Source organism: Methylovorus sp. MM2, from assembly GCF_001648895.1.
In the GTDB taxonomy this organism is placed as follows: Bacteria; Pseudomonadota; Gammaproteobacteria; order Burkholderiales; family Methylophilaceae; genus MM1.
Window position 1 is genome coordinate 1,437,753 of sequence record NZ_LXUF01000001.1, and the last position, 115,343, is coordinate 1,553,095.

The 115,343-nt window shown below is 46.2% G+C and carries 94 protein-coding genes, 1 tRNA gene and 1 riboswitch (2 of these 96 cut by a window edge); of the genes, 30 read left to right on the forward strand and 65 right to left on the reverse strand.

The window, feature by feature from the left end:
- The 4 genes from rlmN to rnr form a co-directional block, all read right to left on the reverse strand.
- Positions 1-688: the 5' portion of a 23S rRNA (adenine(2503)-C(2))-methyltransferase RlmN gene (rlmN, locus tag A7981_RS06855; RefSeq protein WP_067265919.1), read on the reverse strand. 431 nt of this gene lie to the left of the window's left edge; only the first 688 of its 1,119 coding nucleotides appear in the window; its start codon is at positions 686-688; its stop codon lies off the left edge, out of view.
- Positions 689-710: 22 nt separating this feature from the next.
- Positions 711-1,136, reverse strand: a complete 426-nt coding sequence (gene ndk, locus A7981_RS06860) for a nucleoside-diphosphate kinase (protein ID WP_067265924.1) — start codon at positions 1,134-1,136, stop codon at positions 711-713.
- 127 nt (positions 1,137-1,263) lie between these two features.
- The gene (rlmB, locus tag A7981_RS06865; RefSeq protein WP_067265927.1) at positions 1,264-2,019 is read right to left on the reverse strand and encodes a 23S rRNA (guanosine(2251)-2'-O)-methyltransferase RlmB; all 756 of its coding nucleotides are present in this window, start codon (positions 2,017-2,019) and stop codon (positions 1,264-1,266) included.
- Positions 2,019-4,313: a ribonuclease R gene (rnr, locus tag A7981_RS06870; RefSeq protein ID WP_254258534.1), complete on the reverse strand. Its 2,295-nt coding sequence runs from the start codon at positions 4,311-4,313 to the stop codon at positions 2,019-2,021. Before rnr ends, rlmB begins: the two co-directional genes overlap by 1 nt.
- A gap of 252 nt (positions 4,314-4,565) precedes the next feature.
- Here rnr and A7981_RS06875 point away from each other — a divergent pair.
- The 4 genes from A7981_RS06875 (at position 4,566) to A7981_RS06890 (ending at position 6,563) form a co-directional block, all read left to right on the forward strand.
- Positions 4,566-4,650: transfer RNA gene (locus A7981_RS06875), tRNA-Leu, on the forward strand.
- 333 nt (positions 4,651-4,983) lie between these two features.
- A complete protein-coding gene (locus A7981_RS06880) occupies positions 4,984-5,625 on the forward strand; it encodes a peroxiredoxin (RefSeq protein WP_067265930.1) in 642 nt (213 codons plus the stop codon).
- A 146-nt stretch (positions 5,626-5,771) separates the two neighbouring features.
- Positions 5,772-6,014, forward strand: a complete 243-nt coding sequence (locus A7981_RS06885; protein WP_174545140.1) for an RNA-binding S4 domain-containing protein — start codon at positions 5,772-5,774, stop codon at positions 6,012-6,014.
- A gap of 3 nt (positions 6,015-6,017) precedes the next feature.
- On the forward strand, positions 6,018-6,563 hold the full coding sequence (locus A7981_RS06890; RefSeq protein WP_067265932.1) for a YaeQ family protein: 546 nt from the start codon (positions 6,018-6,020) through the stop codon (positions 6,561-6,563).
- A gap of 11 nt (positions 6,564-6,574) precedes the next feature.
- Here A7981_RS06890 and A7981_RS06895 read toward each other — a convergent pair whose 3' ends face one another.
- The 24 genes from A7981_RS06895 to A7981_RS07010 all read right to left on the reverse strand — a co-directional run bounded on the left by A7981_RS06895 (position 6,575) and on the right by A7981_RS07010 (position 30,942).
- On the reverse strand, positions 6,575-7,123 hold the full coding sequence (locus tag A7981_RS06895) for a hypoxanthine-guanine phosphoribosyltransferase (RefSeq protein WP_067265934.1): 549 nt from the start codon (positions 7,121-7,123) through the stop codon (positions 6,575-6,577).
- A gap of 20 nt (positions 7,124-7,143) precedes the next feature.
- Positions 7,144-8,025 (reverse strand): UTP--glucose-1-phosphate uridylyltransferase GalU, encoded by an 882-nt coding sequence (galU, locus tag A7981_RS06900; protein ID WP_067265936.1) that lies wholly within the window; start codon positions 8,023-8,025, stop codon positions 7,144-7,146.
- 23 nt (positions 8,026-8,048) lie between these two features.
- Positions 8,049-9,974 carry a nucleoside-diphosphate sugar epimerase/dehydratase gene (locus A7981_RS06905; RefSeq protein WP_067265938.1) on the reverse strand — a complete coding sequence of 642 codons (1,926 nt, stop codon included), beginning with the start codon at positions 9,972-9,974 and terminating at the stop codon, positions 8,049-8,051.
- Between the two features lie 49 nt (positions 9,975-10,023).
- Positions 10,024-10,980 carry a glycosyltransferase family 4 protein gene (locus A7981_RS06910; protein WP_067265940.1) on the reverse strand — a complete coding sequence of 319 codons (957 nt, stop codon included), beginning with the start codon at positions 10,978-10,980 and terminating at the stop codon, positions 10,024-10,026.
- Positions 10,981-11,958: an SDR family oxidoreductase gene (locus A7981_RS06915; RefSeq protein ID WP_067265942.1), complete on the reverse strand. Its 978-nt coding sequence runs from the start codon at positions 11,956-11,958 to the stop codon at positions 10,981-10,983.
- 11 nt (positions 11,959-11,969) lie between these two features.
- On the reverse strand, positions 11,970-12,731 hold the full coding sequence (locus A7981_RS06920) for a glycosyltransferase family 2 protein (protein ID WP_067265944.1): 762 nt from the start codon (positions 12,729-12,731) through the stop codon (positions 11,970-11,972).
- Positions 12,728-13,894, reverse strand: a complete 1,167-nt coding sequence (locus tag A7981_RS06925) for a glycosyltransferase family 1 protein (protein WP_067265946.1) — start codon at positions 13,892-13,894, stop codon at positions 12,728-12,730. The genes A7981_RS06920 and A7981_RS06925 overlap by 4 nt, the downstream gene beginning before the upstream one ends.
- Entirely contained in the window at positions 13,891-14,820 is a 930-nt protein-coding gene (locus tag A7981_RS06930; RefSeq protein ID WP_067266660.1) for an NAD(P)-dependent oxidoreductase, read from the reverse strand. The genes A7981_RS06925 and A7981_RS06930 overlap by 4 nt, the downstream gene beginning before the upstream one ends.
- A gap of 6 nt (positions 14,821-14,826) precedes the next feature.
- A complete protein-coding gene (locus tag A7981_RS06935; RefSeq protein WP_067265949.1) occupies positions 14,827-15,732 on the reverse strand; it encodes an NADH dehydrogenase in 906 nt (301 codons plus the stop codon).
- Positions 15,733-15,742: 10 nt separating this feature from the next.
- The gene (locus A7981_RS06940; RefSeq protein WP_067265951.1) at positions 15,743-16,786 is read right to left on the reverse strand and encodes a hypothetical protein; all 1,044 of its coding nucleotides are present in this window, start codon (positions 16,784-16,786) and stop codon (positions 15,743-15,745) included.
- Positions 16,787-16,789: 3 nt separating this feature from the next.
- The gene (pseI, locus tag A7981_RS06945) at positions 16,790-17,842 is read right to left on the reverse strand and encodes a pseudaminic acid synthase (protein ID WP_067265954.1); all 1,053 of its coding nucleotides are present in this window, start codon (positions 17,840-17,842) and stop codon (positions 16,790-16,792) included.
- 26 nt (positions 17,843-17,868) lie between these two features.
- Entirely contained in the window at positions 17,869-18,834 is a 966-nt protein-coding gene (locus A7981_RS06950; protein WP_067265957.1) for a hypothetical protein, read from the reverse strand.
- The gene (locus A7981_RS06955) at positions 18,809-19,810 is read right to left on the reverse strand and encodes a PseG/SpsG family protein (protein ID WP_067265960.1); all 1,002 of its coding nucleotides are present in this window, start codon (positions 19,808-19,810) and stop codon (positions 18,809-18,811) included. The genes A7981_RS06950 and A7981_RS06955 overlap by 26 nt, the downstream gene beginning before the upstream one ends.
- An 11-nt stretch (positions 19,811-19,821) precedes the next feature.
- The gene (locus tag A7981_RS06960; protein ID WP_067265962.1) at positions 19,822-20,631 is read right to left on the reverse strand and encodes a class I SAM-dependent methyltransferase; all 810 of its coding nucleotides are present in this window, start codon (positions 20,629-20,631) and stop codon (positions 19,822-19,824) included.
- 25 nt (positions 20,632-20,656) lie between these two features.
- Positions 20,657-21,394 (reverse strand): WbqC family protein, encoded by a 738-nt coding sequence (locus A7981_RS06965; protein ID WP_067265965.1) that lies wholly within the window; start codon positions 21,392-21,394, stop codon positions 20,657-20,659.
- Positions 21,395-21,435: 41 nt separating this feature from the next.
- Positions 21,436-22,812, reverse strand: coding sequence for an NAD(P)-binding protein (locus A7981_RS06970; protein ID WP_067265968.1), 1,377 nt, complete (start codon positions 22,810-22,812; stop codon positions 21,436-21,438).
- Entirely contained in the window at positions 22,809-23,525 is a 717-nt protein-coding gene (pseF, locus tag A7981_RS06975) for a pseudaminic acid cytidylyltransferase (protein ID WP_254258511.1), read from the reverse strand. The genes A7981_RS06970 and pseF overlap by 4 nt, the downstream gene beginning before the upstream one ends.
- A complete protein-coding gene (locus tag A7981_RS06980; RefSeq protein WP_217234064.1) occupies positions 23,522-24,574 on the reverse strand; it encodes a putative sugar O-methyltransferase in 1,053 nt (350 codons plus the stop codon). The genes pseF and A7981_RS06980 overlap by 4 nt, the downstream gene beginning before the upstream one ends.
- A 26-nt stretch (positions 24,575-24,600) precedes the next feature.
- Positions 24,601-25,758 (reverse strand): UDP-4-amino-4,6-dideoxy-N-acetyl-beta-L-altrosamine transaminase, encoded by a 1,158-nt coding sequence (pseC, locus tag A7981_RS06985; RefSeq protein ID WP_067265974.1) that lies wholly within the window; start codon positions 25,756-25,758, stop codon positions 24,601-24,603.
- A 3-nt stretch (positions 25,759-25,761) separates the two neighbouring features.
- Positions 25,762-26,760, reverse strand: coding sequence for a UDP-N-acetylglucosamine 4,6-dehydratase (inverting) (gene pseB, locus A7981_RS06990; protein WP_067265977.1), 999 nt, complete (start codon positions 26,758-26,760; stop codon positions 25,762-25,764).
- Positions 26,761-26,788: 28 nt separating this feature from the next.
- The gene (locus tag A7981_RS06995; RefSeq protein WP_254258512.1) at positions 26,789-28,459 is read right to left on the reverse strand and encodes an ABC transporter ATP-binding protein; all 1,671 of its coding nucleotides are present in this window, start codon (positions 28,457-28,459) and stop codon (positions 26,789-26,791) included.
- 86 nt (positions 28,460-28,545) lie between these two features.
- On the reverse strand, positions 28,546-29,505 hold the full coding sequence (locus A7981_RS07000) for a GDP-L-fucose synthase (protein WP_067265983.1): 960 nt from the start codon (positions 29,503-29,505) through the stop codon (positions 28,546-28,548).
- A gap of 5 nt (positions 29,506-29,510) precedes the next feature.
- On the reverse strand, positions 29,511-30,596 hold the full coding sequence (gene gmd / locus A7981_RS07005) for a GDP-mannose 4,6-dehydratase (RefSeq protein ID WP_067265986.1): 1,086 nt from the start codon (positions 30,594-30,596) through the stop codon (positions 29,511-29,513).
- Between the two features lie 4 nt (positions 30,597-30,600).
- On the reverse strand, positions 30,601-30,942 hold the full coding sequence (locus A7981_RS07010) for a MarR family EPS-associated transcriptional regulator (RefSeq protein WP_067265990.1): 342 nt from the start codon (positions 30,940-30,942) through the stop codon (positions 30,601-30,603).
- Positions 30,943-31,095: 153 nt separating this feature from the next.
- Here A7981_RS07010 and A7981_RS07015 point away from each other — a divergent pair, with 153 nt between their 5' ends.
- Positions 31,096-31,782 (forward strand): SDR family oxidoreductase, encoded by a 687-nt coding sequence (locus A7981_RS07015; RefSeq protein WP_067265993.1) that lies wholly within the window; start codon positions 31,096-31,098, stop codon positions 31,780-31,782.
- Positions 31,783-31,785: 3 nt separating this feature from the next.
- Positions 31,786-32,877, forward strand: a complete 1,092-nt coding sequence (locus A7981_RS07020; RefSeq protein WP_067265997.1) for a PA0069 family radical SAM protein — start codon at positions 31,786-31,788, stop codon at positions 32,875-32,877.
- Between the two features lie 17 nt (positions 32,878-32,894).
- On the opposite strand, the gene A7981_RS07025 is transcribed toward A7981_RS07020, so the two are convergent.
- The 6 genes from A7981_RS07025 to A7981_RS07050 are packed head-to-tail and all read right to left on the reverse strand — an operon-like array spanning position 32,895 to position 37,711.
- On the reverse strand, positions 32,895-33,293 hold the full coding sequence (locus tag A7981_RS07025; protein WP_067266001.1) for an RNA-binding S4 domain-containing protein: 399 nt from the start codon (positions 33,291-33,293) through the stop codon (positions 32,895-32,897).
- Positions 33,294-33,303: 10 nt separating this feature from the next.
- The gene (locus A7981_RS07030) at positions 33,304-35,454 is read right to left on the reverse strand and encodes a Lon protease family protein (RefSeq protein ID WP_067266004.1); all 2,151 of its coding nucleotides are present in this window, start codon (positions 35,452-35,454) and stop codon (positions 33,304-33,306) included.
- Between the two features lie 27 nt (positions 35,455-35,481).
- Positions 35,482-35,934, reverse strand: coding sequence for a molybdopterin synthase catalytic subunit MoaE (moaE, locus tag A7981_RS07035; protein ID WP_067266007.1), 453 nt, complete (start codon positions 35,932-35,934; stop codon positions 35,482-35,484).
- Positions 35,935-36,186, reverse strand: coding sequence for a molybdopterin converting factor subunit 1 (gene moaD / locus A7981_RS07040; RefSeq protein WP_067266010.1), 252 nt, complete (start codon positions 36,184-36,186; stop codon positions 35,935-35,937).
- Positions 36,183-36,362 carry a hypothetical protein gene (locus tag A7981_RS07045; protein WP_067266014.1) on the reverse strand — a complete coding sequence of 60 codons (180 nt, stop codon included), beginning with the start codon at positions 36,360-36,362 and terminating at the stop codon, positions 36,183-36,185. The genes moaD and A7981_RS07045 overlap by 4 nt, the downstream gene beginning before the upstream one ends.
- A complete protein-coding gene (locus tag A7981_RS07050; RefSeq protein WP_067266017.1) occupies positions 36,359-37,711 on the reverse strand; it encodes a DNA recombination protein RmuC in 1,353 nt (450 codons plus the stop codon). Before A7981_RS07050 ends, A7981_RS07045 begins: the two co-directional genes overlap by 4 nt.
- Positions 37,712-37,811: 100 nt before the next feature.
- Between A7981_RS07050 and A7981_RS07055 the strand changes: the two genes are divergently transcribed.
- From A7981_RS07055 to A7981_RS07070, 4 genes are all read left to right on the forward strand, one after another.
- Positions 37,812-39,530, forward strand: a complete 1,719-nt coding sequence (locus A7981_RS07055; protein WP_067266020.1) for a CHASE2 domain-containing protein — start codon at positions 37,812-37,814, stop codon at positions 39,528-39,530.
- Positions 39,527-40,039, forward strand: coding sequence for an SH3 domain-containing protein (locus A7981_RS07060; protein ID WP_174545141.1), 513 nt, complete (start codon positions 39,527-39,529; stop codon positions 40,037-40,039). The genes A7981_RS07055 and A7981_RS07060 overlap by 4 nt, the downstream gene beginning before the upstream one ends.
- 38 nt (positions 40,040-40,077) lie before the next feature.
- Positions 40,078-40,920: a M48 family metallopeptidase gene (locus A7981_RS07065; RefSeq protein ID WP_254258513.1), complete on the forward strand. Its 843-nt coding sequence runs from the start codon at positions 40,078-40,080 to the stop codon at positions 40,918-40,920.
- 75 nt (positions 40,921-40,995) lie between these two features.
- Positions 40,996-42,072, forward strand: coding sequence for an acyltransferase (locus tag A7981_RS07070; RefSeq protein WP_082889229.1), 1,077 nt, complete (start codon positions 40,996-40,998; stop codon positions 42,070-42,072).
- 60 nt (positions 42,073-42,132) lie between these two features.
- On the opposite strand, the gene typA is transcribed toward A7981_RS07070, so the two are convergent.
- On the reverse strand, positions 42,133-43,941 hold the full coding sequence (typA, locus tag A7981_RS07075; RefSeq protein WP_067266030.1) for a translational GTPase TypA: 1,809 nt from the start codon (positions 43,939-43,941) through the stop codon (positions 42,133-42,135).
- A 347-nt stretch (positions 43,942-44,288) separates the two neighbouring features.
- Here typA and A7981_RS07080 point away from each other — a divergent pair, with 347 nt between their 5' ends.
- Both A7981_RS07080 and A7981_RS07085 read left to right on the forward strand, forming a co-directional pair.
- The gene (locus tag A7981_RS07080; protein ID WP_067266033.1) at positions 44,289-45,746 is read left to right on the forward strand and encodes a DEAD/DEAH box helicase; all 1,458 of its coding nucleotides are present in this window, start codon (positions 44,289-44,291) and stop codon (positions 45,744-45,746) included.
- Between the two features lie 8 nt (positions 45,747-45,754).
- Positions 45,755-47,125, forward strand: coding sequence for a DEAD/DEAH box helicase (locus A7981_RS07085; protein WP_067266036.1), 1,371 nt, complete (start codon positions 45,755-45,757; stop codon positions 47,123-47,125).
- A 5-nt stretch (positions 47,126-47,130) separates the two neighbouring features.
- Here the strand turns inward: A7981_RS07085 and A7981_RS07090 are convergent, their stop codons facing one another.
- The 6 genes from A7981_RS07090 to A7981_RS07115 all read right to left on the reverse strand — a co-directional run bounded on the left by A7981_RS07090 (position 47,131) and on the right by A7981_RS07115 (position 56,122).
- A complete protein-coding gene (locus tag A7981_RS07090; RefSeq protein ID WP_067266039.1) occupies positions 47,131-47,544 on the reverse strand; it encodes a group II truncated hemoglobin in 414 nt (137 codons plus the stop codon).
- A 2-nt stretch (positions 47,545-47,546) separates the two neighbouring features.
- On the reverse strand, positions 47,547-48,746 hold the full coding sequence (gene purT, locus A7981_RS07095) for a formate-dependent phosphoribosylglycinamide formyltransferase (protein ID WP_067266667.1): 1,200 nt from the start codon (positions 48,744-48,746) through the stop codon (positions 47,547-47,549).
- A 140-nt stretch (positions 48,747-48,886) separates the two neighbouring features.
- Positions 48,887-50,278: a sigma-54 dependent transcriptional regulator gene (locus A7981_RS07100; RefSeq protein WP_254258535.1), complete on the reverse strand. Its 1,392-nt coding sequence runs from the start codon at positions 50,276-50,278 to the stop codon at positions 48,887-48,889.
- Between the two features lie 78 nt (positions 50,279-50,356).
- Complete coding sequence (locus tag A7981_RS07105) at positions 50,357-52,717, reverse strand: TonB-dependent receptor (protein ID WP_067266673.1); 2,361 nt, start codon at positions 52,715-52,717, stop codon at positions 50,357-50,359.
- A gap of 214 nt (positions 52,718-52,931) precedes the next feature.
- Positions 52,932-55,421, reverse strand: coding sequence for an ABC transporter permease (locus A7981_RS07110; RefSeq protein WP_174545142.1), 2,490 nt, complete (start codon positions 55,419-55,421; stop codon positions 52,932-52,934).
- Positions 55,418-56,122, reverse strand: a complete 705-nt coding sequence (locus A7981_RS07115) for an ABC transporter ATP-binding protein (protein ID WP_067266042.1) — start codon at positions 56,120-56,122, stop codon at positions 55,418-55,420. The genes A7981_RS07110 and A7981_RS07115 overlap by 4 nt, the downstream gene beginning before the upstream one ends.
- A 2-nt stretch (positions 56,123-56,124) precedes the next feature.
- Here A7981_RS07115 and A7981_RS07120 point away from each other — a divergent pair, with 2 nt between their 5' ends.
- A complete protein-coding gene (locus tag A7981_RS07120; protein WP_067266046.1) occupies positions 56,125-56,769 on the forward strand; it encodes an arylesterase in 645 nt (214 codons plus the stop codon).
- On the opposite strand, the gene tilS is transcribed toward A7981_RS07120, so the two are convergent.
- The 8 genes from tilS to A7981_RS07160 form a co-directional block, all read right to left on the reverse strand.
- Positions 56,770-58,089, reverse strand: coding sequence for a tRNA lysidine(34) synthetase TilS (tilS, locus tag A7981_RS07125; protein WP_254258514.1), 1,320 nt, complete (start codon positions 58,087-58,089; stop codon positions 56,770-56,772).
- Positions 58,090-58,157: 68 nt separating this feature from the next.
- The gene (locus A7981_RS07130; protein ID WP_067266052.1) at positions 58,158-59,126 is read right to left on the reverse strand and encodes an acetyl-CoA carboxylase carboxyltransferase subunit alpha; all 969 of its coding nucleotides are present in this window, start codon (positions 59,124-59,126) and stop codon (positions 58,158-58,160) included.
- 25 nt (positions 59,127-59,151) lie between these two features.
- The gene (dnaE, locus tag A7981_RS07135) at positions 59,152-62,601 is read right to left on the reverse strand and encodes a DNA polymerase III subunit alpha (RefSeq protein ID WP_067266054.1); all 3,450 of its coding nucleotides are present in this window, start codon (positions 62,599-62,601) and stop codon (positions 59,152-59,154) included.
- A gap of 87 nt (positions 62,602-62,688) precedes the next feature.
- On the reverse strand, positions 62,689-67,989 hold the full coding sequence (locus tag A7981_RS07140) for an Hpt domain-containing protein (RefSeq protein WP_067266057.1): 5,301 nt from the start codon (positions 67,987-67,989) through the stop codon (positions 62,689-62,691).
- Positions 67,990-68,022: 33 nt separating this feature from the next.
- Entirely contained in the window at positions 68,023-69,711 is a 1,689-nt protein-coding gene (locus A7981_RS07145; protein WP_067266060.1) for a methyl-accepting chemotaxis protein, read from the reverse strand.
- A 39-nt stretch (positions 69,712-69,750) separates the two neighbouring features.
- Positions 69,751-70,278 carry a chemotaxis protein CheW gene (locus tag A7981_RS07150; protein ID WP_067266063.1) on the reverse strand — a complete coding sequence of 176 codons (528 nt, stop codon included), beginning with the start codon at positions 70,276-70,278 and terminating at the stop codon, positions 69,751-69,753.
- Positions 70,259-70,645 carry a PleD family two-component system response regulator gene (locus A7981_RS07155; protein ID WP_067266066.1) on the reverse strand — a complete coding sequence of 129 codons (387 nt, stop codon included), beginning with the start codon at positions 70,643-70,645 and terminating at the stop codon, positions 70,259-70,261. Before A7981_RS07155 ends, A7981_RS07150 begins: the two co-directional genes overlap by 20 nt.
- Entirely contained in the window at positions 70,632-71,027 is a 396-nt protein-coding gene (locus tag A7981_RS07160; protein WP_067266678.1) for a PleD family two-component system response regulator, read from the reverse strand. The genes A7981_RS07155 and A7981_RS07160 overlap by 14 nt, the downstream gene beginning before the upstream one ends.
- Positions 71,028-71,354: 327 nt before the next feature.
- On the opposite strand from A7981_RS07160, the gene A7981_RS07165 reads away from it, so the two are divergent.
- Complete coding sequence (locus A7981_RS07165) at positions 71,355-72,515, forward strand: FIST signal transduction protein (protein WP_067266070.1); 1,161 nt, start codon at positions 71,355-71,357, stop codon at positions 72,513-72,515.
- 57 nt (positions 72,516-72,572) lie between these two features.
- Positions 72,573-73,070: a thiol peroxidase gene (gene tpx, locus A7981_RS07170; RefSeq protein ID WP_067266071.1), complete on the forward strand. Its 498-nt coding sequence runs from the start codon at positions 72,573-72,575 to the stop codon at positions 73,068-73,070.
- Between the two features lie 63 nt (positions 73,071-73,133).
- On the opposite strand, the gene A7981_RS07175 is transcribed toward tpx, so the two are convergent.
- Genes A7981_RS07175 through A7981_RS07190 form a run of 4 tightly spaced genes read right to left on the reverse strand, consistent with a single transcriptional unit; the run spans position 73,134 to position 77,364 of the window.
- Positions 73,134-73,493, reverse strand: coding sequence for a nucleotide pyrophosphohydrolase (locus tag A7981_RS07175; RefSeq protein ID WP_067266681.1), 360 nt, complete (start codon positions 73,491-73,493; stop codon positions 73,134-73,136).
- 17 nt (positions 73,494-73,510) lie between these two features.
- Positions 73,511-74,674, reverse strand: coding sequence for a class I SAM-dependent RNA methyltransferase (locus A7981_RS07180; RefSeq protein WP_067266074.1), 1,164 nt, complete (start codon positions 74,672-74,674; stop codon positions 73,511-73,513).
- 24 nt (positions 74,675-74,698) lie between these two features.
- A complete protein-coding gene (locus A7981_RS07185; RefSeq protein WP_067266077.1) occupies positions 74,699-75,502 on the reverse strand; it encodes a polyamine aminopropyltransferase in 804 nt (267 codons plus the stop codon).
- Positions 75,502-77,364 (reverse strand): ribonuclease catalytic domain-containing protein, encoded by a 1,863-nt coding sequence (locus A7981_RS07190; protein WP_067266080.1) that lies wholly within the window; start codon positions 77,362-77,364, stop codon positions 75,502-75,504. Before A7981_RS07190 ends, A7981_RS07185 begins: the two co-directional genes overlap by 1 nt.
- A gap of 75 nt (positions 77,365-77,439) precedes the next feature.
- Here A7981_RS07190 and A7981_RS07195 point away from each other — a divergent pair, with 75 nt between their 5' ends.
- From A7981_RS07195 to aroG, 5 genes are all read left to right on the forward strand, one after another.
- Entirely contained in the window at positions 77,440-77,850 is a 411-nt protein-coding gene (locus tag A7981_RS07195) for a Fur family transcriptional regulator (protein ID WP_067266083.1), read from the forward strand.
- 366 nt (positions 77,851-78,216) lie between these two features.
- Positions 78,217-79,011 carry an EAL domain-containing protein gene (locus A7981_RS07200; protein ID WP_254258515.1) on the forward strand — a complete coding sequence of 265 codons (795 nt, stop codon included), beginning with the start codon at positions 78,217-78,219 and terminating at the stop codon, positions 79,009-79,011.
- A 51-nt stretch (positions 79,012-79,062) separates the two neighbouring features.
- On the forward strand, positions 79,063-80,076 hold the full coding sequence (locus A7981_RS07205; protein ID WP_067266685.1) for a GTP-binding protein: 1,014 nt from the start codon (positions 79,063-79,065) through the stop codon (positions 80,074-80,076).
- Between the two features lie 95 nt (positions 80,077-80,171).
- A complete protein-coding gene (gene mqo / locus A7981_RS07210; RefSeq protein ID WP_067266086.1) occupies positions 80,172-81,653 on the forward strand; it encodes a malate dehydrogenase (quinone) in 1,482 nt (493 codons plus the stop codon).
- Positions 81,654-81,736: 83 nt separating this feature from the next.
- Complete coding sequence (gene aroG / locus A7981_RS07215) at positions 81,737-82,819, forward strand: 3-deoxy-7-phosphoheptulonate synthase AroG (RefSeq protein WP_067266089.1); 1,083 nt, start codon at positions 81,737-81,739, stop codon at positions 82,817-82,819.
- Positions 82,820-82,873: 54 nt separating this feature from the next.
- Here aroG and yfaE read toward each other — a convergent pair whose 3' ends face one another.
- From yfaE to metE, 4 genes are all read right to left on the reverse strand, one after another.
- Complete coding sequence (gene yfaE, locus A7981_RS07220) at positions 82,874-83,293, reverse strand: class I ribonucleotide reductase maintenance protein YfaE (protein WP_067266092.1); 420 nt, start codon at positions 83,291-83,293, stop codon at positions 82,874-82,876.
- Positions 83,290-84,423, reverse strand: coding sequence for a class Ia ribonucleoside-diphosphate reductase subunit beta (gene nrdB / locus A7981_RS07225; protein ID WP_067266093.1), 1,134 nt, complete (start codon positions 84,421-84,423; stop codon positions 83,290-83,292). Before nrdB ends, yfaE begins: the two co-directional genes overlap by 4 nt.
- Before the next feature lie 110 nt (positions 84,424-84,533).
- Complete coding sequence (nrdA, locus tag A7981_RS07230) at positions 84,534-86,837, reverse strand: class 1a ribonucleoside-diphosphate reductase subunit alpha (RefSeq protein ID WP_067266094.1); 2,304 nt, start codon at positions 86,835-86,837, stop codon at positions 84,534-84,536.
- Between the two features lie 155 nt (positions 86,838-86,992).
- A riboswitch (cobalamin riboswitch) is annotated at positions 86,993-87,225 on the reverse strand.
- A gap of 108 nt (positions 87,226-87,333) precedes the next feature.
- Positions 87,334-89,607 (reverse strand): 5-methyltetrahydropteroyltriglutamate--homocysteine S-methyltransferase, encoded by a 2,274-nt coding sequence (gene metE / locus A7981_RS07235; RefSeq protein ID WP_067266101.1) that lies wholly within the window; start codon positions 89,605-89,607, stop codon positions 87,334-87,336.
- A gap of 97 nt (positions 89,608-89,704) precedes the next feature.
- Here metE and A7981_RS07240 point away from each other — a divergent pair, with 97 nt between their 5' ends.
- On the forward strand, positions 89,705-90,616 hold the full coding sequence (locus tag A7981_RS07240) for a LysR family transcriptional regulator (protein ID WP_067266103.1): 912 nt from the start codon (positions 89,705-89,707) through the stop codon (positions 90,614-90,616).
- A 36-nt stretch (positions 90,617-90,652) separates the two neighbouring features.
- On the opposite strand, the gene A7981_RS07245 is transcribed toward A7981_RS07240, so the two are convergent.
- The 3 genes from A7981_RS07245 to A7981_RS07255 form a co-directional block, all read right to left on the reverse strand.
- Positions 90,653-92,350: a tetratricopeptide repeat protein gene (locus tag A7981_RS07245; RefSeq protein WP_067266106.1), complete on the reverse strand. Its 1,698-nt coding sequence runs from the start codon at positions 92,348-92,350 to the stop codon at positions 90,653-90,655.
- 173 nt (positions 92,351-92,523) lie between these two features.
- Positions 92,524-96,525 carry an ATP-dependent RNA helicase HrpA gene (hrpA, locus tag A7981_RS07250; protein ID WP_067266688.1) on the reverse strand — a complete coding sequence of 1,334 codons (4,002 nt, stop codon included), beginning with the start codon at positions 96,523-96,525 and terminating at the stop codon, positions 92,524-92,526.
- Positions 96,526-96,695: 170 nt separating this feature from the next.
- Positions 96,696-97,127, reverse strand: a complete 432-nt coding sequence (locus A7981_RS07255; protein WP_067266110.1) for a hypothetical protein — start codon at positions 97,125-97,127, stop codon at positions 96,696-96,698.
- A gap of 264 nt (positions 97,128-97,391) precedes the next feature.
- Here A7981_RS07255 and A7981_RS07260 point away from each other — a divergent pair, with 264 nt between their 5' ends.
- Positions 97,392-98,357, forward strand: coding sequence for a YihY/virulence factor BrkB family protein (locus A7981_RS07260; protein WP_254258516.1), 966 nt, complete (start codon positions 97,392-97,394; stop codon positions 98,355-98,357).
- Here A7981_RS07260 and A7981_RS07265 read toward each other — a convergent pair.
- The 4 genes from A7981_RS07265 to A7981_RS07280 all read right to left on the reverse strand — a co-directional run bounded on the left by A7981_RS07265 (position 98,311) and on the right by A7981_RS07280 (position 104,730).
- Positions 98,311-99,132: an SAM-dependent methyltransferase gene (locus A7981_RS07265; protein WP_067266113.1), complete on the reverse strand. Its 822-nt coding sequence runs from the start codon at positions 99,130-99,132 to the stop codon at positions 98,311-98,313. The two genes, A7981_RS07260 and A7981_RS07265, sit on opposite strands and share 47 nt — an antisense overlap.
- A gap of 131 nt (positions 99,133-99,263) precedes the next feature.
- A complete protein-coding gene (locus tag A7981_RS07270; RefSeq protein ID WP_131800944.1) occupies positions 99,264-99,707 on the reverse strand; it encodes a hypothetical protein in 444 nt (147 codons plus the stop codon).
- A 341-nt stretch (positions 99,708-100,048) separates the two neighbouring features.
- Positions 100,049-101,563, reverse strand: coding sequence for an alkaline phosphatase (locus tag A7981_RS07275; RefSeq protein ID WP_067266120.1), 1,515 nt, complete (start codon positions 101,561-101,563; stop codon positions 100,049-100,051).
- A gap of 146 nt (positions 101,564-101,709) precedes the next feature.
- Positions 101,710-104,730, reverse strand: a complete 3,021-nt coding sequence (locus tag A7981_RS07280; protein WP_067266122.1) for an autotransporter domain-containing protein — start codon at positions 104,728-104,730, stop codon at positions 101,710-101,712.
- A gap of 230 nt (positions 104,731-104,960) precedes the next feature.
- On the opposite strand from A7981_RS07280, the gene A7981_RS07285 reads away from it, so the two are divergent.
- The 7 genes from A7981_RS07285 (at position 104,961) to A7981_RS07315 (ending at position 113,618) form a co-directional block, all read left to right on the forward strand.
- Positions 104,961-105,635, forward strand: a complete 675-nt coding sequence (locus A7981_RS07285) for a response regulator transcription factor (protein WP_067266124.1) — start codon at positions 104,961-104,963, stop codon at positions 105,633-105,635.
- The gene (locus A7981_RS07290; protein ID WP_082889230.1) at positions 105,632-107,527 is read left to right on the forward strand and encodes a sensor histidine kinase; all 1,896 of its coding nucleotides are present in this window, start codon (positions 105,632-105,634) and stop codon (positions 107,525-107,527) included. Before A7981_RS07285 ends, A7981_RS07290 begins: the two co-directional genes overlap by 4 nt.
- Before the next feature lie 234 nt (positions 107,528-107,761).
- Complete coding sequence (gene ylqF, locus A7981_RS07295) at positions 107,762-108,682, forward strand: ribosome biogenesis GTPase YlqF (protein ID WP_067266126.1); 921 nt, start codon at positions 107,762-107,764, stop codon at positions 108,680-108,682.
- Positions 108,683-108,755: 73 nt separating this feature from the next.
- Positions 108,756-110,237, forward strand: coding sequence for a DUF4118 domain-containing protein (locus tag A7981_RS07300; protein WP_067266128.1), 1,482 nt, complete (start codon positions 108,756-108,758; stop codon positions 110,235-110,237).
- Positions 110,237-110,929 (forward strand): winged helix-turn-helix domain-containing protein, encoded by a 693-nt coding sequence (locus A7981_RS07305; RefSeq protein WP_067266130.1) that lies wholly within the window; start codon positions 110,237-110,239, stop codon positions 110,927-110,929. Before A7981_RS07300 ends, A7981_RS07305 begins: the two co-directional genes overlap by 1 nt.
- A 76-nt stretch (positions 110,930-111,005) precedes the next feature.
- Positions 111,006-112,883: a potassium transporter Kup gene (locus tag A7981_RS07310; RefSeq protein WP_088178031.1), complete on the forward strand. Its 1,878-nt coding sequence runs from the start codon at positions 111,006-111,008 to the stop codon at positions 112,881-112,883.
- A 201-nt stretch (positions 112,884-113,084) separates the two neighbouring features.
- Positions 113,085-113,618 (forward strand): PEP-CTERM sorting domain-containing protein, encoded by a 534-nt coding sequence (locus A7981_RS07315; protein WP_067266132.1) that lies wholly within the window; start codon positions 113,085-113,087, stop codon positions 113,616-113,618.
- 88 nt (positions 113,619-113,706) lie between these two features.
- Here the strand turns inward: A7981_RS07315 and A7981_RS07320 are convergent, their stop codons facing one another.
- Positions 113,707-114,867 (reverse strand): diguanylate cyclase domain-containing protein, encoded by a 1,161-nt coding sequence (locus tag A7981_RS07320; protein ID WP_067266136.1) that lies wholly within the window; start codon positions 114,865-114,867, stop codon positions 113,707-113,709.
- Between the two features lie 357 nt (positions 114,868-115,224).
- On the opposite strand from A7981_RS07320, the gene A7981_RS07325 reads away from it, so the two are divergent.
- Positions 115,225-115,343: the 5' end (the start) of a UvrD-helicase domain-containing protein gene (locus A7981_RS07325; RefSeq protein WP_067266139.1), read on the forward strand. The gene runs 1,876 nt beyond the window's last position; the window shows 119 of its 1,995 coding nt (coding positions 1-119); the start codon lies at positions 115,225-115,227; the stop codon falls past the right edge of the window.

The window sequence follows — 115,343 nt, forward strand, 5'->3', positions numbered from 1 at the left end:
CATTGGGTGCATGCAAGGAAACAGCTAGCGCAACCGGACAATCTTCACGTAGCTTGTCCATCGCAGGCACAAGACCAGAAGTTGAAAGTGTCACGCGACGACGGCTCAAGCCATACGCAGCGTCATCCAGCATGATATGAAGCGCTGTGACTACATTACGATAGTTAGCCAGCGGTTCACCCATACCCATCATGACAACATTGCTGATGATACGGTCATCTTTGGCAAGCAAACCATAATCGGCATCTTGGCGCAGGGACTGATTAGCCAGCCATAGCTGCCCGATGATTTCTGAAACATTAAGATTACGGTTAAAACCTTGTCTACCGGTTGAGCAAAATGTACATTCAAGCGCACATCCCACTTGAGATGAAATGCATAAGGTACCGCGTGCATCTTCCGGGATAAATACGGTTTCCACACCATTACCAGCGCCTGTATCTATCAACCATTTACGTGTTCCATCGTTGGAAATCTGCTCGATTTGCACGGTCGGCGGCGTAATACTGGTTTCGCGTGCAAGCTTCTCACGCAACGGTTTGGCAATGTCGGTCATCTGTTCAAAATCAAGCACACCAAATTGATGCATCCAACGCATCAATTGCTTGGCGCGAAAAGGCTTCTCACCGATACTTTCAAAGTATTCAGTGAGTTGTTGCTTATCGAAGTTGAGCAGATTGACTGACATTTAACCTTGTCTTACAGCGAAATTAACGGCTGTAAACGTTTGATGATGCAAAGAAGTAAGCAATCTCAATCGCTGCATTCTCAGCTGAATCACTACCATGAACAGCGTTAGCATCAATGCTTTCAGCAAAATCAGCACGAATAGTGCCGGCAGCAGCTTCTTTAGGGTTAGTAGCGCCAAGCAGATCACGGTGTTTCAATACTGCGTTTTCACCTTCAAGCACTTGAATCACAACTGGGCCTGAAATCATGAATTTTACTAAGTCAGCAAAGAATGGGCGCGCTTTGTGCACAGCATAGAAACCTTCAGCATCTGCTTGTGAAAGGTGAACTAATTTTGAAGCGATGATCTTCAAGCCAGCATCTTCAAAACGTGTATAGATTTTACCGATGACGTTTTTTGCAACAGCATCAGGTTTGATAATAGAAAGGGTACGTTCAACAGCCATGATTACTCCAAAAGTTAAGACATTTAAATTACTACTAAAATACTACGGGGGAAAAGACCGTTAAAATACCATTTTAACGGCTTAAAATAAACCTTTACCTGCATATAACACCCACAAATAGGCGGCATTATTTCGGTACTAAATTGCGTTGGCGACGTGCCTCATAGAGACAGATTCCACTTGCAACAGAAACGTTCAAACTTTCTACGCTACCGAACATGGGAATGCTAACCAGCGCATCGCAAGTTTCAGCAGTGATGCGTCGAAGACCTGTGCCCTCTGCCCCTAGCACTAATGCAATGGGGCCCTCAAACTTGGTCGCAAAAAGATCATGCTCGGCCTCGGCGGCGGCACCTACTATCCAGACGCCAGCATCTTTAAGTTCTCGTAACGTGCGCGCAAGATTAGTGACCGCGATAAATGGCACAGTCTCGGCTGCGCCACAAGCCACTTTACGCACGGTAGCATTTAAACCCACTGCTCTATCTTTAGGGGCGATGACTGCATGCACACCCATTGCATCTGCCACACGCAGACAGGCACCAAGATTATGTGGATCTTCGACGCCATCAAGCACGAGGAAAAATGGCGCTTCAGTTAAATCAGACTCCAGAATATCGTGAATATCTTTGTAAGGAATGGGCGTGTCGATCACGCGTGCGATGACACCTTGATGCCTACCATTCGGACCAGCCATACCATCAAGGCGCGAACGCTCAACCTGCATCAGTCGCACGCCCGCTGAGTCGGCCATGTTTAATAAATCTTTCATGCGCGCATCTACACGATCACGATCGATCAATACTTCTTGAATACTTGCAGCATGTTGTCTCATGCGACTTAATACCGCATGAAAGCCAAATAAAATACGGGTGTCACTCATTATCTTTTACTTACTTTCTTGTTTCTGGCGCCAGTTTTACCAGCGATTGATTTTTTAGCAGTCGATTTCTCCAAGGGGTTACTCGTACCTGCTTTACGCGGTGACTTGGCTGACGTTTTAGCTTGATGACTACGAGAACCGGAAGGTTTATCGAAAGGCGAAGTTGTACTTTTTGCAGACAAGCTTTTAGGTTTTCTCGTACCAGTATCCGTCGATGCCTCTTCAACAAAGCCATCCAGTGGCGCTAAGGTGAAGTCGATCTTACTGGTTTCGAGGTCGACACGGCTAACCTTAACGCGTAAGCGGTCACCTAGACGGTATTTTACACCGGTACGCTCGCCAGACATCTCATGCCGCGCTTTATCATAGATAAAATAATCGTTGCCGAGATCTGTGACATGCACCAAGCCCTCTACATAGATACCATCTAACGCAACGAACAAACCGAAACTGGTCACGCCAGCCACAGTGCCATCAAATACTTCACCGATCTTATCCTGCATGTAAAAGCACTTGAGCCATGCGTTCACATCGCGCGTGGCATCATCCGCGCGGCGTTCTGTCATTGAGCAATGCTGGCCCAGCGCGTTCCAATCGCCTGCCTTGTATTTTTCACCGTTGAGCACCGCTTTAATCGCACGGTGAATCAAAAGATCAGGGTATCTGCGAATCGGGGAAGTAAAGTGTGCGTATGACTCATAGGCCAAACCAAAATGGCCGATATTATCCGGGCTATATACCGCTTGTTGCATGGAGCGTAGCAAAACCGTCTGTAAAAGCTGCTCATCTGGGCGCCCTTTGATGCGCGCCAGTAATTTTCCGTAATCTTTAGCGTGTGGTGTATCGCCGCCGCCTACACCAAAACCAAACTCTCCCATGAACGTGCGTAAGGCTTCCAACTTCTCAGGAGTTGGCCCTTCATGAATACGGTAAAGCGCAGGATGTTCATTTTCCTTAAGAAAGTCTGAAGCGCAAACGTTAGCAGCCAGCATGCACTCCTCAATCAGGCGGTGCGCATCATTTCTTGATGTGGCATCAATTCTCTCGATCTTGCCGTTATCGTTGAAGATCATGAGGGTTTCTTGGCTATCGAACTCAATCGCGCCACGCTTTTCACGTGCTGCCAGCAGTATCTTGTAAAGCGCATACAGATGCTGCACATGTGGCATTAACCAAGCATTTTCTTTTACCAGCGGGCTTTCCGGGTCAGTCAGCATTTCATAGACTTTGGTATAAGTCATACGCGCTTTTGACCGCATCACCGATGGGTAGAATTTATAGCGTTTAACGGTACCATTACCATCTACCTGCATGTCACATACCATACACATGCGCTCGACATCAGGGTTCAATGAACATAGTCCATTTGAAAGTGCCTCTGGCAACATGGGAATCACACGCCGAGGGAAGTACACCGAGTTGCCGCGGTCATAAGCCTCTTTATCCAGCGCATCACCGGGCTTCACATAAAAGCTCACATCCGCAATCGCGACTACCAAGCGCCAGCCTTTACCTTGCGGTTCGCAGAACACGGCATCGTCAAAGTCGCGCGCGGTTTCACCATCAATGGTGATAAGCGGCATTTCTCTTAAATCTATCCGGCCTTTGTAATCTGCAGGCTGTACTAACTTCGGGTACTTCTCTGCTAATTTTGTAGCTTCATGTGAGAATTCATATGGCAATTGATGTTTACGTAAGGCAATTTCGATTTCCATACCAGAATCAGCATAATTGCCCAGCACCTCGACAACCTTACCCATCGGTTTGGCATGCGCACTTGGTTGCGTAGTAAGTTCCACCATCACAACCTGGCCATTCTTTGCATCCATATCCAAATGATAAGGAATGAGGATATCTTTATTGATGCGCTTATCTTCTGCAGCAACAATCGTGACACCCTGCTCACGTATCACTCGACCGACTAGCTTAGTCGTTGGTCTTTCCAGCACCTCGACGATCTTGCCCTCAGGTCTGCCACGGCGGTCAAATCCGGCCTGCCTTACCATCACACGGTCACCGTGCATCACCTCTGACATTTCTCTGGCACTCAGGAACAAATCATCGCCGCCATTATCAGGGACAAGGAAACCGAAACCATCGGGATGCCCCTGCACCTTGCCTGCAATCAGGTGTAACTTCTCGGCGATACATAACGCACCTTTGCGATTACGCATGATCTGACCTTCGCGCTCCATCGCGTTCAGCCTGCGATTAAAGATGATCTGCTCATCCTCACCGATGTGCAGCAACTCATAAAGCTGCTCCACACTGACAGGCACACCCTGTTCAGTCATTTTATCTAGGATGAATTCACGACTAGGTAAAGGATTCTCATAGTTCTCAGCCTCACGCTTGGCATATGGATCAGCCTGCCGACTTAACACCACCTTCCCAGACCCAGCCTGAGTCGCTGCACGCGGACTTTTCGCTTTAGTAGGCGCGCCCTTATCTGCGAAGGATTTCTTTTTATTATTAGCGGGGCCCACTGGCTGTTTTTTTCTCGTTGACAAAGTATGTCTTTCCTATAAAATTTGCGCTCTTTGTAAGCCCAGATGGCGGAATTGGTAGACGCGCATGGTTCAGGTCCATGTGCCTTCGGGTGTGGAGGTTCGAGTCCTCTTCTGGGCACCACAGTCACTATATTGCATACATATTTCAATAGTGTGTGATTCCTACATGAATAGCATGTAAGTCATTGGGCTTATTATCGCACGTAATTGTTATGCTTTACCATTCGGTTAGGCTCGCGAACTACAAATCCCACTGATACAAGACGCTGACTTAAATATGGAGAAATTCCGTAAAAATCAGGCATCAATATCGTCTTCCTTATCAAAAAAATCCAGTTTAAGCAAAAGCTGCTATATATAAGCTCGCTATATATTAATACTAAAGAATCATATAAAAGCGCTATAAGATATGCTTAAATTAACAGCATATAATTAAATAAAGTAGGAGAATAAAATGGCAACATTAAGACTAGGCGATACAGCGCCCGACTTCACCCAAAATTCAAGCATAGGCTCTATTTCATTCCACGAATGGCTTGGTGATAGCTGGGGGATCCTATTTTCCCATCCGGCAGATTACACGCCGGTTTGCACAACAGAATTAGGCGCCACAGCCAAGCTGGCTGGTGAATTCAAAAAGCGCAATGTAAAAGCCATTGCGTTATCTGTTGACCCAGTCGAGTCGCATCATGGTTGGATCAAAGATATCAACGAGACACAATCCACTACCGTTAACTTTCCTATTCTGGCGGATAAGGACAAAAAGGTATCGAATCTGTATGACCTTATACATCCCAATGCCAGCACGACAGCTACAGTTCGCTCTGTATTTATCATTGACCCCAATAAGAAGATTCGTCTGACATTGACCTACCCCGCGAGCACAGGCCGAAACTTTGATGAGCTATTACGCGTGATCGATTCATTGCAGTTGACGGAATACCATAGTGTAGCAACACCAGCGAACTGGAAAGATGGGGATGACGTTGTCATCGTGCCATCAATTACCGACCCAGAAGTGTTGAAAACAAAATTCCCTAAAGGTTTTAAAGCGGTCAAACCTTATTTACGCTTGACTCCACAACCTAATAAGTAATCACTCAACCCCATAAGAGCCTTCCCATGCATACAAAGGGAGGCGTTATGGGGTTTTCTATTGCCAATCGCATGAGAAAACATGCGATTCATGCCATACTTCCGCCTGCGATAACATCCATCATTTATTAACTCAGAATTAAAGCCATGCACACTATTGAATTCTCCTTGCGCAACGAATATGTCGAGCTTTGCAACCTGTTAAAACTGGTTGGGCTGGCAGATAGTGGGGGTCGCGGTAAAACCATGGTTGCTGAAGGATTAGTCAAAGTAGATGGTGAGGTCGACCTTAGAAAAACAGCAAAAATCCGTGCAGGACAAATCGTTGAATGTGAGGGAACAACCATTACGGTCCTTCCAGCATCACTTCATTCGGAAGATGGAATCTAAAGCATGGCACTAAAATCAACCATCCATAAAGTAGACCTGCAAATCGCGGATATGGATCGCAATTACTATGCGCAGCATAATCTGACGATCGCAAGGCATCCATCAGAGACAGATGAACGCATGATGGTACGCTTGATCGCCTTCATCTTATTTGCAGAAGATTCAATGGCTTTTGCTAAAGGCTTGAGTGCCGAGGATGAGCCTGATCTATGGTTAAAGGACCTGACAGGCGCAATTGAATTATGGATAGACGTTGGCCTGCCTGACGAACGCGAAGTACGTAAAGCCTGTGGACGTGCGAAGCATGTGGCTGTGATACTTTATGGGGGTAGAACAGCTGACATGTGGTGGAGTCAGAATGAAAAGTCATTGACCAAGCAGAACCACCTGACGATTATCAATTTACCAGACACGGCAGGCCTATCAGCGTTAACCGAGCGCACCATGTCGCTCAGTTGCAATATTCAGGATGGAACAATCTGGTTGAATTCTGAAACTGGCACAATTGAGATTACACCACAGATACTGAAAAAACCCGCTAACGGCTAATCTTTTAAAGCCTAATCTTTTAAAGCATAGATCGCTGGCAGGTTACGCCACCAGCCATAAACATCCATCCCACAACCAAAAACATACTTATTCGGAACGGTAAGCCCTACAAAATCGGCTGTAATTGGCTTGCTTCTTCCTGTATCTTTCTCTGCAAGTACTGCAATAATGACTTTTTCAGCGCCCTGCTCTAGACATTTACGCTTGATTTCGACCAAGGTATGGCCTTCATCAAGAATGTCATCAAGCAGCAATACGGTGCGCCCTTGAACGTTATCACGAGGCAAGACTTTCCAATCCAGCTGCTGCCCAGCAATTTGATTGTGGTAACGACTAACCTGCACATAGTCAAATTCCAATGGGAAATTCAACTTGGGCAATAATCGCCCGGAAAATACCACAGCTCCACCCATGACACACATCACAAGCGGACAAGCATCATGCAAGTTTTGATTTAGCTCTTGGGCTAATCGATCAACCGCGAGATTAACAACCTCCTCACCATGAACAAGAACTGAGTCTGCAAGTAATTGTTCAGGTAAGATTTTCTTATTCGACAATTAGGTACCCTTGATAGCAATCAAGTTAGTGTTGGCTTAACTTTACGCAAGTAATCCAGAAACTCCCCACCAATCTCGGGGTGACGCAGTGCGTACTCTACATTGGCTTTCATGTACCCAAGCTTGCTACCGCAGTCAAACCGCTTGCCTTCAAAACGGAATGCCAAAATACGCTCATGTGCCATAAGTGCAGCGATACCATCTGTTAACTGAATTTCACCGCCTTTACCTGGCTGCACATTCTCCAAACACTCAAAAATCCGTGGTGTCAGAATATAACGACCAACGACAGCTAGTGTAGATGGCGCATCTGCCGGTTTAGGCTTCTCTACAATGCCATTCAGCTTTAATATATTCGGTTCTACTTCAACAGCATCGACAATACCGTAACTACCGGTCTCACTTGGCAGCACATCCTCAACGCCTAATACTGAGTTACCTTGTTTTCTGAATAACTCAACCATTTGCGCCATTGCGGGCGTGCCTTCCGAATGAATCAAATCATCGGCAAGAATGACGGAGAAAGGTTCATTGCCCACTACCGGCTTGGCTAGCAAAACAGCGTGTCCAAGACCCAAGGCTTCTGGTTGGCGAATGTATATACAAGAAACGCCCTTAGGGATGATGCCATGCATCTGCTCTAGTATTTCAGTCTTGCCGCTTGCTTTAAGCGATAACTCTAGCTCAAGTGATTTATCGAAATGATCAGGAATCGCGCGTTTATTACGCCCAATAATAAAGATAAGCTCTGTTGCACCAGCCGCGATTGCTTCTTCGACAGCGTACTGAACTAAGGGTTTATCAACGATAGGCAGCATTTCTTTGGGGCTTGCTTTAGTGGCTGGCAGAAAACGTGTCCCTAAACCTGCCACGGGAAAAACAGCTTTTGTTATTTTATTCAATTTTTTAAAACCCTCTCTAAATCCTAATGAACAGTTGAAGATCTTGGCGCTAGCGGTACCTGATGGTTCTGTTTATCAGCATGAATATCGCCCGTATATTCTTCCACCCACATCTTCAACTCTTGTTTAATGATGACTTCATCCAACACAATCGTACTCTCTATCCATTTAAGCAATGCTTTTACCCATGCCTTATCCGCTGATCTGGCTACAGCAATACGAAGCTTATCGTGCGGTGTTGGTAATGTGAGTTCGTCATCGGCCAGGAGTTCCTCATAAAGTTTCTCTCCAGGACGCAAACCAGTATATTTAACCTCTATTTCACTTTCATGTAACCCTGATAATCGGATCATATCTAGTGCAAGATCAGCAATACGGACAGGCTCGCCCATATCAAGTACAAATACCTCCGCACCAGTCCCCATAAGCCCGGCCTGCATCACCAGCTGCGCAGCCTCGGGGATAGACATAAAGTAGCGCGTGATATCAGGATGGGTGACGGTCACAGGACCACCGGCAGCAATCTGCTCTCGAAATTTAGGAATCACGCTACCGCTACTACCAAGCACGTTACCGAATCGAACAATCACAAACCTTGTACCGGATTTATCCTGCAAGCCTTGGCAGACCATCTCGGCCAACCGTTTACTGGCACCCATCACGTTAGTCGGATTGACTGCCTTATCGGTAGAGACAAGCACGAATTTCTCAACACCCATCTCTTTGCAGACTTTTGCCAGCGTGTAGGTACCAACCACATTATTCGACAAGGCTTCTGTTACGTTCTCTGCTTCCATCATGGGCACATGCTTATAGGCAGCCGCATGAAACACGACGGATGGCTTATATTTCTGCAATACCGTTTTCAAACGCTTTTCGTTCTTAATGTCTCCCACCACATAGATTACTTGGGCAGGAATTAAATGCTTTGAGAACTCCTGTTCGAGTCGGTAAAGAGAAAATTCTGAGATATCAAAACATACTAGCGTTTTTGGTCTGTATTTAACGATTTGCCTACATAATTCTGAGCCTATGGAACCGCCCGCCCCGCTTACCATTGCAACTCGCTCATCCAGTAACTCATGCAGTCCATCATCATCCAGCTTGACTGACTCTCGCCCTAGAAGATCCTCCACATCGACAGGTCTAATCTGGGAGATACTGACCTTACCACTCATGAGATCATCAAATGAAGGCACGGTAAGTACAGTAAGATTATTGTCTTTTGCAAGATTCACCGCATTGCGACGAATCTGTTGCGTAACATCAGGCATCGCAATAATCACATGCTGTACATTCAATCTATCTGCAAATTCGGGAAGCTCCGTCATGTTCCCAAGCACCTTAACGCCAAACAGTTCGCGACCAAACATTGTCTTGTCATTACCAAGCAAGCCCACGACACGCCACTCATGGCTTTTTGCCAAATCTTTCAGCAAGGTAATTGCTACATCTCCGCTTCCCAGAATGAGCACCGGTTTGCCAATCATGGTGGTGAGCCCATACAGCTTGTGCTCTTTCCAATAACGGTAAGTAAATCTACTCCCCCCCATAAATAATAACAGCAATATCGGATCAAGGATAAGCACCGACCGAGGCACAATCACATGCGGTTTGAACATAAAGATTAAAGCAACAACAATAAAAGCAGCAGTAGCGACTGCCAAGAGAATTCGTTTGAGGTCAGGCAAACTGGCAAAACGCCAAACGCCTCGATATAAACCAAAATTGATAAAAAAGAATACTTGTAAAGGCACAACCCACAATGAAGTATAGGTTAGAGTTTCAATAAATGAAGAAGGAATTTCGAAATTGAATCGTAAGGCAAATGCGATATACCAAGCAAAAATTGCAGCAACGATATCATGAACGACTGCAGAAGCAGTACGAGGGTTCGCTAAACGTTTGAGGTGGGTAAATTCAGTAGGGCCCCTTTTAACTTTTGGCAATTTTTATAGTTCCTATATCTATGTTTTATAACATTCTACGCAAACTGACTTATCTTGAGGCAGAAAAATCATTCCACCTACCATCAATAATTCTTATTAGAACTACATAGACCACCGCCCAAGAAATAAAAACAAAAAAGCATACTTGGGATACTTTAATAGCAATCAAAGAACTAATCGATATACCCAGCATTAATACATATTCAACTATTGCAGTCTTCGCATGTCCCCACCCCATTTGTACAATTCGTTGATAATAATGATTACGATGCGCCTCCCACACTTTCTCTCGCGCAAACAACCTCTTTATTAAAGTCACTGTCGCATCGACAATAAATGGCGAAAAAACGAGTATTGGAAACCAAAATGGCCAAAGGGATTGTTGCCACCCCCATAAACCAATTGCTGAGGCAAAAAACCCAAGAGGGATGGAGCCTGAGTCCCCCATAAAAATCTTTGCAGGATAAAAATTAAATATCAGGAATGCCAAACTTGCACTAGCTAAACTTGCACATAACATAACCAACTCAGAGTGCCCTGAAATATACGCAGCAATAGCGTATGTGCTGAATCCAAAAAATGCCATGCCCCCTGCCAATCCATCGGAGCCATCCATAAAGTTATAGAGATTCACCATCCAAACCATTGCGAGCAATAATAAGGGCATAACCCATAGAGTAACGTTCGAAGGGTGAAGCGCAAGAAATACTGAGCAAACTACAATTTGAGCTAGAAAGCGCCAGCGTGCTTTTAACCCACGAATATCATCAATCAGCGAAATGGCTATCAGCACCAGTGGCAATAGCAACCATTCCCAAGACACACCACTGAGCACCCATGTAATCAAGACACCAAACATCATCGCCAAACCGCCAGTTCTAGGCGTGATTTTCGTATGCAATGAACGATTATTGGGTTTGTCTGTGGCTAAAAACTTTAGCTTGGTTTTGAGCAATAAAAACAAACCCAATAAGGTTAGAGAAAAACTAAAAATAACATCAATCATTTATTTGGCCTTTGGCCCGCTATTCAACTCTCTAAACCAGTCAGTTGTAGCTTGCAATCCCTGCTTCATTGTGTAAGGCGGCTGCCAACCAAGTTCGTTCCTGATTTTAGAACCATTAATCTCCAGCGATTGAGTAAGCCTGTCAACAGCAGTTGATCTACCAAGTAATTTAGCACCGAATCGCATAAGCGAAAGCGAAAGTGGGAAAACTCTGCTTGGTCGCTGCATGGCTAATGCAATATCGCTAATCAGCTGAGGGGTAGAAACATCATGTCCATCGCTGAGCAAATAAGTTTGACTTGTAGCTTTAGGATGAGTCGCACATAAAATCAAAGCATCTACCAGATTTTCTACATAAACCATGCTGCGACGATTTTTAATCGACCCCAGTGGTAATGGCAAAGCTTTATTCACTAGTTGAAGTAATTTATAAAAATTAGCTTTTACCCCAGGTCCATAAACCAAAGGTGGCCTGACAATAACAAGCTCCATTCCAGTTTCACGACAGATTTCGTGTAAGACCCGCTCTGCTTCCCACTTGGAAACTCCATAAGAATCTTGCGGATTCGGATTGTCCGATTCAACAAATGGTTTGCCTTCTGTAAATTCACCATTAACTTTTATGGAACTCACATAAACAAATCTTTTAACACCAAATTTCGCCGCTTGCTGCGCCAGATTCTTAGTACCATAAAGGTTAACCTCCTTAAAGATGGCCAGCGGATCGCTGACGACTTCATGCATAACATGCACGCGTGCGGCAAGATGAAAAACAACGTCTATCTGATTTAATGCAGGACACCAATCTGTTGTTGCATCTAATGCAGGTATAACTAAATTGATAATTCCATCATCAAAGGTCCTTGGCGTCCGTGTATATGCTAAGACTTCATAATTTTGCTTACTGAGCTTCCTACACAGCGCTCTACCAACAAAACCATTTGCACCGGTAACCAAAACTCTTAATGGTAAAGACATTACAGAGTTATTCAGGCCGTTATTTTAGGGCGGATAAAATATTGTGGTAAACGGGACAATATTTTACGAGCTATGAAAAATGGACCTACATCCAGCCCATGTAGCTTGCACGCCTTGTAGGCCTCAAGGTTTCCTTTAAGTACTCCCTTAACGCTATTATTCGATGTACCGCCCACACGCATCTTAACCCATATCTTTGGAACATAAACTGACTTGATCCTGTTCACCTCAAGTAAGCGCATTGTTAATTCAAAATCAGCTTGCCTAGGAAACTGAAGATTGAAATCACCCAAATTTTCGTACACCTTCCGCCGCACAAAAAAAGTGGGGTGTGCAGGCATCCATCCCTTTCTGAATAGTCCAGGGATAAAACTTCGTGATTTCCAGTATCGTACGACCTTGTCAGTATATTGCTGATTTACATACACAAGATCTGCATAACACGCATCCACACTAGGGTTTTCAAAGACTTCAGCAACTTCCGCAAGCACTGTCTCGGAGGCATAAAAGTCATCCGCATTTAATAACCCAATGATTTCACCTGTCGCCATTTTTAGGCCTTTATTCATAGCATCATAAATGCCATTATCAGCCTCAGAAACATAATGAGACACGCTGGCTGCAGCACTTACAATATCCATTGTGAGATCTTTAGATAAGCCATCAACGATAATGTGCTCTTTCTTAGCATAGTTTTGAGTGGCAACTGATTCAATGGTATCAGCAATAGTATTAGCGCTATTGAAGCAAACCGTAACAATTGATATTTTCATAGTTTTCCAGATTGAATCTTTACCACCATGTCTGAAAATACCTTAGCAAAAGTAGCTACCCGTAAATTCGATTGGCTTAATGCAGATGCGCTTGATTGAAATTTTTCTTCTAAAGATAGCTGTTTATAATTGAGCAACAATTCAGCTAGCTGATCAGGATTATTAGCATCAAAATAAATTGCATCATCTCCAGCCTGCTCTTTATGTACATTTAAATCAGACAATATCATCCCTACACCTAAAGATTTCGCTTCTTCAACAGTTGTGCTCCACCCTTCAAACCTAGAGGGGTTAATGATTGCTGCACTTGCTTGCATTAGCGCTTGAACGTGCTGATAGGGGATCACCCCTAAAGTCCTAAAATAAGGCTCAAGACCATAAGCCTCAACCATTGCTTTTATTTTAGGAAAGTAGGTTTTATCTCTATGGTCATTCTGGTTGCCAGACACAGCAATAACAACTTCTTTACCATCACGCCTTAGAATATTAAGTGCTTGAACTACACACTCATGATTTTTATGTCGCCAAAATTGATTTGGCATATAAAAAAAATGCTCTGGTAAACCATACTCATCAATCACATCTTTTGGCCTCTGATTAACCAATTCAACAGGTACTGCAAACTTTACAACATGGATTTTTTCCAATGCTAAAGAATAAAATTTAAGGAAATCTGACCTTGCATCTTCACTACTCAACATAATGTGACGGCCACCAGCAATTTGTACACGAAACCCAATTTCACGCTTCCAGTAAGCGAGGAAACCAAATAAATGTCTGAGACGTCGGTGTTGCAAATCAGGAATCCATGCGATTACTTTAAATGGGAAACGCCAGCCATAAAAATCTGCTGATTCAAATACCACATCAATTTGATGCTGCGCAAAAATATCTGCAGTAGATTGGTCAATCCCCCAAACCAGAGCTTTGAGTAAACGAGGTAACTTATTATCTTGATTAAACACCTCTGACTGGACCATGATTAACCCATGAATACCAGAGAATCTTGTCAGAATATCTGAACTAACATCCAGCCCCATGAAAAGCACTGGCTGAATACGCACATGTTCATACTCCAATATTGATTTTATTAAGTTTACCTGATAATTCAAGCCACCAACCCAAGTGCGGCCACCTATCAAGCTAAACCCAATACTCGTCAATGCTTTCTCACTTTGAACCAGTCAACTACTTCTTTTATGCCTTCAGCAAGCGGCACCTGAGCATTATGCCCAAAGCTCGTTGCCAAACTAGTATCAGCGACTAAACTTTGAGGGTCACCTTTTCTAGCAACTCCACTAAATTCAACTGCGTGGTGCTTCCCCCAAGCTGCGACCACAAGTTTTGCCACACTGTGAATTGATGTTGCTATACCAGTACCGCCATTTATAACATCCAGCGACACATCTCGATTCCCAAGACTGCATAGTAAATTTGCTGCATCGGAAACATGCAACCAATCCCTTAGCTCCATACCAGTTCCATTTAAGACTATTTTATCGCCTTCAGACTTGGATAATTTCTGACATATATCCCAAAGCAACTGCTTTTCAAGACCGGCACCATACACTGAAAACAACCTCACAATAGTAGTATTGAGATCAAACGATTCACGATATGAATCAAATAATTTCTCCAACATACTTTTGTGAAAACCATAGGGAGAATAAGGATGTCCTAAATCATTTTCTTTGATGGGACAGTCGAAACTTGAACCATAAACAGCCGCACTAGAGGTACCTATCACCTTTGTTTTTGGCGAAACTTGCCTTACCCACTCCAACAAACGAGCTGTAGTATCAACAGTACGCTGAAAGTCTTCATATGGATTTTGAATCGAAGGACCAACTGCTGAGCCTCCAGCAAGATGATAAATGGTTTCTGGCAAGCCAGCTTGAGAAGCTAGATGATTTAAACTTGCAAAATCAATTTCAGCATTCATCCATGACTCATAAGACCATTGTATGCAATCTTCTTGGGACCAAGAACCATGCCCAATCCCAAATACCTTCTTTTGGTTACTCGCAATGGTCTTAGCCAGATTCCGTCCGATAAAGCCCTTACCACCAGTAATCCAGATAGAATTCATAGTCATTTAGTTAAATAACTGTTTAACTGAAGTAGTTTGCTGCAAATCAATATCAAAAAGTGGTAGCTCTGCAAGTAAATCCAATCTTTGATCAAAATCAAGAAATGTTAAATTTCCGTGCTTATCTCTTGACTCTCGGAATTCAGACTTAACCCAAGTTTCATTTGCTTTTAATGTCTTAATGTCACCAAGTAAATCATTGCGCACAAAGAAAACATTATTACCTGCCTTATTGCTACCAACCAAAGAATAACCTTTTTCGTTAGCAAGGATAGTTAAAGCCTGAATTGAAGCACCATAATAAAGATTAGAGTAATGTTTTGCACCGCGAGTAAAAGAAGGATCATAGGGAGTAGTTACAGCCTTCGTGGCACCCCACAAACTATTGTACTCACAGACTACGATGCATGGATTCACTACATTAATCGCACTCCAAACCCAATAATCATTACCATCAATATCGACAGATAAAAGCCCTATCTCCCCTTGAATACCATTCCTCTCGATAATCTGATTGATATTATCTTTTGTAATAAATGCACAATCCGCTTTAAGGTTATGGCGCCAATAAATATGATCAGCCTTAATATAATTGATATTTTTTTCTGAACCGTCAATCACAAGCCCCGACCAGTTATTGTTGGTCAGCAAAAAACGAGTGTTTGACTCAGTGTAATTCTCAACACCGAATTCCACGAATACAGGAGATTTAATTGCAACTTTACTTATGAGGTACTGAATAACTCCATCTTCACCCCATTGGGAGAACACTTTAAATTCTGCGTTAGCTATTTCCATATGATCTAACAATATATTTTGTCTAGCCTCAATTCTCCCCAATGCGCTTTGCATAGAGGCTATTCTTGCCTCCAATCGAATGAGGAACAAAAAGAGTTGTTTTATTTTTTGCATGATGCTCAATTCAAGAGGACTTTCTTGTAATTTTTGCTTTAACTTTATTAACCATTTTTGAACTGTAATATGGCAACGAATACAGAACTTGATCTTTTAAACTCCAACCCAGTAGCCCAACTAACTCCTTTGGTTCAACATGATCTGGTACGCCGCATTCAATTTCCGCGAACACTTGATCACAAACTGCGTTTGCATATCCTTGAAAATAACTAGGATATTTTTCTTTCACGATTTTATAACTTGATTGATCCATCAAGTAATGTCGCAACTCATTTTTCTTACCTAAGACAGGCGATTTAAGAAACTGCTCAGACTTAAATTCAAAATATGGCTCATGAAAGAAGAATTTCGCCCCGAATAATTGCGAGTAAACAAAATGAGATCCAATTGTATTGCTAGCCACAACTTCAAAAAAACTAAATATATTCCTCATTCTTTGTAAGGAATTCGAGTCATAGATTGACGACCCGACAAACCAATCCAAGTGATAACTGTCAAGCAACGGTATAATTTTCCCATGGCGTAAACAATCATCATGAATACAGAAACAAACATACTTCCCTGCAGATCTCATATTGATTGCGAAACTCACCATTTCGTCAATTTGTGGATCAATATCTACATAACTTAATGAATGAGCAGGCATGAAAAGAATGCTCCCATTAGAGCGATGAATGTGTTTATTTTCTGTATAAATTATTGGCAAACCTACCGCTACAACATTCTTAATTCCATTATTACTGAGAAAATTTTTGACCTTATTCGTCCTAACTAGTCGATGAAGCTTCCACGCTTGATCCCAAGCAATCTGCTCGGGAAATTTCAATGCAGCGGTCCCCCACCCATGAGACCATGATGATAAAGTGTTCTTAATCGCAACACCAACAAACTCCGAAATATTATGGCTTGCCCCATAAAAATCTGCCTCACTTCGAACTTTTATATTATTTATGTATGGCAAAATAATATTTTTTATTGCTAGTGGGAGATTTGCTGAATAGCTGCTTCTGTGAAGATGACTCACATCTCTATTCCCTAAAAACTTAAACATTCATCACTCATTATTTTTTAAAATATGCCATGCAACGGGTGTTCCCTTTTCAATGTTGCTTGTCACCCTCATACCCAAGACTATATTCATGTATTTGGGTGGCAACCCCAAGCCTGGTCGTATTGCCTTCACATTTGTAGCTGTAAGTACATCTCCAGATTTCAAGTCTTTTACCACATACAGCGTCCGCTTATACTGTAGAGACTTTTTCTCAGCCTCTGTCGGTCCATAGCTAATTTTACCTAATGCCTTCCATGCACGCTCTGTCTCAATGACAAGCTGCTCCATCTCAGCTGGCTCCATCGAAAAAGTGCTGTCCACTCCACCATCTGCACGATTCAGTGTGAAGTGTTTCTCAATAACTGTTGCACCCAAAGCAACGCTCGCAACGGAAACACCAACGCCCATGGTATGATCAGACAATCCTATTTCACAGCTAAACATTTCTCTCATATGAGGAATAGTAGAAATATTTGTATTTTCAGGGGTTGCTGGATAGGTGCTTGTACATTTTAGCAGAATCAAATCTTTACAACCGGCCTCCCTAACCGCTCTCACCGTTTCATCGAGTTCTGCAAGTGTTGCCATGCCTGTTGAAATAATCAACGGTTTGCCTGTAGCAGCTACGCGACGGATCAGAGGTAAATCAGTGTTTTCGAAAGAGGCAATTTTGTAGCAAGGGACATTCAATGTCTCTAAAAAATCTACCGCTGAATCATCAAAAGGCGTACTAAAAGCAATCATGCCTAACTCTTTTGCACGATCAAAGATCGGTTTATGCCACTCCCAAGGTGTATATGCCTCCCCATATAACTTATATAGAGACGTACCTGCCCAAAGACTTTTTGGATCACTAATATGAAATTCACGCTCATCCAAATTCAAAGTCATGGTGTCCGGCGTGTAGGTCTGAATTTTTAGAGCATGTGCGCCTGATTTAGCAGCAGCTTCGACAATCTCCAATGCTCGCTCAAGAGATTGGTTATGGTTACCAGACATTTCAGCGATGATAAATGGCTGGCAACCCAAACCAATATTATGTTTATCTATTTTCATCTTTGTTATCTCTTATATTATGATCTTTATTTCTTACTCAAATAATCTCTAATCAGCTCAGCTAGTTCTACTGCTTTCACTTCATCATATCGATGATCATTAAATAAATTAATAATATGGCGTCCCAATAAGGCAGAGTTTAGCGGTACTTTCTGATCAAATAAGAAAGCAAATGATTGATAATGCCTGCTTGCAAAATGTCCATGCTCGAAAACATGCTTGATCAAACTTTCAGCGTCCTCAACCCATAAATTAAACCTCCAGAGTTGAAAGGTGTTAGGCAATGCCCACTCATTCAAATATTGGGCATATATAGTGTTTAGTCTTTTCTTACGTTCTAACGATTGATGCAAACCATCCTTGATGAGTGTAGGTAATTTACCAGCAGTTATTATTGGTTTCCGCTGGTCAAGCCAATACGCAGAATAATCCACATCAACTTTATTATTAAAATCTAATGCATTGTGAAATAAATCAAGAAGATGTTCATGAGCCTCTTGATCGAAGTCATCACTCCATTTCACACTTTTAAGCTGATTCTTAATAATGCCCCAGCCACCATGGCCAATTTCTAGCAACTTCGAATAACCCGTGCTATATAACTCTATATCAGACAATTCATTTTGCTTTAGAAAACTAGGCTCTGCTAAGCAGCGATCATCAATAACCAATGAATCTGGAAACAAACCTTTCCATCGTGCCAATTTATTCCCAAAATTAGGGTCTACATAGCCATAATTATGGGCATATAGTATGTGACATATACTCTCTTCGTGAGTATTAGCCCATTCTTCGCATTTACTCCAATCAATACAATATGTTTCAAGAGAGATATCTATAAAGATAATACGTACTCCAGCCTTAATAAATATAGCGGGTACTATTGGGCAAATGTTTGCTGGTATTAGGTATACGCTAGCCTCATCGGCATGATTTATAAGAAAGTTGTATAAAACCGCAGACGCTCTACGAGCAATCAACAATTGATTCATCGTAATGATCCTTTAACAGAACAGACACTAACCGTGCCAGCCCCTTACCATCCACTAAGTCAAGCCCTCTGCTTGCATGTACTGAACGCACTTGCGGATCCAGCATTTTTTTTATCGCATCCTCTACTGATGTCATTAGACATGGACTGTCCCACTCCTCCGTCTTTAAGCCGAAATTGCGACTGGTGAATCCGTTAATATCGGCCATCTGATTATCGATTAATGGAGTAATTATTGGTGGCAACCCTCTAGAAGCCATCTCATATAAAGTCTGTCCCCCACCACAAATTGCAAAATCAGAGTCATCCATCAAATGGCACATCTCGCGAGCAGAACAATTTCTATATATCGCCACCTGCCTTGGAAATTGCTCAACTACATCAGATGATGTCCCCGCACCCAGCACCAAACTAACAGATAACTCAGGGTGAGCTCTACTCAAATAATCAGCCATCGGAAGTGATAAACCTCGAATATCGCTCCCCCCAAAAGTCACTAACACCTTTAGTTTGCCGCTTTTGTTCTTTCTAGGGATCGCTTGAAGAAACTCAGTTCTAAGGCAGCAATAATTTGAACCTAATAAATAAACAACTTCCCGTTGGCGAGGGATAAAAGAATCCAGTTCCGCACCGACAGTCCAGTTAATGACCACACCTTTTTGATGATCTCTCTCGGGAAAGTCATCAATAATGGCAAGATTTAAAGGCAACGAAGCTAGGTTTTTAAAAAATGTTTCATCTACTCTAAATGAGTCGACAAGTATGTGAGTTGGTGAGAATTTACTAATAAGCTCAGATATACTATTTTCCCAACACCCCTCCCAATCACTATCTATCGCATCAACCCCTAAATGATAGACAGCAGTGAACACTTGAGCATTTCGTTGCAATAATGCAGTTTTAATTGATGTACACCGATTGATATGTCCATAGCCAACATGGCTGCCACAGTCAGTCAAAATTAGAAATCTTGGCATTTCTCTATGCCTTACTGATTAATCAGCAAATAATCCCATCGAGTCAAACTTTCATGCTCATTTCCGTTTGTATCGATTTCAATATGTTTATGAAAATCAGCTACCTTAAAACCTAGGTTTTCTAATTTTCTGACAAATGTTTCAGGCTTCATGTAAAAAATTCTTTTAGGCGCGATAATAAAAGGTTCTTTACTAAAAATACCGATTAAAGTCTGTTTTAACCTTAGCCAAAACATTTTAAATCCTTGATTTTTCAAAACCCAGTACAACCATTGCAATATAGAATCTCCATAATTCTTCCCATCAAACTCATTTACTGCGGGCAATTCCCCAATAAAAATGACTCCACCTTTTTTGGTAATGCGCTTGACTTCAGCCAAAGCTTGGTCAACTACAACTTCCGTTTGGAGGATATGAAACGTAGAATTAGAGATAGTTTTATCCGAGTAGTTATCCGGGATGTTGCTTAAGTTGTCTAACAGACCCAGCTCAATAGATATTTTCCCTGAAGCTGACGGATCTTTTATGAGAAGGTGGCCATGAACCTTTATAATTTCTTCTATCGTGGGCAATACCCCTATTAAGCGCCCTATTCTTCCATCAACATTCTTTTGGCTAATTTTCTGCAGCAATAAAGCATCTCCGCAACCAATATCAACGACTACATCGTCTTTTTTGAATGCAAATTTTGATATAACTTTATCTATAACGAAATTAGTTAAGTCTGGTCTGCCAGTTCTACCGGTAAGCTCATTTATATCCTTAGATTTAGCCTTAGCTCGGTAGACTTCCACAAAATCAGAAAATTTATAAATTGACATTTTGATCTTTACAAAAATAAAACAATTAAATGCTTGCGGCCATTTCGGAAAATTTTCTTGGTGCTAAGCGGCCAGTACGAATAATATCTAACGAATCATCCCCTTCGTTGAGTAGCAAATCCATCATCGACAAATAAGAAGTAAAGTCACCATGCAACTGTCGGTAAACAGGATGATTATAAGTATGAAATACTATCTCTATACCAGCCTCTTCAAAATAGGAGGCATCTTCAGTCAAATAAGAATAAGCACCCATAGGTGATATATATCGATCCACATTAAAGTGCTTGCAAATATCAATCAAACGACCATGCCGAGTCGGATTATGCGGCACGTCATGTCCTCTCACTCGCGGAGTATCAATTAAAAGCTTTTGACATATTTTCTCGATAAAATCGATATTGATGTCTGCTAGAGATTCACCTTGCTGAATCCGAGCAAGCCAGTCAATAATCCACTGCAAATGTTCATTTGCAAACCTGGCTTTAGCATATGAATGCTTAATCGTATTGATTGACTTATGGAAAACACCTAGATTTCCTACTTCGGCGTCTTTAATCGTAGTTTTTAATGTTTTCGAATAAGTAACTGGAAGTGATATCCACACAGGCCCTTGAGATGATTTGACTCGATTACGTTGTTGCCAACTCTGCTTAGAGAACTCGACAGTATCCAAGTAAACAAAGTAATCAACCTGATCAATTAAATCAAAGTATCCTATCCACGGCAGGAAAGTCGGCTGCATTATCGCAATCGTAGTCATCTAAAAATGCTCTAATCTATTCATTACTTTTCTGCCAGTTCTCAAATATTTTGGCTAAGCACATTCACAACCTCTTTCACACTGGCAGCTTTTCCAAAAATCCACTCATCAAGCAAATGAAGCTTAGGATAATGATTCAGCTCTGCATCAAGTGCAATCTTGGCTTGAACAAAATCGAGTGTAGGAAATTTATAAGACACTGGAGTTTTCATTACCTTATAATTACTTGGCAATTCCCCAGTAGTAACGCCAAGCTTAACCAACTCCTCCCATACTTGGTTAATATACAAATCTGGGTTCAAATATATCTCGCTATCCTCACTAGCAAGCACTTCAGCAAGAGCGTATGCACGACCATCGGGAGCAGTTGCATTGCCAAAAGTACTAGGGGTTGATGCTCTATAAGTCAAATCATCTTGATTAAAATCTTGAACCCATGAATATGGGCCCACTACATCTCGAGCAACATCATAATAAAATAGCACCATAGGTACTGAATGCGTAGTTTTCGAAAAATCTATATCCAACTTTAAGGTTTCTGACAAATTTTTGGAGCTAGATGTCCAGAATATGCGATCACACGCTAAGAATTCCCCATCATTTAATTCCACTTTTAGTTCATCATGCCTATCCTGATGAATTGCTTGAATAGACACTGCTGTTCGTATTTGCACACCTAACGATTGCAGGTGACTTGTTGCTGCTCGTGCAAACCCCCCCATTCCACCATTCATTGGGTAGAAACACCTGTGCGGAAAACCAGAAGCCACATCTTTGACATATCTCATTGGATCATCAGCACTAGATCTCAAGACAAGCTCATTCAGTACTGGATGGGTTTTCAGCAATGCGGCTACATCCGACTTAACTAGACTTACCCGTCTAGCCGGTATCGCAGAGAATGCCAGAGAGGATAAGTACTCTGGCTCCACTAACAGCATCTTCATAAGGGGCTTGCGGAGCAAATTAGCCACTTCTCGGCCATATCGATTGGCTAAGAATTCATCCAGAGTTTCCTCAAGAACTGGCTCTTTCAACACCTGACCCTCATTCGATGCAACATGATCAAGTAAATCAAATAAACACTTTGAAATTACTGTATCAGGATAATTACTAAAATCAGGGTATTCGATTCCTAGAGTTTCAACTCCCAGATACAATGACTTAACCACGGGGCTTATACCTAGTGGCTCTTCACCAAGCAAGTCTAAAAGTATTTGGGTTGTATTGTCATCTTCATTGGAAAAGACATGACATCCCAAATCAAGTTGGAATCCATTCCATGGTATAGAAAAATGTATGCCTCCAAGGTTCTTTCCATGCTCAATCAATACGACTTCGGCACCTTGGTCAGCAAGATACTTAGATGCAACTATGCCTTTAAATCCACCACCGACAATCACAACCTTGGGTTTCATTGTTCAGATCTTTTAAATTCAGATTGAAAAGCAGCAAACATTAGCTCTGCATGCCTAAAATCGTCCTCTGTATCTATATCCTGCACTCGCCAACGTGGGATGAATATAGGAAATGAAGTATCAGAAAACACGCGTTTTTTATTAATCCATGCATCAGAGCGCCCCCAATAAAATTGGCCAGCATCATGAAGAGCCATTGGCAGATCTTGAGAACGTTTAGAAAAATGCTCCGGAAAAAACATTTCTAATCCGCCACAATCACTCTGTTTAAATGAGCGAAAAATTGGAGAAGCAAATTCAGTGACAGAGAATGCATACTCCCACTGCCCTGAATTAAGAGCATCAAACCCCCGTTTAAGATCATCAACTTGAACAAAAGGAGCTGTTGGATATAAACAGCAAAGCGCATCAATAGCGCCAAGATTATCAATAGCCCACTGCGTCGAATGTGCAATGACTTCTGCTGTCCCGGCATAGTCATCAGCCAATTCAGCGGGACGAACAAATGGCACGTCAGCGCCATACTGCATAGCAACGTCTGCTATTTCACTATCATCTGTCGAGACAATAATATGATCAAACAATCCTGAAGAACTAGCTGCTTCAATAGTCCACGCAATCATAGGTTTACCATGAAAATTGCGAATATTTTTACGAGGAACTCTTTTACTCCCTCCGCGAGCGGGAATCACTGCGATTGTTTTTCTTGTCACGCTATGCGTCTCAGTAACAGCATCTCAGAATGATAACCGTCTACCGTCCGATATCCATAAGGTAACACATTACGTTCCACCAGCTCATACCCTGGTAGCATGGATAAATAGTCCTCACTTTTGATCGGTGTATCTACACCTACATCACCAGGATTTTTACGCACCTGTTTTCCTTCTCTCATATTTCTAAGAAGAATCCATGTTGTTTCGAGCCTAGCAACCTGTTGCAAGTAATTGCTGACGATCTCTGGCTCCATTTCCTGAAAAGAAATAAAGTTAACAAATAGATCGACTTTCCCCTGTAATTTTTCAATTTGCCATGAAGCAAGCACAGAAGCTGCTGGAAGCGCATTAATTTCTATTCTCGGCTCTGTTTTCAGTTGTGCATATGTTGCTACATTCTCTTTGCCAAGAACCTCTGTCAGGTAGTATTGGGCTATATAACTCGTCGGTGGGATGTCGACGTCAATGTAGCGAATATCCTGTATACCTGAATGTGCTAACACCTCACCTAATGTGCCAAATCCCCCACCGATCTCAAGTACAGTTCTCGGCACATCGACAATATGCTTCTTCAATAGTGCAAGCCCAAGAATATAATTCAGCGCTGATCTGCTATATTTTTTCCCATCAAACTCCCAATGTTCGACCGGTTGCCCGACTTGACTCTCCGAGAACGTATGCAAGTAAGGAAGCTTACTAACATCATCAGCAGCCAGTAAGACTCTATAATCTGAGAGAGCTGCATTATAGCCACTGAGAAACTGATCGAGCGCTAATGTAGGTTTTGCAAAATCGGGGAAGAATTTCCTGAAAAAGTCAGTTAGCTGGCTAATTTGTTCAGAGCTAAAACTATTGGCAGGTGACCCGTAAGTTGGAACAAAAAACCCCAGAGGTTTTGGCAAAGATCTAAAGTTTTCTATACCAGCCTCGCAAATTTCTTGCACTATCTGATGTGAGGCCCCCTCCCAAAATGCCGAGGGCTGATAAATCGAATCCTGAAATTTCATGTCTTCGATGGCAAGTAACAACTCTGGATATTCATTCATAATTTTCAATATCTTCTTAATAATTATTATCTTAAATTAAGCTCTATTTTTTCTTTCACTTCCAATTGCATCTGGTCAGTTAAACCTGAAAACATAGGAATACTAATTGCTTCGGTATAGTACTTCTCTGCTTCGGGATAATCATTTCTGTCATAGCCCAGTTTTTCATAATATGGCTGCCGATAGACAGGAATGTAATGCAGGTTCACACCAATATCTGAAGCACGTAACAACTCAAAAATCTCTCTATGATTTTTGTTTAATTTGCCTAACTGCAAGCGAATCACATACAAGTGAAAAGCTGAGTAAATATCGGGATGTTGCCATGGTACCAACACAGGCATACCAGCGAAGAAAAGATCGTAACTTCTAGCAAGTTTATTTCTTCTGGCAACAAACTCATCCAACTGCCGCAGTTGGCTTAAACCCAGCGCAGCCTGAATATCCGTCATTCTGTAATTAAACCCTAAGCCTATCTGCTGGTAATACCAAGGGCCATCTGATACATGCGTCATCTTGTTTGCATCACGCGTGATGCCATGACTGCGGAGCAATTGCATGCGATCCGCGAGCTCAGGATTGTTGGTTACGGCGATTCCGCCTTCACCCGTAGTGATTATTTTGACTGGGTGAAAACTGAATACAGTGACATCACTATATTTGCAGCCACCTATTGGTTCATCCTTGTATCTGCCACCTATTGCATGTGATGCATCTTCTATGATTCTGAATCCATACTGTTTACCAAGTGCATGAATAGCCTCCATATCACATGATAGACCAGCAAGATGTACAGGAATAACCACTTTGGGTAGCTTGCCTGTTTTATCGGCAATTTCAAGTTTCTGTGCCAAACGCTCAACGCTGAGATTGTAGGTTTTTGCATCAATATCAACAAAATCAACCTGCGCTCCGCAATATAGTGCGCAATTTGCGCTTGCTACAAATGTAATCGGGCTGGTCCAGACTATATCGCCGGGCCCAACATCTAGCGCAAGACAGGCAATATGAAGTGCGCTAGTAGCGCTATTTACAGCAACTGCATGCTGCGCGCCACAATAGCTTGCGACAGCAATCTCAAATGCAGGAACTGCCGGCCCTTGTGTCAGGTAGTCCGAGTGCAACACATCGACTACCGCCTGAATATCAGCTTCGCTTATAGTTTGTCGTCCATAAGGAATCATGAGTTAAATCTTCCCGACTATATCGAGATTTTTGGTTATCCAGTCTTTAAGCTGGTCGACATTCATCCACTCGGCATTGTTGCTGGAAGAATAAGTAAAGTCCGGCGCGACTTTCACACCCCCTTTAATTCTCTCAGGGTCTTCGCTCCATTTATGGATTGCGGGTAAAATTTTGTAGTGCTCAGGATATTCATAAGTATATAGCGCATCCTCCTCCCCAATCATTTGCTCGTGCAACTTTTCCCCCGGGCGAATTCCTACGATTTTATGCTCGGCATCTGATGCAACCGCTTTGGCGATATCCAGAATATTCATGGATGGAATTTTCTTGACATAGATTTCACCTCCGACCATATCTTCAAATGCATGCCAAACCAGATCTACACCTTGCTCCAAGGTAATCATGAATCGCGTCATACGTTCGTCGGTTATTGGTAAAATACCGCTATCTACAAGAGACATGAAAAATGGAATTACTGAGCCTCTAGAGCCCATAACATTGCCGTATCTCACCACAGAAAACCTCGAGGATGCCGTTCCGGAATATGAATTACCAGCGACAAAAAGTTTGTCAGAAGCAAGTTTAGTAGCGCCATAAAGATTTGCTGGACTGCTTGCCTTATCTGTTGAAAGCGCAACCACACGTTTCACGCCTTGATCAATACAGGCATCGATCAGGTTCATGGCACCGTTAATATTGGTTTTGACGCATTCGAATGGGTTGTATTCGGCTGTTGGTACAATTTTGGTTGCTGCAGCATGCACTACGTAATCAATACCATGTAATGCTCTGCTTAGCCGGTCTTTATCTCGTACATCACCGATAAAAAACCGTACGCGCGGGTCATCACCATAGAGCTTGGCCATTTCCCACTGCTTCATTTCATCACGTGAAAAAATAACTAGCCTGCGTGGATTATATTTAGCAAGTGTAAGCGGTACAAAAGTATGACCAAACGAGCCGGTACCGCCAGTAATCAATATTGAGGAATTCGTTAACATTTTTAATCCATTATTACCAATTGAGGTCTCATTTCGAGAAAGTTTCCTGCATTATCTTTGCAGTAGGAACAGTTTCGTCTACTAGACTACCTAGTGCTAACCGGTAAAGACGGTCGCAATTTTCTACAGTTGAAAGCCTATGCGCAACGATAATGATTGTCTTTGCTCCATGTAGAGCTTCTATGGCTTCCATTATGCCCTCTTCTGTAGTTGTGTCCAAAGCACTGGTAGCTTCATCCAATATGAGAACTTGCGGATCATGATAAAGCGCTCGGGCTATACCGATACGCTGCCTTTGACCTCCTGACAGCCTGACGCCACGTTCACCGACGATTGTATCGAGACCAATCTCCAATGACGTAATAAATTCATCCAGTTGTGCCGCCTTAATTGCCCGCATAACAGCGGACTCATCTATCTGATCATCTGCAAGACCAAAAGCTATATTTCGACGCAAAGTGTCGTCAGTAAGATATATGGATTGTGGTACATATCCGATTTTGGATTGCCATCCTCGTAAATTTTTGGTTATTTCTTGGCCATCTACCACTACCTCACCGATATTTGGCACAAGCAAACCCATAATAATGTCCACTAACGTGCTTTTACCTGATCCACTTGTGCCTATAAACCCTATCGATTCGCCTTTTCTTATATTCAGACTGATATTATTCAAAGCAGGCGAGGTTGTATTTGGATACATAAAAGTCAGATTTCTAACCTGAAGCTCCTGAATAAACGGCATAGTACAAGTTGGTTTTGTATCATGTCCATCGATTTTCAACTTGAGTTCTTCGTACAGCGTATCAATTATTGGGATGCCATAGCGGACAGTTTGGATTGATTGCAACATACGATTGGCAGATGGAAGAAGTCTGAAAGCTGCTGCTGCAAAAAGACCAAGTATAGGCAAAACATTTTCAATTTTTCCACCCTGCCGGATCATTATCACCACAAGCATAGACAAGCCGGATATTGCGAGAAACTCCAAGCCAAGCCTTGGCATTTGCTGCAATCCGACCTGCTGACCAGCTACTCTGGCACTTTTACTGTTATGGGTCGCATATTCTTTCAGGAAATTTATTCCTCGCCCCAGCAATAAAACATCCTTCACCCCACCTAGGCCTTCTTGAAGGTGCTGAATTCGCATGCCATCATGATATTGTCTGGTAGTACCCCAGCGCATTATTTTATTGCGCGTCAATTTCAAAAAACCATATCCAGCAATTGCCAATATTGAGACAACAAGAACAGCACCGACCGGTTCGATGCAGAGTAATAAAACGGCAATCCCAATAATGACCAATGCCTCCGTCATAATCAGAAGAAAAGCACTAATTGATATCGTCAGGAGATTTGTTTCAATGGTTACATTACGAATGAGCTGAGCAGAGTTTCTTAGCAGATGAAATGTGTATTGCTGCCCAAGATAAATATCGAACAACCGTTGTGATAACTGTTCTTGCACACCAAATGCGAAACGTGCTTGACGCCAAGCAAGAAATGCAAGAAAAAGGTTTTTTACACCGTATACAGTCACGAGAAACAGCATGCCCCACATTACAAGCTCAGGTTGCGAAGGATCACCAAGCTTGTCGTAAACCCTTGCAACAAATACATATCTGTTAGCAAGATCATCCTGCATCATAAGACCAACAAGAGGAATGACAAGTCCTATACCTAGTGTTTCCAGCGCCATTCCTATAACCATTAAGAATAACAGGACTAGCGCTCCCTTTCTCTCGGACGGGGTCAATAAAGACCTAAATTTCCGGAAAATTTCCATCAGTTAAATGCCGAGACAAAGTCTTGATAGGCTATAGGTATGCCTTCACTTAATGAGATTTGAGCTTGCCAACCCAATTTCGCAGCAACACTGACATCCATTAACTTACGCATGGTGCCATCAGGTTTTGATACATCAAGAACTATCTCCCCTTGATAGCCGACAATACTTTTCACTTTTTCGGCCAATTCCAGAATTGTCAGATCCTCACCGCACCCAATATTAACCAATGGAGGGCGATTAAAATCTAAAGTTTCAATCAATTTACTCTGCTCAATTCCCAGCAGGAATAAACAAGCTGCCGCCATGTCGTCACTATGCAGCAACTCCCTTCGAGGTGTACCTGTACCCCAAACTGTGACTGTTTGACTTTGATTTAGCTTGGCCTCATGAAATTTTCGAATTAAAGCAGGTAAAACATGTGATGTTTCAAGATCGTAATTATCACCTGGACCATACAGATTAGTAGGCATAACTGCCAAATATTGCGTGCCGTATTGCCGATTATAACTCCAGCACATCTCAATACCGGCAATCTTGGCAAGCGCATATGGTCTATTGGTGAGCTCCAATGGGCCCGTAAGTAAATACTCTTCCTTAATCGGCTGAGGACAATCTCTAGGGTATATGCAACTTGAGCCTAGGAATAACAGTCTTTTTACTCCACTAAGATATGACTGATGTATGACATTAGTTTGAATAGCCAAGTTTTCATGGATAAATTCAGCAGGATAAGTGTTATTCGCATAAATACCACCTACTTTTGCTGCAGCTAATAATACGTATTCTGGCTTTTCTAGATCAAAGAAATCTTGTACGGCATACTGGTTAGTAAGATCTAATTCAGCGTGCGTGCGAGTGATAATATTGCTATAGCCTTTGGCTATGAGTTGACGCATGAGTGCCGAACCAACCAACCCGCGATGCCCTGCCACATAGATTTTTGCTAACTTATCCATAACTTCTACTCATGGTAATCAAACGCATCGAAACCATGCTGCTTGACCAGTTCATCACGTTGCGCACTCTTCAGGTCTTCTCTGACCATCTCAGAGACAAGCTCTTGGAATGTCGTTTTTGGTGTCCAGCCTAGTTTCTCTTTGGCTTTGGTGGGGTCGCCAAGCAGCGTCTCGACTTCAGTAGGCCTGAAATAGCGTGGGTCGACTTGCACAATAACTTTGCCATTGGCATCGATGCCTTTCTCATCGACGCCAGCGCCTTGCCAAGTGACCTTGATATCGAGCTCTTTAGCGGCTGCATTGACGAAGTCGCGGACGCTGTATTGCACACCAGTAGCGATAACGAAGTCTTCAGCTTGGTCTTGTTGCAGCATGAGCCATTGCATTTCGACGTAGTCTTTGGCATGACCCCAGTCTCGGAGTGAGTCCATATTGCCGAGGTATAGGCATTCTTGGAGACCTAGCTTGATACGGGCTAGCGCACGGGTGATCTTGCGGGTGACGAAGGTTTCTCCACGTAGTGGGCTCTCGTGATTGAAGAGGATGCCGTTACAGGCATAGATGCCATAGGCTTCACGGTAGTTGACGGTGATCCAGTAGCCATAGAGCTTAGCGACAGCATAGGGACTACGTGGGTAGAATGGGGTGCTTTCTTTTTGTGGGATCTCTTGCACAAGACCGTAGAGCTCTGAGGTGGAGGCTTGATAGAAGCGGGTCTTTTTTTCGAGTCCTAGGATACGGATGGCTTCCAGGATACGGAGTGTGCCGATACCATCAGCATTGGCTGTGTATTCCGGGGTCTCGAAGCTGACTGCGACATGGCTCATGGCTGCTAGGTTGTAGATCTCGTCTGGCTGTACCTGTTGAATGATGCGGATCAGGTTGGTGGAGTCAGTGAGGTCGCCGTAGTGCAGGATGAAGTTCTTGTTGTCGACATGCGGGTCTTGATAGAGGTGATCAATTCGGTCTGTATTGAATAAAGAAGCACGGCGTTTTATACCGTGCACAATGTAACCTTTACTTAATAACAGTTCCGCCAGATACGCGCCGTCCTGCCCCGTGATGCCACTGATTAATGCCACTTTACTCATAATGTTATGCCTTGTCTTCTGCACCAGATATGGTTGCTTCCTGCCTTAAGGTTTCTATTTCGTCAGATAACGCTTGATATTCTTGAATTTTTTGTTTTAAAAAACGTAAAGTAATTACAGTTTTTTGCTCTATTCCGCTAGGCGTCAGAAGATACATATAGGCAAGTTTATTTTTGCTATTGCGAAAATTCGTGGCCTTCACTAACCCGATATCCACCAACGCTTTAAGGCAGAAGTTGGCCTTACCCAAACTGATATCAAGCGCTTTTGCAAGTTCGCGCTGGCTAATCTCAGGCTTTGCTTCAACCAGCTTTAGTATCTTGTAACGATATTCGTCAGTGAGCATTTAGGCTTCAAAGTGATGAGTGCGTTCAGCACATGAACGAAGTGTATCAAAAACTTTATCGCTTTAACAAGCGTCTATCAATATGTAATGCATATTAATAATGTGCAGCTTAATAAAAACATCTTAAAATCACCCATCATCAGAGGATATTCCATGTCAAAAAACTTACTTATTACAGGCGCCAATCGAGGCCTTGGACTTGAGTTTACTAAGCAATATGCAGAAGCGGGCTGGCGTGTTATTGCATGTTGTCGCAATCCAGAAAGTGCTGAAGCTCTCAACTTAGTGGCGTCTGCATATAGTGAGTCGATCACTGTTTACCAATTAGATGTTGGCAATTTTGAACAAGTCGATACGTTATCAAAAACGCTGACAGAACCGATTGATCTTTTAATCAATAATGCCGGGATATACCCAGATAGCAACAGTCATGACTTATACGAAAACTGGTTGAATGCATTCCGTATCAATAGCCTTGCCCCCTTTAAAGTAGCTCAGGCTTTTGAGGCACATGTAAAAAAAGGCCAGTTTAAAAAGATCATCAATATCACAAGTAAGATGGGCAGCATTGCAGACAATACGAGCGGTGGCAGCTACATCTATCGTTCGAGCAAAACTGCGTTGAATATGATTATCAAAAGCTTATCAATTGAGCTGGCGCCAAAAGGCATCACGACTATCGTATTACATCCTGGTTGGGTACAGACCGATATGGGTGGCCCAAATGGATTGATTAATGTACAGCAAAGTGTCAGCGGCATGCGTAATGTGATTGAAGCAATCACGCTCGCAGATAGTGGAAAATTCTACGCGTATGATGGAAAAGAAATCCCTTGGTAATTGATGAAACAACCAGACATCATCAGGCCTCTGATCTTTAAAGGGAGAGGCGCATCCAGCAATCATGCCAGCCGTTTTGATGCTGCCCATCATGCTGAGATTGATGATGGCTGGGATAACCTTACGAATGCATTAGGCTCTCTTAGGACAGAAGTACTAATTGATAACACCAAATCGATTATTAATTGGAATAAATCGCCCGATATTTCATATGATCGCTCGGTAAACCCCTACCGCGGTTGTGAACATGGATGTATCTATTGTTATGCACGCCCCTCCCATAGCTACTTAGGCTTTTCGGCTGGGCTTGATTTTGAAACGCGAATACTTGCAAAACCGAACGCTGCTGAGTTGTTAAGAAAAGAGCTTAGTAAACCGAGCTATGTATGTGCACCTATAGCGTTAGGCTCTAATACTGATCCATATCAGCCTATAGAACGAGATTACAAGATCACGCGTGAGATATTGCAAGTATTGGCTGAATTCCGACACCCACTCACAATTGTGAGTAAGTCATCCATGATTGAGCGTGATATCGATATTTTAGCGCCGATGGCAAAATATGGATTAGTGCAAACCTTCATCTCTATTTCGACATTACAGAATGATATATCACGCACACTTGAGCCACGCACAGTAGCTCCGCTAAGAAGAATTGAAACAATGAGAAGATTGCATGAGGCTGGAATCCCAGTTGGTGTGATGACAGCCCCTATCATCCCTGTGCTCACAGATACCGAGATGGAATCCATATTGCACGCTGCTGCTGAAGCCGGGGCCTCTTATGCGGGCTATGTACTCTTGCGTTTACCCTTGGAAGTAGCGCCTTTATTTGAAGAATGGCTGCAGTTACACCATCCATTAAAAGCAGCGCATGTCATGAGCATCGTCAGGCAAAGCAGGAATGGTGAAGTGTATCAGTCGGGATTTCATGAACGCATGCGGGGGAGCGGGCTTTTCGCCGACATGATCAGGCAGAGGTTTAGGCTAACGACACGAAAGCTTGGATTGAATGTTTTAAAGTTGCAGTTGAATACGAATCTATTCGCGCCACCTATCACAAAGAAGCACATCAGCCAGCTTGATCTGTTTTAGTGCTTAACCTATTAAAACTAAAGCCCAGTAAAGCGCTTGATATCGCGTAGCTGTCTTTTAGTCGGCCGACCTGCTCCACGCTCACGTTTGGCATGATCAGCTTCGCCCGTTACGGCCAAATTTTGACGCTTGGCCAGGCTTGCAGCCGTCTCTTCATAAAGTAACGCGGCTTCTGGTGCGCCGCGGCGCATGTTAGATAGCGCTGTAACAGTCACTTCCATTTCTAGCTCTTTACGACGAATAAGAATGACCTGCCCCACCTTCACTTCTTTTGCAGGCTTGACACGATTGCTATCTACGTGGATTTTGCCCCCATCTATCGCATCGGTTGCTAAACTACGGGTCTTGAAGAAGCGCGCAGCCCATAACCATTTATCTAAACGGCATTTTTCGTCATTGATCTCAGAAGCGCTCATTTAACAATCACTAGGAAAGATGATGGTTGCTCTTGTAAATCTGGCTGTAACTCTTCAGCGTACGTTGTACACGCCCCATGACCGTATCGCCCGCATAATAGCCAGAGTCATCGATACTGCCGGCTGGCAAATTAGCCAGCAGTGAAATGCCTTCAAGCACATGGTTGATGGTATAGATATGGAACAAACCTTGATCGATCGCAGTAATAACTTCGTTATCCAGCACCAAGTGATTTAGATTGCGCTCTGGCACGATAACGCCTTGTGTACCATCCAGTCCTATCTCTCGACAGACACGGAAATATCCTTCGATCTTCTCATTAATACCGCCGATTGGCATCACTTCACCATGCTGATTCAGCGCTCCGGTAACCGCAATACCCTGTGATAAAGGTAGACCTGAGAGATCAGACAACACAGCAAATAATTCGGCACATGATGCAGAATCGCCCTCAACCCCATAGTATTCTTGCTCAAAAACGATGGACGCTTCCAAAGCCAAAGGAGCAAGTGTTGAGAAGCTCGCAGATAACCAGCTCTTGAGAATGAATATGCCTTTATCGTGATTAGGCCCTGTCATCCTGACTTCACGATCAATATTGATCACCCCTTTATTGCCCGCATGACAACGCGCCGAGATGCGTACAGGGGAGCCGAAGCCAACATCGCCTAAATCGATATGGGTTAAACCATTGATTTGCCCAACGGCCCCACCTTGCGTACGCACCACTACCTCACCATCTAGGATGGCATCCCTCAACTGTTGCTCCGCATATTGATGGCGCGCATAGCGGCTTGCCAGCGTAGTTTCTACATCAACCTTATCTACTAGGGCTGCACCGCGAGCGATGGCAAAGGCAGCACTTTCCAGCAATAGCTTTTGCAATTCTGCGAAATTAGTGCTGAGACGCCTTTTATCTTCGATCTGTCGATGCATCTCACGGAGCAACGCAATAACAGCCTCAACACTACAATGTGGCACATCAAGCTCAACACACTGCTGGCCGATATGTTGGGCATAAGCATGATAGCTAGCCGAATCAGCAAGCAGCATATCGACAAAATCCACCTTGATCGGAAAGTGTCTTGCAAAACCATCAGCTTCTTCCTGTAGCGCGTAATATTCTTCACGCGTGGCGATAAGCACCACTTTCACACTGGTTTTCAATGGGGACGGCGAAAAATGACTGGTAGTGCCCTGAGATGACCCTGCACTGACTTCTTCGATCTGGATATGTCCATTACGCAAGAAACGCTGCAACTTCTCAAGAATCTGGTTACCACTTTGCTGATCAGCATTAAGATCACGTAATTGCAGCAGCAATAATCCGCCATGCGCTTTAAGTAAATGGCCCGCACGCAATCTCATAAAGTCTGCGGCATTATCTCCACTATCGGCAACGCTTTCCATTCCGCCAAACAATGATGAAAATGAAGGGTCATCATCATAAATCACAGGGGCTCCAGTAAGACCGCGATGGTCGACCATCAAGTTCACACGATGCCTGCCGAGAAAGTTTTCCAAAACGCCATCGGAATCATTATTGGCTTGCGCTTGAAACACCTCGATATTGTCGAGAATGTCTTGTTTGACTCTAGTTAAATATTGGTCAAATAAGTGTGAATCTACAACTTTTTCTGATGCAGCCTGCTGAATCTTGGCAAGCTGCTCTGTCACGTAGACCTCTACAGATTTTTTGGCTGTCTCGCTGACAACTTTATCAAGCGCCGCCTCAGGTGATGCGACAGATGTCGGATCAGCCAATAAGGAAGGCAAAGCTTTTGCGATATTTCTGATATAGGCGTCGATTAAACTGCGCAAGGCGAATCCAAAACCGGCACTCACATACAATACAATCGGTTTTTCAGGTGTAGCAAAGTTATGAAGCACTAGAAGATCAGGAGGCGTGGCCTGCTTGGCGGCAAAGTCCCGCATGGCCTGCAATGTCAGTGAAGTACGCCCACTACCTGGCTCACCGAGAACGATTAAGTTAAATCCAGACTGCTGCATCGCCAATCCGAATTGCGCGGCCTTTTCTGCTTGTGCCTGCCCAATCCAGCCTAGATTTTTGTCATTGACCAGTTCAGAGGTATCAGAGAATGTCAGGTCATTTGCCGTTAAAGCGAATGTCAGCGCTTGCGAGGATAGTTTTTGTAGCATATTGCTCAATGATTAAATTAGTACGATTCAATTTTCCCAACGGCTGCGCGCTTGGGTATCCGATACTCTTGCATCGACCCATCGCTCACCATCAGATGTCTGTTCTTTTTTCCAGAATGGCGCTTCGGTTTTCAGGTAATCCATCACGTACTCACAGGCTGAAAATGCTTCGCCTCGGTGTGCTCCAATGATAGTAACCAGCACGATCTGGTCTTGAGGTGCCAAGGTGCCCACACGGTGAATGATCAACCCATCGAATATGTTCCAGCGCTGTTTTGCGTTGGTCAGGATATCCTCGAGCGCTTTTTCTGTCATGCCCGGATAATGCTCTAAAGTCAGCGCACTAACGGATGTGCCATCATTCAGGTCGCGTACTTGGCCTATGAAGGAGACAACAGCGCCGACATCAGCACGGCTTAGTCTTAACTGGCGGATCTCCGCACCCGCATCAAAATCTTCTGTTTGAATGCGCACTATCATCTAGCCACCCGTCACAGGGGGAAAGAATGCGACTTCATCCCCATCAGCAATCACTGCATCACTTTTTACGAGCACCTGATTAATTGCTGCGCGGATGGTTTTCTTGCCACCAAACTCTTCATGCCAGACCCCGCCTCGCGCAGTCAGCACTTGAACTAGAGAAGCTACTGTTAATGCGGTGTCATGCGCGTAATCTTCCTCAGAAATACCCAAGGCCTCTCGCAGGCGAGCAAAGTAAAGCAGCTTGATCATTCGCTGGTGACATCCTCGTCAGTCACTGCGCCGCGTTTTCCACTGATGGCATCGCCCAGCAACTGAATAAGCTTAGACTTATAGGCATCATCTGCCATTAGGCTGGAACTGAAAGTGATGCCGAATTTTGCAGCGTACTGCTGTACAAGCATAATGGGGATTGTTTCTTCGTTCATGGCGCTTTACCTTCACTAAATAGGTCTTCGATCTCATCTGCCGATTCATCAAGAATCGGTAAAGCAAGCTCCGCTGCATCTTCCCCTTTGAGCTCAACCCGTTCGATCTGGGCGAAGCGCTGGGTGATCTTGCGGCTGGATATATGCACCTGTTCAGTCTCTTCATGCGCGAGGCGTATGCGCTCTGCCAGTTTCTTCATGCGCGTATCGAATAGCGAGAAATCCTTGCCCAGTTTGCCAAGCTCGGTTTTGATAATATGCACTTGGCTTCTGGTCTCTACATCTTTCAATACAGCTCTAGCTGTATTGAGTACAGCCATCAATGTTGTCGGTGAGACGATCCATACACGTCGTTGTTGCGCATAGTCAACGAGGTCACGATGATAGGCATGTATCTCGGCAAACACGGCTTCGGCGGGAATGAACATCACGGCACCATCACTGGTTTCACCGGGGATAATGTATTTATTGGCAATATCATCCACATGGCGCCTAACATCGGCCTTGAATAAGGCAGGGCTGCCTCGCTCAGCGCCTTCGGCGAACATGCGTTGATAGTTCTCAAGCGGGAATTTGGAATCAACCGCGACCAAGCCTGTGGGTTCTGGCAATTTAAGCACGCAATCCACGCGCGCGCCTTTGCTAAAAGTATATTGAAATTCAAAAGCATCTTCAGGCAACAGGTTACGTACAAGCCCTTCAAGCTGGACTTCACCAAAAGCACCGCGTGAGCGCTTATCGCCAAGCAGCTCTTGCAGGCTGACCATATTAGTAGTCAAGCCATCGATCTTCTTTTGCGCCTCATCGATGGTGGCTAATCGCGCCATCACATCAGCAAAGGTCTGGTTGGTTTTCTTAAAACCTTCATCCAAACGTTCTGACACCTTGCCACCAATCAGTTCAAGACGGTTATCTACCGCTTTCGTCAGGGTTTCGATGGTCGCCGTCAACTGTGTGGTGGCTTTTAGCATCGTATCTTGAATCAACGACTGCTCTGCCTTGCCTTGTTCAGCCAACGTCGTATGCAACTTCTCAAGTACTGTCTCGCGCGTTTGTGCCAAGCTTTCATTCTGACTGATTTTAAGCGCCTGCATCGCATCACGCGTTTCTTTAAGCTCTTGCGCGACTGACGCTCGCAGGCGTTCACCGCTTTCACTTGAGGCCGCATTGAGGCGATCGCCCAACTTATTGAGCCCATCATTCAAATCAAGCAGCATGGCGCGGTGCTTGTCTTCTAGCTGGAGAATCAGTTGTGAAGCGCTATCTACCTTACTGGTATGCTTCCAAACCAGAAAAACCAGCAACAAACATGCGACAACAGCAAAAATAAGTGTGAGCGTTTCTATCATAGTGTGAAATTATACTCCAACCGAATACAGTCCTACCTTCAAAACCTCGGCTGTTTGTGACAAACTCAACTCTCACCAGAAATATTTTGAAAGCTTACTTGTGATCAAACTCAGACTACTCATCGGAAAATGGCTTGCCAACGTATCCAGAAAGCTGAGAAACAATTTCTATATCTATCTCGCCACGCTACTGACCGTCTTTGTATTGCTGGATGCGGGGATATTCCATGTCGGTGAGAATATGCGCCAAAAAGCCTTCGACCTTATGGTCCGCAGCCGTATTCTTGTGCCTGCACCAGACCCGGATATCATCATCATCGATGTGAATGAGGCCAGCTTATCCGCTATGGCTGGCGAATATGGCAGATGGCCGTGGCCACGTCAGGTATTCGGTGAGTTTTTAGAGAATATAGAACGGCAAAGACCAAAGGCAGTCGTTTTCGACATATTATTCAGCGATGCAGATGTCTATAACCCCGATAGTGATGCCTATTTCAACGACACGATAGCAAATACGGGCAATACCTTCTTCCCCTTTCTGAGGCTGCCCGCTGAACACGATAAGCTAAGTGAAATAAAACCCAGCATGATTCCGGGGATTGGCGAAAGTCTTCCAAACCAATCTGACCCAAACGCCACTATCGCGGTCGTGTTACCGCATTTTGAAGCAGCACTGAATTCCAAACGACTCGGCACCCATAATATCTACCCGGATAAAGACGGTATCGTCCGTGAGTATCGGCTATATAACGATGATTACGGCTGGCGCTTACCCTCTTTGCCATTAACCATTGGCAAAACATTGGGCTACGACATTCCGGATTCCCAAAATGTTTTGCTGAATTGGCGCGGTAAACCATTTACCTACCAATACGTGACATTTAGTGATGTGATGCAAGATATCACGAGCAAAGTCAAACAGCGCCCAGAGGGTGAGTTCACCGATAAGATCGTTATCATCGGCTCAACAGCCCCTAGCCTGTTCGACCTCAAAGCAACCGCAATGGCTAAATCTCATCCCGGTGTTGAGATACTGGCAACGGCTATCGACAATGTCAAACATGGCGATTACCTGCGTGTATGGCGCGGAGCACTACCTTATGTGCTAATCAGCCTCTTACTTATTTGGCTGACCACGGCGGCATTCTATGCAAATGCAGACCGCGACAAATTCAACAAGATATTCAGCTTTAGCCAGATAGGTCTGCTTGTACTTTCCTATATCGGTATCAATGTCACGAATACCTATCTGGACTTTACGGGGCCGATCACTTGGGCGATCGTTTATTTCAGTATCGCTAAAATATATGCTCTGGCAACCGATCGCGCGCTGCAACGATGGCTGGCTTTTGGCGTAAAACCGGGGGAAGGCGGCACACAAGCGCTCATCATGCCGATATTGATTGAGAGCGAAGAGCCTCTAGGCGACGCAATGCTGAAAAAGATCAAATATGAGATAGAGCTGACGAGCAAAACGCCAAGCAGCATCGAGATATTAAAAGGTACGCAAAGCGGTATCTGGGGGCTGTTTGGCGACATCGTCATTGTCAGCTGGACCTATGCGAGCAATGTGACTGAATATGCAGATCAAGTGAATAAAGATGCTTCCACCATCGCAAATGGCCTGACCCGCATCATCGCAACATTAGGGCTGCCAGATACAACAAGAGTAACGCACACATTGCAACATGGATTATTAACAGCCCACCAGCCATTGGCAAGTCAATGGCGCAACCTGTTCGCACAATCCATCATCAAGCTGGAGCCCATCGAACCACCATTTCCGGCAACTGTAGTAGAGGAGCAGTCTAAAACATGACCATCAACTTTAAAAAATCAGCCCTCGTTCTATTAGCACTTTTAATACCGTGCATATCGGTAGGCGCTGAAATGGGCACGGCACTCAAAGCGGATACCTTACGAAAAGAGCCGTATGCCGATGCAAAGACATCAGGTAGTTTTGCGCGAGGCGATAAAGTGGAGGTCATCACCAAACAAGGTGCATGGCTTAAAGTGAAGGCCGCAAAATCGACGGGGTGGGTAAGATTGCTCTCCGTCAAAAGGGGCTCCACCGCAACGGCAAATCAAACAGCAGGCATACTCAGTGTCGCGAGTGGGCGCGCTGGCACAGGTCAGGTCGTTGCCACAACCGGGGTGCGCGGATTGACTGAAGAAGAACTCAAGGATGCAAAATTCGACGAGGCGGAAGTTAAATCCCTAGAAAGCTATACGCAATCAGCAGCGCAGGGACAAAAGTTCGCCAAGGCAGGCAACTTAAAAGCAATAAAGCTCGAATATCTACCAGACACAGGAGGGAGTGCTCAATGAGACTTCACCTAACTCTCATCTGTGTATTCGCCTTCACAATGAATATGAACGCCGCGCAAGCATTTGATCTAAACGATGCATTAAAAACTATCGACAACATCGATAATAAGAAAAATAGTCAACCAGCCGAATCCCCTGCAAAAGAAACGGCGAACAACAACGAGCTATCGATTAATCTGATCAGCCCAACAAAAAAAGAAGAGATCGCACTTGGCAGAGAGATCGCTGGCAATCTACTTGGTGCAGCACCATTGGTAAAAGATGCTGGTCTGCAAAAATATGTCAATCAGATAGGCCGCTGGGTAGCAAGCCAAAGTGAACGTCCCGATCTGCCGTGGCATTTTGGCGTCATCGAATCCGAAGATTTGAATGCATTCGCCGCACCGGGCGGCTATGTACTTATTACAAAAGGTCTATACCGCAAACTGGATAATGAAGCCCAACTCGCTGGCGTGCTGGGACATGAGATAGGCCATGTCGTCAAACAACATCACCTAAAAGTATTACAAAAATCTCAACTACTAAATCTGGGCGCTAATTTACTTGGCTCTAAGGTCGGTAAGGATAGCCAAACCATACAGAAAGTCATCGGTAGCGGTGCTGAGATCATGGCACGTGGTTTAGACAAGGACGCTGAATTCGAAGCAGATCGCGTAGGTCTGGTATTAGCAGCAAGAGCAGGATACGACCCCTACGGCTTACCAGAAGTACTAGAAAAAATAAGCGAAGTCAGCAGTAATGATGGTAGTGTTGCGCTTCTATTTAAGACTCACCCAACCCCAGATGATCGTCTGGAAAAGCTAGCCAATGCAGTAGGAAATCACCTCGACAAAATAACTGATGGTCAAGCACTTCCTAAAAGACTCTATCACTTAAAATAACTTACTAACTATTAGCTCAGTATGCAGATTAAGAAGTTATAGACAACCTAATCATCAAAAAATTAAGTACACCTCATGAAAAGAATTGAATCTCTTGATTACCTCAGGGGAGTAATGGCCTTAACCATTATGCTCTACCACTACACCAGTTGGACCTTAGGCAACCTAGGGGGAGACTCACTATTAGGAAAGTTAGGAATTTATGGAGTAGCTATATTCTATATTCTTAGTGGAGCAAGCCTAACAATAGCTTATCAAGGCAAAATAAGCGCTATCACCGACATTAAGTCTTACGCGGCAAAAAGGTTTTTCAGAATAGCCCCTTTGTTTTGGCTAGTCGTCACAATAACATTACTCTTAATTTACATAAAATGCCGCCTTGATGGAACAGCCTTTAATGTCAGTAGCTACATAATTTTCTTAAATTATTCTCTACTATTTGGCTTTATAGATCCGACCGCTTACTTCTCTACTGGGGCATGGTCAATTGGTAACGAAATCGTATTCTATGCAATTTTTCCATTTATATTGATTGCAACTAAATATAACCACAAACTAATTTGGCCAATCTTCATTTTATCAATCGCTATAGGGCTGTTCTTTGCGCTACATTTTCTTGATAAAACAACATCACTTGCTAATCAATGGCACATATATGTCAATCCATTCAATCAGTTATTTCTTTTTATTGGTGGCATATCAATTGTGATTTTTTCTCAAAAATACCGTCATCTTATCTTTGAGAGGCTTCCTTTAGCATGCATGTTAGTCGGCATAATCTTTTTCTATACTTTTCCAGGAGATGCCGACAATATCTCTTTAGTTTCCGGACTTGGTCGCATTATACTTTCGGTAGCATGTATCTTATTTGTGTTTGGCATGATTAACCATCATATAAAGACACCAAAACCGTTAGCAAGAATATTGACATTCTTAGGTGAGCATTGCTATTCAATTTATCTACTACACCCCATCGTTGCCATTCCAGTAGTGAGTGTCATTGCTCATTTTGGAGGATCTAAGCTCATTGCTTACATCATAAGCGCTTGCTTAACATTTATCTTAAGTGCCTTTACTTTTAAATATATTGAAACCCCCATGATTTCTTATGGCAGCAGAATATCCAAGAAAATTTCCATAAGAACCACTTGAAAGACTAAATAAAAAAGCCCGCATTCAGCGGGCTTTTTTATTTATTCAAACTAAATGAATTTAGTCTTTTGAAGCACGTTTGCGCTCATGCTCAAGCAAGAAGCGCTTACGGATACGAATAGACTTTGGTGTCAATTCCACCAACTCGTCATCATCGATAAATTCAACAGCTGATTCAAGCGTCAACTGAACTGCAGGCACTAAGCGCACAGCTTCATCAGTACCAGATGCACGTACGTTAGTCAGTTGCTTACCTTTGATCGGGTTAACGATCAAATCGTTATCACGACTATGGATACCGATGACCATACCTTCATAGAGACGATCACCTGGTACGGCGTACATACGGCCACGATCTTGCAGCTTCCATAAGGCATAAGCAACGGCTTCACCTTGTTCAGATGAGATCAGTACGCCATTACGACGACCCGGCATATCGGCTTTCACTGGTGCGTATTCATCAAAGATGTGCGCCATCAAGCCTGTACCGCGTGTCAATGTCAGGAACTCACTTTGGAAACCGATCAAGCCACGTGCTGGAATCTTATATTCCAAACGCGTACGGCCATTACCGTCTGACTCCATGTTCTGTAACTCACCACGGCGGCGGCCCAATTCTTCCATCACAGCGCCTTGTGTATCATCTTCAAGATCCACTGTCAGAATCTCGTATGGCTCACACTTCTCGCCATCGATTTCACGATAAACCACACGTGGCTTACCCACTGCGATCTCAAATCCTTCACGACGCATATTTTCCAGCAGAATCGTTAAGTGCAACTCACCACGCCCTGAAACACGGAACACGTCAGCATCTTGTGTATCTTCAACACGCAATGCTACGTTAACCAATAATTCTTTAGTCAAACGGTCACGAATCTGGCGGCTGGTGATGAATTTACCTTCTGTACCAGCTAATGGTGACGAATTGACCATAAAGTCCATCGTCAATGTCGGCTCATCCACACCTAGGATCGGCATGCCAACTGGATTGTCACGATCTGTGATGGTGACACCGATACCAATCTCTTCAATACCGGAGATGATCACGATATCGCCAGCTTCAGCTTCTTCAACTGGCACGCGTTCCAGACCACGGAAACCTAATACCTGATTGATACGGCCTTGGCCTGTTTGTTTGTCACCGGTCATTACAGCAACGGTTTGACCTGGCTTGATACGGCCATTCCATACACGACCAACGCCAAGACGACCAGTGTAGCTTGAGTAGTCAAGTGCAGAGACTTGTAGTTGTAAAGGTGCATCGCTATCGCCGGCTGGTGGCTGCACATGTTTCAATATAGTCTCAAACAATGGGCGCATGGTGTCAGATTCTGTTTTCAAATCCAAAGTCGCGTAACCATTCAATGCTGAAGCATAAACAACCGGGAAATCGAGTTGTTCGTCTGTAGCACCAAGATTAGCGAACAAGTCGAATGTGTGATTGATCACCCAATCGGTACGCGCACCCGGACGGTCTACCTTATTGATCACGACGATAGGCTTAAGACCTAGCGCCAAAGCTTTTTTGGTCACGAAACGTGTTTGCGGCATTGGGCCTTCAACCGCATCAACCAGCAATACAACGCCATCTACCATACCTAATACGCGCTCTACTTCTCCACCGAAGTCGGCATGGCCTGGCGTATCCACGATATTAATATGTGTGCCTTCAAAGTTCACCGCGGTATTCTTCGCAAGAATAGTAATGCCGCGTTCTTTTTCAAGATCGTTGGAGTCCATCACGCGCTCGGTGACGGCTTGGTGGGATGCAAAAGTGCCCGCTTGTTGCAAGAGTTTATCCACCATGGTGGTTTTGCCGTGGTCAACGTGAGCGATGATGGCAATGTTTCGAAGGTTGCGCGACATGTGTATTTAAGCCGATTCGTTAAAAGGGCGCGATTTTAACACAAAACCTTTGACAAAATGAGGACAATCTATATACTGCGCGCTTCGGTTACTTTATTAAGCCCTGTTTTTGCAGGTGCTGAACTAGCCGAGATTCATCGCCCTAGCCCTCTCGAAGCCCATTGCATTTTTGTGGCTCTCTAGTTTTTTACCGGTTAGTGGCTATGCCCGTGCGCCGGTAAAATGCCTACGAAATATTTCGATTAAGAATTTTCATGGTTTGCGCCTTATGTTGTTTCAACTTGATGTTGAACACATGATTGCGTCCGCTTGCGCCCTTTTAGTAGTTTTTCCTTGAAAGGGAAATTGTGTCTTTAGAAACTCCTAGCGTTACCCCTACATCTGATTTTGATAATCTGAATCTGAACCCTGCTATCCTCCGCGCTTTAGCCGAGGCAGGTTATAACAGCCCTACACCTATTCAAGCACAAGCGATCCCTGTTGTGCTTGAAGGCCACGATTTGATGGCTTCTGCACAAACAGGCACTGGTAAGACAGCAGCCTTTACACTTCCAGCCTTGAATCTGCTGGCAACACCTCACGCATCCAAGAGCCGTGGCCCACGTATCATGGTATTGGTACCGACACGTGAACTGGCTGCACAAGTAAACGAAGCTGCACGTAAATATGGTAAGTTCTTGCGCGCACGCACTGTCAGTATCGTTGGTGGTATGCCTTACCCATTGCAAAACAAGTTACTGTCACAACCATTAGATATCTTGGTTGCGACACCTGGCCGTTTGCTTGATCACATGGAACGTGGTCGTATCGATATGTCCCGTTTGCAAATGCTGATTCTGGATGAAGCTGATCGTATGCTGGATATGGGCTTCATGCCAGATATCGAACGCATCTCTGCTGCATTGCCAAAAGAGCGCCAAACATTGATGTTCTCAGCGACTTTTGAAGGTGCTATCGCAAATATCGCGAAAAGCCTGCTGAAATCACCTAAAGTCATTCAGATCGCTGCACAAAAAGAAAAACATGCGAACATCGAACAACGTTTGCATTTCGTTGATGACATGAATCACAAGAACAAACTGCTTGAGCATCTTTTGATTGCGCCTGAAGTAAACCAAGTGATCGTATTCACATCAACAAAACGTCATGCTGATTTATTAGCTGAAGACTTATATGCAGCTGGTCACAAGACTGCTGCATTACACGGTGACATGACACAAGGTGCGCGTAACCGCACATTGACTAAACTGCGTCATGGCGATGTGAAGGTACTGGTTGCAACTGACGTTGCTGCGCGTGGTATCGACGTACATGGCATCACACATGTGATCAATTATGACCTACCTAAATTCGCAGAAGACTATGTGCACCGTATCGGCCGTACAGGTCGTGCTGGTAACACTGGCACTGCTGTTTCTTTCGCTTCACACGCTGATCGTCATCAAGTACGTAAGATCGAGCAATTCACAGGTCAACGTCTTGAGCCTTCAGTAATCGAAGGGTTTGAGCCTAAACGCCCTGCCCCACGTGCTGATGCGCCAGCTGGTCGTCGTCCATCGTCATCCAATAACAATCGTAATGCGCGCCCTGGTCAACGTCCTGGCAGCAATGCTGGTGGTTATAAGTCTGGTGCGCCAAGCACTGGTGGCTATCGCGGTGACAGCAATCGCGAAGGTAATCGTGCAGATGGCAACCGTGGCAATAGCAACGGTAACCGTCATAATGAAAACCGTGGCAACACAGTAGCAAACGGCAACCCACGTAATGCTGACCGTGCTGCAAGACGTCCACGCACCTTTGCATAATTAATAACGTGACGACAGATAACATCAGTTTTTCTGACTTGGGGTTAGCGCCCGAGATACTTAAGGCGCTAACTGAGTTCGGTTATACCAAACCCACACCGATTCAAGCGCAAGCCATTCCGGTTGCACTTGCTGGTGGCGATTTGATGGCAGGTGCGCAAACAGGCACTGGTAAGACTGCGGCTTTTGCTTTGCCATTGCTGCAAAAGATATTACCGCTTGCCAGTTCAAGCGCATCACCTGCGCGCCACCCGGTGCGAGCGTTGATTTTGACGCCAACACGGGAACTGGCGATACAGGTAGAGGAAAGCGTAAAAGTATATGCAAAACATACCGCTTTGCGCTCTCTTGTAGTCTTTGGTGGTGTCGATATCAGAACGCAAAAACCTGAGCTGATGAAAGGCGTGGAGGTGCTGGTGGCAACACCAGGCCGCCTGCTTGACCATATCGAGCAACGTACTGTGCAGTTAGGCCAAGTGCAGATGCTTGTGCTTGATGAAGCGGATCGTATGCTGGATATGGGCTTCATGCCAGACCTAAAGCGTATCTTGGCTTTGCTGCCGAAACAACGCCAGAACCTGATGTTCTCTGCAACGTTTTCAACTGAGATCAAGAAGCTTTCCGAAGAGTTCTTGACCAACCCAACATTAATTGAAGTTGCCCGCAGTAACGCGACTTCAGACAACGTAACGCAAAAAGTCTACCTAGTAGATGCAGAAAGCAAACATGCATTGCTTTCTCAAATACTGCGGGATAGCAAAGACGAACAGGCGATTGTATTCACCAAAACCAAATTAACGGCAAGCCGCTTGGCACGTTTATTGGTCCGTGATGGCGTCTCTGCAGATGCGATCCATGGTGATAAATCACAACAGGAACGTATGCAGGCACTTGATGCCTTCAAACAGGGCAAGCTCAAAGCCTTGGTCGCTACAGATGTAGCAGCCAGAGGTCTGGATATTGACCAGTTACCCATGGTTATCAACTACGAATTGCCAAGCACACCTGAAGATTACGTGCATCGCATTGGCCGAACAGGTCGCGCAGGCGCATCAGGTATTGCGATATCGCTCGTATCGCCCGCTGAAGAAAAGTACCTGAAAGAGATCGAAAAGCTGATCAAGCGTGAGATCGTCCAGGAAAAATCAACTCTGGAGCAGGCATCCAAACCACGCCGCACGGAAAGTGTGCCTAAAGAGAAGGATGCTTCGGCCCGTCCGATTCCACAACGAAAGAAACCTGCAACAGATACGTGGTTCGATAAACCCTATGAACCTGCTGCTGCATTCGTGGAACGTAGGCAAATACCACGCTCTGGCATCAATAAACCAAAGCGTGAGATCGCAGCACTATTAGGTGGGTTGCAACGTAAAGATTAATAGCGCTAACCTGGCCGATTACGCATAAAATCTGCGACGCCCCACAAGGCTTCGGCCAGTTTCACTGTAACAGGCTCTTCGATCTGTAATAGGTGCATCGCACGCACCATGCAATACATCCATTGATCCCGCTCTGATTCACCAATCTCAAATGGCATATGCCTCGCGCGCAAACGGGGATGCCCATAACGCTCGATATAGAGCTGCGGCCCACCCGTCCAACCTGTCAGATACATAAAGAGCTTTTCACGTGATGCAGTCAGGTCTGCGGGATGTAACGCCCTGACGCCCTCAGCTTTAACGTCAGTATCCATCACATCGTAAAAATGCTCTACTAGGGCACGTATCTGCTCAACCCCACCCAATAGCTCAAAAAAGGTCTTAGTGCTGCTGCCGGGCTCGCCAATCTTGTTAAGCATGCTTAAACGGTGATCGGCTTGACTAAACTCGCCGCCTTTTTTGCCCGTTGACGCGCTTCATCGGTATCATCTGCGATTGCCAGTGCAACCCCCATACGGCGGTGTACAAATGACTCAGGTTTGCCAAACAAGCGGATATCTGCCTCTGGCACAGACAAAGCGGCCTCTAGCCCTTCGTAAATCAGATTAGCGCTATCAACACCGCCATAGATCACAGCGCTGGCACCAGGCGACTTCAAGCTGACATCCACAGGCAAACCAAGAATCGCACGCGCATGTAACTCGAACTCATTAAAGCGCTGGCTTGCCATGGTGACCATGCCGGTATCGTGCGGACGTGGGCTAACCTCGGAGAACCAGACCTTATCCCCTTTAACGAACAGCTCTACACCAAATAATCCCAAACCACCCAGATTATCCGTCACAGCTTTGGCAATGCGTTGTGCTTCTTTTAGCGCCGCAGGGTTCATCGCTTGTGGTTGCCAGCTCTCGACATAATCGCCTTTTTCTTGCACATGACCGATGGGTTCGCAAAAATGGGTTTCCACCTCACCGCTAACATTCTTGGCCCGCACAGTCAGCAGCGTGATCTCATAATCAAAATCTATCTGGCCTTCTACAATGACAACACCTTGATTAACGCGCCCGCCAGTGGCTGCATAATCCCAGGCTTCTGCAACCTGTTTGGCCGAAGTAATACGCGACTGCCCCTTACCTGATGAAGACATCGTAGGCTTGATAAAACAGGGATAGCCAATACCGGCATCTATTGCTTGCTGCAAAGATTCACGACTATTGGCAAATGCATAAGCGGAGGTTGGCAAAGCTAGGGTTTCTGCAGCAAGGCGACGAATACCCTCGCGATTCATGGTCAACTGTACGGCTTTCACGGTAGGCACGACCTTTGCCAAACCCTGCTCTTCAATTTCTTCAAGTGCAGCGGTATTGAGCGCCTCGATTTCGGGCACAATCAGATGCGGCTGCTCTTTTTCAACAAGGGCTCGCAATGCCTGACCATCCGTCATATCAATCACATATGCGCGGTGTGCAACCTGATGCCCAGGGGCGTTGGCGTAACGATCGACCGCGATCACCTCAACGCCAAGGCGCTGGAGCGCGATAATGACCTCCTTACCCAGTTCACCGCTACCTAATAGCATCACGCGGGTAGCGCTAGGACTTAAAGGGGTACCAATACTCATACTCACTCCGCATAAAATCTGAATAATCCTGTTAATGATTTTATCATGCGGAGCCGTGATGACATCAGCCATGTTCATGACTAATGCGTAGATAAGAGATTTATTGCTAAGAATTTATTACTAGGAGAGGGTAAAGCTAATTAAGCTTTTATACCGTGCTTTTCCATGCGGTATCGCATCGCCATACGCGTGATACCTAGCTGTCTCGCAGCTTCAGAGACGTTATTGGATGACTGCTTGAGCGCATTTTCAATCAGCATTTTTTCAGCAACATCCAAAGTCACCCGTGCGTCAGAGGCAGTAGCAGAAAACTCCATTCCGGCCATCATAGCCGGATTATTGCTTAACAAAGGTAAGGCAAGATCGCGCGCTGTGATCTCATCTCCGGCACTCAGCAGGACAGCCCTGCTAATCTGGTGACGAAGCTCACGTACGTTACCAGGCCAGTCATAGCGCCTGATCATGTCAATAGCATCTGCAGAAAACTTGCGCTTAGGGAGTCCATAGCGACGTTCAGTCTGCATGGCGAAATGTCGGCTTAGCATGACGGCATCATCGTTGCGTTCACGCAATGGTGGCATCATAATGGTCAGTACATTTAATCGATAATACAAATCCGAGCGGAAACGCCCTTCTAGTACCATCTCATGCAAATCACGATTAGTCGCCGCAACAAATCTGGCATGCACAGGACGTTCTTTGGTAGAACCTACACGTCTGACCATACGACGCTCCAGCACATTCAATAACTTTGCCTGCAACACCAAAGGCAATTCACCTATCTCATCAAGAAACAAGGTGCCATCTTCTGCGGCTTCAATCAAGCCGGAGCGTGTACCTTGCGCACTGGTAAAAGCGCCTTTTTCGTGACCAAAAAGTTCACTTTCAATTAACTCTGCTGGTAATGAAGCGCAATCTACATGCACAAATGGGCGATCACTGTTTGCGCATGACTGATGCAGCAAGCGTGCAGCGACATCTTTACCTGTCCCTGTTTCACCATTGATCAGCACCGTAGGCGGGACCGATTCACCAATCGCCACTAACTGTGCGATTCGGCCAACCTGCATACGAACACTAAGCATAGCCGGGCTTTCACCGACCATTTCAACACCCTCTGTTTCATGCGCATTACGCTGTCTGGAATAATCAAGCTGATGCTTAAGTTTAGAAGATACTTCTGCTTTTTTGATCGCCAGCAATAACTCTTCAAGATCCACTGGTTTTTTCAGGTAATCAGTCGCGCCCTGCTTCATTGCATTGACGGCATCGCTTACTTCACCAAAAGCAGTCATCACAATAACCGCGATGCCTTTTGCAATAAATTCAGCTAATAGATCAAGTCCATTTCCATCCGGCAATCGCATATCAAGCAATGCGATATCAGGCATGAATTGGCGTGCCAAGGCACGCCCATCCAAAATACTTTCTGCATGTTCACAATCGTAACCGGCTTTTTGCAAACGCTTGGATACTGCCCGTGCAAAGAGAATTTCGTCTTCAACTAGCAAGATGCGTACTTGTTGACTCATGGAATCAAAAGTCTGCTCTTTATCTTGTATAGATAGATTTTCCTGCATAGTTGAAGACATCAAGCTTTCTTTTACTGCTTAGTTCGCATCAGCAAGATTGCTGCCTTTTGCACCACCGAACTCCCAGCGGAGACCTACCCAGCCAGCGCGTGGTGCACCGGGCGCACGCAAGCTGGCACGATGGTCTTCACCACCGTCATATGTCCCATTTGCAAGGAAGAAGCTTTCACCGATCATGCCGCCGCTGTTGTACTCTTTATCGAACACGTTGACAGCTTTAGCAAATACGCTCCAGCCTTTACCTATGTTGTAGCGTGTATCAAGGTTAACGATGGTATAACCGCCAAGTTTGGCGCCTTCACCCTGGTCCTTATTGTTCTCGTTTCCACGAGCGTATTGATCTGAGAAGAGCAGTAGGTTGGTACCTATCGTCCACTTTGGTGTTACGTCAACTTGGCCACGGAACTTGATCTGATGCTGCGGAATACCTGCCATATGATCGCCCTTGGTGACCTGGATCTGATCGCCGTCAGAAGAGGTATTGACCTCATTACCCAAAGCAAAATCGCTTTCATACGTTGCCTTGATATAGCTATAGCCAGCACCCCAACTAAATATGCCTGAACGCCCGGTTAGATTTGTGTCTAGACCGATCCGCTTGGTTTTACCAACGTTATCAAAATAGCCACCTGATGCATTCGCGTAGATAAATTGTATATCGTTGAAGTTCTGAGCACGATAAACACTGGCACTCCACTTCACATCTTTAGACAAGTTGCCTCGCATACCTGCTTCGTAAGTCTTGGCTACCACCTGCTTCAAAGGCGGGTCACCTGCCATGGCATTTGGTAATTTGCATGGCACCGCAGGATTAGCACAACCAAGCTCAATAGAAGTCGGTGCACGGCTACCTTCGTTATAGGAACCATAAACTGTTAAATCCTTGGTTGGTGTGAAGTTCAGCCCAATCGCAGGGTTGATGCGGTTAAAGCTATGAACACCCGATAAAGATTCCGGGTCACCAGTTGCTATAAGGTGGTCGCTATTATCGATCTTGGTATGGTTGTAACGACTAGACAAAGTCACATGCCAAAACTCATTGAGTGATAAGGTATCGGTTGCGAAAAGGCTCCATGTAGTGCTTTTGCCTGTTAGTTTTACAGCACCTTCATCATCAACTAAACCAACACCATCAACCCCTCTCGTTGCATTCAGATTGCCAAATTCGGTTAACTGATTGAATCTTGTTTTGCTGTAGTCATAACCAAAACCAGCGGTGAACTGATTCTTTTTCTGGAATAGATTTTGGTTGAACGTCATTTGCGATGTAAACCCATAACCAGTCTTCTTGGCACTGGAACGATTAAGCGCGCCTCCGCACTCATCCTCAGGGGCAGCGCTACCAGTACAGTCAGCAGTAAAAACAGCATCGTCGACATCATCATTACCATCACCATTCAAGGTTTTGGTTTTGGAGTTACGCACATAGACATTACCACTGAACATCACGTCATCATTGAACCAATGCGCACCTGAAAGATTCAGCATGGACATCGTATTCTTGGTCTGATCCGGGCGAGTCAGGATAGTGCTACGACCTAACGTGCGCATCATTTCAGAGGGAATAAAGCCGTTACCGATCATGTCGTTATCAGCACCGGTATAGCTTAAATCGATCTTGCTAGTTTCGTTCTGCCAACCCACCTTACCAAATAACTGGCGTACATCGGTAGGTGAATGGTCACGCCAGCCATCTTCCGTGAATGAGCTTGCAGAGAAGAAGTAGTCTACTGAGCCATCTTTAGAAACACCGCCGTACTCAGCAGAGCCAGCTTTACGACCCCATGAACCTGTATAAGCCTCAACAGCGCCGCCTTGATTGGTACGGCCACTCTTGGTTTGTAAAGAAAGTGCGCCCCCCAATGTGTTAAGCCCGAATAATGGATTCGAACCTGGAATTAAAGACATGCTCTGGATCGCATTCATTGGGATTAGATCCCAACTCACAACATCACCGAATGGCTCATTCACACGAACGCCATCAACGAATACTGATAGACCTTGTGGTGTACCTAACAATGGGGAGGCTGAATAACCGCGAAAAGTAATATCGGGTTGAAATGGATTGTTCTGGGTATCATTGACGCTCACCCCAGCCAGATTTTGCGTCATATAGTCAGCAATAGTCAGGCTGCCCTGATTGCGCATATCTTCGCCTTTAACGACTTGGATATTAGCGGGGATAAGCTCTAGTGGTAAACCCAAGGATTGCAATGGTGTAGTACTGATCACTTCGACTTTTTTAATTTTAATGGTGTCGGTATCAGCCTTCTTAGCATCGCCCGCCCGCTCTTCAGCAAAAGCTGCATGAGGTAGAACCGCTGCGCCCACAATAATGGCAGCAATCGCTTTTAACCTAAACTGCGAAAAATGTTGCATATGAAACTCCCAGACGTATAAAAATATATTTACAACATCTGGATACATCTCAAGTTTCATGCCACAAATGTATCTGCGGAAAAACATGTTTATATTCAAAAACTAAAAAGCCAGTGAGATGTGAAGTATCTCACATAAAATCAAAAATGGCTGTATTTAGCCATTTATATGGTTATAAAGAACCAATTATTTGGTTATATACAGCCATAATGAATTAAACACTATGTAGTAATGTACGAGGCGACACGTTAAGAAAACTGCGGATTCCTAGCCATGCTGCAATAGGCACCAAGATTGAAGCAACAAGAATAACCAGCAAACTGATCTTGAGATTGAATTGGTAATCGATAGAGAGTAATTGCGTACTGATATAAAAGGCCAGGGCGCTAGCCGTAATGGTTGCAACAATAGCAGCCAAAAGACCGATACAAAAGAATTCTATAAGTACTGCGAATGTCACCTGCCTACGTGATGCGCCTAATACACGCAATAAAGTAGCTTCGCGCACCCGATCACGCCTCGTAGCAATCAAGGCGGCATAGAGCACAGCCAAACCGGCAAGTAGGCTGAATCCAAATACATACTCTATAGCATGAGTCATCTTACCCATGATTTCCCGTATTTGCTCCAGAAGCTCAGCGATATCAATAATAGTGACATTGGGGAAACGTTTCACCAGCTGATTCAGTGAGTTCTCATGCCCCAGAGGCAGATGAAAACTGGTGATGTAACTTGCTGAAAAGCCATCCAGTACCGCGGGTGGTGTGAGCGCAAAGAAATTGGCACGCATGCTATCCCATTCGACTTTACGTAAACTGGTAATTGTCAGATCAATCTGCGTACCGCCAATATCGTAGGTCAGCTTATCGCCTAACTTCAACTTGAGCGAATCTGCTAGGCCTTTTTCAATAGAGAGTTGGGGAGTACCTGCATCAGAGACTTGCCACCAATCACCCTCAACCAATTGGTTATCTTGCTGCATCTCGGCGGCCCATGACAAGTTGAACTCTCGCTCGGCCAAACGCTGCGCTCTATCATCATCCAACTTTTCAACTTTCAATGGCGAGCCATTCACGGCAATCAAACGACCACGCACCATGGGGAATATGCTGGCATCGCTAATGCCAATATCCCGCAAGAATACTTTTACGTCAGCCACTTGCTCTGGTTGAATATTGATCATGAAACGATTGGGCGCATCTACAGGCAATGAGGCCTGCCAATTCTGCAACAGGTCACTACGTACTAACGCCAACAAGATAAGCGCAGTTAACCCAAGACTGAAGCCCAGCACTTGTGCGATTGCCATGCCGGGGCGCCGTTTAAGGCCAGCAAGGCCAAGTTTCCATGCGCCCATGTTCGATTCTGGCAACAGTTGCAGCAGTTTTGCACCACCCCATGCTAGCAAGATCGCGACCAGAACCAAGCCAATAAATCCTAATAGTGCTGCACCACCTAATTTCCAATTACCTGCGTGCCAAAAGATGAGCCCAGCCATGACAAGAAAAGCTGGTAAAAAACTAAGAAAATCCACGGTGCGCATATCCCCAAGATCGCGCCGTAAGATTCGTAATGCGGGGACATTTTGTAAGCGCTGTAGATGGGGCCACACAACTGCAAGCATGGTAGCGAAACCTGCAACGAATCCGGCCAATACAGGTGTAATACCAGCGGGCGGTAAAGTCTCAAGAAAGAGGTGCCCAGCAAGCCTAGCCAATCCAGCCTGTGCAGCAAACCCCAGCAAACAACCAAGTGAGGTACCGATCAGCGCAAGCAATAGTGTCTGCCATAGCAATATGCGGGTGATTAATTGCTTGGATGCGCCAAAACATCGCATCAGTGCATAGGTATCAAGACTGGTCTGGATGTACGGTAAGCTAGCAAGAAACATGGCGACCATCGCGAGTATCACGCCCACCATCGCTGACAGGCCAAGAAACTGCTGCGCCTTTTCTCTAGAGCTCTTTATCTCAGGTCTTGCAGAGGCCACATCTTCTATACGCTCACCACGCCCCAATTGAGGCTTTGCCCAAGTGGAATATTCACCGACTTGATCTGGCTGTGCGGCGATAAGAAGTTGATATCTGGCACGACTGCCATACTGTAGTAAACCTGTGGAACTTACATCCGCAATATTCATCATCAAACGCGGGGCGATGCTAAACATCTCGCCACCACGGGATGGCTCACGCTGCAAGATCGCACCGATTTGCATGCTACGCTCACCGACCTCGACGACATCCCCTACTGCCACATTCAACAAACTGGCAAGCCGAGGGCTAATCCAGACAATACCTAGGGGTGGGATATCTTTCTCAAGATGCCCACCACCCACTACCTGCTGACTGGTTGTCAGCTCGCCTCTTAGGGGGAATTTTTCGCCCACCGCCTTGATTTCAGCCAACTGGTTAGCATCGCCATGCACCACCATGCTGGGAAACTCTAAGGTATTTGTAGTGACAAGTTGAAGGCGTTGCGCCTCTTTGAGGTATAGATCAGGCAATGCATGATCTGCCGAGATCACTACATCGGCACCCAGCAACACACCACCCTGATTAACGATACTAGACTGTATGCGATCAGTAAAAAAAGCGACTGATGTGGTTGCGGTAACTGCCAACGTCAATGCAACCAGTAGCACCCTGACTTCACCTGCGGCCCAATGGCTGCGAAGTTGCCTTAATGCAAGTATCAAGGCCATCATGTGTTATCTACCGCCGTAGGGGATTGCTGATCTACCAGTTGACCCTTCACCAGCACTAATGACCGCTCACAACGACTAGCCAAACTCATGTCATGCGTGACAAGCACCAAGGTAGTATTGGTGTCAGCATTCAAACTGAATAACAAATCGATAATACGTTGACCTGTCACCGCATCAAGATTGCCAGTCGGCTCATCTGCAAACAGTACGGCGGGCTGCGGCGCAAAAGCACGGGCGATAGCTACGCGCTGTTGCTCACCGCCAGATAATTGTTTTGGATAATGCGTGGTGCGTTCTGAAAGGCCCACTTTAGATAAAGCCTCAAGTGCACGTGACTTGGCATTCGCCTGAGAGGCAAGTTGCAATGGCAACATCACGTTTTCCAAGGCTGTCAGTGAGGGTAGCAATTGAAAAGACTGAAAAACAAACCCCATATAACGTGCACGTGCAGCAGCGCGCCCATCTTCATCCAGATCGCTAATGTTTTCACCGTTAATCAGGATTTTTCCGCTGCTTGGGCTGTCCAATCCCGCAAGCAGGCTCAATAATGTCGATTTTCCTGAACCAGAACTCCCTACAATCGCGACTTTCTCACCATGCTTAATGGCAAGTTCAAGATTTGATAATATTGATATTTCTGTACCATTACTATTTACGTGTTTACTTAAGCCAACCGCTTTAACCGCCAAAGGTGTGTGCATCAATGCTCTTTCGATTAATTTTTGTGTTCTTTATTTCAAACTTTTTAAACTTCGGTTTTATTCATAGCAGCTATGCCGCAGATGCCAATATTCTTGTTTTTGGTGACAGTTTGTCAGCCGCTTACGGCATTCCTCGCGAGCAAGGCTGGGTTAGCCTATTACAAGAACGCCTGAAAACTCAGGGATATCCCTATCATGTTGTTAATGCCAGTATCAGCGGCGAGACAACAAGTGGTGGCCTCAGCCGTATCAATGCTGCGCTTAAAGAACATCAGCCTGCAATCGTATTAATCGAGTTAGGCGCAAACGATGGTCTGCGCGGACTATCAATCGATGCGCTGCAAAATAATCTATCGAAAATCATCGAAACCAGCAAAAAAGCCAAGGCGCAGGTGATTCTGGTCGGCATGCGCATCCCACCCAATTACGGCATCCGATATGCAAAAGAGTTCAGCGCGGCCTACACAAATCTCGCCAAACAGTATCAATTACCCCTAATACCATTTTTACTCGATGGCATTGCGGGAAAACCAGAACTCACTATTGAAGATGGACTACACCCAAACGTGACTGCACAGCCGCAACTGCTGGATAATGTGTGGAAAACCCTCATGCCTGTGCTGGGGAAAGCCACACCAGCAAAATAATCAATCGTGCCATGTGATCACAAGACCAATCTCATTTCCATGCGCCTGACAATCAGCAGATACGCCAATATTGGGCACAGCAACTAAGGTATCGTCAGCATAGACCAGCGGCAACCGTTCGCGCTGCCAGGGCGGTATATGGGCTTCTTGCAATAAATGCTTCAAGGTACGTGTGGGACGAACGGCATCAGGCTTAAACCGCTCACCACCTACACGATGTGAAATGCGCAGCTTATGCATGCCAAGTTTTCTAGTCGCAAGGCCTGCACCAAGTACCTCTTCGAATAACAAACGGCTTCCATCAGGCAAATGCAGCTCTCGCTCACCTTGCCATGTCATCGCCAATGGCTGGATATCGTCACCACGCTCAAGATACGCAAGGCCTTGATAACGCTTTAGCCAAATACCATTCTCGCTATCAACGATCAGTTTTAACACCGCATCAGGCTTTGCATCCAAAAGTTGATGCAACATCTCTTGCAAACGATTGGCGCTTGGCAAAGGCAATCCCTGAGAAGTAAACCACCAACGTAATGCATTTCGTGCACGTGCATTCGATAGCGTTTTCAAACCGGATAGCTGCAATTGTTTACCATTGCCCACAAGATATTGCGCAGCATCCAATGCAGCAAGCGCATCAAGCAAACCGGCAGTTTCGGCAAGATGCACAGCAGAGCGTGCCAATGCTTCTTTTACCGCGGGGAAGCGTTCCTCAAGTACAGGCAAAATGGTGTGTCGGCAATAATTGCGATCATAGTGCTCATCCAGATTGCTTTCGTCCTCAATCCATTTAAGCTTTCTCTCTTTGGCATAAGCCTCAAGCTCCGCACGAGAAATACCTAACAATGGTCGCAACAAACGCCTCTTGATATCCACAGGTGCCATTGCTGCCAAACCTTTTACGCCAGCACCCCTGAATAGCTGTAAAAGCAAGGTCTCGGCTTGATCATCCTGATGATGTGCAAGTGCGATATAGTCAGCACCATCACCAATAAGCGCAGTGTAGCGTGCATGACGGGCAGCAGCCTCGATGCCGATTCCACTATCCAAAGGCACATGCACGCGTGCTAGTTCAAAAGGGATGGATGCGTCTTGGCAAACATCCTGACAGAACGCAGCCCACGCATCAGCGTTCGGGCTGAGGCCATGATGAACATGCATCGCACGTAGAGTGAAGTCAGACGATCGTTTCTGCGACAGGAGAATATCAAGTAACACGCGGGAATCCAGGCCACCACTAAAAGCGACAAGCACTGAAGCCCCTGAAGGAATATGCGAATGCAGAAAATCCGCCACGTACTGGTTTAAACGACCAACCACACTCCCGGATGTGCGTTGATTGGCGCTATGGGATTTTCTTTCTATTGAAACAGTTTTTCCGGGATTTTTTATTTGATGTTAACTTCTTTAAATTGACCATAACTCATCAAGCGGTCAAATCGTGCGGCAACCAGGTTCTCTTTAGATTTGACGGTGAGTCGTGCCAATTCATCTTTTAGCGCACGACGCAGCGTTTGCACCATCACCTCTGGCGCACGATGCGCGCCACCCATAGGCTCTGCCACAATACGATCCACAAGCCCCATTGTTTTCAAACGGGTTGCGGTAATCGCCAGCGTTTCAGCTGCAAGAGAAGCTTTGTCTGCACTCTTCCATAAAATCGAAGCACAACCTTCAGGTGAGATGACCGAATAAGTCGAATATTGCAACATCATCAAATGATCCACCACGCCAAGCGCTAACGCACCACCTGAACCACCCTCACCAATAATGATCCCGATAATAGGCGTTTTCAGCTCTGCCATGACATATAGATTGCGGGCAATAGCTTCAGATTGACCACGCTCTTCAGCCCCAATGCCTGGATAAGCACCGGGGGTGTCGATCAAGGTAATGATAGGTAAACCGAATTTTTCGGCCATGCGATATAAACGCAAGGCTTTTCGATAGCCTTCAGGGCGCGGCATACCGAAATTACGATATTGGCGCTCTTTAACATCACGGCCTTTTTGCTGTCCAATCACCATGACAGGCTCGCCCTCAAAACGTGCAAGCCCACCTACGATTGCAGGATCATCTGCATAGGCACGGTCACCATGCAGCTCTTCGAAATCTGTAAACATGGCTTGAATATAATCAAGCGTATAAGGGCGCTGAGGATGACGTGACACCTGTGATATCTGCCATGCAGTAAGCTTGCTATAGATATCCTTGGTCATCGCCTGATTCTTCTCCTGCAGGCGGTCTATCTCTTCTGAAATATCCAGCGCAGAGTCATCCTGAACATAGCGCAATTCTTCAATCTTCGCGTCTAATTCAGCGATTGGCTGCTCAAAATCGAGAAAACTCGTTTTCATAATAATTACCTTTAAATCAATTGCGCTAATTATAGAGGATTTTTACGTTTTCTTCGCTTAACCAGCCTTTTAAGCTGCTAAGTAACTCATCGTGCAATTCTACTCGCCACTGCTCGCCAAGCATGATCTCAGCCCGCGCATCAGCGTTATGATACTCGACCTTGACTGCACAACCGCGCCGAACCTCACCCGCGCTAGCGCGGCGGAATGGAGTAAGCAACTCACCTAACTTGATTGCATCAGCCTGACCATTGCACGATATCTTCAACAAACTCGCATAAGCACTGCGTGCCGATGCAATATCATAAAGCTTGCGCGCATTGACGCGCAGACCGCCAGAAAAATCATCGTTACTGACACGGCCTTCGACGACCAACAACATGTCTTCCTTGAGGAATTGCTGATTCTGGTTAAGCAACTCATTGCCCACCACGATCTCAATGCGCGATGAAGCATCATCCAAGGTTACAATGGCCATTTTACCGCGTGCAGTCATCCGCATGCGAATACCCATGACGATGCCCGCCAGCAATTGCGGTTGTTCTTGCGGCTTTAGATTTCCCAGTGTGCTACGAACAAAAGTCGAAACCTCTTTCTGGTAACCCATATAAGGGTGCCCACTGAAATAAAAGCCAAGCGCTACTTTTTCTTCACGTAATTTATCTTGCTCAGCCCATGCAGGTACTTTAGGCAAAACGTGGGCAACACTATCCGTGATCGCACCAAACAGGCTATTTTGCCCGGTTGCCGCACCGCTCTGCTCCGCAGCACTAATCGCTAGGCTAACACCAGCTAATAAGGCCGCTCTATTAGGCTCGAGCTTATCAAACGCGCCCGCACGGATCAGAGATTCAATCACTCGTCGATTCACTTTGCGTAAGTCTAAGCGCTGACAAAAATCGAACAGATCTTTGAAAGGGCCATCTTGGTTACGTGCGGCCAGAATAACCTCGATAGCCGCCAAACCTGTACCTTTAACAGCGCCCAATCCGTATAAAACCTCTTTATTATTGATCGGCTTGAAACGGAACTCACTCATGTTGATATCCGGCGCCAAGACCTCGACATGGTTCGCGGCACAATCATCGTAGAAGATATGCACACTGTCTGTATTATTCATGTCGGCAGACATAGTCGCTGCCAAGAATGCAGCCGGATAATGTGTCTTCAGGTAAGCGGTTTGATAGGCAACCAGTGCATAAGCCGCAGCGTGGGACTTATTAAAGCCATAGCCCGCGAACTTTTCCATCAGGTCGAATAAATCTGCTGCTTGACGTTCTGGCGTGCCATTCTTCATCGCACCTTCGACGAAAATAGCGCGCTGCGCATCCATTTCTTCTTTTTTCTTCTTACCCATGGCACGACGCAAAAGGTCGGCAGCGCCAAGACTATAGCCAGCGACTACCTGCGCAATCTGCATCACCTGCTCCTGATACACCATGATGCCGTAGGTTTCTTTCAGGATAGGTTCTGTCGCGGGATGCGGATATTCGACACGCTGTAAACCATGCTTACGACGGCAGAAATCCGGAATTAGATCCATCGGGCCCGGACGATACAGAGCAACAAGCGCGATAATATCTTCAAAGCAATCGGGCTTCGCCTGCTTCAACATATCTTTCATGCCGCGCGATTCAAGCTGGAACACCGCCGTAGTATTCGCCGACTTCAACAGGTTGTAGCTAGCTGTATCGTTGATAGGCAAAGTCTCGAACGATAATGGCGCAAGCCCTTGTTCAGCGCGCTGCTTATTGGCGTTATCCAGCGCCATATCAAGAATAGTGAGCGTGCGCAGGCCAAGAAAGTCGAACTTGACCAAGCCGACTGCTTCAACGTCATCCTTATCGTACTGGCTGACGACACTTTCACCACTTGCCTGACAGTAGATAGGGGAAAAATCGGAAATCTTACCGGGCGATATCAATACACCACCTGCGTGCATACCGATATTACGCGTGAGACCTTCTAGCCTGAGTGCGAGTGCTAGCAGCTCTTCGACCTCCTCCTCTTGTGCACGGCGCTCATTAAATTGCGGCTCTTTTTGTATCGCATCGCTTAATGTAATGCCGAGCTCATTCGGAATAAGCTTTGCGATACCATCAACAAAGTTGAACGGCAGGTCGAGTACTCGCCCCACATCGCGGATAACCGCCTTGGCAGCCATCGTACCGAAAGTAGCGATCTGGGATACCGAAGCAGCACCATACTTGCGTTTGACGTAATCGATCACACGATCACGACCTTCTTGGCAGAAATCGATATCGAAGTCGGGCATGGACACACGCTCTGGATTCAGGAAGCGCTCGAACAACAAGGCATACTGCAAGGGGTCAAGATCGGTAATGCCCAAACTATAAGCAACAACAGAGCCTGCACCAGAGCCTCGACCCGGGCCTACCGGCACACCATTATTCTTGGCCCAGTTGATAAAGTCCGCCACGATCAGAAAATAGCCAGGAAAGCCCATCTGGATAATGATCTTAGTCTCAAACTCCAGACGCGTCGTGTACTCAGGACGTCTGGCCTCACGGATAGAAGTATCTGGATACAGCACTTCAAGCCGTTTTTCCAGACCTATACGCGCCTGGCTGAGCAAATAGTCTTCAAGACTCTCACCATTCGGCGTAGGAAATTGCGGCAGATAGTTCTTGCCCAAGGTTAATGTCAGGTTACAACGTTTGGCAATCTCTATACTGTTGACAAGCGCCTCAGGAATATCAGCAAATAACTCGCTCATTTCCACCTGTGACTTGAAATACTGCTCAGGGGTAAACGTTTTAGGGCGACGGTTATCTGCAAGCACATAGCCTTCAGCAATACAAACACGCGCCTCATGTGCCTTGAAATCTTCCGTGGTCATAAACTGCACGGGATGGGTCGCTACGACAGGCAACCCTGCATCATGCGCTAACGCCAATGCACCAGCGATATATTGCTCCTGCTGCGCATGGCCAGCACGCTGTAGCTCTATATAGAACCTGTCAGGAAATAGGATATTCCATTCATTAGCCAATTGAGTCGCGAGCTTGCCATTGCCTTGCAATAAGGCTTGACCAACATCGCCCGACATAGCGCCAGAGAGCATGAGCAAGCCATCGGTACCCTGCTCAACTAACCATTGGCGCTTGATCTCTGCACGGCCACGATGCTGATTGGTCAAATAAGCCTGAGTCAGCAACTCACATAAGCGTAGATACCCCGCTGAGGTTTGGCATATCAATAAAATCCGCGATGGTTGATCACGATTCGTCTCATTTTCAAGCCAGAGATCACAACCAAGCAAAGGTTTGATGCCTTTGCCGCGTGCAGCCTTATAAAATTTTACGGCACCAAATAGATTCGCAAGGTCAGTCAATGCCAGCGCAGGCATCTGGTCTGCATGGGCGCGTTTGACATAGTCATCGATGCGGACTGTGCCATCCACAACGGAGTACTCGCTATGGCAACGCAGATTGATAAAAGACGGTTGTTGCATAGGGATGAATTTTACCCCATTCCAGCCCTGTCTGTTGTAAACAGAAAGGGCTAGGGTTAAATCATTTTGAGGTTTTTAAGTGCTTAATCACGCGGCAGAAGCTGTTTGTGCAAGTAGTGATGAAACTTGTGCAATCAATTCATCATCTTGCACTGGTTTACCCAAGAAGGCATTCACGCCAAGCTCTTGTGCATGGTTCTGATGCTTTTCTGCAGTACGGGAGCTGATAATGATCAGTGGGATATCAACCAGACGCTCATCTGCCTTGATGTTTCTCACCAGCTCAAAACCATCCATACGCGGCATCTCGATATCGGTAAGGATGATATCTGGCACCATTTCCTGTAGCACTTGCAACGCATCCATACCATCTTTAGCCGTCGTGACCTTATAGTTTTCACGTTCAAGCAAACGACCCAGTACTTTACGCATCGTCAATGAGTCATCAACGACCAATATAGATGGTGTTGTATCAACAGGTGCAGCCGTCACCGTGCTGACATGCACACTACCAATCGCCAGCAATTCACGGTTCGCCAGTTGTACAGGGTTGACGATCAGCACGATCTTGCCGTCACCCATGACCGTAGCACCAACGATACCTGGCACGCGCGCAAGCTGCGGACCGATCTGCTTCATCACAACTTCAACGCTTTCCATAATCTCATCGACATGCAAAGCGATATGATAGGTACCACTACGCAATAGTAGTACTGGCGTATAACGCTGCTCTTCATAAGCATGGCTACCATCACCAACCAACCGACTAAGGAAGTAAAGCGGATATTCACGACCCGACCAAGTCAACTCACCGGAGGCATAGGCCGCTGCCAGCTCTTCCTGTTTAATCTTTTGCGCTTGCTCGATCATGACAGAAGGAATGGCAAAAACCTTATGCCCTGCCCGCACCATCACGACTTGTGACACAGAAAGCGTCACAGGCAGATAGATACTGAAAACCGCACCTTTGCGCGGCGCATTATTTACATCAATGCGACCACCCAAGGCAGTAATGTCACTGCGGACAGAATCAAGCCCCACACCACGGCCTGCAATCTGCGTAATGGTTGTAGCGGTAGAGAACCCCGGTTCAAATATAACAGAGAGCAATGCCTGTTCATTGGGTTGCTGATCAGCAGTAAACAGGCCGTTTTCAATGGCCTTTGTACGTACACGATCAAGATTGATACCTGCGCCATCGTCAGTTACCGTGAGTACGATTTCATCATTCTCACGTAGCACTTTCAATACGATGGTACCAACGACAGGTTTACGCGCCTTTTTTCGTTGTGCTGGCGTTTCCATGCCATGTGCAACCGCATTGCGTAACAAATGCTCCAGTGGCGCACCGATCTTTTCCAGTACGCTACGGTCAATTGCTACAGATTCGCCTTCGATGACCAATTCAACCTGCTTTTCCAATTCACGAGAGGTCTGGCGCACGATACGTTGCAAGCGCTCGCTAATGAGTGAGAACGGCACCATCCGCACATCCATCAAGCCATGCTGAAGTTCACGGTTCATGCGGTTTTGCTGTTGCAGAGCGGCTTCAGTTTCATCCATATTCTGCAATAAACCCAGCTGAATAGTGGAAACGTCATTCACACTTTCCGCCATCATGCGGGTCAACTCTTGCAAACGCGTAAAACGGTCAAACTCTAATGGGTCAAATGTCTCACTGACTTCCTGCAAGTATGCCAGCCGTGACTGTAGCTGACTTTCTGCCTCAATCTCCATTTCGCGCAACTGGTTACGTAGACGATGTACGCTTTCAGTCAGATCTGAGGAGAACTGCTTGAATGACAGCACCTCTCGCTCCATACGTGAACGCGCAATACTGATCTCACCCGCTTCGTTGATGAGGCGATCCAATGTATCTTCACGCAGGCGAAGATATTGTGTTGCACGCTCAGGGACACGGGTAGGTTTAGCTTTGGCAACCTTAACTGCGGCTTTTTCATCAGCCTTATCTGTAGAAACGCTGTTATCCGGCTCTTCAACCTGATCGATACCACTGGCTTTATTCACGGCATCTTCAAGTAAGCTACCGATTTGATCCAGATCGACAAACAGCGTATCGAAATCAATATCTTTTGATTTCAAACCGCGCATCACATGATCTTCCATGCCATGCACAGTATCGGCCAGCGCTGATTGGCCAGCCATGCGAGCGCTACCTTTTAAGGTATGTAAAGCACGCTGTATCTCATCAGGATGTTCAGTTTCCACAGGCACTGCACGCCATGCACGAAGCTCATTACCTACAATGGGTACAAGCTCACGTGCCTCTTCAACGAACATCGTAAATAGCTCGTCCTGTATCGATGCATCCAATGCCGCTTGGGCAATAATGGTTGGCTGCACAACTTTTAGCGTTGTCTCGACAATTTCGTCGATCATTAGCGCTTCAGAAACGACTGGCTCTTCTTCCGGGCCATCAGCTTCAATAACTTCCGGTTCAGGGCTTACCAGTTCAGAGTTAACTAGATCAGAATGAACTGGTTCAGCGCTATCCGGTTCACTCAAAGCACTGTCAGGTAGAGACTCTAGGTTGACCTCTTCAACATCAGCCAACACCCGGGCTTCTTCAATCTCCGCTTCGACAGCAGGTGCTTCAAGAACGATTTCTTCTACTGAAAATCCCTCTGATGGTAAGGCTTCGGCCTCTGTCTCAATCACTTCAACAGCGACAGTGCCTTCAACCGCCTCAGCTTCGGTAACTTGAGGCAAGTCGGTCGCGATCGAGGTAATCTCACCGGCTTGAGCCGTAGCTTCACGCAATGCAGAGATAAGGCTCAATATCTGCTTAGGCTGACGAAGCTGTTTTGCCTTAAGCAACATGTTATTAAGCGCAGTCACCACGCTTTCATATAAAGTGCGCGTTTTTGGCGTCCAATATCCCTGATGCTCATCTAGCCAAAACTCAAGCTCACGTGACAAAACGCTGATAGCTGTGAACCCAGTGGTACCAGCATTGCTGGCAAGTGTATGCGCTGCACGGCGAGTATCATCAGATGGCTTGGATTGTCGCTCAAGACTAATGTCAGCGACACCAGCAAGCAACGCTGCCATATGTTCGTCTGCTTCAGTCATGAAGATATTGAATAATCCGCGGCTGATCTTATAGGTACCGCCGATTACCACTTCTTCACTTACTTTGGCGGGTTTGCTAGCTTTAGCCTCGCTCTTTAAAGACTCGGCTTCTTGTTGCCACGGCAGCGAGTCAACCTCGACTTCAGCATGCTCTCTTAATTTGGCAACCCATTCAGCAAATGCAGCTGTTGTTTTCTCAATAAATGCTAATTGCTCGGCCGTCGGCGCCGCATCTCGCTCCATCACAAGATTAAGCAACTGTTCAACAGCCCAACCCACCTCACCAAGGGCATTCAGACCAACGGTCCGCCCACTCCCTTTTAAGGTATGGTATCCACGACGCACCTCAACTAGGGCATCTTTATCGGTTGCATTGACACGTAGCGCTTGCAGGTTCTGCGCGATATTGGCAAGCACCTCTTCAGCTTCGGTTAGGAAGATATCAAGAAAGTCAGCATCAAATGCACGGTCTATCACCGTTGCTTTTTCTGTTTCAACCGCTTCTATTGGCACCTCAACAAACTGCTCACTCGCAACATCGTCAACTGTATCAGGCACCTCAGCAACATCTAAAGCCTCTTGTGAAACAGGCAATGCTTCCAGCGGTAAGCCAATCAATGCCAACTGCTCGTCTAATCTTAGCAGGTTGGCTTCAAGTACCGCTTTTGACTCAGGGCGTACACGCGGCATTTCTTCGACATAGAAACCGAGCATACTCAAGCTTTCGGCGACTAACTCGAACAATCCCTGATCAGGTGCTTTAGCACTTTCACGGAAATGCTCGATCAACTTCAAGCTGGCTTTCGCCGTGGCGGTTGGCACTGGTAAGTCAAGCATGTCAAATGCGGCAACCACATCCAGAATCGGTTTATCTACTGTAGATAATACTGAAGCATCTGCTGGATTACGGAAGAAGGTATCCAAAGCTTGTTCGGTAATCTCCAAAGCATCTTTGATCTGCTTGGTGACAGCGGCAAGTACATCTGAAGCCAGCTTTGTGGTCTGCGACGATTGCTGCGTTTCAACACCGCTAGCGATATCCTGCAACAAGTAAGCATGCGCATTAAGGTTCTGCGTAGCCGTTGCAGATAGTTGCGCGTAGTCACGCAATGCGTCTTCAAGCAACGTTAAACCGCTGGCGACTTCCATGAGCAAGATATCCGACAAACGGCTTCCATCATGCCCGATTACAGTCACGATCTCATACAGGCTGCCGATCATCTCAATCACAGCGCCATGCGTCAGTTCCTGGCTTGAAGAGAATATCTCCGTGACCAAGTTAGAGAACTCATCCAGTACTTTGGTATTTTTAGTCTCTGATAACTTGCCCCACAAGTCTTTGAGGGTATCGAAGCTGTCACGCAGCGTAGCCACTTGCGCCATTTCCTCTTCACCGATCTCAATCAGTGAGACGACACTTGCTCCGGCATCCGGCAACAAGCTTTCAAGCTCGAACACATCTCTTACTTTAGCGATACGCTCAGTACGCTCTCCTGCGACTGCGATAAAATAGAGCAAATCACGCAACAAATTGCCCGATGCACGATTTGACCCATCAGCAAGGCTGCGCAACTGCTGATCAATGCGGCGGCAAAGTCTTTTCACATGCCGATTATCAGAGAACTCAGGCTGTGAAAGCACATCAGGGAAAGCAGTCGCCACCCACCAGAAAGTTTTTCTTACCGCTTGTTGTTGTACTAACTGTACATTTTCCAAGGCGGTGCGCAGGTTATCCAATGCATCATTACTCTGGCTACGCAGCCAACTTAATAAAGACTTCTGCAATAACCGACGCTGCTCGGCAAGATATTTTGGCAACGCCTCTTCAGCAATTTGCTCAGAAGGCAGATCTTTAGGTACACGTATTGAGGTATCAGGAAAGAACAGCTCATTAGCCCCGGCAGGCTCATCCTGAATCGCCGTTAACGCTTGTAAGGCCGGATACAGCTTTAATGATTGGTCTGCACCACCATCAAGCAAGTCTTTGAGATATGCACTAAGGGTTTTGATTGCGGTTTCCAAGGCAACAATAGCCTCGGGAGAATACGGTACGGTTTTCTTTTCAAGCTTGCTTGCGAGCGTTTCAATCTCAGCACAGAAGCGCTTGCAACCCTCAAGGCCTACCATATCAAGCGCACCACTCACTTGATACAGATGCGTCTGGGAGAACTTCAGGTTAGCGACATCCTCTGGGTTGGCGGCGACCGTAGCCAGATTATCAAGCACGCTCTTGAGTGCTTGATCTATCTCATCCTTTACCCAGGTGAGCGGGCCAATATCAAAGTCTTCAGCCACGATTTCTCCGTGCTAATTTATTTTAGTGTGCTCTTAGGAGAGCTTGAAGCCAGCAACAGATGCGCTCAAATCTTCAGCCAAATCAGTCAACTGCCCTACCGATTGTGCTGTCTGCTTCGTGCCTTCTGTTGTTTGAGATGTAATGTTCTGGATTTCCTGCATGTTGCGGCTCACCGTCGCGGCTACTTCTGTTTGCGCAACCGTCGCTTCTGAAATCGCCTGAATCAATCGCGCCAAGTTGTTAGTCACCGTTTCGATCTCATTCAGTGCCTGACCCGCAGCATCGGAAAGGCGAGCCCCTTCAACCACACCCTCAGTACTCTTTTCCATCGCGGCGACCGCGCTGTTCGTATCGGTCTGAATAGTCTTCACGATCGCACTAATCTGCTTGGTCGCCTCTGATGACCGTTCAGCAAGACGCTGAACTTCTTCCGCAACCACCGTAAAACCACGCCCCGCTTCACCGGCTGATGCCGCCTGAATCGCAGCATTCAATGCCAGAATATTGGTTTGTTCGGTAATGTCCGAGATCAACTCCACGATTTCACTAATTTCTTGTGAGCTTTCACCCAAACGTTTAATACGTTTAGAGGTTTCCTGAATCTGTGCACGAATTTCGTTCATGCCTGAAATCGTATTCTGCACCGCCAAGGCACCTTGTGTCGCAGCTTGTAGTGATCGCTGCGCTACCTCAGAAGCTTGGCTGGCATTACTTGATACGTGAAGAATAGAGCGTGTCATATTATTGACCTCTTCACCTGTTTCAGTAATACGGCCAGATTGTTCTTCCGCAGCCACCAGCAAATCAGCGGATGTCATCTGCGCTTGCGCTGTTGCATAGTGCACCTGCTCAGTTGCGCGGTTAATTTCTGCAACCAGATCTCGAAGACTATCAATCGTGTAATTAATAGAGTCAGCAATCGCACCGGTGATGTTTTCAGTCACCAACGCTTTTACAGTCAAATCGCCATCAGCCAAGTCACCCATTTCATCCAGCAAGTGGAGAATGGCCTCTTGGTTGCCTTGGTTAGCCTGCTCAATCTCAATAAAACGTTGGCGCGCTGTGGTTACCTGACGGTATCCGATAGAGACAAGCATAATCAGGGCTGTAAAACCTGTGAATAACGATACGCCCAAGAATGCACTAGCTTTACCCTGATCTTTATAATCATTCACTAGGCCGTGGGCAATGGCTGCGATCTCATCACTTTTTGATACGATATCGGTAATAGCTGGGCCCGAAACTGCCGTACCCTTACCAACGGCCTTCAAATGCGCATAAAGACCTTTCCAGAGTGCATCTATCTGATTCAAGGCAGGGCCAACTTTATCACCTGGCAATAGCGTATCTGCATCAAGCCTATGCATGACCTTGCTGTCATTTTCAATACTTGCTTTTACTGTAGTTAAACGCGCTGCCGCTGCCTGATCTCCACTTAAGGCAAGTACCGTATCGCGTGCAGCTTGTTGAACAAGCACCTGCACATCTGCTGCCGCAGTTGAAAAGTTAATGTCGCGCTCAACTTGCAGGATATTAAAAAGCAGGCTTAGTAAAGCAATAGCCGTTGCAAAAGAGAATGTTGCGATTAAACCGCGGGAGAGTCTGCCCGCGCTCACTGCATCATCCGGCATCACACTTTTGCTCGAGAAAACTGTTTTTAGTTTACCCAGCCATTGCGCCGGTATGGTTTTAAAATCGATCGTTGAAAAATCAATTGCCATTGTTATCCCCTGTATTTTCTATATCGCTAGATTCTGCATCTAGGCTGCAACCTGCATGAATTCATGTTGATCTATGAGCTTTGCTACGTCGACCTCATCCCATTTTTGCCCAGTAGGGTCTTTATATTTATTCAGCACCCAAGGCGACTTGCTATCAGCCTTGGTTTTCTTTTGTATCTGCATTTCATCAACACTACGTAAACCAACCAACTGATTTACCAATAAAGCAGAATTGATGCCAAAACGCTCATGGAGCAATAGAATCCGGCTTTGCGAAGTCAGGGGAGTGGCTTGCCCACCTAAAAATAATGACAAGTCGCTTAATGCGTATAGGTTACCACGCACATTCGCCATGCCAAGAAACCATGGCTGCGTCAAAGGAATATGAAGTATTTCAGGCACGGCAAGCACCTCACGCACGTCACCCAACCCAAAAAGAAAGTCGGATTTATCAACCTTGACCGCCAAACGGGTTGAGGGTGCAGCCTGACCACTCTGGGCCGAATCCCTGAGCTTATCAAGTATCTCCTGCTGATAAGCGTGAAGATTAAGCTTTTGTTTGGCCATATTTGCTCAGCGCCTTGATCTTGGCAAAAAGGTCTTGTGGATTCACAGGTTTGATCACGCAATCTTTAGCGCCTTGGCGTAATGCCCATAACCTGTCGGTTGCCTGCTGTTTCCCGGTACATATAATGACCGGGATATGGGCTGTCTTTGGGTTTCTGGAAAGCGCACGGGTTGCTTGAAAGCCGTTAAGAATCGGCATAATCACATCCATCACGATAAGGTCTGGTGGATCCAACTCGACCTTATCAATGCAGTCTTGGCCATTTTCTGCGGTGCTCACTGTGAAGCCGACTTTTTCCAGCATCTCGGTCAAATAAAACCGGTCTGTTGCTGAATCATCTACAACTAGAATTTTAAATGTCGCCATACGTTTCATCCTCGTCTAAAGCTTCACCGCCGGGTTGCGCATAAGTAGTGATTGCTTCTAGCAGAGATTCCTGGGTAAAAGGTTTTGTAAGATATTGGTCTGAGCCTACCATGCGTCCACGCGCTCGATCAAAAAGACCATCTTTGCTTGATAGCATAATAACGGGTATAGATTTATAGCGCGGGTTTCTCTTGATGAGCGCACAAGTCTGGTAGCCATCAAGACGAGGCATCATGATATCAACGAAGATAAGGTCAGGTAACAGATTCGATATTTTTGCCAACGCATCAAAACCATCTTCCGCCAGTATGACCTTACAGCCGGATTGTTTCAGGAATATCTCGGCACTGCGACGGATGGTGTTACTGTCATCAATCACCATCACCTTCACATCTGCCAGATTGACTTCCCCCACCCTGCATCCCCTTTGATTTTAAGTGTGCTACTGATTACATATAAGCAAGTAGCTTGCCGTCTTTGGCATTCTATCCAGAGAACTCTAAAAGGTGCAATACTTTCGACAGCATATATTCAGTTGTCAACCTGATAACAAAGGGGTTAAATATGGCTAGCTCTTGCAACTGAGGAGAAAAGGCTTTTATAAATTTCATTAAAACATAACAAAAACAAGCTACTTAAAACAAAAAATCAATTAATTGATAATAAGCTAGCTACACCAAAGTAGCAGCAATTTATAGAGAGGAGAAAAATGCTGATTAGTCAGGAGTCGCTCACGGGGAAGATGGCACTAAAAGATTTCGTGCCCACTTCTTCGCTGCCAAGCGCCAATTTGGTGCTGGTTTTTGGTTCAGTCAGGCGTTTTAGCGAACCCAAATTACCCGCTTTTTTAAAAGACCGTTATCCTCAGGCACAGATTATTGGCTGTACGACCTCGGGCGAGATCAATACCAACGAGGTATTTGACGACAGTCTCCAGTTGACTGCTATCCAATGGGAGAAAACCACCCAGCGCGTAACACACACAACGATGAGTGGCATGCAAAGCTCATTTGAAGCCGCGCAGAGCTTGGCTATCCAGTTAAAAACTGATGACCTTAGAACCGTTCTAGTCTTTTCTGACGGCTTGCATGTGAACGGCTCCGAATTGCTGGAAGGTTTTCAAAGTGTATTGGGAGAAATTCCGATTGTAGGAGGCATGGCGGGTGATGCCGGTGCTTTTGTCAAAACACTACAGCTATTCAACGATACCGTTTCTGAAAATATGATCATTGCTGTTGGGTTATATGGCAAAAACCTAGTCACAGCGACAGGTGCCTCAGGCGGCTGGAAACCTTACGGCCCGCCACGCAAGATTACAAAATCAGATAAAAACATTGTATACGAGCTAGATGGTAAACCGGCACTGCCGCTTTACCGCATGTATATAGGTGAGCATTTCGCAAAAGGCCTGCCAAGCACAGGATTGAAATTCCCTTTCGCGATCATTGAAGAAGGTAAGCGCGAGACAGAGAAGATTCGTACTCTGCTTGCCATCAACGCTGCGGAAAACAGCCTGATCTTTGCCGGAAACGTAGAAGAAGGCGAAACCGTCAGGTTGTGTCAGACCAATCACGAACGCCTTCTGGAAGGGGCTAGCGGTGCAGCTGGCTTTATCATCAGCAGCCTTGAATCTGCAGAGTCATTTCAGCCCGGACTGGCATTATGTGTGAGTTGTGTAGGCCGTAAATTGGTCATGGCAGACCAGGTTGCGGATGAGATCAAGGCCGTGCAGAAAACACTAGGCCCCCACACCAAGATTGCTGGGTTCTACTCTTACGGCGAGTTTTGCCCCCGCCCCAATACTAACGATAGCGTACTGCATAACCAGACGATGACGATTGGCTACTTAAGTGAAGATTTACTCGTTTAGCTACCGCAAAACATGATTTAATAATGATTAACTAAAAATTCAATCAAGGAGAATGTAATGAGCGTAACCCTTAAAGGCAATCCAGTGAGCATCGGCGGCACACTGCCAAGTACTGGCAGCACAGCACCAGATTTCAGCCTTGCTGATAAAGCACGTACAGACGTCAATCTAGCGACCTATGCAGGAAAACGTAAAATCCTAAACATATTCCCAAGCGTAGATACACCGACATGTGCGATGTCCGTACGCCAATTCAACACTAAGGCTAGCAAACTGGATAACACCGTTGTGCTATGCATCTCTGCTGATTTGCCATTTGCACAAACACGCTTTTGTGGCGCAGAGGGTTTGGATAATGTTGTGACCTTATCCACATTCCGCAACACAGCTAAATTCTCTGAATCATATGGCGTACAGATCAAAGACAGTAGCTTAGCTGGCCTGACTGCGCGTGCAGTTGTCGTGCTGGATGAAAACAATAAAGTATTGCATAGTGAATTGGTGTCAGAAATCGCCAATGAGCCCAACTACGATGCAGCACTAGCAATACTGTAAGCCGAATCTCTTAATAAAAAAGCCGACACATTGGTCGGCTTTTTATTGGCTAACGTTATTACGCTATTTTTCCTGATATTTAGTATATTTGGCGTTACTGCCCCGTGCTTTGTCGACAGGGTATTTCTTAGCACTCAACAATATCTTCGCATTTGCGGCATGAAGCAGGTCGATCTTCAATACTTCAGCAATGCGTAAAAGATAAACGAACGTATCAGCAAGCTCATGGCTGACTTGTTCGCGTTTTTCAGGGGTTAGCTGATAACTGTCTTCCAAGGTATCCCATTGAAAGTGCTCAACCAGCTCTGCCGCCTCAACGATCATCGCCATGGCGAGATTTTTGGGGGAGTGAAACTGCTCCCAATCCCGCTCGTGCACGAATGCATTGATCTTTGCGCGCAACTCAGCCAATGAATCACTCATCATTTATCCCTCCTGATTTAGCCTTCTTTAACCGCATCTTTACGGTTTGAACCAGCCACCATCTTAATCTCAAACAATCGGCACTCTAATGGGCCATTAAATAGCGGCGTGCGCTTTGATGGCGCCAAGCGCATTAGTTTAGGCAAACGCATGTCAGTGGTGAGGAAATAGGTATTCCAGCCGGAGAATTTCCGTTTTAATGCTTCACCCATCTTAGGGTATAGCGCGGCAAGTTCCTCATCTTCACCGATACGCACGCCATAAGGTGGATTTGCAACTAAAACACCTTCACCGTGAGGTGGTATGACTTCGGTAAAATCGACTTTCGATAGCTGCACGGCCTCCATTAGGCCTGCCTGCTCAATGTTCTGCTTGGCGATACGCACAGCGCGTAAATCAGTATCGCTGCCGTATATCTTTTGAAAGGTAACAGGCTTGATTTTGGATTTTGCTTGCTGGCGCAGTTTGCTCCACGCAGTCTCATCAAAATTCTTGAGCTTTTCAAAACCGAAGGTGCGACCACTACCCGGCGCAATATTGAGTGCGATCATGGCAGCCTCAAGAAGAAACGTACCGCTACCGCACATCGGATCTAGAAAAGGTGTTCCCGGTTGCCAGCCTGAAAGCTTCAGGATGCCAGCAGCGAGATTTTCGCGCAATGGCGCTTCTATGCTGGCACGGCGCAATCCGCGCTGATAGAGCGCATTACCTGAAGTATCAAGATAGAACTGGTATTCTTCAGCGGCAAGATAAGCGTGGATACGCACATCCGGCTCTTTAGTATCGATATACGGACGACTACCAACAGCTTGGCGGAACCGATCACAAACGGCATCTTTTATCCTGAGCGTTGCGAATTCCAAGCTCTTTAAGGGGCACTTCACACCAGTCACCTTGACCATAAAATCACTGCCCACATTGAACCATTGAGGCCAATCCAGTTTATAAGCGGCTTGGTACAGGTCATCTTCAGTCGCATACCTGCCACGCCCTACTTGCCAAAGGATACGGGTTGCGATGCGGCTCTGGAGATTTGCCTGATAACACATCGGCATATCCCCGCTAAAGCCAACCCCACCATCTGTAGGCTGGATGTTTTTAGCGCCACAGGCGGTTAATTCATCGACGAGTAAGGCTTCTAAACCACGCGGGCAAGTTGCAAAAAACTGGTGTTGGCTCATTAAGATTCTTTTCCGTTTGCTTAATTAATCGAGCAGCAAGCGGTTGCTTGTTGCTTCGTTATGTTCTCTCAGCTTCTCGACAAATTCGAGAAACTCAATCTTGTGTTCTGCCTCTAGGGTTTTTGCACGTTCGCGCAATGAGCTCCAGCGCAAATCATTTGGGCTTTTACGAAAGCCGATGACCACGATATTACCGGGGCGCCCTGTTGGCAGTATCAGAATACGCTGTTTAAAACTCTCTTCTATACGCTGACAATAGATATCAAAGTTCTTATCCGAACCCCAAAGATTGATTAGCATCATGCCATCTATGGTAAGTGCGGCAGCACATTGATCGAAGAAATCCTGTGAGCATAAATCAGGTGGAATGCCTTTGCTATCAAAGGCATCAATCATCAGTACTTGAGCAGTTTCGTGATGCGTCTGCAAATAAGCAACACCGTCACCCTCTATCACGCTAAATCGCTCATCATCTTCGGGCACCATGAAGTGGCTACGCGCAATACTGATGATCTGTGGATTGATCTCAACGACTCTTGTATCGATATCCGGCAGATGATGGTAGATATATTTAGGTACTGACCCACCGCCTAAACCTATCGCCAATAGGTTTTTTACTTTGCTGGAGAAAAGCAGAAAAGCCATCATGCCGCGGGTGTAGCGTAACTCAAGCTCAAATGGTGCCTTTACGCGCATCGAACTTTGCACGGTATCGGAGCCAAGATGCAATGAACGTATGCCATTACTCTCGCTGACATCCACGCTGCTTTCTTCAGTGACGCGCCTATGGATACTACGCGCAAACATCCCGGCACCCAATTTAAACATCAGGCCGCAGCCTCTGTAGCAGTTTCAGCTTGCTCCTGTGCCTTGAAGCGGGTATCTAGCTCTAGCATCAATGTATCTACGCGCTTGATCTCTAATATTACTTTCGTACCAACAGCAAGCTCCGGCATGCCATGCACTTTGGTGATGAATGGGATATGGTCAAGTCTAACAAGATTCTCACGCCAAACGGTTGCGCTCACCTCGGCAATATTTTCCTGAATCAGGTATTGCAGGCACCAGTAACGTTCCATACGCGTCTGAAACTCATTGTAAGCATTATAGGTTTGATCAAAATTACGCATCGCTACTAATAGATCATCACTGTCTTTTGGATAAGCTGGCGCTTCTGCGTTCAAAATGGAAATAACTTGCCGTTGATTGATCAAATCGACTGCACGGCGCAATGGTGAGGTGCTCCATGCATATTGCGCAACGCCCAACCCTTGATGCGGTTCGGCTTTAGTCGTCATATACACTTTGCCGCCGCTCTGTGCACGATAGATACCGGGAATATCATGCTGCGCCAGTAATGCACCCCACTGGCTGTTGGCTTCTATCATCAGTTCAGCGACAAGCTTATCCATCGGCGAACCACGACGGCGTGTAATGATGCTGACAATGCCGTCATCTACATAAAAATTGTAATCGAGCTGCACTGGTTTATTAGGGTCATGCTTACCACGTGCTTTTTCCAGCGCTTCAGCCAACTGAAAGAGGAACAACAGTTTTTGCCAATAGGGATGGCCGCTATCGGCAGCCAATGTATCTTCATTAAAATAAGGCTCAAGTGCATCATGACGCAGGTTATCTACGATATTGACCAGCTCAAGTTTGCTTTCGCGATTAGCGATCACCAGCTCGGGCGTCACCTCTAGATATAAAGACAATGCAGGCCGCCATTCGCCTGCATTCAGGCTATAAGGTTGCACGAGAGTATCAGGCAACATGGTGATCTTGTTGCCGGGCATATAGACAGTTGAGAGGCGTTGCATCGCGATATCGTCCAACGCGCTTTTCAGTGGAATACCCAAGGATGGCGCTGCGATATGAATGCCTACTCGCGTATTACCATTGGACAACGCATGCACTGAAAGTGCATCGTCGATCTCAGTTGTCGTACTATCATCGATACTGAATGCCTCGGCATCAGAGCGCGGCAAATCTGAAACATCGACCTGCAATTCATCGATCGCAAAACCAGTGCCGTCAGGGAAATACTCGCGTAAAAAAGCACCAAGATGATAATCATGTATTGACGCGATAGCGCCTGCAGCTTCAAGCAATTTGATATGGCTGATATGTGTATCCGCTGATGCTTGCTCTAATGCTTTCCACTCCAGGCTATTTTTATCAGGCGAATAAAACAGCATATCGAGCTTATCGCTGAATGCTTCAGGTAATTGATTGGCTTTTAGCTGTTCTGCATATTGTGCGATTTTCTCGGCCTGCAGGCGCTTTTTCTCAAGCGAGGCCAAAGCCGCTTTTAGCGTTTCGGCAGGGGCAGCCTTGTAACGCCCCTTACCTTTGCGGTAGAAGTAAACAGGGGCACTATGCAGGCGCAAAGCAACGGCAGCCGACTCTATTGAGCTAGGCGTCTTGCCATAATACTCCCGCGCCAGCTCTTCAAACCCGAATTCAGGTTCGCCGCAACACTCCCAGAGAAACTCCGTCTCGAGGTTTTCAGCCTCTTGGTTGGAGGCATCCATAAACCCTGATAGTGCTGACTCAAAACGCATCAATACATTAGCAAGTTTGATCTTGCTGCGCTTACCACTTAGCGACTCTATTTGTAGTGATCCCGCGCTTTCTGACATAACAGAAGCGACCTTAAACCCACCATCTTCTTCAAAAAATACATTCATTGTTTCTTGATTCTTTTCCAACTTAATTTAAGCATCAGTTGACGCCAATATTGTTATCTCTGTAACGTAGCATCTATGAATGAAGCAGAACACCTAATCCTTGATGCAGGACAACGCCCTACCGCATCCCGTGTGGCCGTCCTCAATATATTAGCCAATGCCAGTAACGCACTAACGCATACTGAGATTCTGGATCAGCTGGATAATTTTGACCGCGTTACCTTATATCGTGTTCTCGATTGGCTTGTGGATGGCGGCCTCGCACACGCTATTATGGGGCAAGATCGCGCTAGACGCTTCCAGCTAACGCAGAAAAACACCGCGCATCAACATGCCCATTTTAAATGTAATCAGTGCGGCAAGGTGTATTGTCTTGATGGCGTGCATATAAAACCGCCACAACAGATCCCTAAACATTTTACCGTTGAATCAGTCGAACTCAACATCAGCGGCCGTTGCGCCGATTGCGATTCGCATAAATCTTAAATAGCCATTCAATTTAGCAATAATGTTGTAAATAACAACCCTCCTGCTTAACCACATACGGAAGTAATCGCAAATAGCATTGGGCATGCAACTTTGGAAGCAGCTTCCGGATCCATTTCCGAACTGGGATGCTGAACTCAATGAAGCCCAGAAAAAAGCGATAGCGGAGTACACTGAGTGCTAGTTTTAGCGAGAATAGACATTCTTGATCTTGTGCCCGTCTACCAGTCTAGTCGTTTAAAAATGCTTGCTGCAGACCTTGTGCGAACAAGATACATGCCCCTAACCCTTTTAGATACTGAACGAATTCTTTACTGTACAATCAACTAGAGCTTAACTATCTTAAAACCTTAAAGAGGAAAGGTCATGACTTCAAATTCTGTTAAAACTTCCATGAATATATCTGACCTTTCGGAAGCTCATGGCTGCGAAGGATGTATTACGCCATCTTTTTTAGGGTTTGATTTTGAATATGCGTATCAGCCAATCGTTGATTTCTCAACCAAAAGTATCTATGCCCATGAAGCACTGATTAGAGGGGCCAATGGTGAAGGCGCTCACACCGTGTTGAGTCAAGTGCATAATGATAACGTATACAGATTTGATCAGGCATGCCGTGTAAAAGCTGTAAAAACAGCCGCAGCGCTTAATCTTCAAGGATACTTATCCATCAACTTCATGCCAAATGCGGTCTATCGACCAGAGCTTTGCATCAAAACCACACTGGCTGCAGCCGAAAAATATCATTTCCCGATAAACAAGATCATTTTTGAATTTACAGAAGTAGAACGAATAAAAGACACCAGTCACCTTTTAAATATTGTGGCTGAATATAAGAAAATGGGTTTCAAGACCGCCATTGATGACTTTGGTGCTGGCTATGCTGGCCTTAATTTGCTTGCTCAATTCCAACCAGACATTATCAAAATTGATATGGAGTTATTGCGAAATATAGATAAAGACAAATCTCGCCAAGCCATCTCAAAAGCCCTTATCAGCATGTGCCAAGAACTTGATGTAACAGTACTGGCAGAGGGTATAGAAACAAAGGGGGAGCGAGATTTCTTTACCGCTCATGGTGTATCTCTTATGCAAGGTTTCTTATTTTGTAAACCTGCATTTAAAGCTGCGGGCAAGATTGAAGCTGATGCCTGGAATTAAATTGGCTACCCAAGAAATAAAACAATCCATAAAATTTGAGTTTTAGTCATGATAGATAATCGTATTCCCGTCACCCTGCTTACAGGCTTTCTAGGCAGTGGCAAAACCACCCTTCTCAACAAGCTATTGAACAACCCCGGCATGAAAGATACCGCCGTTGTGATCAACGAACTTGGGGAGGCCGGGTTAGATCATATACTTGCACGCACGGTAGAAAGCGAACATATCGCTGACAATACTGTATTGCTCGAATCAGGCTGTTTATGCTGCACATTGACTAATGAGATGGCAGATACCCTGCGCGATCTATTCTTCAAGCGCGCATTAGGCGGCATTCCAGAATTCAAACGTCTAGTGATCGAAACCACAGGTATGGCGAATCCTGGGCCAATCATGGCGAATCTACTCAATGAACCCGTTATTAGCTCAACCTACAGACTTGATGCTGTAGTGGTGACGATAGACAGCATTTATGGTCTCAACCAACTGAATAGCCATAGCGAGGCGCAAAATCAGGCCGCTGTTGCTGATGTATTACTGCTGACGAAATCAGATCTGGCAACAGAAGAACAACTATCTGCACTCAGTGAAAAACTTATAGAGATCAACCCGGGCGCGACGCAATACCGTATCACGCATGGCGAGATCAGCCCATCGTCGATCATTGATGTGGGCCTGTTCGATATGGAAAAGAAAGCACAACCGCAACGCTGGTTGCGTGCCCCCAGTCGCTCAAAAGCAACGCGCGGGTCTTTGCCCCAAGCAGCGCACGATGATGAGATCAGCAGTTTTACCGTCACCATGCCCAAACCACTCATGTGGTCACAACTAGAACAAGTCGTTAAATGGGTGTGTGAGTCTCAAGGTGAAAAGCTACTCCGGCTTAAAGGCATCATTCATGCTGAAGATGCGCCAGCACCACTAGCCATTCACGCAGTGCAGCAAACCCTCTACCCGCCAACATTGCTTGAAAATTGGGAAGAAGATGAACCGATCAGTCGGATTGTATTGATTGGCAAAGGTTTGGATGAGCTAAAGATTCGTGATGCAATGATGCAGGTTTAGGATTTACTAAACTTAGCATCGACCTATTTTACACAAGGCGTTATCACGCATATCATTCTGTCCCAACATGTTTAAGCATGACCAGAACCTAAAAAATGTCTGAAACCCACATAGATATATTGCTTGTCGGCGGCGGTATTATGAGCGCCACTCTTGGCACCTTATTGCAGCAGCTTGATTCCTCATTAAAAATCATGATGGTGGAAAGACTCGACCAAGTCGCCCAAGAGAGCTCAGATGGCTGGAACAATGCAGGCACAGGCCATGCAGGCTATTGCGAATTGAACTACACGCCACAAAAACCCGATGGTGAAGTCGAGATCAATCGTGCACTTGGCATTAATGCGGCTTTTGAGACTTCACTACAGCTTTGGTCTTATCTTGTTGATACTAAACATCTTTCCACCCCGAAAAGCTTTATCAACCCTACGCCTCACGAGAGCTTTGTATGGGGTGATGCCGATGTGGGATTCCTGAAAAAGCGCCATGCGCGATTAAGTGCCCACCACTTGTTTGAAAACATGGAATACAGCGAAGATCCCGATGTGTTACTTGAGTGGATGCCCTTGATAATGCAGCACCGCAAAGTCACGCAAAAAATAGCCGCTACGCGGGTGAAATATGGCTCAGATATCGACTTTGGTGCATTAACGCATCAGATGGTAGATGCATTAAAAGCATCCCCTGAGTTCCAATTACTTTTGGGCCACAAAGTAGAGACATTGCGCCGCAAAAAAAACCACCGATGGGAAGTCAAACTTGAGAATAGACACACTGGAAAAACCAGAAAGATAGATGCTGGCTTTGTCTTCCTTGGTGCTGGCGGTGGCGCACTACCGCTTTTGCAAAAGTCAGGCATCCCTGAAAGCAAAGGCTACGGCGGGTTCCCTGTTAGCGGGCAATGGCTGGTGTGCAATAAGCCTGAGGTCATCAGCCAGCACTACGCAAAGGTCTATGGTAAAGCGCCGCTCGGTGCCCCGCCTATGTCTGTGCCGCATCTTGATACACGCATCATCAATGGGAAACCCGCCTTGTTATTTGGCCCTTATGCAGGTTTTACGACAAAATTTCTGAAGAAAGGCTCATTTCTTGATCTCGTGGCATCTGTTAAATCAAACAACCTGAAATCTATCTTATCGGCAGGCTTGCATAATCGTGATCTGACCCGATATCTGGTAGGTGAGGTATTCCAATCACATAAAGAGCGCGTAAAAGCTTTACGTGCTTTTTATCCTGAAGCAAAGGAAAGTGACTGGACACTCGCCAACGCTGGGCAACGTGTACAGATCATCAAAAACTGTGACAAAAAAGGTGGAAAACTTGAGTTCGGTACCGAGATTGTTGCAGCTAAAGACGGGACGTTAGCCGCATTACTGGGCGCATCTCCTGGTGCATCGACTTCTGTGCAGGCGATGCTTGAAGTATTGGAACGATGCTTCAAAGATAAAGTGGCAAGCCAGCCTTGGCAAGACAAGCTGAAAGAGATGATTCCCTCTTATGGTGAATCTTTAATTGAGAATGCCGCGTTACTCAGAAAAGTACGTAAGAGAACGCTAAAGACACTGAAATTGAACTAGTCACAGAAAGTTAGCCGTAGTCATTTATAATAGCGGCTTATTCAGAATAATTGAGTACGCCTCAATACAGATTTAGCTACAAAATGAGCCCATACCAAAAAATCGCAACCGACGATATCCGCATCAAGGAGATCAAGGAACTCGCCCCTCCTTCTACCTTGCTGGAAAAGTTGCAGGCGAGTACTGCGACTACGGATAACATCGTGGCTGCCCGATCTGCTATCCACGGCATATTGCATAGCGCTGATGACCGTTTGCTGGTCATTGTCGGCCCTTGCTCGATCCATGACCCTAAGTCCGGCATCGAATACGCAAAACGCTTAGTGACACAACGCGCCCTTTTCTCAAAAGAACTGGTCATCGTGATGCGTGTATATTTTGAAAAACCACGCACGACCGTGGGCTGGAAAGGCCTGATCAATGACCCGCACCTTGATGGCAGCTACAAGATTAATGAAGGCCTTGAGATTGCCCGCCGCTTCTTGCTGGAAGTGAATGAGCTTGGCTTGCCTGCGGCAACCGAATTCTTGGATACCATCACGCCACAATACACAGCAGACTTAGTCAGCTGGGGAGCGATAGGCGCACGCACGACAGAATCACAGATACACCGGGAGCTAGCTTCTGGTTTATCTTGCCCGGTCGGCTTTAAAAATGGCACCGATGGCAATATCAAGATCGCAGTTGATGCGATTAAGGCTGCCGCAAGCCCACATCATTTTCTATCAGTGACCAAAGAAGGCCATTCAGCCATCGTATCAACAACGGGCAATGAAGACTGCCATGTCATATTACGTGGTGGAAAAACACCCAACTATGATGCAGCCAGCGTTGAAGCGGCAGCGAGCGAGTTGGCAAGTGCAGGCCTGACAGCAAAAGTGATGGTAGATTGTTCACATGCCAATAGTTCACGCCAGTACAAAATGCAGACAGAAGTCGCAAAGAACGTGGCCGATCAATTAGGTAATGGTGATGACCGTATCATCGGCGTGATGGTGGAGTCACACCTGTATGAAGGCCGGCAAGATCATACGCCCGGCTGCTCACTTGAGTACGGAAAATCTATTACTGATGCCTGTTTAGGGTGGGATGATACGCTGGTTGTACTTGAAACTTTGGCAGAAGGTGTGCGTGCTCGCAGAAGGCATGAAGAAGTGATCGAGTAATTCCTTTCAAATAAAAAAACCGGCTCACATGGCCGGTTTTTTTATTATCTGAAACTAAAACAATTCCAGATTACGACTCTTATCCCCTTTTCGCCGCACACTTCTGCTACGTTTCTTGATACCAGTCTTTTGCTGTGATTTAGGCATCAACTCATCATCTGAAAAAAGTAATCCTTGTGGCGCAAACATATCTTGACTGCGCTGCGAGGCTTTAAATTTAGCCAGCAATCGGCAATCCACCGTGATATCAGCAATTGGGACACAACAACATGGCAACACCTCATCGTATGCCACAAAGGCCAGCGGCGGCTCCAAGTAGCGAACATCTCCATGCAAGAGTTTGACACGACACATGCCACAATAGCCGCTGCGGCACTGATATTCGACCTCGTGCCCGGTGCGCTCCAACCCATCCAGCAATGTCTCATGCAGCACTAGACGAAATGATTGATCTTGTGTGGTGATCTGACTCAAAGTTCAAAACTGTTAAGATCATCCGCCGAGACTTCTGAATCGATCTGGCCGATAAGATAAGAGCTTAATTCAACTTCTTGCGGAGCCACTTGCACGGTATCAGAGGCCAACCATGTATTGATCCATGGGATAGGGTTACTTTTTGCATTCTCGAATGCGGGCGGTAGGCCGACTGATGCCATGCGGTTGTTTGTGATGTACTCGACATACTGGCAAAGGATGTTCTTGTTCAAACCGATCATCGAACCACCTTTGAACAGGTAATCTGCCCAGCCCTTCTCTTGTTGAGCCGCTTCCTTGAACATATCACAACATTCTTGATGCAGCTCTTGGGCGATTACCGCAAACTCGGGGTCATCCTGCCCTGAACGCATGATATTCAGCATATGCTGCGTCCCTGTCAGGTGAAGCGCCTCATCACGCGCGATAAGTCGGATGATCTTGGCATTACCTTCCATCACCTTACGTTCAGCAAAGGCAAATGAGCAGGCAAAGCTGACATAGAAGCGAATCGCCTCAAGAATATTGATGCTCATGAGGCATAGATAGAGCTTCTTTTTCAGTTCACGCAGACGAATAGATTCCAGCTTGCCATTGATGACATGCTCCCCCTCACCAAGCTGTGAATACAGCATCATGTAACGGATCAGATCATCGTAATAAGCGGAGATATCAGAAGCTCTCGCACAGATATTGTCATTGCGCACGATGTCATCGAATACCAGTGATGGATCATTGATGATGTTACGGATGATATGCGTGTAGGAGCGCGAGTGGATAGTCTCAGAGAATGCCCATGTCGCGATCCAAGTCTCCAATTCAGGCAATGAGGCTAACGGCAGCAATGCCACATTGGGACTACGGCCTTGAATAGAATCCAACAACGTCTGATATTTCAGGTTACTGATAAAGATGTGCTTCTCATGCTCAGGCAAATTCTGGTAATCGATACGATCTTGCGAAACATCCACCTCTTCCGGACGCCAAAAGAATGAAAGCTGCTTTTCGATCAAGCGTTCAAATACCGGGTATTTTTGCTGATCGTAGCGAGCGACGTTGACCGGCTGTCCGAAGAACATCGGCTCTTCCATCTGCTTGTTATCTACCTTAGAAAAGATGCTATAGGCCATGACGTTATTCTCTGGTATTTATTCGATTGATTTTTATTAGTATCAGCTGCGCACCGATAAACGGTGCGCAGCTGGCAATGCACTTGTAGTATCTAGCTAAATAAGGACGCCTATATCTTGCAAGCACCACTTTCACAAGATGCGTCTTCCTCTTCGCTCTCGCCTGCGCCATCACGCGTGTTGTGGTAATACAGCGTCTTGATTCCCAACTTATATGCCTGCAACAAATCTTTCAGCAATTGCTTCATCGGCACCCGACCGCCTTCAAAACGCTTAGGATCGTAATTGGTATTGGTCGAGATCGATTGATCGACAAACTTTTGCATGATGCCTACCAGCTTTAGATACCCTTCGTTATCAGGCATTTGCCAAAGCAATTGGTATTGACTACGCAGACGATCGATTTCTGGCACGACTTGGCGCAAGATACCATCCTTGGATTGCTTCACAGACACCAAACCACGTGGCGGCTCGATGCCATTGGTCGCATTGGCAATCTGGCTGGAAGTTTCAGAAGGCATGAGCGCAGTTAGCGTAGAGTTGCGCAGACCATGCGTTGTGATATCGCCACGAAGCGCTTCCCAATCCAATTGCAACGGCTCACTGCAAACTGCATCCAGATCGCGCTTGTAGGTATCGATCGGCAAAATGCCCTGCGCATAGGTAGTTTCATGGAATGCTTTGCAAGGACCGAATTCGCGTGATAGCTGTACCGATGCTTTCAATAGGTAATATTGGATGGCTTCAAAAGTGCGATGCGTCAGCGATAGCGCTGCTTCATCAGTATAGCCAGTGCCGTTCTTTGCCAGATAATAAGCATAGTTAATGACACCGACCCCAAGCGAACGGCGTTTCTCAGTCGCATTCAAGGCTGCTTTTACAGGGTAATCCTGATATTCGAGTAACGCATCCAGTGAGCGAACGACCAACTCTGCCAGACCTTCAAGCTCATCCAATGATTCCAATGCACCAAGATTGAAAGCTGAAAGTGTGCATAAAGCGATCTCGCCCTCTCCATCATTCAAATCGTTCAATGGGCTTGTTGGTAAGGCAATCTCCATACACAAATTAGATTGGCGTATTGGTGCTAAAGCAGGGTTAAATGGACTATGCGTATTGCAATGATCCACATTCTGTATGTAGATACGCCCAGTGCCAGCGCGCTCTTGCATCATCAATGAGAAGAGCTCGACAGCTGGCAACGTGCGCTTGCGAACACTGCCATCGGCTTCATATTGGGTATATAACCGCTCGAACTCATCCTGATCTGCAAAGAATGCGTCATACAAACCCGGCACATCATGTGGGGAGAACAAACTGATCTCTTGCCCCTTGATGAGTCGCTGATACATCAGACGGTTTATCTGTACGCCGTAATCAAGATGGCGCACACGGTTCTCTTCCACGCCACGGTTATTCTTGAGCACCAATAGGGTCTCGACCTCAAGATGCCAGATCGGGTAGAACAAAGTCGCAGCACCACCGCGCACTCCACCTTGGGAGCAAGACTTGACGGCTGCCTGAAACAACTTGTAGAACGGCAAGCAGCCTGTGTGCTGCGCTTCACCATTGCGAATCTCGCTGCCGACTGCACGGATACGCCCCGCATTGATGCCGATACCAGCACGCTGGGATACGTAACGCACGATTGAGCTCGTCGTCGCATTGATACTATCCAGACTATCATCGCACTCGATCAATACGCATGAACTGAACTGACGGGTAGGTGTACGCACACCGGCCATGATTGGGGTTGGTAACGAAATCTTGAAGTTTGAAGCCGCGTCATAGAAGCGTTTGATCAGATCAAGGCGAGTACTACCTGTATATCTGGCAAATAGACACATGGCGACCAGCATGTAGAGGAATTGCGGACTCTCATACACTTTTTTGCTGACACGATTCTGTACCAGATACTTGCCTTCCAACTGCTTGACTGCTGCATAGGAAAACTTCATATCGCGCCAGTGATCGATATAGCCATTCAATTCATCAAACTCGGCCTTTGTATAATCGCGTAGCAGGTGCGCATCGTATTTACCAAGCGCTGTCAGATTGGTGACATGGTCAAATAGATGCGGTGGCTCGAACTGGCCATAAGCGATCTTGCGCAAGTGGAATATCGACAAGCGCGCCGCCATATACTGATAGTCTGGTGTTTCTTCCGAAATCAGATCCGCGGCTGATTTGATAATGGTTTCATGGATAGCATCCGTACGAATACCATCATAAAACTGAATATGTGAGCGTAACTCAACCTGAGAAACCGAGACATTATTCAGACCTTCTGCCGCCCACTCGATCACGCGGTGGATCTTGTCTAGATTGATAGGCTCAAGGCGGCCATCACGCTTAGTGGCTTGCATAGATTCGTAATGAAGTTGGCGAGGCGTGTTTACTGTTGTGTCGTCCATGATGGCTCCCTTATGCGAGCGCGGGGATGTCCAGACCATATCTTAAGTACAGTACAGCAAGATAAATAACTTGCAACACGCACCAGCCAATACGGACAAGCAATGAAGAAAACGCAAAGCGCGTTCTGTTCTGCCGAGGTCACCCCGCCTCAAACGTTACGAAAAATATCCACGGCAGGTCTCCTGGCTTTCAGCTTCACTCAGACAGCCTTCCCGGATATATCCAGTGGCATGTTGCCCGAGCGACCAGTCCTAAAACTGGTGGCTGATTACAGTTGCGGGGGCAGCCCCGGCTTTAGAATATTCATCTTTTTGAATACCCTTTACCGGATTCCCTTTTAACTCACATTTAGAAATGTCTGTGAGGACCGTAGTGGCTCCACTATATCTCAGCGGGATATTATTTTGCAATAGAGATTTTTGATAAAAACCACAATAGGTTGATTTTTTTAAAATAAAAAATCAACCTATATGTGCATAAGGATTTAAGAGAAGACTACTGCTGCAAGCTTGCGCGCAGGTTTCTTGCTACCTGAACCATGTTCTGCAATGCGGTAACAGTTTCCGGCCAAGCTCGGGTTTTTAAGCCGCAATCCGGATTGATCCACAAACGCTCGACAGGAATGACTTCCATCGCACGCAGCATGAGTTTTTCCATCGCTTCGACAGTAGGTACTCTTGGCGAATGGATATCATAGACACCCGGCCCTATCTCATTTGGATATTCGAACTCCCCGAATCCATCCAGCAATTCCATCGCTGATCGTGATGTCTCGATGGTGATGACATCTGCATCCATTGCAGCGATAGATGGCAGAATATCGTTGAATTCCGAATAACACATATGCGTGTGTATCTGCGTTGCATCATTCGCCACGCTTGCTGACAGCTTAAATGCTCGAACCGCCCAGGCAAGGTAGTGTGCCCAATTGGCTTTTTGCAAAGGTAAGCCCTCACGAAATGCCGGCTCATCGATTTGGATGACAGAGATACCCGCTTTCTCAAGATCAGCAACCTCGTCACGTATCGCCAAAGCTAACTGCAGAGCAGTAGTTTCACGTAGCTGATCGTTACGCACGAATGACCATTGCAACATCGTCACGGGACCAGTAAGCATACCTTTCACAGGCTTTTGTGTAAGAGACTGCGCATAGGTCGTCGCTTCTACCGTCATTGGCAATGGTCTGTAGACATCGCCATAGATGACGGGCGGCTTCACGCAACGGGAACCATAACTTTGCACCCAGCCATTTTGGGTAAATGCATAGCCAGCAAGTTGCTCGCCGAAATACTCCACCATGTCATTGCGCTCCGCCTCGCCATGTACCAATACATCTAGACCCAAAAACTCCTGTTGCTTGATGGCATGACGGATATTCGCTTGCATATCAGATATATACTGCACCTCATTCAATTCACCTCTCTTAAACGCGGCACGGCTGGCACGTATCTCAGCCGTCTGCGGGAATGAACCTATCGTCGTCGTGGGCAATAATGGCAGCTTAAGTTCTGCCTGCTGGATGACTCGCCTGGCTGCAAAAGGACTTTGGCGATCCGCATCGACTTCATGCAGTTTTTCTAAACGCTTGCTGACTTCACTGGCGTGCACCCGACTAGACGTCGAACGGGTTACCGCTGCATGATAAGATTGCGATAACGCATCAGAAACAGCATCTCTACCCTCATCTAACGCTTTCACCAATACTTGCAGCTCGATCAACTTTTCATCTGCGAATGCAAGCCATGACTTGATTTCACTATCCAGCTTGGTCTCATGATCAAGCGTCACTGGCACATGCAATAGCGAACATGATGGGGCGATCCATAAACGATCACCCAGCAATGCCGATACCGGCTCTAAAATATCTAAAGTCTCATTCAGGTTATTGCGCCAAATGTTACGTCCATCGACTACGCCAGCAGATAATACCCAGTGTGACGGTAATGCATGGAGCCATGGCTTCAGCTGCTCAGGAGCACGTACAAGATCGATATGGATGCCATCCACAGGCAAGCTTATGATGCTGGGTATATAGCGCGCCACATGATCAAAATAAGTCGCTAGCAATAACTTGGGGCGGTCATCACGAATGCGTGCGTAAGCATGCTCAAACGCCTCTAGCCACTGCGCATTCAGATCTAACGTCAGAATAGGTTCATCTATCTGCACCCACTCGATACCACGATATTTAAGCTCTGCCAACAATGCGGCATATTGCGCGCACAATGATGGGAGAAGGCTTACTCGATCAAAACCCTCTGCGCGACTTTTGCTCAGATACAGATAAGATACCGGACCAAGCAAAGTGGGCTTAACCGATGATCCAGTTGCCAGTGCCTCATCCACCTGAACCAGCAGTTCATGTGCATTGGCAGAGAATGCGGTCTCAGGGCCAAGCTCGGGCACAAGATAATGATAATTGGTATCGAACCACTTGGTCATTTCACTGGCAGGCTGTGATGCATTGCCACGCGCCAGAGAAAAATAATCTGTAGGTGCCAATACTTTACCGGCCAAGCCAAAACGCGCTGGGGCAGCGCCGAATAACACCGTGTGATCAAGCACATGATCATAGTAAGAAAAATCGCCAACGCTCACGAATGCCAGACCGGCGCTTTCTTGTTTTTGCCAATTAAGGTGACGAAGTTGGCTGCCAGTAGCTTCAAGCTCCTGAATACTGCTATTGCCTTGCCAGAATGACTCTAGCGCGAACTTCAGCTCACGTTTTGCGCCTATGCGCGGATAACCAAGAATATGTGCGGTTGTCATGATGACTCCATGCTTTTTGAAAAAAATGGAGTTTGCGTGCTATCATTAAATTAATAAAGCGACATTTTTTTAAATTAAATTGAATTAAATTCATATCATGATAGAAATCCGGCACCTAAAATCATTCAAGGCCATTTCAGAAAGTGGAAAGCTCGCGCTTGCGGCAGAGCGCGTACACCTGACACAATCCGCACTCTCCCACCAGATACGTGCTGTTGAAGAATATTACGACATCACCTTATTTCAGCGCACGGCTCATGGCTTACGCTTCACGCCTGCTGGTGAGCGACTATTAAAACTAGCCGATATCGTGCTGGAAGCGACAGCACACGCTGAGCGTGATTTGGAACGGCTCAAGCTAGATCAATCAGGCGAATTGCGTATCGTGCTGGAATGCCATACCTGTTTTGATTGGCTGACCCCGGTAATGGATCTATTTCGGCGTGCATGGCCAGAAGTAGAATTGGATCTCGTGGCCGGGTTCCACAGTGACCCTTGGAATCTGATCAAAGAGGGTAAGGCAGATTTTGTCATTGGCGGCTTGCCAAGCGCCTCCAAACATCTGCAACACACGCCTTTATTTAAATTCGAGATACTGGCTGTGCTTCCGCCAGACCATCCATTGCATAACAAACCTTATTTGGTACCAGAAGATTTTAATCATCAGACCTTGATCACTTATCCAGTACCCGAAGAGCGCATCGACCTTGTGCGGGAGTTGCTCGCTCCTGCGCATATCAAGTTTGAACGTCGCACCGCTGAATTAACGGTCGCCATCATGCAGTTAGTCGCCAGCCGTCGCGGACTTGCGGCATTGCCAAGCTGGGGATTGCAGAATTACATCGAGCATGAATATGTGATCGGCAAACCTATTACGAAGAAAGGCTTGTGGTCTGAATTACATGCCGCGGGCAAGGCTGAAGTGATGGCGAAACCTTATGCTGTCGATCTCGTGCGTATCATTCGCGAAGCATGTTCAGAAAAGCTAGATGGGATTAAGCTGATCTGATACTTGCAACTGGCTTTTTGACCTAAGGATGTTTAGTCAAGCGACCACAAATCGTGAAATCAATAAAGCATCGATCAGTTCGGAACCCATCGCACACAGCCATCCTGCTGTCAGCAGTTTTATGCCCGGCAGAAAAGACCTTGGCCTGATATCGAACGCTACACAAATACGTTCTTCATCGGAAGTAAAAGGGATGGTTCTGTGAAAAAGCGAAGAGGGAAATAGCACGATATCACCGAGCTTAGGCGCAATCACCTTGACAGGAAAATTCGTATGCTTCTGCGGATAATGATCACCATGTGTACTGAATTCAATGCTGCCATCAGCTTGCCCGACTTTTTTCTTTGGCAATGAAAGATACACCGACCCACTCAACCAGCCAGTCTCATGGATATGGGAAGTCAAGTGCCCGCCCGTGCGCATCTTCACATACCAGGAGCTACTGAATTCTGTTTGCTGGGGGAATGACCGCACCAACTCACAATCTGCGTCAGCAAAACGCTGTTGGTATGCCTCGACTTCTTTTTTGATAAGTTGCGAGAGCTTGATGAATGAAGCCTCTGAGCGTTTGAATAGATTACCCGCAGATTGGATACCGTGATGCAACCTCCCCTGTTTTCTTTCAGCGATCTCAGCAAATTCGATATCGCGCAGCAAATCACTTAACAGCTCGCTATCTTCACCGGCAAGCTCACCAATGCTGTTGTGATAAACAAAATCCATCGGTGTCTTGCAGAAATCGTACGGGTCTTCAACGCCGAAGTTGGCCGCATAATGGGTAGATAAAGTCGCAAGAAACGGCGAGACATTGCGCTGCTGCAATAGCGGCTGCAGCTTTTGCTTGAATGCGTCATATTGCTCGGCTTTATATAAGCAATAGAGCTGCCTTTCCTGCCAGTCACCTAGTTTGGATTTCTCGAAATAAGCAATGGCCTGCTGGAAATCACCTGCATCATATAAAAACTGAGCGATGTTATAACTCGCTTCTTCATGATTGGGGTCGATTGCAAGCGCTTGATGATAGCTAGCAACCGCCTCGTCCATCTTGCCCTGATCGCGTAAAGCCTCACCCAGATTGTTATGCGCCTGCACATAATTCGGATACAGGCTGATCGCCTGACGGTAAGCCGCGATCGCGTCATCCAGCTTACCTTTGTCGCGCAATGCAGTGGCAAGGTTAAAATGACCACGCGCATCAGGATTGATATTTAACGCTTTTTGATAACTGCTGATTGCCTCATCCAGCTTACCTTGTTGCTGCAATACCGTACCAAGGTTGCCATGTGCTTCAAAGAAACCAGGTTCGATAGCGATTGCACGGCGATAGCTGGCTACCGCATCTTCGAATTTCTCAATAGCCTGTTGAGAAATGCCCAGATTAAAATAAGCATCTGCATAGCTGGGTTTGATGGCGGCGGCTTTTTTATAATTGGTAACCGCCTCGTCATGGCGCCCAAGATTTGCCAGCACGGTTGCCAGATTAAAATGGAGTTCTGCTGAATTAGGCATTGCAGCCACCACACGCTTAAAACTCACGGCAGCCTCTTCAAACTTTCTCTGCCCAGCCAGACATGGCCCTAGGACGTTATGCAGGATGGGGGCGTTAGGATAAACCTGAAGCAACGCTTTAGCAGTCGCTTCAGCTTGTTGTAATTGGCCTGCGTTATACAGGTTAAGCAGTGGTTGAATCTCGTGGGCAGCAGGCTGCCTGAACTGCGCGTTTCCTTTTTTCATGTCATCTCCAAGCTTTTTCACTTAATGGAACGCGGCTCTTGATGGCCGTTGATCTTGCAGCTTCAAATCAATGAAGGTGTCCCAATATGAATATGTTTCAGCAGGCTAGATTATGCACGAATTACAGAATTTTGTAACAGAATGTAAATAATGTTTTATGAATTGTAACTGCGCTACTTTTTAATATCCTCCCACAGCTTATCAAGGCGCTTAATCGATACAGGAAAAGGCGTCTTCAACTCCTGCGCAAATAAAGAAACCCGAAGCTCCTCAATGAGCCAGCGGTAATCATGCAAGGCTTCGCTGATATCAATATTGGCTTTGCGCAGCGCGATGACACGCTCATCCCATCGCTGCCACACCTGCTGTACTGATTGACTATTACGTGCGTCTCGCTCAATTCCACCTGGATATTTTTCAAGCCTTAACCGCAATGCCTTGATATAGCGCGGCATGTGTTGCAGACGCTCCCATGGGGTTTGGCTAAAGAAACGTTTGGGCAGCAAACGGCTAAGCTGTTCTTCGATCTCTTTCTTCAACCTCGCCATATTAGGCGCTAATGTAGCCAGTTTTTGTATGAGTAACTGGTGCTCAGCGGCTATTGCTGTCGCCAAACAGCCAGCCCCATCCACTACCGCTGGCAATCTGGTGCGTGCACGTTGCTTCAAGTTCATAAAGTCCGCATTACTACGTGGCAGATCATCTTCGCCGATAAACGCCCGATCAGCGATGGCAGTCAGCATATCTTCGCGCAACTCATCGGGTGCCATGATATTACGTAACTGCAGTGCATATTGGTTAAACCCCGGCAAACCTTTCTCTAGCTGTTTCATCTGCTCTTTAAGCTCGAGGCGCATAAGGCGTCGCACGCCTGCACGATGGGCATTAGTAGCCGCGATTTCCGTATCAAAAAGCTTAACCGCGACCGTTTCTTTTTCGTCATCTATCGCAGGGTATCCAGTCAGTTGCCGACCTTCTCGACTAAAACTCAATGTCTTGGGCAAATCGCCAAAATCCCATTGTTTAAGGCCGGTCTTTTCTATATCAGGCGAACTATCCCGAAAAGTCAGCTGCGCTGCTTGCCCAAGCTGTAACTTCAGTACATTCCAGCTTCTGCCACTCCCTAGTTCGCGGCCTTTTTCATCAATCACACGAAAGTTCATATGTAGGTGCTCCGGCAGCGCTTCAATATTCAGCTCTTCTACCGACATCTTTAAACCGGTTTGCTTTTCAATATAAGCAATCAGCATTAGCACCACCTCCCCCTCGCCGACTTTCACCGCTTCAAGGAACCCAGTGACAAACTCGGGAACAGGCACACACACACGTCGTAAAGTCTTTGGCAACGCTTTGATCAAGGCAGTGATCTTTTCACGCAGCATGCCTGGCACTAACCACTGCGCACGCGTCGCACCCAATTGGTTCAGCAATGCCAAAGGTACGGTTGCAGTAACGCCATCTAAGGGGTGTCCGGGTTCAAAGCGGTATTTCAACGGCAAGGTCACGCCATCCATTTGCAATGATTCCGGGAACTGCGCTTCAGTGACGCCCGAAGCACCATGACGCATCAAGGCATCACGCGTTAGATACAACAATTTTGGCTGGGTCTTCTCAGCCTCTTCACGCCATTTCTCAAAACCAGCGCCATTGATGATGCCTTGAGGGATGATGGCATCATAGAATGCAAACAAGGCATGCTCATCCACCAGCACATCCTGCCGTCGGGCTTTATGCTCAAGCTCTTCGATATCAGCGATGAGTTGACGATTGGCTTCAAAGAATGGTGCCCGGGTATCGAACTCCATATTCGCGAGCGCCTCACGAATCAATATTTCACGCGATTCTTTTGGGTCGATCGGGCCATAGTGCACGCGCCGTTTTGGTATGACGGTCAATCCATAGAGGCTGACCTTTTCCCATGCAACGACTTGTGCCAGTTTACGATCCCAGCGCGGGTCGCTATAGCTACTCTGCGTCAGGTTGCGCGCCAGCGGCTCCACCCAGTCAGGTTCTATCTTCGCCACACAGCGGGCATATAGCTTTGTGGTTTCCATCAATTCAGCTGCCATGACCCACTTTGGTCGTTGCTTTTTGAGTGCCGACCCAGGCGCGATATTAAAACGTATCCCGCGTGCACCTTGATAACTCTCAGACTCTCCATCCTTAAAGCCGATATTGCCAAGTAAGCCAGAGAGCAAAGCGCGATGGATCTGATCGTAGGTTGCCTCTCGTTGAACTACTTCTCCCCTCGCGGGAGAAGGTTGGGATGTGGGAGAGATAAAGCCCATCTCTTCAGCGATATCACGCAGTTGCGCGTGTAGCTCACGCCACTCTTTTAAGCGCAGGAAAGACAGGAAACTCGCATGACACTTATTGAGCAAGTCCTTATTCGACTTTCTGGTTTTCAATGCTTCATCATAAAAAGCCCACAGTTTGAGATAACTCATAAAGTCTGAATTCTCACCTGCAAACTTGGCGTGCGCTTGATCAGCCGCTTCGCGTTTATCCATAGGTCGTTCACGCGGATCTTGAATACCGAGCGCACTGGCGATAATCAATATCTCACTCAGGCAGCTTTCTTTTTGCCCGGCCAAGATCATACGGCCTACACGAGGGTCAAGCGGCAGGCGTGCAAGCTGAGTGCCTAACTCCGTGATATGGCGATTGGGATCGACCGCACCCAACTCTTGCAGCAAAAGATATCCGTCCGAGATAAGCCGCGAGCTTGGTGCCTCAATAAAAGGAAATTCGTTGATATCGCCGAGGCGGAGCGCTGCCATGCGCAAAATAACAGAGGCCAGCGAAGAACGCAGTATCTCAGGATCAGTGAATTCAGAGCGGTTATTAAAATCCTGCTCATCATACAAGCGCACGCAGATACCGCTAGATACGCGGCCACAACGCCCTGCCCGCTGCCTTGCTGCGGCTTGCGATATCTTCTCCACCTGCAACTGCTCGACCTTGGATCTTGCACTGTATCTGTTGACCCTCGCCAAGCCGGTATCAATGACATATTTGATGCCCGGTACAGTCAATGATGTCTCAGCTACATTGGTCGCCAAAATGATCCGTCGTGCACCACCAGACCGGAATATCTTCTGCTGGTCTTCAATGGATAGCCGTGCGAACAAAGGCAGCACTTCCACATGACGCATCTTGGGTGAACGTGCCTGATGTTTGCGCAAGTGATCTGCTGTATCGCGAATCTCACGCTCACCGGGCAAGAAAACGAGAATATCGCCGTCACCCTGCCTTAGCAGGTCATCTGCCACGTCGAGGATCGCTTCTTCCATGGCTTCTTCCGCCTCATCTTCCTCCAGCCAGCGAGATTCGATGCGCGGTTTACGCTTAACGCCCATCAGATCCTGTCCTAGCAGCTCAAGATCATCTTCATTCTCAGGGTCAAGCACTTGTTCCTTCGCACTAAACCCGGCTTTACCTAGTGGTCGATAGCGAATCTCAACAGGATAAGTACGTCCAGAGACTTCAATCACCGGCGCACCATCAAAATGGCGCGAGAATCTATCAGCATCGATCGTCGCAGAAGTGACGATGATCTTGAGCTCAGGGCGTTTCGGCAATAACTGTTTAAGGTAACCCAGTAGAAAATCGATATTCAGGCTACGTTCATGCGCCTCATCGATAATGATGGTGTCATATGCATTTAGAAAGCGATCACCCTGCGTTTCCGCGAGCAAAATGCCGTCAGTCATCAACTTGATATAGCTTGATTCAGATAGCTTGTCATTGAATCGCACCTTGTAACCCACCACTTGCCCCAATGGTGAGTTCAACTCTTGTGCAATACGCGATGCCACTGAACGCGCTGCGATACGCCGTGGCTGGGTATGGCCAATCAAACCACTGATACCACGGCCTAGCTCAAGACATATTTTGGGCAGTTGCGTGGTTTTACCAGAACCTGTCTCACCGCAAACAATCACCACCTGATGTTGACTGATCGCCTCAGCGATCTCATCTTTTCGCCCGCTAACAGGCAACTCAGCCGGATAATCTGGCTTGGGCAGCGCAACTCTACGAGACTCCAATCTGGCAATAGAGCGGCGAATCTTCTCGGCGATCTCAGCCAATGCACGATCTACAGGTTTACCTTGATCTAAGCTAGCGCGCGTCTGCTGCAGCTTGCGCCTCAACGGAAAGCGGTCGACTAGCATACAAGCAGGCAAGAGCTTTTCTAATTGGGATAGATTTTGACGGGGATTATTATTTTCTGTGGTCACAGGCAAGGCATCGATCATGTCTTATGGCATTTTAGCATGCCGCTACTCTCACCACAGGCATGGTGAAAGTAGCGGCTAGGATTGAACCTGAAATTAGCTAGGTTTTATTTCCTCACACAATCTTCAGTACCCGTATTGCCACCTTTGAATTCCGGCTCGAAGTAGAATTTATGGAAGCTAGCTTTGCCCTGCTTATTCGTCTTAAAAGTGGCTAAGCCAACTCCATAATCCTTGGTCGATTGATCGGTGAGTGCAAAATGGATTGCAAACTGGTTGCCATGCGCTGCCGCATAACCCGGGTATTTACCAAAGCCCGGCACTTCAAGGGTGAACTCATAACTCGCATAAGTAGCTGTGCTGTGTTCCGGCTTAAGTTTTAAAGTGACCTTGCCGGTGTAATCGCCTTCTTTGCTGTCTTTTCCCGTGCATTCGTAAACACCGCTGTAATCCATACCAGTAAATGCTGGCTGGGCTACGGCTTCTAGCACGAATAAACAACTCAAAATACACAATACATATAGAGAAATTATTTTCATAAAAATCCTGATGAGTTAGTAATCGAATTCACTTAAACTAGGGTTTAATTAAACTTAGGCTTTAAATAGTTAACCTTGGAATGCGCAACCTTCGAGCAAATTGGCTCGGAACTGAATTAAGCCTTGCACGTCGAATTATCATACCATCTACAAAACACAGCCTTATCGCTTGTGTATGGCTTAATTTATTTTTTAAATAGCTACATTTAATCAATAGCCTATGAATCAACAGCCTAATAATGAAAAGAAAGTCAGGAGATAGCATTGATCATCAAGCATGGCCGTACCATCGTTAACCCAGTCATCAATCTGGCAACACACTATCTTAGCTGCTTAAAGATCATATTTGCCAAGGCGACTTCAGAATGGTTCGCGCATCGGGTAAACAGCAAAGGGGCGGCTCTTGCGTTTTATACCCTGTTTTCCCTTACCCCGATACTGGTTCTGATCATTGCCGTGATGGGTTACTTTTTGGGTGAAAAAGCCGCGCATGGTGAGCTCATCGAACAGATATCAGGCCTCGTCGGCGAAAGCGGTGCGCACGTTATTCAATCTTTGCTGGTAGCTTCGAGCAATCCAAAATCCGGCATCATTGCCACACTGGTTTCGGGCTCGCTGATATTTATCGGTGCCACCACGGTGATCGCAGAGTTAAAAGCCAGCTTGGATGAAATATGGGAAGTAAAAAAGATCGTACATAAAGGCAAACAGGCGGCATTCAAACACTTGCTGAGAACCCGCATACTCTCGTTCAGCATCATCATCGCACTGGCCTTTTTACTGCTTACATCCCTCGCATTAAGTGCTGGCCTTGCATTGGCTGAACCCTACCTGAAAGATATTTTGGGTGGATACCTGATCGTACTTTCATGGCTTTCATCATTGATCTCTTTCGGCGTGATTACCGCCATGTTCGCAGTGACTTATAAGATGCTACCGAATGTGCCTTTATCATGGCGCGATGTAGCCATTGGCGCTGCGCTGACAGCGATATTGTTTGCCTTGGGTAAATTTCTCATCGGTATATACCTTAAACATAGTGCGGTATCGTCGAGCTTTGGTGCTGCTGGGTCACTGATCGCGCTTTTGCTATGGATATATTATTCAGCGCAGATATTCTTCTATGGAGCAGAGGTGACGCGCCAGTTTGCTCTCAATTTTGGTAGCCTTAAAAAAGCACCCGCTAAGCGGCGAAGCGTGACTGCATCTCCTCAAGATTCAACTCCTTAAGAATATGCTCTAGCCTTATTTGCGCATTCTTGCGTGGGGCATTCTTATAACGGGCGATGATCAGCTCGTTCTTCATCGAATGTTCCCACCCAACCAACTCAGTCACAGTGACTTGATAACCATGTGCTTCAAGTTGTAGGCAACGCAACACATTGGTGATCTGGCTACCGAATTCTCTAGTATGAATAGGATGACGCCATATCTCCGATAATGGCGTCTTGCCGAACGATTCATTCTTATGGCGGCGCAATACTTCGGCTACCTCAGCTTGGCAACATGGCACCAGCACCATGAATTGCGCCTGCTTCTCAAGCCCGAACCTAATGGCATCATCCGTGGCCGTATCGCACGCGTGGAGTGCTGTTACTATATCCACTTTTTCTGGTAATGCAGCAGAGGTAATGGATTCCTCAACGCTCAGATGCAAAAAATCCATGCGGCCAAAACCCAGCTTTTCTGCCAATACCTGAGATTTTTGCACGAGCTCCTCTCGCGTCTCAATACCGACAACCTTGCCTGCTGCTAGCGACTTCATAAAGAGGTCGTAAAGTATAAAACCCAGATAGGATTTCCCCGCCCCGTGATCGACCAGCACCGGCTGCTCATTCGCTGCATAGGCTTCAGTGAGTAAAGGCTCTATGAACTGGTATAGGTGATATACCTGCTTGAGTTTGCGGCGTGTGTCCTGATTGAGCTTGCCATCACGCGTGAGGATATGCAGCTCTTTCAGCAACTCTATCGATTGATTGGGTTTGATTTCGGGGATAAGTGTCATATGCCTAGTTTACCATTGCGGGCCTAGTAGCAAATATTAGCGGCATAAAGACGAGAAGTTTTAGGTGAGACTTTTAGGTATAGATAAGCTTTGCAACCGAATAAAACCATGATTACATTAGTAAGATTGCATTAAAAATCGAATCGTAAGCGCAATTGCTCCTGTGAGGCAGCATCCACCGAGTTAAAGTATTTTTGCACCAGCACCTCATAAGTCTCAAGTGTGGGGGCATGCGGGAATTCTTTACCGAAGCGTTTCAAAAGTACTGACACTCGGCTGTTAAGTCGTTCACGCTTAAAATAGTGCAGCATTAACCGCACACGCAAGCTTTGCACGACAAGCTCACGCAGCAATGGGTCATTAAACACCCATGTCGATGCATCGGAATTAACCGCATGCATATCCAGTGCTTGGTGTTTTTCGTCGACCTCTTCACCAAAAAGATAGTTGGTAGCGGCAGCCGCGATCAGATTGGCCTCATCATCACTTGTGACATGCTGTTTATAGACGCGGAAATTTGCAAACACGCTCAGTTTGGCAATGGCGAGAAACCGCTTGAATTGCCTGTGCGACATGAAATGCATAATGAAATATGCCACGACACAAATCAGAATTAAAAAATATACCGTTAACATTTACCCTCGCCACAACCAGACTCACCACTAGATACTTCACCGTGAATATCAAAATATAGCTAAATGACCTTTGTGTGTTTAGAAAAACCTAAGGCCACGATGCTTACTAAATTTTTATAGCAAGATTCTTCATAGAGGGCATTTTCAGCAGACAATTCAATATCTAATGAAATAAAGCAGATGTCAGTATGGGGCATTGGGGCTAATGGACTAGCTTGAGACCCAAAATAAAACCTAGCTCAGGGCTTTAGGTCCAGAGTTTTAGGTTCGGGGCTTAAAACTTAAAATCCAAACGCATCTTTCATCACATGAAAGATATAGTTCTGCTCTTTGATGCCGCGAAACAGATAGGCTTTTGGCCCACCAGCGAATATCTCCACATCATCTGCTGCATGCGTTTCTGAATCCAGCGGTACATTGTTTTCCTGATGGAAATCAGGGCTCTCGGTATCAACCTGCGACATATCCTCGATACGGCCACTGCGAGCCGGATTCTTATGGATATCCTCTGCCGGCACATCAGGGTAGTAACCTTTGCCATTGGCATAACTTATCGTGGTGTATGGCTTGCCATCCGCAGCGAGTTGCAGCTTGCCGTCCACCATCACTTTACCTAATATCGGGTTGCCGCGTTCTGGGTAGCCGCCGATGGTCATGGTGTGACTATGGTCGGCAGTCACGATCACCAATGTATCTTTGAGATCAACTCTTTCCAGCGCTTTTTTTACCGCATCAGATAACGCAACGGTCTCAGTCAATGCGCGAAATGCGTTGTTGGCATGGTGTGCATGGTCTATACGCCCTGCTTCTACCATCAAAAAATAGCCTTTAGAGTTCTTTTTGAGTATATCGATCGCTTTGGCCGTCATGTCAGCCAATGAAGGTTCTTTGCCTGCATCGTTCGGGCGGTCATGCTCATACTTCATGTGGGATCGCTCGAAGAGGCCGATCAACCTCTTGGTATTAGCCGGGTCGATAGCATCGAACTGCGCCTGATTCCACACGTATTTTGCATCGAATTTCTTAACGTATTCATCAACAAGGTTGCGTCCATCACGCCTATCACCTTTCTTACCAATATCTTCAGGATCATCCACGGTATTGGGCAAAAATCGGCTACGCCCACCACCAAGCACGACTTCAAGGCCATCGCCAATACCGCCTTTGCCATAATCATCGATCAACTGTGAGGCAATATCTTTGATGCCCGTATCCGCTGGTAGATTATTATCCGATTCCCAATCGCGCATCGATGTATGTGCATAAGTAGCCGCAGGGGTGGCATGCGTGATACGTGCTGTTGAGATAATGCCCGTTGAGCGTCCATTTTTTTCGGCCAGCTCCAGTATCGTCGTCAGTTTGGCGGCTTGTACTTTGGCGTTATCTTTTTCACCATTCTCGATCGTCTGGTCGACAGATAGCAAGCCATCATTAGTTTTAACACCGGTCACCATTGCTGTCATGGTAGGGGCTGAATCCGACGTTTGCTGGTTGGCAGAATAGGTTTTTGATAAAGCAAGATAAGGTAACTTCTCAAAAGCGAGCTGATTACCCTCACCATCTACGCCGCGTGACTGCCCCTCAAATATGCGTGCGGCAGTTACCGTGGCAACACCCATGCCATCGCCAACGAACAGGATCACGTTCTTAGCATGCCCCATATTAGGCAAGACTTTCTTTGCAGCAGCTAACTCAGTTTGGCCGTGGCGATACCATGTGTTGGCATCTTCAGCAAAAGTACTAGCGCTTACAATCATCAGAGCGGCGGCGATTACATATTGAGTCATTTGTTTCATTTTAGCATTCCGGTAAAAACTGATAGACAGTCACATCATCGATAGAATAGTAGCCGATGATGTCATGCTGATGACCATCATTTACAGAATGCGTAGCTTGTTACCCATGACTACCCATTTGTTGAGTGGGGTTTTAGCGGGATGGGTTAAAACACCCAACTCACATAGACATTCGCCGCATGTGATCGATTGTTATCACCATGCTGACCTCTGTAGCTGATGCCTGCATTGAGTGCTGGGGTGATGTTTGAGTTTAGCCCGATGTCATAGAGGAAGGCATCACGAGCGATAGGATTACCTCTCACATCAAAGTCTGTGCCACTGTTTAGTTTGGCTTCACTCTTAGGTGTGACATCGCCTTCAGCATGGCGTAAACCTAAAGAGCCATTTAAACTGACTGGCAGGCTTTTGATACTGGGTAGCAGATGCGTGAACCTGACACCTGCAGTGGTGAGTGTCGTATTGGTCTGTTCACGACCGAGTTTGAGTGCTGCTGCATCGCCACGTTCAGTGAAACCTTCACGGTTGGTCATGACCTGTGCAACATTCACAAAGGGTTCTATTGTGGCCGTGCTAATGTTGAGACGGTATCCGAGGTCAGCGAAGGCTTGTAGAGTATGGGCATTGTAGTCAGCAGATTCTCGTCCATTAAAGCTACCGAAGGCTAGGTTACGTCCTGTATCAAGCCTGTGGTAGCCATAGCTGGTACCGAGCTTGAGTGAGACCTTATCGAAACTACGGCCTGCATAACCACCTAAGTGAACACTGTCGATATCGGCACGGCTGCTACGAGTATTAAAACGTGTGTCGCCATAACCACCTAGCAGGCCAACCGTCCAAGCTTCGCTATCTCCGATGATGCGATCTGTGCCGACGATGCCGCCATTCATGTAACGGGAAGTGCTGTCGGTATTGCTGTTTCTATCCCCATAGGCATAGATGGAGCTGCCTTTGAACCAGACTGAATTGCCATCTGGTTGATAGAGGCGATTGGTGACCGCACTTCTGACGAAATCCGTATCATCGATCAAAGCGCCTTGTGCACTGGCATGCACTTCACCTGCAAGCTGACTAAAGGCATTACGCGCGCCAGCAGCATCCAGACCTAACACGGCTGCGCCAATAACACTACTTGCCAATGGGGTAAGACCGCTGGCGGCCTGCATCTGATTATAGCTGCCGCCAATGTCGGTAAAATTGGTGTTGTTACGTGTGAGGTCTAATGAGATCGTGCCGGGTGTGGAGTAATCCAGTGTGGATGAGAAGAACGCCAGATCAGTCGTTGTGCCTGCGAATGCACCAGTCAGCGTGCCAGTGTAATTCAGGATGTCATAGCTGATGGTAGAGCCCGCAATGTAATTGCCCGGTGTGATGATGGTGTTGACCGTGCCGCCGTTGATGATGACGTTGCCATTCACATTAATACGATCAGAAGCTCCAGCATCATTCACTTCGACGTTGTAGTTCGAGCCAGCAGCAAAGGTCAGGTCACCATTGACGGTCAACGTACCGATGGAATTGCCTGGGGCTAGAGTGCCGCCGGAACGGATAAGTACATCAAGGGCTGTCAATGTTCCGTTACCACCAAGCAGACCATCGATAATCGGCTGACCGCTATCGACGGTGCCATTCACGATAAAACGTGCACCACTGTCGACGACAATGTTGGTCGCCACTCGAAGTAATCCGCCTACGCCAACGGCAAGGGTGCCTCCTTCTACATCGACTGTGTTAAGAGTGCCATTTGTGGTGCCATTAAAATTCCATGTACCTGTACCTGCCTTGACCAGACTGAGAGCACCCCCACCATTAGCATCAAGTGAACCGTAGTATAAGGAATCACCTAATACACTGGTGTCTATCGTCAGGGTCGAGCTGCCGGAAGCATTTTTGACAGTACCTGCGACTGACAAACTGCCGAGAATTGCATCCGTCCCATTGAGGTCAAATGAGGTAAAAAAGCCGAGCAGTTCGACGGCGACGGTATTGGATGAAATCCTGCCTGCACCTGAGACCACGAGTACAGCGTCATTATAGAAGCGCTGGATGCCGCCGCTGATGGCATTCGCGGCAGAAACATTAAGAGTGCTATTATCGAAGAATTCCAGAATTCCGCCACTGATGGCATTAGCGGCACTGGCATTAAGACTGCTGCTATCGAAGAAAGTCGGACTTCCACCACTGATGGCATCGGCGACACTGGCATTGAGGCTACTGCTATTGTTGAAATTCTGAATCCCACCACTGATGGCATTAGCGACACTGGCATTGAGGCTGCTGGTATTGTAGAAAAGCTGACCCCCACCACTCACGGCATTAGCGGCGCTGGCATTGAGGCTACTGGTGTCATTGAAACGCTGATCCCCACCACTGATGGCGTTCGATGCACTTGCATTGAAGCTACTGGTGTTATAGAACCTCTGAACACCACCGTTGATCGCATTCGATGCACTGGCATTCAGGCTACTGGTGTCATTGAATTCCTGAGTCCCGCCACTTACTGCATTGGAGGCACTGGCATTCAGATTACTGGAGTCAAGGAAATTCTGAGTTCCACCGCTGAGGGCATTAGATACAGTGGCATTGAGACTACTGGTGTCCCTAAAAGTCTGATCCCCACCGCTGACTGCATTCGCCGCACTGGCATTGAGGCTACTGCCTTCTTCGAAAGTCTGGGTCCCACCGCTGATGGCATTCGCAGCACTGGCATTGAAGCTACTGCTATCTTCGAAAGCCTGAGTCCCACCGCTGATGACGTCCGATACACTGGCATTGAGGCTACTGAAGCTCCAAAAAACCTGAATCCCGTCACTGATGGCGTTCGATGCACTGGCGTTGAGGCTACTGCTACCTTCGAAAACCTGAATCCCACCGCTGATGGCATTGGCTATACTGGCATTCAATGTGCTCGTATGATAGAAAGCCTGAGTCCCACCGCTGACTGCATTCGATACACTGGCCTTGAGGCTGCTGGTGTCAAAGAAAGTCTGAGTCCCACCGATGACTGCGCCCGTGATATTGGCTGACAGCGTATCACTTCCAAAGAAATAGCTATCTCCAGAGGTTATTGCGCCACTAACAGATGCATCGTAATCCGCAGCATAGATGGGGGCTGCAAATAACATCAATGGCAGAAAAACCAGCGTGGGTTTGAGTGTGAATCGCATACATGTTCCCTTTAGGTAAGCGTCTTGCCAGCCCTGACCAGCGACGTCTTATTGCGGTTACAGATGTTGCGGCCACGCACAAGCACCTGATTTATTTAGAGATAGATTGTAGGTAAATAGGGTACGCTTGTATGTCGCCAATTGTGGCTACATACTTCTATAGGTAAGTTTCCGCATAATAGGGATTGCTCGGGATTAAAATCCTTATTCTTGATATAAAAAAATAGATCATGCCCACTGTTTCTGATAATCCCGATGTGATAAGGCTCGTCTTGATCGAAGACGACATTCAGTTCAATCGACACTTCAAGGATGCGATGAAGCTGACAGATGAAGTCGTTCTACTTGGCACTGCAAGCTCCGTGAAAGATGGCTTGGCATTGATTAAAACCACTGAGGTTGATGTACTGGTGGTTGATCTTGGTTTACCAGATGGTAGTGGCATCGAACTTATCAAGGCGGCAAAAAAGCGCTTACCAACATGCCAGATCATGGTGTTCTCGATATTCGGTGATGAGGTCAATGTACTAAAATCTATTGAAGCTGGCGCGACAGGCTACCTGCTTAAAGAATATACGCCCGATCAATTGATCCAGGAGATCAAGAATCTGCATGCCGGGGGGAGCCCGATCAGCCCGATCATCGCACGACAGATACTCTTGCGTATGCACGCTGGTAAATCTGAATCCGCTGAGAAAGAAGGTACCGACACATCTTCGCTATCAAGTAGAGAGCAGGAGGTGCTTAACCTCATCACCCAAGGTTTCAGCTATGGCGACATCGCGAAGAAACTCGATATCTCGTACCACACCGTGCGTACATTCGTGAGGAGAGTCTATTTGAAGCTCGAAGTTAACTCACAAGCTGAAGCGGTCGCCAAGGGAAGAGATAAAGGTCTGTTATGAGAAAAGTCTTTGCTGTATGGCTTAACTTGGTGTTCTTATTTATCTGCGCTACGGTTCAAGCAGAAGAACCATTCCATTTCACTAGTGCCGATTTTGCACAAACCAGTGATGGCAGTTTTGCGGAACCAGAAAGAACATTGGATGCTAAGGTTGAGCGTTTAGACTGGCAGCAGACCGATCTACCCAGTGTTGTCGCCAGACAAGTCGTCCCAACGAAGAACCACTTTGAGAAACATATCAGTACGAGCTGGTATCGGCTGCGCCACATAGCGTCCAGTGAAACTGGCTCAGATGATCCTTTGTATCTTTACATCCCGCGCTGGCAAACCATAGGCAAGATCGCGATTTATGCCAATAATGCACTGGTCTTTAAATCTGAGGGTGGCCCCATGTGGAATGGGTATAACCACCCTGTATGGGTGAACCTTGATGCGGCTTTACCAAATGCTGTTCAACTCAACGATGTGACCATCCGTATCGATCACCTGACGACTGCTGGCAGCGCATTATCTTCAGTGTGGGTAGGCCCTAAAAGCAGTTTGGGCCTCAAACACAGTACCCGCTCGTTCCTGCAGAACAAGTTCATAGAGATCGCCAGCAGCGCCTTCTTACTCATCGGTTTCTTCTCTCTGGCCTTATGGTTCAAACACCGTCAAGAATCGATCTACCTCTTGTTCACGTTGTCCTCAGTATTGTCTTACCTGAGATGTATGCAATATTTCGTGGGGGCGGAGCCCCTTTATATTCCTGAAGTATGGTTCACATGGGTCAATATCAATGCCAGTGGATGGCTCACGCTTGTACTGTATTTCTTTTGTATTAGATTACACGGCAGACGCTACCCCAAGATAGAGCTAACTTGTATCGCTTTAATGGCAATGGTCAGTATAGTGACCTTGCCGGCATTGGGTATCTTCGCAGACATGGGGATCATCATCTCGTTCGTGAACCTGATTATGTTTGCCGAGCTTGTATTTATATCAGGGCTGATGATCTTCGCTTCATGGAAGAGTCAATCACGTGACGGGATGATCCTATCGCTTCTCTTTATCCTCAATGTACCTCTAGTCATCTATGACCTCTTATTGCAGAACTATCAGATCAACATCGAGAATATCTATCTGCTGCCTTACACCACATTAGGTCCGTTATTCGTTTTGATCGTCATTATCAACAGAAGATATACCGCAGCGTTGATTGGGGTGGCAGATGCCAACAGAATATTAGAGCGCCGTTTGGAAGAAAGAGAAGCTGAACTAAAGCAAAGCCATTCACGATTAAAAGAAATAGAGCTTCGTCAAGCCGTTAGTGAAGAGAGACAAAGACTAGTACGAGATATGCATGATGGATTAGGCTCGACACTGGTCAGTGCATTGACCGTGGCTGAGCGTGGAAAGATAGATGCAGAACAGATTGCTGAAATCCTGCATGAATGTATCGATGACCTGAAACTGACCTTAGACTCTTTGGAGTCTGTGGATACAGATATCCTGTTGATGCTTGCGACACTTCGTTACCGATTAGAACCAAGGCTTAATCAGGCCGGAATCACGTTGGATTGGCAAGTCGTCGAGCTTCCCAAGTTGGATTGGCTGATGCCGACAGATGCCTTACAAATACTACGCATTCTGCAAGAGATATTTACCAATATCCTCAAGCATTCAGGTGCGACAAAGATTCGGGTTTCTACGGGATCGACTCAAGACAAAGTCAGCATAGAGATCAGTGACAATGGAAAAGGCTTTGATGCTGAACAAGTGATTTCTGGTCGGGGGCTGGTCAATCTGAAGAAAAGAACAGAAGCACTAAAAGGTGTGATCTTCTGGAGCTCAAAAGGCGGTGGAACCTTAGTAAGACTTACCTTAAGGTCTTCTGATCAAGAGTCTAGTTAAGCTTAAAATCATTAGTTGTTTATCAGTATTTGCGGTCGACTTTGGCAATAGTTGATGTCCAAAGGTATCAGTTTCTGGGAATCACCTAAATGCCGCCAAACACAGCTTAAGGCTTAAACTCGTTCAATTCTGGCACATGATGCTAAAATGCACGAATTAAGCACTATTCATTTTGCGCATGGCGCAGCAAGCACTATGCGATACTCATTCGTTACTATCGGCGGTTAATACATTATGGCAATCCAGTGGTATCCGGGGCATATGACCTCGGCGCGCAAAAAAGCCGCCGAAACAATGGAATACATCGATGTCGTTATCGAAGTGCTGGATGCACGTGTGCCAGAAGCAAGCCATAATCCGCTGATTGAAGAGATGCGGCTTTTTCGCCAGCGCCCTAATCTCAAGATACTTAACAAGGCAGACCTTGCTGACCCAGCGGTAACACAAGCTTGGCTCAATCACTTCAATAAGCAGCCGGGCGTCAAAGCCGTCGCGCTTTCATGTAAAAAACCGGGTGACGCTAATAAGATACCCGCTTTATGTAAAGCGCTAGCACCGCACCGTGACTCCCCTATCAAACCCTTGCGTATGATGATTATGGGCATCCCGAACGTTGGGAAATCAACGCTGATGAATGCCCTGCTCAACCGCCGCATCGCCAAGGTTGGTGATGAACCTGCCGTGACCAAATCGCAGCAGCGCTTTGAGCTTAATCCACTGATGAGCATTACCGATACACCGGGCATGATGTGGCCAAAGATCAAATATGAGAGCGATGGCTATATGCTGGCAGCCAGCCATGCTATTGGCCGCAATGCGGTGATTGATGAAGATGTCGCACTATTTCTCGGCAGTGTACTGCTTGAAAACTACCCTACTCTTCTGAATGCGCGCTATAAGATCGATGTGAGCAATATGGATAATGTCGATCTATTAGAAGCCATTGCCAAACGCCGCGGATTCCGTCTAAAAGGTAATGAAGTCGATATTGAAAAGACGGCCATGACATTGCTCGTGGATTACCGCTCAGGTGCATTAGGCCGCGTAAGCCTTGAGACGCCAGAAAGTCGGCTGACCATGATGGCAAATGCCGAGCAGATCGCTAACGAGGTCGCAGAGACTCAGGCAGATGAAGATAAAGCCGATATCGAGTAATTAAAATCCTGCTGATTGCATATTTACGCCATTGATATACGAAAAGATTTATCCTGATACATAAGGAAAAATCTTGCCAAAACCATTCATTAAATCGATTCTTGCACTGACCACCTTCGCTGTAGCGACGGCGGTAAGCTATCGCTTTTTTGATACTATCGATATCACTGGCATCACCATGCTCTACCTGCTGGTAGTGGTATTTAATGCATATTTTCTTGGCTTTTTCTTTTCACTTGCGACAGCTATCAGTGCGTTCATCGCGATCAACTTCCTATTCATAGCCCCGCAATACACCTTACATATCGCAAGCCCGCATTCATGGGTGGCGCTGATTAGCTTCATGATGGTCTCAGTCGTGATATCGTCCCTGCTTAAACGTTTGCAGGCTGAGACGAATAAAGCCTTGAATGCGAAACGGCGCGTGCAATTCTCAAAAGAGCTCATTGAGCATATCGCTACAAGCACCAATATTAACGAACTACTAAATACCAGTAGCCGATTGATCCAGCAGTTCTTCAACAAACCGACGGCCATTGCACAAATACAATCAGACCTGTCTTATCTCATTACGCATCACCACCAGCTAACAGCACAACCTGATAAAGAAGCGCTGGAATGGGTGGCAGAAACGGGTAAAGTCATCGGCCCGCATACGGACAACTGGCCCGACTCACACTGCTGGATCATCCCGTTTGACCGCCTGCCAAGCAAAGCACCAGTAATGGTGATTGGCGATATAGATGCCAGTAGCCCAGACGAGTTATTAGGCGACTTAAAAGGCCATGCCGACCAGATATATGCAGTTTACCAGCGGCTTATCCATCTTGAACAATCACGGCAAGCAGAGCTGATCGCACAAGAGGAATCCATACAGAATGCGTTGTTGGCTTCTATCTCCCATGACATGCGTACGCCTTTGACGGCTATCTTAGGTGCCGCCACCAGCCTAAGCACTCAAGGTAAGTTATTAAGTACGGAGGAACACCAACGCCTGCTTGGCTCGATCGCCTCAGAAGCAAGACATTTAAGCACTTCTACCGAGAATATTCTGGCGCTTGTGCAGCTCGAATCCGCGCAATCGATGCATATAGCACTGGATTGGCAATCCCCCGAGGAGATCATTGGCACGTTGCTCGCCCGCTATCGCGAACGCGACAACACAAAAGCCATTGCGACAGACATCAAGACATTTTCGTTGATCAAGGCAAATGCCACGTTACTCTCTCAGGCATTAGCGAATCTTATGGACAATGCTTTGGTAGCTCACCAAGGTAAAGAGCCCATCATGGTCTGTGTTAAAGAGTCGAATCAGACGATCAGCGTTAGCGTTAAAGACCGTGGTACAGGCTTTAGCCGCGAGTTTTCTGCCAACGATATCAAGAAATTCAGCCAGCGCGATAAAAACAGTAAAGGTTTTGGACTCGGCCTCGCCATCGTGCAGGCGATCGCACATAAGCACAAAGCTAGGCTTACGATAGAAAATCGAGAGGGTGGCGGCAGTAAAGTAGCGCTGATATTCCCTGCTGAATCACTGATGCAAGCTTCTGATTGATGATGTCTAAACCTACACAGATCATGATCGTTGAAGACGATGCCGACATCGGAGAATTCCTCATCGCCAGCCTTAAGGCTGCGGGCTATCAGCCACAGTGGAAAAAGAATCTCACCGATGCAAAAATAGCATTTGATAGCGAAAAGCCTGCACTGATTATTTTAGATCTCACCCTACCAGATGGTGACGGACGCGATTTTATAACTGATATCCGCGTACATTCCGATGTCCCTATTATCGTGTTATCTGCCCGCCAGTCAGAACAGGAGAAAGTCGCCTGCTTCACATTGGGCGCAGATGATTATCTATCGAAGCCTTTTGGTGTCAATGAGTTGCTCGCCCGTGTCATGGTGGCATTAAAACGCACGACGATGATGTCGTTACGTGACCATATCTACTCAGTGGATGGCTTAGTCATCGATAGTCAAAATAGCACGGTAAGCCTAAGTGGCATGGCGCTGCACTTAACGCCGCTGGAATTCAAACTGTTGTTCACCTTGGTTAAAAAACCGGGCAAGGTTTTTACACACCGACAACTCCTTACTGAAGTCTGGGGGGCTGAATATGTTGATGATACGCACTATCTGCGCATTCACATGGGCCGTTTGCGCGCCAAGATAGAAGCAGACCCTGCAACCCCTAGATTCATCATCACAGAACTAGGTATAGGTTATCGATTAGCACCGAATTAATATGGATAGCGAATGTTTATGCGTTTGATATACGCCACTTGTTTTAATGGCTTGTCTCATTATTTCAAGGCTTATCATGAATACAGATATTCGTTCCAAAAGTATCGCAGCACTCACCTTGGGGGCCATCGGAGTTGTGTTCGGTGACATCGGCACCAGCCCGCTTTATACCGTCAAGGAGATATTCAGTGAATCCACTGGTATAGCACTTACTCAGGCCAATATCGTCGGTGCCATCTCTGCCATATTCTGGGCATTGATGCTGGTGGTCACCCTTAAATATGTCATTTTGATATTACGCGCGGATAACCGTGGTGAAGGCGGCATCATGGCCTTGCTAACGCTCGCATTATCAGGTGCAGCACATAGCGCAAGGCGTAAAAAATGGTTGCTAATGCTAGGCGCCTTAGGTGCAGCGCTATTTTATGGTGATAGCATCATCACACCTGCCATTTCAGTGCTCTCAGCAGTCGAGGGCATCGAAGTCGTCACACCTACGCTCAAAGACTACGTCATCCCCATTTCAGTGCTGATATTGGCGAGCCTTTTCGTGTTTCAACGATTTGGCACAAACGCGGTCGGCAAGCTATTCGGCCCCATCATCGTCATCTGGTTCGGTGTGCTTGGCGCTATCGGCGTATGGCACATTGGCCACAACCCTGAGATTCTTCAGGCATTAAATCCAGTGAACGCATACCACTTCCTAGCAGCACGTGGCGCAGGTGTGTTCCTTGCAGTTGGCGCGGTCTTGCTTGCTATCACAGGGGCTGAAGCGCTTTATGCAGACTTGGGGCATTTTGGTAAACCTGCCATTCGCTATGCATGGAGTCTATTCGTCTTACCTGGGTTGGCACTTAACTACCTTGGTCAAGGTGCATTGCTACTGAGTACACCGGAAGCAGTCAGTAACCCTTTCTATTTGTCTTTCCCGCAAGAGTTACTGATTCCTGCTGTGCTATTGGCCACTATGGCGACGATTATCGCATCTCAAGCGGTGATATCGGGCGCTTACTCCATCACCCAGCAAGCGATACAGCTAGGTTTTCTACCTAGAATGCGCATATTGCATACATCGGTCACAGAATCCGGCCAGATCTACATGCCGGGGGTGAATTGGTTATTACTAATAGCCGTTGTCACCGCGACGATTGCTTTTCAATCATCATCAGCCTTGGCAGCAGCTTACGGTATCGCAGTCACTGGCACCATGCTCATTACTACTATCCTTGCTTATTTTGTATTACGTCATCACTGGAAATGGCCATTGCCCGCAGTAATGCTAACGACAGGATTCCTGATATTGCTTGATAGCCTCTTGCTAGTATCATCCTCTGTGAAGTTCATGAATGGTGGATGGTTCCCTATCGCCCTAGCCTGCTTGATCGTGCTTATTATGTGGACATGGAAACAAGGCCGCGAGATATTGATGCTGCATATTCGCGACAACGACCCCAAGCTTGTAGATTTCGTGAAGAATATGGAGCATAGCAACATCCATATCGTGCCGCGCACTGCTGTATTTTTAGTGTCAGATCCAACAACGGCGCCACAGGCTTTGCTACATAACATGAAACATAACCATGTATTACATGAGCAAAACCTCATCGTCACCGTGACATTCAAAGATATCCCGAATGTCCCAGCAGATGACCGTGTTGATTATGTCAGTATCGGCAAGGGGTTCTGGCAAGTCTCCCTCAATTACGGCTTCATGGATAACCCGGATGTGCCTAAAGCATTACTTAACCTGCATCTACCCAATATCGAATCTAACCCGTTTGGCACATCTTATTTCATCAGTCGCGAGATCATCGTGCCAAGCCAAGGTGGCAAGATGCCAAAATGGCAAGATAAATTATTCTCTATGATGTCGCGCAATGCAGGCAGTGTGATTAGTTATTTCAATATACCGAGTAACAGCGTAATCGAGCTAGGCTCGCGGGTACATATTTAGGGCAATTTCACATGCGGGGTAGCGGCCAATTGCCCCGCAACCCAATCGTGGCAAGGGATAGGCACAGACAGGGTTAAGTATATTGATTTGTTTAGGTTTATTTAAGGATATTCGCTTGCATAATTTCCGTTTTCTGGCATAGAATATCGGTAATTAAAAATTGAACAATTTATTTTTTAGAATTTACCTTTTGGGGAACTCATGAATTTCAAGTCAATCGCATTATTTAGCAGCTTAGCTGTTGCAAGCATCGGTTCTGCTCCAGCAGTTGCTGAGCCATCATTAAACAGCATCTTGCAAACAATAGATGCAACAACATGGTCACAAACCACGCTGAGCGCATTGACAAGTTCAAGCTGGAATACTGCAGGTAGCGTGCTTGACTTCACCTTGGCATCAGAAAACACCAGCAACTATGCGAGCCAGACGTTCAGCATTACTGATGGCAGCACAGGCTCTCTAGTATTTGCAGGTTCTGCTAGCAATGGCGCAACATACAGCTACACGCTGGCTAACCTGCTTTCATCTATTAACTTCCCGGGTAGCAACTTCAAGGTATATTCAAGTGCAACGGGTCTATATGCTTTTGCATATGAAGACTGGTCTGACAACGATTACCAAGACATGGTAGTGTCATTGAGTGTAACGCCTGTACCTGAACCAACAACCTATGCGATGTTATTAGCGGGTTTGGTTGGCTTGGGCTTTGTAGCCCGCAGAAAGAATCAAGGCTAAAACGCCACGCTGTAACAAATAAAAGCCTTGCCTAAACAGCAAGGCTTTTTTCTTGGTCATGCCATTTGTAAAACAAGCCATGATTTAGTTAGGCGCGCGAGAAGACGACTTGATTCTTACCTTTCTTCTTAGCTTCATACATAGCCTGATCGGCAGCGGCCATCAATGATTCATCATCAACGCCATCTACCGGATAACTACTCACCCCGATACTTACGCCAATCAGCTGATGCTCGCCGTTGATGGTAAAAGGCTGGTTGACGTAACGGATAATCCGATTCGCCAAGCCACCAATTTCACTTGGCATGCTGTAGTTGTTGATCAATACGACAAACTCATCACCACCCGAGCGCGCCAAAAAGTCTGACTCTCTTAGGGCATCCTTAAAGCGTTCAGTCGCATACTTTAGAGCTTCATCACCACCTTCATGCCCCTGATGATCGTTAATCTGTTTGAAGCCATCCAGATCCAGATAAAGCAACGAAAATGGCTGGCCGCTACGCCGCGATAAAAATATCTGCCGCTTTAGATAGCTATCGAAATAGCGCCGATTAGGCAGACCAGTCAGCATATCGTGATAGGCATCATGGCTCATCGCTTCAGCTGTGCTCTGTGAGGTGGCCGCTATCTCAAACAATTTGATGGTCTTACGATACCCTGCCACGAACAAGCCTATGATAATAAGCAGCAGTACTGCGGCACCGCCAACCGTCTGCTTCAAAGCACGATGCGAAGCCAAAGTATATGCAGCTTTCTTCTGCTGCAACTGTGCATCCAACACATTAATCTGCTCATCGATCTTTTGCATGATATTTGCCCCGATTTTGGATGAGTTCAGATGCGGGGCATAAGATCCCGAATTCATCTCGATCTGGATCGATGTTTCAATCCCCTGCAACTTCACATCGGTAAGTTCACGTATTCTTTTGAAGCCGGGCTGAAGCTCTGGACAGTCTGCAAGTAAATCAGGTAAAACGGAAAAAATGGCCTCAATTTCCTCACGGCCTTGATTGTAGGCATCGAGAAAGCGGGCATTATTGGTAAGCAGATAACCACGCTGCCCGGTCTCAGCACGGATAATCGCTTTATGCAAGTTGAGCACCTGATAACGTAGGCTATCCACCTTATCGCCCTTGCTGTCTATTTGAACAAGGTGGTAAGAAGCAAAGAACAAGGCCACCAATGCCGCACCAAGCAACAGGGAGGATATGGCAAAAGGCTTTAAGATCGACTGCTTATAATTGAGCATTGGTAATTATGGACCACTTCTCCAAATCATACGCATATTGTGTATAAGTGAATAGAGAGTTGCTTTGCCATGCGAATTAAACCGACCACATGATAAATATTGTTACGCTTGAATACAACGCTAACTAATTGTAAATAATAGTCATTATTTTATTCATGAATAGTTCGGCAAAGCTCACCATATTAGTCTAGCTGGCATCACGGAGCGGTTAAAGCTAAACTGATGGCTGTATTTTATATCTGTAGAAACAACATATCTGTAAAACGAGACCGCTAGATATTTCTGGTCGCCGCTGGTTTGCTCACCACTAGTTTGCAGAGACTGTTTAACCCACCTAGAATCGAACCCACTAAGCATATGCTGAGTAACCTCAACTCGCCGCAACGCGAAGCTGTTAAATATCTGGATGGCCCTTTACTTGTTCTTGCTGGTGCTGGCAGTGGCAAGACGCGTGTGATCACCCAAAAGATCGCTTA

Excerpts from the sequence above, each read along its gene's own strand:
- ndk (WP_067265924.1), bottom strand. The coding sequence starts at position 1,136 with ATGGCTGTTGAACGTACCCTTTCTATTATCAAACCTGATGCTGTTGCA.
- rlmB (WP_067265927.1), bottom strand. The coding sequence starts at position 2,019 with ATGAGTGACACCCGTATTTTATTTGGCTTTCATGCGGTATTAAGTCGC.
- rnr (WP_254258534.1), bottom strand. The coding sequence starts at position 4,313 with ATGACTGAACAGGGTGTGCCTGTCAGTGTGGAGCAGCTTTATGAGTTG.
- A7981_RS06880 (WP_067265930.1), top strand. The coding sequence starts at position 4,984 with ATGGCAACATTAAGACTAGGCGATACAGCGCCCGACTTCACCCAAAAT.
- A7981_RS06885 (WP_174545140.1), top strand. The coding sequence starts at position 5,772 with ATGCACACTATTGAATTCTCCTTGCGCAACGAATATGTCGAGCTTTGC.
- A7981_RS06890 (WP_067265932.1), top strand. The coding sequence starts at position 6,018 with ATGGCACTAAAATCAACCATCCATAAAGTAGACCTGCAAATCGCGGAT.
- A7981_RS06910 (WP_067265940.1), bottom strand. The coding sequence starts at position 10,980 with ATGATTGATGTTATTTTTAGTTTTTCTCTAACCTTATTGGGTTTGTTT.
- A7981_RS06915 (WP_067265942.1), bottom strand. The coding sequence starts at position 11,958 with ATGTCTTTACCATTAAGAGTTTTGGTTACCGGTGCAAATGGTTTTGTT.
- A7981_RS06920 (WP_067265944.1), bottom strand. The coding sequence starts at position 12,731 with ATGAAAATATCAATTGTTACGGTTTGCTTCAATAGCGCTAATACTATT.
- A7981_RS06930 (WP_067266660.1), bottom strand. The coding sequence starts at position 14,820 with ATGAATTCTATCTGGATTACTGGTGGTAAGGGCTTTATCGGACGGAAT.
- A7981_RS06935 (WP_067265949.1), bottom strand. The coding sequence starts at position 15,732 with ATGCAAAAAATAAAACAACTCTTTTTGTTCCTCATTCGATTGGAGGCA.
- A7981_RS06940 (WP_067265951.1), bottom strand. The coding sequence starts at position 16,786 with ATGTTTAAGTTTTTAGGGAATAGAGATGTGAGTCATCTTCACAGAAGC.
- pseI (WP_067265954.1), bottom strand. The coding sequence starts at position 17,842 with ATGAAAATAGATAAACATAATATTGGTTTGGGTTGCCAGCCATTTATC.
- A7981_RS06950 (WP_067265957.1), bottom strand. The coding sequence starts at position 18,834 with ATGAATCAATTGTTGATTGCTCGTAGAGCGTCTGCGGTTTTATACAAC.
- A7981_RS06955 (WP_067265960.1), bottom strand. The coding sequence starts at position 19,810 with ATGCCAAGATTTCTAATTTTGACTGACTGTGGCAGCCATGTTGGCTAT.
- A7981_RS06960 (WP_067265962.1), bottom strand. The coding sequence starts at position 20,631 with ATGTCAATTTATAAATTTTCTGATTTTGTGGAAGTCTACCGAGCTAAG.
- A7981_RS06965 (WP_067265965.1), bottom strand. The coding sequence starts at position 21,394 with ATGACTACGATTGCGATAATGCAGCCGACTTTCCTGCCGTGGATAGGA.
- A7981_RS06970 (WP_067265968.1), bottom strand. The coding sequence starts at position 22,812 with ATGAAACCCAAGGTTGTGATTGTCGGTGGTGGATTTAAAGGCATAGTT.
- A7981_RS06980 (WP_217234064.1), bottom strand. The coding sequence starts at position 24,574 with ATGAATGAATATCCAGAGTTGTTACTTGCCATCGAAGACATGAAATTT.
- pseC (WP_067265974.1), bottom strand. The coding sequence starts at position 25,758 with ATGATTCCTTATGGACGACAAACTATAAGCGAAGCTGATATTCAGGCG.
- pseB (WP_067265977.1), bottom strand. The coding sequence starts at position 26,760 with ATGTTAACGAATTCCTCAATATTGATTACTGGCGGTACCGGCTCGTTT.
- A7981_RS06995 (WP_254258512.1), bottom strand. The coding sequence starts at position 28,459 with ATGGCGCTGGAAACACTAGGTATAGGACTTGTCATTCCTCTTGTTGGT.
- A7981_RS07000 (WP_067265983.1), bottom strand. The coding sequence starts at position 29,505 with ATGGATAAGTTAGCAAAAATCTATGTGGCAGGGCATCGCGGGTTGGTT.
- gmd (WP_067265986.1), bottom strand. The coding sequence starts at position 30,596 with ATGAGTAAAGTGGCATTAATCAGTGGCATCACGGGGCAGGACGGCGCG.
- A7981_RS07010 (WP_067265990.1), bottom strand. The coding sequence starts at position 30,942 with ATGCTCACTGACGAATATCGTTACAAGATACTAAAGCTGGTTGAAGCA.
- A7981_RS07015 (WP_067265993.1), top strand. The coding sequence starts at position 31,096 with ATGTCAAAAAACTTACTTATTACAGGCGCCAATCGAGGCCTTGGACTT.
- A7981_RS07020 (WP_067265997.1), top strand. The coding sequence starts at position 31,786 with ATGAAACAACCAGACATCATCAGGCCTCTGATCTTTAAAGGGAGAGGC.
- A7981_RS07025 (WP_067266001.1), bottom strand. The coding sequence starts at position 33,293 with ATGAGCGCTTCTGAGATCAATGACGAAAAATGCCGTTTAGATAAATGG.
- A7981_RS07030 (WP_067266004.1), bottom strand. The coding sequence starts at position 35,454 with ATGCTACAAAAACTATCCTCGCAAGCGCTGACATTCGCTTTAACGGCA.
- moaE (WP_067266007.1), bottom strand. The coding sequence starts at position 35,934 with ATGATAGTGCGCATTCAAACAGAAGATTTTGATGCGGGTGCGGAGATC.
- moaD (WP_067266010.1), bottom strand. The coding sequence starts at position 36,186 with ATGATCAAGCTGCTTTACTTTGCTCGCCTGCGAGAGGCCTTGGGTATT.
- A7981_RS07045 (WP_067266014.1), bottom strand. The coding sequence starts at position 36,362 with ATGAACGAAGAAACAATCCCCATTATGCTTGTACAGCAGTACGCTGCA.
- A7981_RS07050 (WP_067266017.1), bottom strand. The coding sequence starts at position 37,711 with ATGATAGAAACGCTCACACTTATTTTTGCTGTTGTCGCATGTTTGTTG.
- A7981_RS07060 (WP_174545141.1), top strand. The coding sequence starts at position 39,527 with ATGACCATCAACTTTAAAAAATCAGCCCTCGTTCTATTAGCACTTTTA.
- A7981_RS07065 (WP_254258513.1), top strand. The coding sequence starts at position 40,078 with ATGAATATGAACGCCGCGCAAGCATTTGATCTAAACGATGCATTAAAA.
- A7981_RS07070 (WP_082889229.1), top strand. The coding sequence starts at position 40,996 with ATGAAAAGAATTGAATCTCTTGATTACCTCAGGGGAGTAATGGCCTTA.
- typA (WP_067266030.1), bottom strand. The coding sequence starts at position 43,941 with ATGTCGCGCAACCTTCGAAACATTGCCATCATCGCTCACGTTGACCAC.
- A7981_RS07090 (WP_067266039.1), bottom strand. The coding sequence starts at position 47,544 with ATGCTTAACAAGATTGGCGAGCCCGGCAGCAGCACTAAGACCTTTTTT.
- purT (WP_067266667.1), bottom strand. The coding sequence starts at position 48,746 with ATGAGTATTGGTACCCCTTTAAGTCCTAGCGCTACCCGCGTGATGCTA.
- A7981_RS07100 (WP_254258535.1), bottom strand. The coding sequence starts at position 50,278 with ATGAGTCAACAAGTACGCATCTTGCTAGTTGAAGACGAAATTCTCTTT.
- A7981_RS07105 (WP_067266673.1), bottom strand. The coding sequence starts at position 52,717 with ATGCAACATTTTTCGCAGTTTAGGTTAAAAGCGATTGCTGCCATTATT.
- A7981_RS07110 (WP_174545142.1), bottom strand. The coding sequence starts at position 55,421 with ATGATGGCCTTGATACTTGCATTAAGGCAACTTCGCAGCCATTGGGCC.
- A7981_RS07115 (WP_067266042.1), bottom strand. The coding sequence starts at position 56,122 with ATGCACACACCTTTGGCGGTTAAAGCGGTTGGCTTAAGTAAACACGTA.
- A7981_RS07120 (WP_067266046.1), top strand. The coding sequence starts at position 56,125 with ATGCTCTTTCGATTAATTTTTGTGTTCTTTATTTCAAACTTTTTAAAC.
- A7981_RS07130 (WP_067266052.1), bottom strand. The coding sequence starts at position 59,126 with ATGAAAACGAGTTTTCTCGATTTTGAGCAGCCAATCGCTGAATTAGAC.
- dnaE (WP_067266054.1), bottom strand. The coding sequence starts at position 62,601 with ATGCAACAACCGTCTTTTATCAATCTGCGTTGCCATAGCGAGTACTCC.
- A7981_RS07145 (WP_067266060.1), bottom strand. The coding sequence starts at position 69,711 with ATGGCAATTGATTTTTCAACGATCGATTTTAAAACCATACCGGCGCAA.
- A7981_RS07150 (WP_067266063.1), bottom strand. The coding sequence starts at position 70,278 with ATGGCCAAACAAAAGCTTAATCTTCACGCTTATCAGCAGGAGATACTT.
- A7981_RS07155 (WP_067266066.1), bottom strand. The coding sequence starts at position 70,645 with ATGGCGACATTTAAAATTCTAGTTGTAGATGATTCAGCAACAGACCGG.
- A7981_RS07160 (WP_067266678.1), bottom strand. The coding sequence starts at position 71,027 with ATGGTGATTGATGACAGTAACACCATCCGTCGCAGTGCCGAGATATTC.
- A7981_RS07165 (WP_067266070.1), top strand. The coding sequence starts at position 71,355 with ATGCTGATTAGTCAGGAGTCGCTCACGGGGAAGATGGCACTAAAAGAT.
- tpx (WP_067266071.1), top strand. The coding sequence starts at position 72,573 with ATGAGCGTAACCCTTAAAGGCAATCCAGTGAGCATCGGCGGCACACTG.
- A7981_RS07175 (WP_067266681.1), bottom strand. The coding sequence starts at position 73,493 with ATGAGTGATTCATTGGCTGAGTTGCGCGCAAAGATCAATGCATTCGTG.
- A7981_RS07180 (WP_067266074.1), bottom strand. The coding sequence starts at position 74,674 with ATGAGCCAACACCAGTTTTTTGCAACTTGCCCGCGTGGTTTAGAAGCC.
- A7981_RS07185 (WP_067266077.1), bottom strand. The coding sequence starts at position 75,502 with ATGTTTAAATTGGGTGCCGGGATGTTTGCGCGTAGTATCCATAGGCGC.
- A7981_RS07190 (WP_067266080.1), bottom strand. The coding sequence starts at position 77,364 with ATGAATGTATTTTTTGAAGAAGATGGTGGGTTTAAGGTCGCTTCTGTT.
- A7981_RS07195 (WP_067266083.1), top strand. The coding sequence starts at position 77,440 with ATGAATGAAGCAGAACACCTAATCCTTGATGCAGGACAACGCCCTACC.
- A7981_RS07200 (WP_254258515.1), top strand. The coding sequence starts at position 78,217 with ATGACTTCAAATTCTGTTAAAACTTCCATGAATATATCTGACCTTTCG.
- mqo (WP_067266086.1), top strand. The coding sequence starts at position 80,172 with ATGTCTGAAACCCACATAGATATATTGCTTGTCGGCGGCGGTATTATG.
- aroG (WP_067266089.1), top strand. The coding sequence starts at position 81,737 with ATGAGCCCATACCAAAAAATCGCAACCGACGATATCCGCATCAAGGAG.
- nrdB (WP_067266093.1), bottom strand. The coding sequence starts at position 84,423 with ATGGCCTATAGCATCTTTTCTAAGGTAGATAACAAGCAGATGGAAGAG.
- nrdA (WP_067266094.1), bottom strand. The coding sequence starts at position 86,837 with ATGGACGACACAACAGTAAACACGCCTCGCCAACTTCATTACGAATCT.
- metE (WP_067266101.1), bottom strand. The coding sequence starts at position 89,607 with ATGACAACCGCACATATTCTTGGTTATCCGCGCATAGGCGCAAAACGT.
- A7981_RS07240 (WP_067266103.1), top strand. The coding sequence starts at position 89,705 with ATGATAGAAATCCGGCACCTAAAATCATTCAAGGCCATTTCAGAAAGT.
- A7981_RS07245 (WP_067266106.1), bottom strand. The coding sequence starts at position 92,350 with ATGAAAAAAGGAAACGCGCAGTTCAGGCAGCCTGCTGCCCACGAGATT.
- hrpA (WP_067266688.1), bottom strand. The coding sequence starts at position 96,525 with ATGCTAGTCGACCGCTTTCCGTTGAGGCGCAAGCTGCAGCAGACGCGC.
- A7981_RS07255 (WP_067266110.1), bottom strand. The coding sequence starts at position 97,127 with ATGAAAATAATTTCTCTATATGTATTGTGTATTTTGAGTTGTTTATTC.
- A7981_RS07265 (WP_067266113.1), bottom strand. The coding sequence starts at position 99,132 with ATGACACTTATCCCCGAAATCAAACCCAATCAATCGATAGAGTTGCTG.
- A7981_RS07270 (WP_131800944.1), bottom strand. The coding sequence starts at position 99,707 with ATGTCGCACAGGCAATTCAAGCGGTTTCTCGCCATTGCCAAACTGAGC.
- A7981_RS07275 (WP_067266120.1), bottom strand. The coding sequence starts at position 101,563 with ATGAAACAAATGACTCAATATGTAATCGCCGCCGCTCTGATGATTGTA.
- A7981_RS07280 (WP_067266122.1), bottom strand. The coding sequence starts at position 104,730 with ATGCGATTCACACTCAAACCCACGCTGGTTTTTCTGCCATTGATGTTA.
- A7981_RS07285 (WP_067266124.1), top strand. The coding sequence starts at position 104,961 with ATGCCCACTGTTTCTGATAATCCCGATGTGATAAGGCTCGTCTTGATC.
- A7981_RS07290 (WP_082889230.1), top strand. The coding sequence starts at position 105,632 with ATGAGAAAAGTCTTTGCTGTATGGCTTAACTTGGTGTTCTTATTTATC.
- ylqF (WP_067266126.1), top strand. The coding sequence starts at position 107,762 with ATGGCAATCCAGTGGTATCCGGGGCATATGACCTCGGCGCGCAAAAAA.
- A7981_RS07305 (WP_067266130.1), top strand. The coding sequence starts at position 110,237 with ATGATGTCTAAACCTACACAGATCATGATCGTTGAAGACGATGCCGAC.
- A7981_RS07310 (WP_088178031.1), top strand. The coding sequence starts at position 111,006 with ATGAATACAGATATTCGTTCCAAAAGTATCGCAGCACTCACCTTGGGG.
- A7981_RS07315 (WP_067266132.1), top strand. The coding sequence starts at position 113,085 with ATGAATTTCAAGTCAATCGCATTATTTAGCAGCTTAGCTGTTGCAAGC.
- A7981_RS07320 (WP_067266136.1), bottom strand. The coding sequence starts at position 114,867 with ATGCTCAATTATAAGCAGTCGATCTTAAAGCCTTTTGCCATATCCTCC.